This window comes from Ensifer adhaerens (assembly GCF_028993555.1).
Classification (GTDB): Bacteria; Pseudomonadota; Alphaproteobacteria; order Rhizobiales; family Rhizobiaceae; genus Ensifer; species Ensifer adhaerens_I.
This window is the reverse complement of record NZ_CP118611.1, coordinates 57,672-173,014: the sequence shown is the minus strand read 5'-3', so window position 1 is coordinate 173,014 and position 115,343 is coordinate 57,672. Positions and strand designations below refer to the sequence as shown.

At 61.8% G+C, this 115,343-nt stretch carries 85 protein-coding genes and 5 pseudogenes (2 of these 90 cut by a window edge); 21 read left to right on the top strand and 69 right to left on the bottom strand.

The features are described from left to right. The 12 genes from PWG15_RS21165 to PWG15_RS21110 form a co-directional block, all read right to left on the bottom strand. Positions 1 to 1,974, bottom strand: partial view of a hydantoinase/oxoprolinase family protein gene (locus tag PWG15_RS21165; protein ID WP_275025945.1) — the 5' portion only. It extends 39 nt beyond the left edge of the window; the window shows 1,974 of its 2,013 coding nt (coding positions 1-1,974); its start codon is at positions 1,972 to 1,974; its stop codon lies beyond the left edge, outside the window. 59 nt (positions 1,975 to 2,033) lie between these two features. Next, on the bottom strand, positions 2,034 to 2,372 hold the full coding sequence (locus PWG15_RS21160) for an antibiotic biosynthesis monooxygenase family protein (RefSeq protein WP_275025944.1): 339 nt from the start codon (positions 2,370 to 2,372) through the stop codon (positions 2,034 to 2,036). A 190-nt stretch (positions 2,373 to 2,562) separates the two neighbouring features. After that, the gene (locus PWG15_RS21155; protein ID WP_275027131.1) at positions 2,563 to 3,141 is read right to left on the bottom strand and encodes a helix-turn-helix domain-containing protein; all 579 of its coding nucleotides are present in this window, start codon (positions 3,139 to 3,141) and stop codon (positions 2,563 to 2,565) included. A 200-nt stretch (positions 3,142 to 3,341) separates the two neighbouring features. Beyond that, complete coding sequence (locus tag PWG15_RS21150) at positions 3,342 to 4,253, bottom strand: LysR substrate-binding domain-containing protein (RefSeq protein WP_275025943.1); 912 nt, start codon at positions 4,251 to 4,253, stop codon at positions 3,342 to 3,344. Positions 4,254 to 4,326: 73 nt separating this feature from the next. Next, positions 4,327 to 5,715, bottom strand: a complete 1,389-nt coding sequence (gene argH, locus PWG15_RS21145; protein ID WP_275025942.1) for an argininosuccinate lyase — start codon at positions 5,713 to 5,715, stop codon at positions 4,327 to 4,329. A gap of 55 nt (positions 5,716 to 5,770) precedes the next feature. Beyond that, positions 5,771 to 7,132, bottom strand: a complete 1,362-nt coding sequence (locus tag PWG15_RS21140; protein ID WP_275025941.1) for an MmgE/PrpD family protein — start codon at positions 7,130 to 7,132, stop codon at positions 5,771 to 5,773. Then, complete coding sequence (locus PWG15_RS21135) at positions 7,125 to 8,018, bottom strand: polysaccharide deacetylase family protein (protein WP_275025939.1); 894 nt, start codon at positions 8,016 to 8,018, stop codon at positions 7,125 to 7,127. Before PWG15_RS21135 ends, PWG15_RS21140 begins: the two co-directional genes overlap by 8 nt. Next, positions 8,015 to 8,908, bottom strand: a complete 894-nt coding sequence (locus tag PWG15_RS21130; RefSeq protein ID WP_275025938.1) for a polysaccharide deacetylase family protein — start codon at positions 8,906 to 8,908, stop codon at positions 8,015 to 8,017. The genes PWG15_RS21135 and PWG15_RS21130 overlap by 4 nt, the downstream gene beginning before the upstream one ends. A gap of 168 nt (positions 8,909 to 9,076) precedes the next feature. Beyond that, complete coding sequence (locus PWG15_RS21125) at positions 9,077 to 9,904, bottom strand: ABC transporter substrate-binding protein (RefSeq protein WP_275025937.1); 828 nt, start codon at positions 9,902 to 9,904, stop codon at positions 9,077 to 9,079. 32 nt (positions 9,905 to 9,936) lie between these two features. After that, positions 9,937 to 10,698 (bottom strand): amino acid ABC transporter ATP-binding protein, encoded by a 762-nt coding sequence (locus tag PWG15_RS21120; protein ID WP_275025936.1) that lies wholly within the window; start codon positions 10,696 to 10,698, stop codon positions 9,937 to 9,939. After that, positions 10,698 to 11,585: an amino acid ABC transporter permease gene (locus tag PWG15_RS21115; protein WP_275025935.1), complete on the bottom strand. Its 888-nt coding sequence runs from the start codon at positions 11,583 to 11,585 to the stop codon at positions 10,698 to 10,700. Before PWG15_RS21115 ends, PWG15_RS21120 begins: the two co-directional genes overlap by 1 nt. Positions 11,586 to 11,969: 384 nt before the next feature. Further along, a complete protein-coding gene (locus tag PWG15_RS21110) occupies positions 11,970 to 13,532 on the bottom strand; it encodes a tetratricopeptide repeat protein (RefSeq protein WP_275025934.1) in 1,563 nt (520 codons plus the stop codon). 482 nt (positions 13,533 to 14,014) lie between these two features. On the opposite strand from PWG15_RS21110, the gene PWG15_RS21105 reads away from it, so the two are divergent. Both PWG15_RS21105 and PWG15_RS21100 read left to right on the top strand, forming a co-directional pair. After that, a complete protein-coding gene (locus tag PWG15_RS21105; protein WP_275025933.1) occupies positions 14,015 to 23,314 on the top strand; it encodes an autotransporter-associated beta strand repeat-containing protein in 9,300 nt (3,099 codons plus the stop codon). Positions 23,315 to 23,324: 10 nt separating this feature from the next. Continuing rightward, a complete protein-coding gene (locus tag PWG15_RS21100; protein ID WP_275025931.1) occupies positions 23,325 to 23,978 on the top strand; it encodes an invasion associated locus B family protein in 654 nt (217 codons plus the stop codon). Between the two features lie 374 nt (positions 23,979 to 24,352). Here PWG15_RS21100 and PWG15_RS36465 read toward each other — a convergent pair. Together PWG15_RS36465 and PWG15_RS21090 are read right to left on the bottom strand one after the other, a co-directional pair. After that, a pseudogene (locus PWG15_RS36465) lies at positions 24,353 to 24,706 on the bottom strand (DUF1194 domain-containing protein); the annotation flags it as partial. Positions 24,707 to 24,840: 134 nt separating this feature from the next. After that, a pseudogene (locus PWG15_RS21090) lies at positions 24,841 to 26,727 on the bottom strand (arylsulfatase). A 430-nt stretch (positions 26,728 to 27,157) separates the two neighbouring features. Here PWG15_RS21090 and PWG15_RS21085 point away from each other — a divergent pair. The 4 genes from PWG15_RS21085 to PWG15_RS21070 all read left to right on the top strand — a co-directional run bounded on the left by PWG15_RS21085 (position 27,158) and on the right by PWG15_RS21070 (position 30,883). Continuing rightward, positions 27,158 to 29,041 (top strand): sensor histidine kinase, encoded by a 1,884-nt coding sequence (locus tag PWG15_RS21085; protein WP_275025928.1) that lies wholly within the window; start codon positions 27,158 to 27,160, stop codon positions 29,039 to 29,041. Beyond that, positions 29,038 to 29,709 carry a response regulator transcription factor gene (locus PWG15_RS21080; RefSeq protein WP_275025927.1) on the top strand — a complete coding sequence of 224 codons (672 nt, stop codon included), beginning with the start codon at positions 29,038 to 29,040 and terminating at the stop codon, positions 29,707 to 29,709. Before PWG15_RS21085 ends, PWG15_RS21080 begins: the two co-directional genes overlap by 4 nt. Positions 29,710 to 29,816: 107 nt before the next feature. After that, positions 29,817 to 30,179 (top strand): response regulator transcription factor, encoded by a 363-nt coding sequence (locus tag PWG15_RS21075; RefSeq protein ID WP_425536798.1) that lies wholly within the window; start codon positions 29,817 to 29,819, stop codon positions 30,177 to 30,179. A gap of 353 nt (positions 30,180 to 30,532) precedes the next feature. Next, positions 30,533 to 30,883 carry a hypothetical protein gene (locus tag PWG15_RS21070; RefSeq protein WP_275025925.1) on the top strand — a complete coding sequence of 117 codons (351 nt, stop codon included), beginning with the start codon at positions 30,533 to 30,535 and terminating at the stop codon, positions 30,881 to 30,883. A gap of 105 nt (positions 30,884 to 30,988) precedes the next feature. On the opposite strand, the pseudogene PWG15_RS21065 reads toward PWG15_RS21070, so the two are convergent. After that, a pseudogene (locus tag PWG15_RS21065) lies at positions 30,989 to 31,262 on the bottom strand (helix-turn-helix domain-containing protein); the annotation flags it as partial. A gap of 198 nt (positions 31,263 to 31,460) precedes the next feature. Here PWG15_RS21065 and PWG15_RS21060 point away from each other — a divergent pair. Continuing rightward, positions 31,461 to 32,027, top strand: a complete 567-nt coding sequence (locus tag PWG15_RS21060; protein WP_275025924.1) for a TetR/AcrR family transcriptional regulator — start codon at positions 31,461 to 31,463, stop codon at positions 32,025 to 32,027. A 53-nt stretch (positions 32,028 to 32,080) separates the two neighbouring features. Continuing rightward, the gene (locus tag PWG15_RS21055) at positions 32,081 to 33,049 is read left to right on the top strand and encodes a quinone oxidoreductase family protein (protein ID WP_275025923.1); all 969 of its coding nucleotides are present in this window, start codon (positions 32,081 to 32,083) and stop codon (positions 33,047 to 33,049) included. A gap of 144 nt (positions 33,050 to 33,193) precedes the next feature. Here the strand turns inward: PWG15_RS21055 and PWG15_RS21050 are convergent. Together PWG15_RS21050 and PWG15_RS36575 are read right to left on the bottom strand one after the other, a co-directional pair. Then, positions 33,194 to 33,292: pseudogene (locus PWG15_RS21050) on the bottom strand (transposase); the annotation flags it as partial. A 97-nt stretch (positions 33,293 to 33,389) separates the two neighbouring features. Beyond that, positions 33,390 to 33,530, bottom strand: coding sequence for a hypothetical protein (locus PWG15_RS36575; protein WP_425536797.1), 141 nt, complete (start codon positions 33,528 to 33,530; stop codon positions 33,390 to 33,392). 318 nt (positions 33,531 to 33,848) lie between these two features. On the opposite strand from PWG15_RS36575, the gene PWG15_RS21045 reads away from it, so the two are divergent. Further along, positions 33,849 to 34,469, top strand: a complete 621-nt coding sequence (locus PWG15_RS21045; RefSeq protein ID WP_275025922.1) for a hypothetical protein — start codon at positions 33,849 to 33,851, stop codon at positions 34,467 to 34,469. Positions 34,470 to 34,879: 410 nt separating this feature from the next. On the opposite strand, the pseudogene PWG15_RS21040 reads toward PWG15_RS21045, so the two are convergent. Beyond that, positions 34,880 to 35,026: pseudogene (locus PWG15_RS21040) on the bottom strand (LysR family transcriptional regulator); the annotation flags it as partial. 66 nt (positions 35,027 to 35,092) lie between these two features. Then, positions 35,093 to 40,585 carry a putative Ig domain-containing protein gene (locus PWG15_RS21035; RefSeq protein WP_275025921.1) on the bottom strand — a complete coding sequence of 1,831 codons (5,493 nt, stop codon included), beginning with the start codon at positions 40,583 to 40,585 and terminating at the stop codon, positions 35,093 to 35,095. A gap of 620 nt (positions 40,586 to 41,205) precedes the next feature. Between PWG15_RS21035 and PWG15_RS21030 the strand changes: the two genes are divergently transcribed. Further along, positions 41,206 to 42,165, top strand: a complete 960-nt coding sequence (locus PWG15_RS21030; RefSeq protein WP_275025920.1) for a hypothetical protein — start codon at positions 41,206 to 41,208, stop codon at positions 42,163 to 42,165. 165 nt (positions 42,166 to 42,330) lie between these two features. On the opposite strand, the gene PWG15_RS21025 is transcribed toward PWG15_RS21030, so the two are convergent. After that, the gene (locus PWG15_RS21025; protein WP_275025919.1) at positions 42,331 to 43,632 is read right to left on the bottom strand and encodes a four-carbon acid sugar kinase family protein; all 1,302 of its coding nucleotides are present in this window, start codon (positions 43,630 to 43,632) and stop codon (positions 42,331 to 42,333) included. A 1-nt stretch (position 43,633) separates the two neighbouring features. Continuing rightward, positions 43,634 to 44,890, bottom strand: coding sequence for a 3-oxo-isoapionate-4-phosphate decarboxylase OiaX (oiaX, locus tag PWG15_RS21020; protein ID WP_275025918.1), 1,257 nt, complete (start codon positions 44,888 to 44,890; stop codon positions 43,634 to 43,636). Positions 44,891 to 45,038: 148 nt separating this feature from the next. Between oiaX and PWG15_RS21015 the strand changes: the two genes are divergently transcribed. Continuing rightward, positions 45,039 to 45,755: a transcriptional regulator NanR gene (locus PWG15_RS21015; protein WP_275025917.1), complete on the top strand. Its 717-nt coding sequence runs from the start codon at positions 45,039 to 45,041 to the stop codon at positions 45,753 to 45,755. A 3-nt stretch (positions 45,756 to 45,758) separates the two neighbouring features. On the opposite strand, the gene apnL is transcribed toward PWG15_RS21015, so the two are convergent. The 28 genes from apnL to PWG15_RS20875 all read right to left on the bottom strand — a co-directional run bounded on the left by apnL (position 45,759) and on the right by PWG15_RS20875 (position 80,342). Next, positions 45,759 to 47,624 (bottom strand): D-apionate lactonase, encoded by a 1,866-nt coding sequence (apnL, locus tag PWG15_RS21010; RefSeq protein WP_275025916.1) that lies wholly within the window; start codon positions 47,622 to 47,624, stop codon positions 45,759 to 45,761. Continuing rightward, positions 47,621 to 48,655: a Gfo/Idh/MocA family protein gene (locus PWG15_RS21005; RefSeq protein ID WP_275025913.1), complete on the bottom strand. Its 1,035-nt coding sequence runs from the start codon at positions 48,653 to 48,655 to the stop codon at positions 47,621 to 47,623. The genes apnL and PWG15_RS21005 overlap by 4 nt, the downstream gene beginning before the upstream one ends. Before the next feature lie 2 nt (positions 48,656 to 48,657). Then, a complete protein-coding gene (locus tag PWG15_RS21000; protein ID WP_275025912.1) occupies positions 48,658 to 49,722 on the bottom strand; it encodes an ABC transporter permease in 1,065 nt (354 codons plus the stop codon). Next, complete coding sequence (locus tag PWG15_RS20995; RefSeq protein ID WP_275025911.1) at positions 49,722 to 51,266, bottom strand: sugar ABC transporter ATP-binding protein; 1,545 nt, start codon at positions 51,264 to 51,266, stop codon at positions 49,722 to 49,724. The genes PWG15_RS21000 and PWG15_RS20995 overlap by 1 nt, the downstream gene beginning before the upstream one ends. Position 51,267: 1 nt before the next feature. Continuing rightward, positions 51,268 to 51,906 carry a DUF2291 family protein gene (locus PWG15_RS20990; protein ID WP_275025910.1) on the bottom strand — a complete coding sequence of 213 codons (639 nt, stop codon included), beginning with the start codon at positions 51,904 to 51,906 and terminating at the stop codon, positions 51,268 to 51,270. A 67-nt stretch (positions 51,907 to 51,973) separates the two neighbouring features. Beyond that, positions 51,974 to 52,915 carry a D-ribose ABC transporter substrate-binding protein gene (locus tag PWG15_RS20985; protein WP_275025909.1) on the bottom strand — a complete coding sequence of 314 codons (942 nt, stop codon included), beginning with the start codon at positions 52,913 to 52,915 and terminating at the stop codon, positions 51,974 to 51,976. 120 nt (positions 52,916 to 53,035) lie between these two features. Continuing rightward, positions 53,036 to 53,863: a phosphogluconate dehydrogenase C-terminal domain-containing protein gene (locus PWG15_RS20980; protein WP_275025908.1), complete on the bottom strand. Its 828-nt coding sequence runs from the start codon at positions 53,861 to 53,863 to the stop codon at positions 53,036 to 53,038. A gap of 1,028 nt (positions 53,864 to 54,891) precedes the next feature. Next, a complete protein-coding gene (locus PWG15_RS20975; protein WP_275025907.1) occupies positions 54,892 to 55,803 on the bottom strand; it encodes an FAD:protein FMN transferase in 912 nt (303 codons plus the stop codon). A 4-nt stretch (positions 55,804 to 55,807) separates the two neighbouring features. Then, positions 55,808 to 56,389 (bottom strand): nitrous oxide reductase accessory protein NosL, encoded by a 582-nt coding sequence (locus PWG15_RS20970; RefSeq protein WP_275025906.1) that lies wholly within the window; start codon positions 56,387 to 56,389, stop codon positions 55,808 to 55,810. Continuing rightward, positions 56,386 to 57,207 (bottom strand): ABC transporter permease, encoded by an 822-nt coding sequence (locus PWG15_RS20965; protein ID WP_275025904.1) that lies wholly within the window; start codon positions 57,205 to 57,207, stop codon positions 56,386 to 56,388. Before PWG15_RS20965 ends, PWG15_RS20970 begins: the two co-directional genes overlap by 4 nt. Continuing rightward, the gene (locus PWG15_RS20960; protein ID WP_275025903.1) at positions 57,204 to 58,103 is read right to left on the bottom strand and encodes an ABC transporter ATP-binding protein; all 900 of its coding nucleotides are present in this window, start codon (positions 58,101 to 58,103) and stop codon (positions 57,204 to 57,206) included. Before PWG15_RS20960 ends, PWG15_RS20965 begins: the two co-directional genes overlap by 4 nt. Beyond that, entirely contained in the window at positions 58,069 to 59,397 is a 1,329-nt protein-coding gene (locus PWG15_RS20955) for a nitrous oxide reductase family maturation protein NosD (RefSeq protein WP_275025902.1), read from the bottom strand. Before PWG15_RS20955 ends, PWG15_RS20960 begins: the two co-directional genes overlap by 35 nt. Before the next feature lie 3 nt (positions 59,398 to 59,400). After that, positions 59,401 to 61,329 (bottom strand): TAT-dependent nitrous-oxide reductase, encoded by a 1,929-nt coding sequence (nosZ, locus tag PWG15_RS20950; protein WP_275025901.1) that lies wholly within the window; start codon positions 61,327 to 61,329, stop codon positions 59,401 to 59,403. 35 nt (positions 61,330 to 61,364) lie between these two features. Continuing rightward, positions 61,365 to 63,521 carry a NosR/NirI family protein gene (locus PWG15_RS20945; protein ID WP_275025900.1) on the bottom strand — a complete coding sequence of 719 codons (2,157 nt, stop codon included), beginning with the start codon at positions 63,519 to 63,521 and terminating at the stop codon, positions 61,365 to 61,367. Between the two features lie 459 nt (positions 63,522 to 63,980). Beyond that, positions 63,981 to 64,679, bottom strand: a complete 699-nt coding sequence (gene ric / locus PWG15_RS20940) for an iron-sulfur cluster repair di-iron protein (protein ID WP_275025899.1) — start codon at positions 64,677 to 64,679, stop codon at positions 63,981 to 63,983. A 162-nt stretch (positions 64,680 to 64,841) separates the two neighbouring features. Continuing rightward, positions 64,842 to 64,970: a hypothetical protein gene (locus tag PWG15_RS20935; RefSeq protein WP_275025898.1), complete on the bottom strand. Its 129-nt coding sequence runs from the start codon at positions 64,968 to 64,970 to the stop codon at positions 64,842 to 64,844. A gap of 86 nt (positions 64,971 to 65,056) precedes the next feature. Continuing rightward, complete coding sequence (locus PWG15_RS20930; RefSeq protein WP_275025897.1) at positions 65,057 to 66,238, bottom strand: porin; 1,182 nt, start codon at positions 66,236 to 66,238, stop codon at positions 65,057 to 65,059. A 134-nt stretch (positions 66,239 to 66,372) separates the two neighbouring features. Then, positions 66,373 to 68,064 (bottom strand): aspartate-alanine antiporter, encoded by a 1,692-nt coding sequence (aspT, locus tag PWG15_RS20925; protein ID WP_275025895.1) that lies wholly within the window; start codon positions 68,062 to 68,064, stop codon positions 66,373 to 66,375. 217 nt (positions 68,065 to 68,281) lie between these two features. Continuing rightward, entirely contained in the window at positions 68,282 to 71,008 is a 2,727-nt protein-coding gene (locus tag PWG15_RS20920) for an aminotransferase class I/II-fold pyridoxal phosphate-dependent enzyme (RefSeq protein WP_275025893.1), read from the bottom strand. A 242-nt stretch (positions 71,009 to 71,250) separates the two neighbouring features. Next, positions 71,251 to 72,942: an aspartate-alanine antiporter gene (gene aspT / locus PWG15_RS20915; protein ID WP_275025892.1), complete on the bottom strand. Its 1,692-nt coding sequence runs from the start codon at positions 72,940 to 72,942 to the stop codon at positions 71,251 to 71,253. A 1,027-nt stretch (positions 72,943 to 73,969) separates the two neighbouring features. Further along, the gene (locus tag PWG15_RS20910; RefSeq protein ID WP_275025890.1) at positions 73,970 to 74,314 is read right to left on the bottom strand and encodes a RidA family protein; all 345 of its coding nucleotides are present in this window, start codon (positions 74,312 to 74,314) and stop codon (positions 73,970 to 73,972) included. A gap of 23 nt (positions 74,315 to 74,337) precedes the next feature. Beyond that, complete coding sequence (locus PWG15_RS20905) at positions 74,338 to 75,816, bottom strand: FAD/NAD(P)-dependent oxidoreductase (protein ID WP_275025888.1); 1,479 nt, start codon at positions 75,814 to 75,816, stop codon at positions 74,338 to 74,340. A gap of 2 nt (positions 75,817 to 75,818) precedes the next feature. Continuing rightward, positions 75,819 to 76,118 carry a (2Fe-2S)-binding protein gene (locus PWG15_RS20900; RefSeq protein WP_275025887.1) on the bottom strand — a complete coding sequence of 100 codons (300 nt, stop codon included), beginning with the start codon at positions 76,116 to 76,118 and terminating at the stop codon, positions 75,819 to 75,821. Beyond that, positions 76,102 to 77,223: an NAD(P)/FAD-dependent oxidoreductase gene (locus PWG15_RS20895; RefSeq protein WP_275025886.1), complete on the bottom strand. Its 1,122-nt coding sequence runs from the start codon at positions 77,221 to 77,223 to the stop codon at positions 76,102 to 76,104. Before PWG15_RS20895 ends, PWG15_RS20900 begins: the two co-directional genes overlap by 17 nt. A 65-nt stretch (positions 77,224 to 77,288) precedes the next feature. Continuing rightward, positions 77,289 to 78,116, bottom strand: a complete 828-nt coding sequence (locus tag PWG15_RS20890) for a lysine/arginine/ornithine ABC transporter substrate-binding protein (protein WP_275025885.1) — start codon at positions 78,114 to 78,116, stop codon at positions 77,289 to 77,291. Positions 78,117 to 78,151: 35 nt separating this feature from the next. Continuing rightward, complete coding sequence (locus PWG15_RS20885; RefSeq protein ID WP_275025884.1) at positions 78,152 to 78,934, bottom strand: ABC transporter ATP-binding protein; 783 nt, start codon at positions 78,932 to 78,934, stop codon at positions 78,152 to 78,154. Beyond that, positions 78,931 to 79,650: an ABC transporter permease gene (locus PWG15_RS20880; protein WP_275025882.1), complete on the bottom strand. Its 720-nt coding sequence runs from the start codon at positions 79,648 to 79,650 to the stop codon at positions 78,931 to 78,933. Before PWG15_RS20880 ends, PWG15_RS20885 begins: the two co-directional genes overlap by 4 nt. Then, on the bottom strand, positions 79,647 to 80,342 hold the full coding sequence (locus tag PWG15_RS20875; RefSeq protein WP_275027129.1) for an ABC transporter permease: 696 nt from the start codon (positions 80,340 to 80,342) through the stop codon (positions 79,647 to 79,649). Before PWG15_RS20875 ends, PWG15_RS20880 begins: the two co-directional genes overlap by 4 nt. A gap of 162 nt (positions 80,343 to 80,504) precedes the next feature. Between PWG15_RS20875 and PWG15_RS20870 the strand changes: the two genes are divergently transcribed. Next, a complete protein-coding gene (locus PWG15_RS20870) occupies positions 80,505 to 81,413 on the top strand; it encodes a LysR substrate-binding domain-containing protein (RefSeq protein WP_342457061.1) in 909 nt (302 codons plus the stop codon). A 661-nt stretch (positions 81,414 to 82,074) separates the two neighbouring features. Next, a complete protein-coding gene (locus PWG15_RS20865) occupies positions 82,075 to 82,404 on the top strand; it encodes an ATPase inhibitor subunit zeta (RefSeq protein WP_275025878.1) in 330 nt (109 codons plus the stop codon). A 339-nt stretch (positions 82,405 to 82,743) separates the two neighbouring features. Here PWG15_RS20865 and repB read toward each other — a convergent pair whose 3' ends face one another. From repB to PWG15_RS20815, 10 genes are all read right to left on the bottom strand, one after another. Continuing rightward, positions 82,744 to 83,820: a plasmid partitioning protein RepB gene (repB, locus tag PWG15_RS20860; RefSeq protein WP_275025877.1), complete on the bottom strand. Its 1,077-nt coding sequence runs from the start codon at positions 83,818 to 83,820 to the stop codon at positions 82,744 to 82,746. A 5-nt stretch (positions 83,821 to 83,825) separates the two neighbouring features. Beyond that, entirely contained in the window at positions 83,826 to 85,079 is a 1,254-nt protein-coding gene (gene repA / locus PWG15_RS20855; protein ID WP_275027126.1) for a plasmid partitioning protein RepA, read from the bottom strand. Positions 85,080 to 85,336: 257 nt separating this feature from the next. Continuing rightward, entirely contained in the window at positions 85,337 to 86,776 is a 1,440-nt protein-coding gene (locus tag PWG15_RS20850) for a M20 family metallopeptidase (RefSeq protein WP_275025875.1), read from the bottom strand. Between the two features lie 107 nt (positions 86,777 to 86,883). Further along, entirely contained in the window at positions 86,884 to 88,428 is a 1,545-nt protein-coding gene (locus PWG15_RS20845; RefSeq protein WP_275025874.1) for an ABC transporter substrate-binding protein, read from the bottom strand. A 35-nt stretch (positions 88,429 to 88,463) separates the two neighbouring features. Beyond that, entirely contained in the window at positions 88,464 to 89,321 is an 858-nt protein-coding gene (locus PWG15_RS20840) for a serine hydrolase (protein WP_275025873.1), read from the bottom strand. A gap of 1 nt (position 89,322) precedes the next feature. Further along, the gene (locus PWG15_RS20835) at positions 89,323 to 90,951 is read right to left on the bottom strand and encodes an ABC transporter ATP-binding protein (RefSeq protein WP_275025871.1); all 1,629 of its coding nucleotides are present in this window, start codon (positions 90,949 to 90,951) and stop codon (positions 89,323 to 89,325) included. Continuing rightward, positions 90,948 to 91,766 (bottom strand): ABC transporter permease, encoded by an 819-nt coding sequence (locus PWG15_RS20830; RefSeq protein ID WP_275025870.1) that lies wholly within the window; start codon positions 91,764 to 91,766, stop codon positions 90,948 to 90,950. The genes PWG15_RS20835 and PWG15_RS20830 overlap by 4 nt, the downstream gene beginning before the upstream one ends. Further along, complete coding sequence (locus PWG15_RS20825; RefSeq protein ID WP_275025869.1) at positions 91,763 to 92,707, bottom strand: ABC transporter permease; 945 nt, start codon at positions 92,705 to 92,707, stop codon at positions 91,763 to 91,765. Before PWG15_RS20825 ends, PWG15_RS20830 begins: the two co-directional genes overlap by 4 nt. Before the next feature lie 233 nt (positions 92,708 to 92,940). Continuing rightward, entirely contained in the window at positions 92,941 to 93,843 is a 903-nt protein-coding gene (locus PWG15_RS20820) for a LysR family transcriptional regulator (protein ID WP_275027125.1), read from the bottom strand. A gap of 155 nt (positions 93,844 to 93,998) precedes the next feature. Then, the gene (locus PWG15_RS20815) at positions 93,999 to 94,385 is read right to left on the bottom strand and encodes a BRA0787 family protein (RefSeq protein ID WP_275025867.1); all 387 of its coding nucleotides are present in this window, start codon (positions 94,383 to 94,385) and stop codon (positions 93,999 to 94,001) included. A 395-nt stretch (positions 94,386 to 94,780) separates the two neighbouring features. Here PWG15_RS20815 and PWG15_RS20810 point away from each other — a divergent pair, with 395 nt between their 5' ends. Together PWG15_RS20810 and PWG15_RS20805 are read left to right on the top strand one after the other, a co-directional pair. Next, on the top strand, positions 94,781 to 95,998 hold the full coding sequence (locus tag PWG15_RS20810) for an SfnB family sulfur acquisition oxidoreductase (protein WP_275025866.1): 1,218 nt from the start codon (positions 94,781 to 94,783) through the stop codon (positions 95,996 to 95,998). A 79-nt stretch (positions 95,999 to 96,077) separates the two neighbouring features. Then, positions 96,078 to 97,475, top strand: coding sequence for an LLM class flavin-dependent oxidoreductase (locus PWG15_RS20805; RefSeq protein ID WP_275025864.1), 1,398 nt, complete (start codon positions 96,078 to 96,080; stop codon positions 97,473 to 97,475). Between the two features lie 88 nt (positions 97,476 to 97,563). Here PWG15_RS20805 and PWG15_RS20800 read toward each other — a convergent pair whose 3' ends face one another. Beyond that, positions 97,564 to 98,796: an acyl-CoA dehydrogenase family protein gene (locus tag PWG15_RS20800; protein ID WP_275025862.1), complete on the bottom strand. Its 1,233-nt coding sequence runs from the start codon at positions 98,794 to 98,796 to the stop codon at positions 97,564 to 97,566. Positions 98,797 to 99,149: 353 nt separating this feature from the next. Between PWG15_RS20800 and PWG15_RS20795 the strand changes: the two genes are divergently transcribed. Next, positions 99,150 to 99,392, top strand: coding sequence for an SDR family oxidoreductase (locus PWG15_RS20795; protein ID WP_275025861.1), 243 nt, complete (start codon positions 99,150 to 99,152; stop codon positions 99,390 to 99,392). 27 nt (positions 99,393 to 99,419) lie between these two features. Here the strand turns inward: PWG15_RS20795 and PWG15_RS20790 are convergent, their stop codons facing one another. The 6 genes from PWG15_RS20790 to urtA all read right to left on the bottom strand — a co-directional run bounded on the left by PWG15_RS20790 (position 99,420) and on the right by urtA (position 105,931). Beyond that, positions 99,420 to 99,878: an RrF2 family transcriptional regulator gene (locus PWG15_RS20790; RefSeq protein WP_029742909.1), complete on the bottom strand. Its 459-nt coding sequence runs from the start codon at positions 99,876 to 99,878 to the stop codon at positions 99,420 to 99,422. A 307-nt stretch (positions 99,879 to 100,185) separates the two neighbouring features. After that, positions 100,186 to 100,881 (bottom strand): urea ABC transporter ATP-binding subunit UrtE, encoded by a 696-nt coding sequence (gene urtE / locus PWG15_RS20785; protein WP_275025857.1) that lies wholly within the window; start codon positions 100,879 to 100,881, stop codon positions 100,186 to 100,188. Positions 100,882 to 100,916: 35 nt separating this feature from the next. After that, positions 100,917 to 101,681 (bottom strand): urea ABC transporter ATP-binding protein UrtD, encoded by a 765-nt coding sequence (urtD, locus tag PWG15_RS20780; protein ID WP_275025856.1) that lies wholly within the window; start codon positions 101,679 to 101,681, stop codon positions 100,917 to 100,919. A 5-nt stretch (positions 101,682 to 101,686) separates the two neighbouring features. Next, on the bottom strand, positions 101,687 to 102,847 hold the full coding sequence (urtC, locus tag PWG15_RS20775) for an urea ABC transporter permease subunit UrtC (RefSeq protein ID WP_275025855.1): 1,161 nt from the start codon (positions 102,845 to 102,847) through the stop codon (positions 101,687 to 101,689). Next, positions 102,844 to 104,460: an urea ABC transporter permease subunit UrtB gene (gene urtB / locus PWG15_RS20770; RefSeq protein ID WP_275025854.1), complete on the bottom strand. Its 1,617-nt coding sequence runs from the start codon at positions 104,458 to 104,460 to the stop codon at positions 102,844 to 102,846. Before urtB ends, urtC begins: the two co-directional genes overlap by 4 nt. Positions 104,461 to 104,638: 178 nt before the next feature. Further along, entirely contained in the window at positions 104,639 to 105,931 is a 1,293-nt protein-coding gene (urtA, locus tag PWG15_RS20765; RefSeq protein ID WP_275025853.1) for an urea ABC transporter substrate-binding protein, read from the bottom strand. Between the two features lie 346 nt (positions 105,932 to 106,277). Between urtA and PWG15_RS20760 the strand changes: the two genes are divergently transcribed. Further along, entirely contained in the window at positions 106,278 to 107,627 is a 1,350-nt protein-coding gene (locus PWG15_RS20760) for an adenylate/guanylate cyclase domain-containing protein (RefSeq protein WP_275025852.1), read from the top strand. Here PWG15_RS20760 and PWG15_RS20755 read toward each other — a convergent pair. The 3 genes from PWG15_RS20755 to PWG15_RS20745 all read right to left on the bottom strand — a co-directional run bounded on the left by PWG15_RS20755 (position 107,549) and on the right by PWG15_RS20745 (position 110,990). Next, positions 107,549 to 107,911: a hypothetical protein gene (locus tag PWG15_RS20755; RefSeq protein WP_275025851.1), complete on the bottom strand. Its 363-nt coding sequence runs from the start codon at positions 107,909 to 107,911 to the stop codon at positions 107,549 to 107,551. The two genes, PWG15_RS20760 and PWG15_RS20755, sit on opposite strands and share 79 nt — an antisense overlap. A 92-nt stretch (positions 107,912 to 108,003) precedes the next feature. Further along, positions 108,004 to 109,938 carry a DUF5054 domain-containing protein gene (locus tag PWG15_RS20750; protein ID WP_275025850.1) on the bottom strand — a complete coding sequence of 645 codons (1,935 nt, stop codon included), beginning with the start codon at positions 109,936 to 109,938 and terminating at the stop codon, positions 108,004 to 108,006. Positions 109,939 to 109,949: 11 nt separating this feature from the next. Then, positions 109,950 to 110,990, bottom strand: a complete 1,041-nt coding sequence (locus tag PWG15_RS20745; RefSeq protein ID WP_275025849.1) for a LacI family DNA-binding transcriptional regulator — start codon at positions 110,988 to 110,990, stop codon at positions 109,950 to 109,952. Positions 110,991 to 111,223: 233 nt separating this feature from the next. Here PWG15_RS20745 and PWG15_RS20740 point away from each other — a divergent pair, with 233 nt between their 5' ends. The 4 genes from PWG15_RS20740 to PWG15_RS20725 all read left to right on the top strand — a co-directional run. Further along, positions 111,224 to 112,585, top strand: a complete 1,362-nt coding sequence (locus PWG15_RS20740; RefSeq protein ID WP_275025848.1) for an extracellular solute-binding protein — start codon at positions 111,224 to 111,226, stop codon at positions 112,583 to 112,585. A 93-nt stretch (positions 112,586 to 112,678) separates the two neighbouring features. Beyond that, the gene (locus PWG15_RS20735; RefSeq protein ID WP_275025847.1) at positions 112,679 to 113,587 is read left to right on the top strand and encodes a carbohydrate ABC transporter permease; all 909 of its coding nucleotides are present in this window, start codon (positions 112,679 to 112,681) and stop codon (positions 113,585 to 113,587) included. Continuing rightward, a complete protein-coding gene (locus PWG15_RS20730) occupies positions 113,587 to 114,417 on the top strand; it encodes a carbohydrate ABC transporter permease (protein WP_275027124.1) in 831 nt (276 codons plus the stop codon). The genes PWG15_RS20735 and PWG15_RS20730 overlap by 1 nt, the downstream gene beginning before the upstream one ends. A gap of 13 nt (positions 114,418 to 114,430) precedes the next feature. Further along, positions 114,431 to 115,343, top strand: the 5' portion of a protein-coding gene (locus PWG15_RS20725) for an ABC transporter ATP-binding protein (RefSeq protein WP_275025846.1). Its footprint extends 191 nt past the window's final position; only the first 913 of its 1,104 coding nucleotides appear in the window; it begins with the start codon at positions 114,431 to 114,433; its stop codon lies beyond the right edge, outside the window.

Here is a 115,343-nt window from a genome sequence, read left to right as displayed (position 1 = left end):
CTGTTGGCTCGCGGCCCATCCGGGCGGCACCAGCGTGGTCGAACCGTCTTCCAGAATGATCGCGGGGCCAGTGATGACGTCCTGGCGGCCGAGGCCTTCGCGGTGAACGATGCGCGCCTCGTGACGCTTGCCGTCGATGGTCACGGTGCGCCTCGCTTCGCCTCGCACCTCGGCCTCTGTGTGCCGATCGACAAAATCGGCACCGATCCTTCCGGTGGCCGCAAGCCGCATCTGCACGAGTTCGACCGGCGCGCCCGGCATCGCGTGCCCAAAGCGTTGACGGTAGGTGTCGTGGAAAGCCTGCAGCAGGCTTTCCGGATCAACCATCTCGACCGAAACCGGATGCGCCTGGCCGGCGTAGCGCATTTCCACCGTGGTGACGTAGCTGGATGCCGCATCCTCCACGCCTTCCTCCTTCAGAAGCCGGGCGCCCTGTTCGCGGAGCAGGTCATGTGTCCGATGAAGGACTGACTTGGCATTCGGGTCGTGGGCGAGACCGCTCAGCGGCGCCGAGACATCGTGGCGAATGTCGGCATGCAGCATACCCCAGGCAGACAAGACGCCTGTGCCGAATGGCACAATGACTTCGGAGATGCCGAGTTCGTCGGCCAAAGCCGCCCCGTGCAGAGGACCTGCGCCACCAAAGGCGAGGAGCGTGAAGTCGCGGGGGTCGATACCGCGGCGCATGGTCAACGTACGGATGGCATTGGCCATCATCGCGTTCGCCACCGCAAGCACGCCCGCAGCAGCAGCATCCGCGTCGATGCTCAGTTCGCGGGCCAGCGAGCCCATGGCCTCTTTGGCGGCGAGAATATCGAGGGTCATCCGACCGCCGAGGAACCAGTCCGGGTCGATCCGCCCGAGGAGAAGCTGTGCGTCCGTAACGGTCGGCTGCTTCCCGCCGAGCCCGTAGCAGGCTGGACCAGGATTGGCGCCGGCGCTCAACGGCCCGACGCGCGATCCGCCGGCTTCCGCACGGGCGATCGATCCGCCGCCCGCACCGATCGTGTGCAATTCCACCACCGGCATCTTCATCACGTTGTCGGCAATGTCCCCTTCCGCGGACAGGGTCATTCGCCCGCCGATCACCAGGCTGACATCCGAGGAGGTGCCGCCCATATCGATCGCGATGATGTTCGGCCGGTTCAACGACTTCGAAATTGTTTCCGCAGCAACTACGCCCCCGGCCGGGCCTGACAGGATCGTCTGGATGGGTTGACGCGCCACCAGTTCGGCCGAACAAACCCCACCGCTCGAACGCATCACGTGCAAGGGTGCTGCGCATTCCCTCGCACCAAGTTCGCGCACGAGTGCCGCGAGATAGGTTTCGACCGTGCGTGCGACATAGCCCGTCGCGACTGTCGTCGACGTCCGCTCGAATTCTCCCTGCTCCGGCGCGATTTCGTGAGAGAGCACCACGGAGATCTGCGGCAGGCGTTTCTGCAGCAGGGCCTTGAACTCCAGCTCGTGCGCGGGGTTCTTGTGGGCGTGCAGGAAGCACACGGCAACGCTACGTACTCCTTCGGTGTTCAGCCAGTTGGCGAACGTGTCGACGTCGGCCACTTCAAGCTGCGTCTCCACGGAGCCATCATGCCGGATACGCTCGCGCACCGTATGAATGTCTTGGACGGCAACAAGCGGGTCCGGTTTTTTAGGCTTGAGGCTCCAGATATCCTTGTTGCCTGCTCGCCCGAGCGACAACACGTCGTGGAAACCTTCAGTGGTCACCAGCGCGATACGCTCGCCGGTACGGGACAGAATGGCGTTCAATCCCGCCGTCGTGCCATGGACGAGAAACCCGATATCCCTGGCAATGCCAAGCTCATCCAATCCCCTGAGCATTCCCTTTGCAGGCTCACGAGGCGTGCTCAGCACCTTGTATGTTCGAGTGCTGTTCGCGTGAGTATCCATGATGACGATATCGGTGAATGTTCCTCCGATATCGACCCCGACACGCAGATGGGGCGACGTCATTTCTTCCTCCAGTTCTATAAGGTATTCAATGCATTACGCTCGCAAGCGGCGACCGCCGGCTAATGAGGTACGGATGTGTTCTGGTGATTGGCGCAGCGTGCGACCTCGTACAGCCTCGCAGGTCCCAGCGCGTCACCGTCTTCGGCAAGCAAAGCCCGCATTTGCACGCCGTCCTCGTGGCGTCCGGCAGAGCCAAGCCATATCTGGTAGCTCTCGACCGACGCCCAGAGCGCCGTGACGAGCACTTCGTCGCCATCAGGCAAAAGGTTCTGAACCTCGACGCCGAGGCACCCCGGAGATGCCAAGGCCCGTTCCGGGATCTTTCGGGTCTCGAAGAACCGGACCAGGTTCTGGCTCTGCCCCGCCTTTGGCCTCAAACTCAGTACACTTCTGATCATGAGCGTCTCACCGTCAGTTTGGGTTGGCGCTGGCGCGAACCCGTTGAACCTGCTCTCGGATTGCTTTCTTGAGCCAACGAGGGGTCGTCTTCCGTCGGCGGACACCAGCGGAAAGTGCGACTGCGTTGGATCTGTGTTTGCCTAGGTGCGCGCGTTCTTACTCAGTGGGCGCGCAGGAGCTCGCCGGAGTTCAGGCGGTGGTGTCCGTCCCGTCGCCGAAATACTCCATCGTGCACGTGTGGAGCATCACCGCGATGCGGTCCGTATGGTTCCAGGTCGTGTGCGTTCGGGTCGATGCGAAGTGCAGGGAGTCGCCCTGCTCCAGCACATAGACTGTGCCCTCCACCTCGACGGTCAACGCCCCCTCGACCATGAAGATGAACTCCTCTCCCTCGTGGTGCATCGGCTCGGTGCGACGCCCCGGCGGTTCGGTAATGAGCGCGCTGCTCAAAACACTTCCGGGAAACTTGGTGGAGAGGCGCTCGTAGGTCGCGGAGTTCGGACCGATCGCATAGGGGACCCGCTTGTTGTGGCGGGTTTCGGCACTGTCTCCAGCCGGCTGGTCCAAAAACAGATTGATGGAACTGTCGAGCGCACGCGACAGCGCGACCAGTGACGTGAGCGACGGCATCGTCTGGCCGCGCTCGATCTGGGAAATGAAACTGAACGAAAGTCCCGACTTCTCGGCGACGTCCTTCAAGGTAAGCTTCAGTTCCTTGCGGCGACGACGCAACCGTTCAGTCAACGGCACGACGCCAGAACCAATCATCTGGTCCACAGTAAATCCCTCCCAGAATTGTGCTGTTACTACAATTTTGCGCAAACTGCAGCCGCCGTCAAGAGGAATTGTGATGGGAGTACAATTTTGATGTTATATGCGATCGGAAGCGCCGATGATTGAAAGAACTCGGGCTTGCCAAAATCATGAGACAGTCTGCGCGAAAGCTATCACAATCAGGACCTGCATCTCTAGGCGACGTTCTCATCCGGACACACTTCCGACAGCCACTCCACCAGGTCCGCTACTTTCCTGCGGGCCTCGGCTTTAGCTGGATAGAGGGCGTAGTAACCATAGCCGCTGTCGATGATGCGCGGGAACGGCCTCACCAGTTCCCCGTTCTGCAAATCGTGTTTTGCGAGATAAAGATCGCCCATCGTGACGCCGTAGCCGCTTGCGGCCGCGGTCATTGCAAAATCCTGCGTGTCGAAGATCTGGTTGCGCGCGGCGCGAAAATCATACGCTCCTTCCGCCTGCAGCCACAACGTCCAGTCGCTTTGACGCGGATTGGAATGTAGCAGCACGCAACTCGACAGGTTCTCGAGTGTCGCCGGGTCGCCGAGCGTCTCGGCCATGGTCGGCGCACACATGGGCGTCAGCTTCTCGGGAAGCAGCAGAAAAACGTCCATCCCGGGCCAATGTCCGTTGCCGTAGGTGATCAAGAGATCGATGTCGCCGACAGTGAAAGTCGGGCGGGCAAACCAGGCCGTATCAATTGTGATGTTCAGATCTTCATGCCGACTTTGCAGTTCCGGCAGCCGCGGCAGCAGCCACCGCCGGGCAAAGGTCGGGGGCATCCTGATGGTGAGTGACCGGCTCTTGGTTCGCGTTGCCTCGAACGAGTTTCGCAGCGAAACCAGTAGACCATTGACGATCGGCATGATCGCTGCGCCCTGCTCGGTAATGACAACCTTGCGCGTGTGGCGTTCAAAAAGGGTGCAGCCGAAATAATGCTCCAGTTGCTGGATCTGGCGGCTGATCGCACTCTGGCTGAGATTGAGCTCCGTCGCCGCAGCGGTGAAGCTGCCGGTTTCTGCAACGATCGAAAACGTCTGGAGCGTCTGCAGGGGCGGCAAGCGAGTCTGCTCGAAAACCGGCTTCAAAGGGCTCCTCCGCGATGGCGACCGTGACATTTAAACAGTCGCCATCATGGTGGTAAAGGCCAGATTGCCGTGATCAGGCAAGCAGGGAGCGGAGTTCCGCGATCGCGCGTCTGACCTGCTCGGGTGCTGTTCCGCCTGGATGATTGCGGCTGGCAACCGACCCTTCGACCGTCAGCACTTCGTAGACATCCGCGCCGATGATCGGGGCAAAGGCTTGCATTTCGGCAAGCGGCATCGCGGAGAGCGTCGCAAGATCCCGTTCGCGGGCGGCACCGACAATCGCAGCGACCGCATGATGAGCATCGCGGAACGGCAGGCCCGCCCGCACCAGATAGTCGGCGAGATCCGTTGCGGTGGAATAGCCCTGCTCGGCCGCCGCCAGCATTTTCCGGTCGCGCACCTTGATCGTCGGCAGCATCTGGGCGGTCACCGTGACCGCACCCCGCACATTCTCCAGCGTATCGGTGAGCGGCGGCTTGGATTCCTGCTGGTCCTTGTTGAAGGCGAGCGGTTGCGCCTTCATCAGCGCCGCCGAAGTCGTCAGATTGCCGATGACCCGCGCCGCCTTGCCACGCACCAGTTCGGCAAGATCAGGATTGCGTTTCTGCGGCATGATCGAAGATCCGGTGCAGAACTGATCGCCGACCTCGATGAAGTCGAACATCGGCGTGCACCAGAGGATGACTTCTTCGGAAAAGCGCGACAGATGGCCCATGATGATGGCGCCGGCCGCGCAGATATCGACGACATAGTCGCGATCGGACACCGCATCGAGCGAGTTGCGGAACGCGCGCGAAAAACCGAGTTCACTGGCACTGTAAGCCGGGTCGATCGGATAGCCGGTACCGGCGAGCGCCGCGGCACCGAGCGGCGAGACATTGAGGCGCTCGCGCGCCTGGCCCACTCGTTCGAGATCGCGCAGGAACATCTCGGCATAGGCCATCAGGTGGTGGCCGAAGGTAACGGGTTGGGCGACCTGGAGGTGGGTGAAACCGGGCATGATCGTGTCGGCATGCTCGTCTGCGAGATCGACGAAAGCAAGCACGAGCGCCTTCAATTCCGCAGCCAGCGCGTCCAGTTCGGCACGGGCGTAAAGGCGGATATCGGTTGCCACCTGGTCGTTGCGGGAACGCGCCGTGTGCAGCTTCTTGCCGGCGTCACCGACGAGCGCGGTCAGGCGGCTTTCGACGTTCATGTGAACGTCTTCGAGCTCCTTCTTCCAGGCGAAGGTGCCGGAGCGCATCTCCGCGGCGATCTGATCGAGCCCGCCCTGGATCTGGTCGTTTTCCTCTGCCGTCAGAATGTCGGCGCGCGCCAGCATGCTGGCATGAACCTTGGAGCCGGCGACGTCGTAGAGCGCGATGCGCTTGTCCTGATCGAGGCATTCGTGGAAATCGCGGAAGTCCGTGGACACGGCTTCCTTGAAAAGCGGCGACCACGTCGACTGTGTCTGTGCTGTCATCTGATCCTCGCAGCAATCTTGCGGTTGGGGTTTCGGCGCCTTGCCAGGTGCGGCTTCATCGCAACCATTCCAGGAGAGCGCGCGCATCTGCCGAGCGATCGAGCGCGAGAACGCCCTCGCGTAGACCCACGGCCTTTCTCGCTGGCAGGACGGTGGCTGCGAGTTCGTCATACTTGCCGATCAACCGATCGTCGCTCAGCGGGTTTGCGGGACTGCCGAGCGGAAATTCGACTGTGGTCTTCAGCTGCCGGCCACCGACCGTCGCAAGCGTGATCGCCGGTTCTGCCTCGTCGGACATGGCCGGGTCGATACGAACGTCGACGCGATCGAGCCATTGCCCGATATTCGCGTCGCGCCAGGCGCGCTCCTCGAGTTCAGCGAGCGACACCTTGCCGTATCGAAGCCGCGCAGCGACCGCATAGGGCAGGCTCATCTGCGCCTGCGCCCGCGAGGTCAGAGTCTTGCCTCCGCACATGCCGAACTGGAAACCGCTCATCTCGACGGTGACCGCCGCGACATCCTCGCGCTTCAACGCATGATCGCCGAGCAACTTGTCGATCGCGTCGATCGCCGAATGGGTGCCACGGCAGGTGGCATGCGGCTTGATCGAGCATCGGTCGATGCGCCAGCCTTCACCGAAGGCGCTGTCGAGTGCCGCAGGATCGCCCTCGCCCCGGCAAAATGCCTGGAAAAAGCTGCCCCATGCACTCCCGTCGAACACGTCGCCGGGACCGGCAAAGCCGCTGGCGGCGAGCCGTGCGGCCAGCAGCCCGCCCTCGGCGGCACGGCCGGCATGCAGCTTCTTTGCCGGGCTGCCGTCATGGATGAAGGCCCAGGTGCCGCCCGCAAAGGAACAGGCAAGGCCGAGAGCTGATGCAAGGCGCTCGGCATCAAAGCCCAGCAGCGTGCCTACGGCTGCCGCCGCACCGAAGACGCCGCAGGTTCCGGTGGAATGCCAGCCGAGGCCGTTATGCGTCTCATAGCCGCCGGCGGCCTCCAGCACGCGCCGTCCGACCTCGTAGCCGATCAGCACGCTTTTCAGAAATTCCCTTCCGCGGACAGGCCGTTTCATTTCTCCCAGGGCCGCGACGACCGCGGGCAGCACGACCGCACCGGAATGGTCGCAACCGCCGCTGTCATCGAGCTCGAGTGCATGGGCCGAAACACCGTTGACGAGCGCGGCCGTGCGGGCGTCGAGCGAAAGCGGCGTTCCCCAGATGATCGAAGCACCGGTTGATGCCTCCACTCCAAGGGCTGCCAATGTCATGCGCGTCTCGGCCGAAGCGGAGCCGGCGACGGCAACGCCGAAAGTATCGAGAATGTGCAGTTTGGCCTTCTTGACGGTCGCATCCGGAAAGTCGTCGAAGCGCGCGGTGGCGATCTTGTTTGCAAGCGAAAGGAGAACTGGATCAGCCATGCGATTGCTGCTCCCGCAGGTAGGCATCGTAGACGTTGAGGGGATGGGTCGGCGGCGGCAAACTGCCATTTGCCTGCTGCCAGTCGGCGATCATGGCGCCGGTGGCGATCCAGACGTCGTCGAAGCCGCGAATATGCGCCAACAGGTCCTCGACCAGCGAGATCCGTCCCGGCGTGCCGCTCCACTCAGGGCGGAGCTGCAGCACGTAACAGAGGCCGAAGCGACGATAGGCGTCGAACTCCGCGATCCAGTTGTGAAGAACACCTTCATAAGACGGGATGCGGCTCTGTCCCTTGGGAAAGGCCGGAGTGAAGTTGAACTGGAAATAGGGGCGGTCCTCCAGTTCGACGTGAACCGGTACCTCGACCAGGCGCGACGGATGCAGATAGGGCACGTCGTCGCCGTTGAGCGAAGCGGACCACCCGTATCCCGCGTCTGACAGCAGTCGGTCGAAACCTTGTGGCCAGTTTCCGGCAGGCAGACGGAAGCCGGTCGCAGCCCGGCCGGAAATACGCCCTAGAGCATCGCGCGACAGTTTCAAAAGCTCCAGCGATTGCGCCGACGGCAGGCAATCATGACGCTCGAAGGCCCAGCCATGGCTTTCAAGATCATGACCGGCCGCCGCAACATCCTTGAGGAGGGCGGCATGTTCTTCAGCCACCTGCCCCGGCACGAACCAACTCGCGGCGATGTCCGACGACGCGAAGGTTCTGCACAGGCGCTCGACGCCGCGTTGGGCGCCATATTTCCAGACCGAAAAGCTCTTGCTACGTTGGAGCAGATCGGGCGCTGCCGCCACCGCATCCATGCCGTCATCGAACAGCACCGAGACCAGCACCGCGCAGCGCTTGCCCTCGGGCCACTTTGTTGCCGCGACCACGCTCATGCCGGCCTCCCGTGACGGCAACCGGCCGAATGTTGCTCGATCCACCAGCGAGCGACGTCGCCGCAGCGCGCGGCCCAGACCGCGTCGCCATGGGCTGTAATTGCCTGGAACAGCCCTTCAAGGATCGAGAGGCGGCCAGGCTTGGCGCAGACCTTCGGATGCAGGATGGTAGTCCAGCACAGGCCCTCGCGGTGGTAGCCCTCAAACTCGGCGCGCCAGTTCTGCTCGACCGTGCGGTAATCGGAGATCCGGTCGAGACCAATCGGAAAGTCCGGTTCCTCCGTGTAGGCAAGCGCCGTATAGTCGTCGATATCCCAGCGACCGGGTATTTCGACGAGGCCGTGCTCGGATGTGGCGCTCGGGTGAAAATAGGGTCGATCGTCGCCGCGCATCGAGCTCGAATAGAGCACGCCGAAGGTGCGCAGAATCTCCGCAGTTTCCGCACTCCAGTCGCCCGAGGGTGTGCGGAAACCGATCGGAGTGACGCCGAGCCGCTCCTCAAAGATGGCGCGGGAGCGCTCCATGATATCGAACTGCTGCTCACGGTTCAGATCGATGAACACTTCGTGGCGGTGGCCGTGATAGGCGACCTCGTGCCCCTCGCCGACAATGCGCTCGCAGCGCTCGCCCCAGTGCAGCACGACCCAGGTGGGAATGAAGAAAGTGGCCTTGAGGCCGTAGGCTCCAAGCAGATCGAGCAGGCGCGGCAGCGCTCTGAAAGGTCCGTAGGCGCCTTGCGTGAAATAGCGCGGATTGGAAAGCAGCGAGCCGTCGAGCATCGCATCGCCGGTCGGCCCGTCGACATCGAAGGCGAGCGCGACGGCGGATTGTTTTCCAGCTGGCCAGAGCGAAGCCCGAGGATCAGCGGCAAGGGAAGGTTCGGTGAGCATGGCGTTTGTCCGGTTGGCGACCGCACCCGGCCGGAGCGCCGGGTGCGGTTTTTATTAAGACAAAGCTCTGCCGTTCCGGCCCGCGGCCAGTTGAAAAGCGGTAGAACTTTGGGGAGGTTGCCGCCCGACGATCCCTTGGAGACCGGATGCGCGGGCGGAAGAGGCTCTTTACTTGACGCCGTTGATCACGGCCTTCGGCACGGCATTGTGGACCAGGCCCCACTTCGTCAGCAGCTCGTTGTAGGTGCCATCCTTGATCAGCGCGTCGAGCGCACCGGCAACGGCGTCGCGCAGGCCCGAATTGTCCTTCTTGAAGCCCATGCCGAAGGTGTCGTTGCTGATCAGCGGGTCACCGACCAGGGTAAACGTGTCCGGCTCGACGCGCATCTGGTAGGCGATGGTTTCGATGCCCTGAACCACGGCGTCATAACGGCCCTGCTTCATACCGAGGCGAGCGGCGTTGGAATCGGCCGTGCCCTCGAACTTGATCGCCGCCTTGCCTTTGCCGACGCAATTGGCCTCGCTCCAGCCGGTGACGTTCTCACCGAAGCTGGTGCTGCGGCTGCCGGCAACCGTCTTGCCGCAGAGGTCTTCCGGCTGCTTGTACTGTTCAGCGCTGGCCTTGGTCGTGAACAGGATCGGGCCGCTCGTCAGGTAGTCGACGAAGTCCATGCTTTCCTGGCGTTTGACGTTGTCGCTCATGCCCGAGATGATGACGTCGCCGCGCCCTGTCTGGAGGCCGCTCTGCAATTCCTGGAAGGCGGAGGTGACGAACAGCGGGTTGAGCTTGAGCTTTGCGGCAATCGCCGTCGCCAGATCGACGTCGAACCCATCGAGCGTGCCTTTCTCCGGATTGACGAACTCCATCGGCGGATAGATCGGATTGGTGAGGATGCGAAGCTCGCCGTCGTTGACGAGGCTGAGCTTGGTTTCAGCCGAAGCGGCACCTGCAGAAAGAAGCGCGAGCGCTGAGACGGCTACCCTTAGAAATTTCATGTCATTCTCCTCTTGAGGCTGTTTCTTGGTTTTCAAAGCACCGCAGAGATGAAGCTCTTCACTCTGGGATTTGTGGGACGTTCCAGGATCTCGGCCGGCGTCCCGGTTTCGACGATCCGGCCCGCGTCCATGAACACGACCCGGTCGGCAACCTCGCGGCAGAAGCCGAGCTCGTGGGTGACGACGATCATCGTCGTGCCGGCGGCTGCCAGTTCCTTCATGACGCCAAGCACCTCGCCGACCAGTTCAGGATCGAGCGCCGACGTCGGCTCATCGAACAGCATCGCCTTCGGCTTCATCGCCAGCGCCCGGGCAATCGCGACGCGCTGCTGCTGGCCGCCTGAAAGCTCGCCGGGATAGGCATCCGCCTTGTGTGCAAGGCCGACACGTTTCAACAGGGCGCGCGCTTCCTCGGCGCATTGCTGCTTAGGCCGCTTCTGGACGCCAACCGGCCCCTCGATGATGTTTTCGAGCACCGTGCGGTGCGGGAAGAGATGGAAGCGCTGGAAGACCATGCCCACCGACTGGCGCTGCCTTGCAATCTCAACGTCGGAGAGTGGATAGAGGCGGTTTCCGTCGCGGCGGTAGCCGGCAATCTCGCCATCGACGGTCACGTAGCCGCCATCGATGCTTTCGAGCTGGTTGATGCAGCGCAGAAACGTGCTCTTTCCCGAGCCGGACGGGCCGATGATACAGACGACTTCACCTTTGCTGATGCTGAAATCGATATCCTGAAGCACGTGGAAGGTGCCGAAGTACTTCTGAAGGCCGTGGGCGACGATAAGCGGTTCCATCAGGCGGCCTCCTCGACTGTGGTCTGCGGTGCCGGTGCGGCTTCTGTTCGCCGGGTGGCGCCCCACCCCTTGGAGAAGTATCGCTCGATGTACATCTGCGCGATGCTGAGCACGGTGACGACGGCCATGTACCAGATGGCGGCGACAATCAGCAGTTCGATGACACGCGAATTGACATAGTAGATGTCCTCGACGCTGCGCAGCACCTCGGAATACTGGATGACACTGGCAAGCGAGGTCAGCTTGACCATGCCGATCGTCTCGTTTCCGATCGGCGGCACGATCACCCGCATCGCCTGCGGCAGGACGATCTTCAGGGTGGCGCGAAGCTTGGTCATGCCGATCGACAGGGCGGCTTCCGTCTGTCCGCGATCGATCGAGAGAAGGCCGGCGCGCACCACCTCCGCCGTGTAGGCGCCCTGCTGGATACCAAGGCCCAGAAAGGCGGCGACGAAAGGCGTCATCACATCGACGGTGCGCAGCGAAAACAGACCGGGAATGCCGATCGTCGGGAAGATCAAGGCGAGATTGAACCACAGCAGCAGTTGCAGCAGTGCCGGTGTGCCGCGAAACAGCCAGATATAGCCGACGGAAACGCTTCGAAGCACCGGGTTGTCGGACATGCGCATCACGGCGGCGAGGACCCCCAGCAGAATGCCGAGCGCCATGGCGCAGAAGGTCATGATAATGGTGTTGACGACGCCGGCCATCACCGCCTTCGAGAGCAGGTTTTCTCCGACATAGCTCCAGGCGATGTCGCCGAGCCAGAAGGCCCTGACAAGCAGGATCAGCATGGCGATGAAAACGAGGGCCAGTATCTTCGTGCCGATCTTGCGTCGCGGCACGACGACAAACTGGCCGGGATCGGCAAGTCTGGTATCGCTCATTGAGGTTCCCCGAAGCTTCGCGCTTCACTGTTGTTCTGGATTGGTGTCAGCCTATTCCAGACGGCGCGGCCGGCACAAACGAGATATCGACATACAATTCATGCGTTGAACGCATAAATCACAACGTCTGCTGTTTCGGCGTTCCGATTGGCCTGGCACCACCATGTTTGAACTCGAGGAATGCGGCGTGAATCCTGCAGAGCCGACTTTGTGAAGGTCAGCCGCGCGATCGGCTCCGATCCGTTTGAAATCACGCACGGCGAAATTTTCGCGAGCGCGAAGATTTTTCAACGAGCTATGCCGGGGAAGCATATTTAACGGCGAAGGTACGGCACAGAAACGTTGGTGCCTGCCATCGGCCCGTCTGCGCTGCTCGTACGCGGGTCAATCCTCGGGCAACCCGGCAGCGATCATCAGGTCCACGAGGCGTTCGGTCGCGCCGAGATAAACCGGACTGGTGTTCTCGGTGGGTGGTGGCAGATTGCGCGCTGTCGAACCCGGCCTCAGCTTCATGGCCTGCGCCAAGGCCGCTCTGGCTTCGTCGGTCCGGCCCAACTGCTGATAGGCTGCTGCCAGCAGGAAATGCGTACGACCGCTCGCCGGCGTGATCGCGATCGATCGCTTAAGCCAGGGCAGTGCTTCTTCGGCCCGGCCCATCAACATGTGGACCCAACCTGCTCCGATCGCCCACGTCCAGCGGGCGACCTGGGGCGTATCGAACCGGTCGGCTTGCTCGAAGGTTGCCAGGGCCTCGTCGAAACGCCCCAGGAAGACCTGGGAAAGCCCGGTGAGATAGAGCACGGTTCCATTCCATGGATCGAGCGTGAGTGCCTTGCCACAGGCCACCAGGCTTTCGACGAAGCGGTTGGTCGCCGACAGATACCGGCAGTGCATTTCGAGCACGGGGATGTAATTCGGTTGCGCGCGCAAGGCGCGCTCAAGAATCTCGCCGACGCGGTTCTCGACCGTTTCGCGCTCCGCAGCGGGAAACCAGGCCATCTGAATCCCGCGCAGCTGAAATGCCGCAAGCGCGACTTGCAGGTCGATATTTTCCGGGTCGTCGGCAAGCGCTTGTTCGAGCATCGCCTGTGCGGCGCGGAAGCGCTCTGGCGTCGTCTGGTTGATCGAAGCCGTTGCCTGTTCGATGGCTGCCTTGGTGCTGCCCGCCGGCAATCCGTCGGCCGAAAGTTGCCCAGCGTTCAGGAGCACGTTGATGCGTAGCGCCAGGGCATGGCCCAGGCCGGCTGTAAGGCGCGTTTGCTGGAGTTGCTCGTTGGCACCGGTCAGGCCGACCTGCACCGAGCTGGTCCACTTGACCGCGCCGGTCGCCGGCTCGGTCATGCGCGCGCGCAAATTCCACGCTGTTTCGGTTTTCTCCAGTTCGCTGCTTACGACGAAGTCGGCTGCCGCCACGGCGCCGCCGGGCGGTATGACCACCCGGATCGTCTCGATTTCCGCCAGTCCGTCGGTCAGGTCGCGGTTGACGCCTGCCGCCATCCGCAGAGCCAGCAGATCGTTGCTTGCAGCGGTCATGGGGATGACGGCGACCGTTGGAAGCGAGCCCGTGACCAACCGGGGAAGCCGCGTTGCAGCGACCGCCAGGGCCGACAGGCCGAACCCGGCCACAGCCACGAGTGCGGCGCGGCGGCGCATCTTGGCATCGAGCCAGCGCCCCGTCGATCCATTCTCCGCTTCAGGACCGACCTGCGGCTGAGGTTTTTCCGGCACGAGCGCGCCCGGCACTGTCGATACCTCGGCCTCAAACAGGTAGCCGCGGCCCGAGACCGCTCTGATCAATTGCCGACTGTCATCGCCGAGGGCTGCGCGAACTTCCCGAACGCACTGGAACAGGCTGTCTTCGCCGACATGGACGTTCGGCCAGACCGCCGCCATCAGCTCGTGCTTGCCGATGACCCTGCCCGGGTTGGATGCGAGCAGTTGCAGCAAATCGAAAGCCTTGGGCCTGAGCTTGATTGTTTCGCCGCCGGGCCCACGCAGTTCGGACCGCTGCGCATCGAGTTCATATCCAACAAATCTGAGCACCGGGCCTCCGCCTCCCGCGATGATATCCCCGGAACTCCGGCGTTCTGCCAAGAACAAGAAGATTGGTAATTAAGCCATTCGATTTCCTGCGGGAAAGGCGAAATTCAACAAAATTTCAGAATTTCCCCGACGCCCTTTCAGGACTTTTCCCGGCCCTCACTGACATACGGCGCAAGAACACAACCAGCACGATCGCGGGGAACACGATTCGCGGCAAGCGCGGGAAGGCAGAGGCCTCTATGCGCTGCGGAAATCGGCCCCTGATCCAGGCGGAGGGAACCTATGTCTTCACGCGAGCTCTTGGGGTCGGCGCAGGATGCGCTTTGGCTCGCCTCTCCGGGCAGCGGCGACTTCAACACCGACGCCAAAGCATGCGGAGCATTTCTGTGAGCACTACCAGGAATGATGAGGCGCGCGCCAACCGGTCCGCGCTGCGCGTCCCCGCACTGGGTCTCGTCGCCTCATTGGCTGCGACCCTTGCAAACTCCGTCGCACCACTGGCGCTGATCGTCGCCTCCGGGCCTGCACTCGCAGACAGTATCGGCCAAAACGGTGCTGCCGGCGGAAATGCGCCGAATTACTCGACTGCCGCCGGCGGTGGCGGGGCAGGCACTGCCGGCGATGGCTCGGCGACCGGCACCGGCGGAGGTGGAGGCGATACGGGCGGCTCAGGCAATCGCGGCGGCTCGGGGGGCGCTTCGGACAGTGGCGGCGGCGGCGGTGGCGGCTACGGGCTTGGCGCGGGCGGCGGCGGCGGCGGCGCGGGTGGTGCAGGCCTCACGCTATCCACCGACCAGGTCAACAATGCGACAATCAAGGGAGGCAATGGAGGCAATGGCGGCTTCGGGAACGCCAATTGGGCGCAATCCTGGAACTACGCCGGCGGCGGCGGCGGCGGTGGCGGCGGGTCAGGCATCATCGTCACGACGGGAACGAGCCTTACCAATTCTGGCCTGATATCGGGCGGCAATGGTGGTGGCGGCGCGGACGTTAGCGGGCCAGGAATCCCCAACTCATTCGCCAACCCCTCGGGCAACGGCGTGGGCGGCAATGGCGGCAACGGCATCACCGCCACCGCCTCCGGCGGACTGACAATCACCAATTCTGGTACGATCCAGGGCGGCGGCGGCGGAACGGACTACCACAACGTCCAGCCCTATCGCCCGCAGGCCGGCGGCTACGGCATCATCGGCCAAAACCTGAGCATCACGAACAGCGGAACGATTGCCGGTGGTGCGCGCGGCGGGGCAGGCGTCTCGCCCGGTAGTCTTTCATCCGCCATCGTTATTACCGGCGGTACCAACACCATCACGGCTCTTGCCGGCAGCATCGGTGCGATTGATCTCAATGCCGGCGCAACGACCCTTGCGGGCGTTTTCAACAACACAGTCCAGGTCAATGGCGGCGCCACCCTCGCCCTCGGCGCGTCCGGCGATGCGACCGGCTTCACGAGCCTCAGCAATGCCGGAGGCACGATCACGATCGGCGACGGCAACACCCTGTCGGCCGGGACAATCGCCAATTTCTCGGGAGGGAGGATCACCCTGGGCGTTGGTTCGGTCCTCTTTGGCACGGGCAACACGTTGAACAACGATGCCACCATCGATGTCGGCACCGACGGTGTCGTCATGGACAATGGCGATATCAACAACAACGCCGGCGGGATCATTAACTTCAATGGCCCGGGCGGTACGGCGCAGCTTTCCCCCGGCACCGGCAACGTCAACAACAGCGGCCGGATCAATGTTGTCGGCGGTGACGTCGATGTGCGGATGAGCAACATCAACAACCAAGGCAATGGCCTGGTGTCGCTCACCGGCGGCGACATGTTCGGCGTGTCTACACTCACAAACTCCGGCACGGCGACGCTGAACATTGCTGCGGGCCGCAAGCTCAGCCTGCAGACCCTGGCCTTCAATGGCGGTACCATCTCGGGCGCCGGCACGATCGAGGCTACGAATGCCTTCAACCTCTGGGGCAACGGCACTGTCGGTGCGACACTCGCAGGCGCGGCAAATCTGACGAGAGGCGGTCCCGGGACGACAATCCTCACGGGCAACCACACCTATACCGGCGGCACCACGGTTCATGCCGGCGAACTGCAACTCGGCACTGCCGGCACGGCGGGCTCGATCCGGGGCCAGGTCAATGTGAACGGCGCCGGTACATTCACGCTCACCAATGCCGACACCACGGGTGTTACCGGTATCACGAACGCCGGAAAAACATATTTTTACAACACCTCAAGCGCAGCCGGTGCCACGATCGCCAACACCGGCGAACTCTATTTCTACAACACCAGCAGTGCTGGCAGCGCTGTCGTGACCAACAGCAATTTCCTCGAATTCCACGACACGAGCACGGCTGGCAACAGCAATATCACCAACAACAGCGATCTTCTTTTCTACGACAACAGCCGCGCTGGAACTGCCACCATTGCCAACAACAGCGGCAGCTTTCTGAATTTCCACAACACCAGTACTGCAGACAACGCCGGCATCACCAACGACGCCTTGCTGTCCTTCTACGACAGCAGCACGGCCGGCAGCGCAGAGATAACCAACAACCGCGACCTTACCTTTTATGATGCAAGCGGGGCGGGCAGCGCCAGGATCACGAACAACGACACCCTGACCTTCCGCTCGACCACCACAGCTGGCAGCGCCAGGATCACCAACAACTCCAGCCTGGCATTCCTCCACAACAGCAATGCCGGCGATGCCGAGATCACCAATGGCGCGGCGGGTATTGTCGATTTCTCGGGATCGACGGGTTCCGCCGGCAATAAAAAACTGACCGCGGGCTCGATCGCCGGCGGCGGCTCCTATCTGCTTGGTGACAACGAGTTGACTGTCGGCTCGAACGGCCTGTCGACCGATGTGAGCGGGACGATCAGTGGCACCGGCGGCTCACTGGTCAAAGCTGGCGCCGGTACGCTGACCCTGACAGGAGAGAACACCTATAGTGGCGGAACGACGATTTCGGGCGGCGTGCTCCGGATCGGCAACGACGGTGTGGGCGGCTCGATCCTGGGCAATGTGGCCAACAACGGCGTGCTCGCCTTCAACCGCAGCGACGCCGCCACCTTCGCCGGCGCGATCTCGGGAAATGGCGCGGTGCGGCAGACCGGTTCCGGTACGACGGTCCTGACGGGCGCCAACGGCTACGCCGGTGGCACGACGATTTCAGGCGGCACCTTGCAGATCGGCAATGGCGGCGCGACCGGCTCGATCCTGGGCGATGTGGTCAACGACGGCATTTTGGCCTTCAACCGCAGTGACGCCGCCACCTTCGCCGGCGCGATCTCCGGCAGCGGTGCGGTACGGCAGATCGGCTCCGGCACCATGACCCTGACGGGCGCCAACACCTACACCGGCGGCACGACGGTCGCGGGCGGGACACTCCAGATCGGCAATGGCAGTGTGGCCGGCTCGATCCTGGGCGATGTGGTCAATGACGGCATTTTGTCCTTCAACCGCAGCAATGCCGTCACCTTCGCCGGCGCGATCTCCGGCAGCGGCGCGGTACGGCAGATCGGTTCCGGTACGACGGTACTGACCGGCAGCAGTACCCATACCGGTGGCACCACGATCGCGAGCGGCGTGCTCCAGATCGGCAATGGCGGTGTGTCCGGCTCGGTCGCCGGCGACGTCGTCAACGACGGCGTGCTAGCCTTCAACCGCAGCGATGCCGTCACCGTCGCCGGCGCCATCTCGGGCAGCGGCTCTACACGGCAGATCGGCACAGGCACCACCATCCTGACGGGCACCAGCACCTACACCGGCGGCACCACGATCACCGGCGGCACGTTGCAACTCGGTAATGGCGGCGCGACCGGCTCGATCCTGGGCGATGTCGTCAACTACGGCATTTGGGCCTTCAACCGTGGCGATGCGCTCACTTTCTCAGGCGCAATCTCGGGCAGCGGTTCTACACGGCAGATCGGTTCAGGCACCACCATCCTGACGGGCACCAACACCTACACCGGCGGCACCACGATCACCGGCGGCACGTTGCAACTCGGCAACGGCGGTACGATCGGTTCGATCCTGGGGGATGTGGTCAACGACGGCGTGTTGGCCTTCAACCGCGGCGATGCGATCACTTTCTCAGGCGCCATCTCGGGTAGCGGCGCCGTGCGGCAGATCGGTTCCGGTACAACGGTCCTGATCGGAGCCAACAGCTATACGGGGGGAACGACGGTCGCGGGCGGCACGCTCCAGATCGGCAATGGCGGTGTGGCCGGCTCGATCCTGGGCGATGTGGTCAATGACGGCGTACTCGCCATCAACCGCAGCGACGCGTTCACCTTTGCCGGTGCCGTCTCGGGCAACGGCGCGGTGCGGCAGATCGGTTCAGGCACCACGATCCTGACCGGCACCAGCAGCTACATCGGCGGCACGACGATTTCAGGCGGCACGGTGCAGCTCGGCAATGGCGGCGTGACCGGCTCGATCCTGGGTGATGTCGTCAACGACGGTGTGCTCGCCTTCAACCGCAGCGACGCGTTCACTTTCTCAGGCGCCATCTCGGGCAGCGGCGCCGTGCAGCAGATCGGTACGGGCACAACGGTCCTGACCGGCAACAATACCTATACCGGCGACACTACGGTCGCGGGCGGCCAGTTGCAGTTCGGCGGCGGCGGCGCGGGCGGCACCAACACGCTCGGCGGCAACCTGATCGTGACCGGCGGTACGCTGGCGATCCAGACGCCGGCAGCCGTAAACGTCGCCCAGGCCGTAACCTTTGCCGACAACACTGCGCTATCCATCGTCGCGGGTACGAACACCCCCGCGCTGTCGGCCGACAGCATCACGATCGGCAACGGCGTCGGCTTCAATATCGGGGGCATCAATGATGCGAGCCAGCTCGACAAGGTACTGATCGACACCCGCTCTGGGATAAGCGGCGACTTCGCCAGCGTCAGCGTCGGCGGCTTCAACGGCACGGTGGACTATCTGACCATGTTCGCCGGCAAATCGGCCGACAATCTGCAATATCTCGCCAGCTACGGCCTGAGCTGGACCGCCGGCAACAATCTCGCCCACGGCACCTTCACGCTGGCCAATGCCACCGACAGCTTCACGGTGGGCGCAGCACTTGTCGACCAGGTGGCAAGCCCCGCGACGGGATGGAGCGGCACGTCACTGACCAAGGCCGGCGCGGGCACGCTCATCCTGACCGGCAGCAACACCTATAGTGGCGGGACGACGATTTCGGGTGGCGTCTTGCAGCTCGGTAACGGCGGCGTGACCGGCTCGATCCTGGGCGATGTCGTCAACGACGGCGTGTTGGCCTTCAACCGCAGCGATGCGCACACCTTCGCCGGCGCCATCTCGGGCAACGGCGCGATGCGGCAGACCGGTTCAGGCACCACGATCCTGACGGGCAGCAACAGCTACACCGGCGGCACCACGGTCGCGGGCGGCACGCTCCAGATCGGCAATGGCGGTGTGGCCGGCTTGATCCTTGGCGATGTCGTCAACGACAGCGTGCTCGCCTTCAACCGCAGCGATGCGTTCACTTTCGCTGGCGCCGTCTCAGGCAACGGCGCGGTGCGGCAGATCGGTTCCGGTACGACGATCCTGACCGGCAGCAACAGCTATACCGACGGAACGACGGTCGCCGGCGGCATGCTCCAGATCGGCAACGGCGGTACGACCGGCTCGATCCTGGGCGATGTCGTCAACAACGGCATGCTCGCCTTCAACCGCAGCGACGCGGTCACCTTCGCCGGCGCCATCTCGGGCAACGGCGCGGTGTGGCAGACCGGTTCAGGCACCGCGATCCTGACGGGCAGCAACAGCTACACGGGAGGCACCACGATCTCGGGCGGCATGCTCCAGATCGGCAATGGCGGTACGACCGGCTCGATCCTGGGCGATGTCGTCAACAACGGCATGCTCGCCTTCAACCGCAGCGATGCGTTCACTTTCGCTGGCGCCGTCTCAGGCAACGGCGCGGTGCGGCAGATCGGTTCCGGTACGACGGTCCTGACTGGCAGCAACAGCTATACCGGCGGAACGACGGTCGCGGGCGGCACGCTCCAGATCGGCAATGGCGGTGTGGCCGGCTTGATCCTTGGCGATGTCGTCAACGACAGCGTGCTCGCCTTCAACCGCAGCGATGCGTTCACTTTCGCTGGCGCCGTCTCAGGCAACGGCGCGGTGCGGCAGATCGGTTCCGGTACGACGATCCTGACCGGCAGCAACAGCTATACCGACGGAACGACGGTCGCCGGCGGCACGCTCCAGATCGGCAATGGCGGCGCGACCGGCTCGATCCAGGGCGATGTCGTCAACGACAGCGTGCTCGCCTTCAACCGCAGCGATGCCGTCACCTTCGCCGGCGCCATCTCGGGCAGAGGAGCGGTGCGGCAGACTGGTACCGGCACCACGATCCTGACGGGCAGCAACAGCTATACCGGCGGAACGACGGTCGCGGGCGGCACGCTCCAGATCGGCAATGGCGGCGCGACTGGATCGATCACCGGCAATGTCGTCAACGACGGCGTGCTCGCCTTCAATCGCAGCGACGCGTTCAACTTTGCCGGTGCCGTCTCGGGCAACGGCGCAGTGCGACAGGTCGGTTCCGGCACCACAATCCTGACCGGCGACAACACCTATACCGGCGGCACCACAGTCACAGGCGGCACGCTCCAGATCGGCAATGGCGGTGCGAGCGGCGCGATTGCCGGCAACGTTCTTAACCACGGGGTGCTGGCCTTCAACCGCTCTGACACGCTCACCTTCTCCGGCTCGATCTCGGGCAGCGGCACTGTGCAGCAGATCGGTTCAGGCACAGCGGTCCTGACCGGCAGCAATGCCTATATGGGCGACACCATCGTCTCCGGTGGGCGCTTGCAGTTCGGCGACGGCAGCGCGGGCGGTAGCAACAGTCTGGGCGGAAACCTGACGGTGACCGGCGGCACGCTGGCGATCCTGACGCCAACGACCCTGACCGTCGAACGGGCAGTCACCCTCGACGACGACACCGCGCTGTCCGTCGTCGCCGGCACGAACAGCTCCACGCTGACCGCCAACCGCGTCACGATCGGCGATGGCGTCGCCTTCAGCATCGGCGGCATCAACGATGCGAGCCAACTCGACAAGGTGCTGATCGACACCCGCTCTGGTATAAGCGGCGACTTCGCCAGCGTCACCGTGGGCGGCTTCAACGGCACGGTCGACTATCTCACCGTGTCCGCCCGCAAATCCGCCGACAACCTGCAGTACCTCGCAAGTTATGGCCTGAGCTGGACCGCCGGCAACAATCTCGCTCATGGCACCTTCACGCTGACCGATGCCACCGACAGCTTCACGGTGGGCGCAGCACTTGCCGACCAGGTGGCGAATTCCACCACGGGCTGGAGCGGTAGTTCACTGACCAAGGCCGGCGCGGGCACCCTCATCCTGACCGGAAGCAACAGCTACACGGGCGGCACTACGATAGCAGGCGGCGTGCTGTCCATTTCGCGCGACGCCAATCTCGGCGCGACCACGGGCGGCTTGAGCTTCTCGGGTGGTACGCTCATGACCACGGCGAGCTTCGACACCGCGCGCGCCGTGTCGTTGAGGCAGGCCGGTCGCTTCGATGTTGCCGCGAATACTGAGTTTGGTGTGACCGGGATCGTCTCTGGCAGCGGCGACCTGATCAAGCAGGGCAATGGCACGCTGAGGCTCGACAACGGGGCAAACGCCTATGGCAACACCCTGGTTGCGGCCGGCACGCTGATCGGCAACGCAAGGTCGATCTCGGGCGACATTCGCAATGCCGGATCGGTCGCCTTCGACCAGGTCAGTGACGCGAGCTTTGCCGGCGATATCAGCGCGCTCAACGGCGCGCGCGGCACAATGACGAAGCGCGGCGCGGGCGCGCTCACCCTGACCGGCACGTCATCGCTCGACTGGACAGTGGAGGCCGGCGCGCTGGTCTCCTCAGCCGAACGCTTCACAGGCAATGCCGCCATCGCCTCGGGCGCATCCCTGGCGTTCGACCAGGCCGCCAACGCGGCCTATGCCGGCGTGCTTTCGGGCAATGGCGACTTTAACAAGACTGGCCTGGGCAAGCTTAACCTGACCGGCAATTCCTCCGCTTTCTCCGGGACAACCACGGTCGGGAACGGCACGCTCTCGGTCAACGGCGTACTCGGCGGCACCGTCGACGTGCTGGCTGGCGGTCGTCTGCAAGGTTCCGGTTCGGTGCGCAACGTGAAGGTCTCGGGCACGGTCGCCCCGGGCAACTCGATCGGCACGCTCAACGTCGCCGGAAACGTTACCCTTGCAGCAGGCTCGACCTACGAGGTCGAGGTGAACGCGGCCGGCCAGTCAGACAGGATCGTTGCCACCGGAACGGCGACCATCGGCGGAGGCTCGGTCAAGGTTCTGGCGGACACGGGTAGCTATGCGCCGGAGACAAAGTACACGATCCTGACCGCCAACGGCGGCCGGAGCGGCACTTTCGGCGGCGTGAGCTCGAACCTCGCTTTCCTCGATCCTTCACTCAGCTACGACGCCAGCAACGCTTATCTGAAGCTGACCCGCAACAATATCGACTTCTCCAGCGTCGGCGTGACACCGAACCAGATCGCCACCGGCGACGGCGTCGAAAGCCTCGGCCGAAGCAATACGGTCTACAACGCCATCACGAACCTGTCGGCACCGCAGGCGCGAAACGCCTTCGACCAGCTGTCGGGCGAGATCCATGCATCGCTGAAGTCGGCGCTCACCGAAGACAGCCGCTTCACCCGCAACGCCATCAACGAACGCCTTCGCGCGGCTTTTGACACGGTCGACACCGCGAACAGTACGGTTACGAGCTATGTCGACGGCAAGCCGGTCGCGGTCGACGCGACAACCGATCGCCTGGCGTTCTGGAGCCAGGGGTTCGGCTCCTGGGGGCACACCGATGGCGACGGCAACGCCGCGCGTCTCAACCGCTCGACGGGTGGATTCTTCGCTGGAGCGGACGCCCCGGCGTTCGACAACTGGCGCTTCGGCGCGATCGCGGGCTACAGCCACACCAGTTTTGACGTGAAGGACCGCTATTCGTCCGGTTCGAGCGATAACTACCACGTTGGCCTTTATGGCGGCGCGAACTGGGGTGATCTCGCCCTGCGGGCCGGTGCCGCCTACACCTGGCATGACGTCTCGACCTCACGGAACGTCAACATCCCCGGGTTCAACAACACCTTGAAGGGCGACTACGATGCAGGCACGGCGCAGGTCTTCGGCGAACTTGGCTACGGCTTCCCCATGGGCGCGGCCCGGTTCGAGCCCTTTGCCAATGTCGCTCTTGTCAGTGTTCATACGGATGGCTTCACCGAGAGCGGCGGCGCTGCCGCACTCGGCGGCCAGAGCGACACGACCGAATCGACGCTGACGACACTGGGTCTTCGCGCCTCGACCACCTTCGACCTCAACGGCGCGGCCCTGACGGTCAAAGGCATGGCAGGCTGGCGTCACGCCTTCGGTGATGTGCTGCCACTCTCGGCGATGCGCTTTGCCGGTGGCGGCGACACCTTTTCGATCGCAGGGGTTCCAATCGCGCGCAACGTGGCTGTGATTGAAGCCGGTCTCGACTACGCCCTTTCGCCAAGCGCAACGCTCGGCGTGACCTATGCGGGCCAGTTCGGCTCGGACGTCTCCGATCAGTCCGCTCGCGTCAATCTCAACATCAAGTTCTGAAAGCCCTTGCATGACAAGCAGCAATATCCGGTTCCTTGGACTCTCTTCCGCAGTGCTCGCGATTGCCGTGGGCGTGGCACTATACCTTGTCCCGGAATTCGCGTCTTCGAGCCCGACCCAGCCCACACCGGTCACCGACACCCACGACGATCCTGCGCCGCAGCGTTTCCAGGTGGCCCAGGCAAGTGGCCAAACTACCGTTGCTGCAACGGGATCGTCCTTGCCGGGCGGCGCATCGTCGCTGAACGAGACCTACAAGGACTGGCGCGTCGCCTGCGTGCAGGATGGCAACGCAAAGCGCTGTGCGCTGTCGCAGGTCCAGGTACAAGAGAACGGACAGCGCGTGCTAGCAATCGAGTTGAATGCACTGTCCGTAAATACTGTGTCGGGCACGCTGGTTCTGCCGTTCGGTCTGGCGCTCGAGCCCGGCGTCACCTTCCAGATCGACGACAAGCAGGCGATGCAGCCCGTGCACTTCCGCACTTGCGTCCCGGCCGGGTGCCTCGTTTCAGTGACCTTCGACACCCCAACGCTGGTCGCGCTGCGCGCCGGCGCGGCGCTCAAGGTCAAGGCAGTCGCTGATGGCGGGGCAGCGGCACCGTTCTCAATCTCCCTGCAAGGATTCGGCACTGCGCTTGACCGTGTGGAGACGCTGGCACGCTAGAATTGGCCAAACCTGCTACATGCGTGTGCCCGGTCATCTCCCGGAGATTTCATCGCCTGCAATCGGCGGTCTCGGGTGTAGCTTCGGAAGCGAGGAGGCAGGGTGTTCCCGCCCCTGACCAACGCCATAGCGAGGCCGTCTACACCTTTGGGAGAGGTGGTTATGGAAGCAGTTCGTGCGGAACGGCGGCTGGCTGCAATTCTTGCCGTTGACATTTTTCGTTGTTCCTCGTCGAAGTCGACAAGGCCCGAACCCTGGCAGCCGTAAAGGCGTGGCGGGGAGCGGAAAAAAGTGAGCGGGAAGGTTCTTTGGGTAGTCGAAGCCTTTTCAAAAAGAGGCATTCGCGCCGGGCCGACTATGACCGGGTTCTGCACGGTGGAATTGGAGGGCCTGATGAGTATCACCAATCCGTTGATGACGATCCCGCGCGCCAGGGCGTCGGCGCGGGCAAGAGCGATCGGCAGTCCCGTGTTGTTGTGTCCGCACCGTGAGAGGTCGAGAAGGCGGCGCGCGCCGATATGGCCCTTGAACTCGATCAGTTTCGTGCCAAGAGGATTGCGTCCGAGATCGAGGTGACGTGTCGCGTACCAATCGGGCGGGCTTCGAGCTTGCGGCGAAGGCTTCGGCATCCTTGGCATCGTCGATCACCTGCCAGGCGACGACCGATATTCATCCGCCCGCCCGGCCCATTAAAAATAGCCGATGGCGATGCGTCCCAGGTGACCGCGTGCCACAGACATAACGAGCCCTCCATGGGTTAGGTGTCCCGGTTCCCGGATCGTCCCTTGAGACGTGCGCGGAACTGTGCCTCGGAACCAGACGGGCGGCCCTGGAAAGCCGCCCGTCGTGTTGAGCCTGCCTTCTAGTTACCAGGCTTGTTCTTAATTGCGGCGTCGATCTGCCGCTTGACAGCATCAAGATTGAACGAAGCCGGGTCTTGCATCGGCGGATAGTCAATCGCCGTGAGCGCCAGTTTCGCGACCTCCTGCTGGACGCTGACGAACCGCCAGAACTCGCGAGCGAAGAAGTCATTCATATAGCCCCCGCCGAGGTCATTGAGGCTTTGCTGACCAATCGACGGTGTCCGCTCGAATGGGTCCTGGCGGATATTTACCATGGTGGGCATGTCGGTTGTTACCTTGCCACCGGGCCAGCCCTGCGGCTGTTGGAAGAACTGGAACTTGAAGTTGTCGATGCGAACCGCCCCCAGAGAAGGGCCGCCGAAGTAGAAGAATTCATGCCGTGCAGATGGGGTTTTTCCCTCCAGCAGGCCCACCTGATTGTAGCCATCAAGATGATTCTTGTAGGTCCTGTCGCCCAGCTTCACACCCTTGAGCAACTGCTCAGTGATCTCGGTGTTGCCGGCTGCCGCCGCCAATGTGGGGAACCAATCCAGGGCCGAAAATATGCCGTTCTCGACGCTACCCTGCTTGACCTTGCCGGGCCAGCGAATGATGGCCGGTGCGCGGAAGCCGCCTTCCATTACGGTACCCTTGGTGCCCTTGAACGGGGTCATGCCACCGTCGGGCCAGGTAAAAACCTCCGCCCCATTGTCGGTCGTGAAAACAACGATGGTGTTGTCGGTCTCACCCGCATCTTCCACGCATTTCATGAGAGCGCCCACGCTGTCATCAAGCTGTGCCACTCCAGCTTCTTCGAGGCCGTAGTTTGTGTCGCTGTTCATGAGGGCTTGGTATTTGGGCGACAGAAAAGTCCAGACGTGCATGCGCGTCGTGTTGTGCCAGACGAAAAACGGCTTGCCGTCGGTCTTGGCTTTGTCCATGAAATCGCACGAAGCCTTCACCAGCACTTCGTCGAACGTGCCCATGTCGTACTTGGCCTTGGGTATTATGTCGTGCATGTTCGGCACGTTGGCCATGTCGGGATACGGCGCCAGTGGGCCCTCGTCCACGATCCTCTGCTTGCCGATCTTGCCCCAACGCGGCTGTTCGGTTGTGTCGTCCGTGTCCGTTGCAAAGCTGTGGACCAAATTGCGTGGCCCCACCTTGTCCCGGTACGATTGGTCATTCGGGAACGAATACCAATAGGGGTCTGACATCGCATCAAGGTGATAGAGATAGCCGAAGAACTCATCGAAGCCATGCAGCGTCGGCAGGTACTTGTTCAAATCTCCAAGATGGTTCTTGCCGAACTGGCCGGTGGCGTATCCCTGGGCCTTGAGGACGGTGGCCAGGGTTGCCGCCTTGTCCGGCATGCCGACGTCTGCCCCCGCTTGACCGACGGTCGTCAAGCCGGTGCGCAACGGGATCTCACCTGTGATGAAGCTTGCTCGACCCGCGGTGCAGCTTGCTTCCGCGTAGTAGTCGGTGAATAGCATGCCCTCGGCGGCAAGCTTGTCGAGGTTTGGTGTCTTCCCGGACATGATACCCCGGTGATAGGCGCCAATGTTGAACCAACCAACATCATCGCCCATGATGACGACAATGTTGGGCTTTTGCTGATCTTGCGCGGCTGCCGGCATAGTTGTTGCTGACGCAACAAAAGTGGAAGCCAGCAGACCGAACCAGATGTTTTTCATCCTGCTCATGGTCTGGATTCCTCCCTGGCTGCCCGAAATGGGCCGGCAGCCTGCGCCCCTTTGGCCTTGGCCCTGGAAGGCAATTGTGGTCATGCCGTTGCGGTTCGGAATGCGCCCGGTCTGCATGGCGGCGCGGCCAGGCGGTCAACGCGGTTGGGCGTAGAAGCAAAAGAAGGGCACGCCTTCATCTACACCAAGACCATAACTAATGGTTGCAACAGTCGTTCATCCTCCGCCGAACGTGCAGCGACGCGTTTTCCGAACCGGAAGTTGGCTCACGGTGGCCTGACCACGTGCCTATCCTTGCACTGATAGGTGCGCCGAAGTCGCCGCGCGTCTGTTGTCGTCGAACCTGGAACTACGCCGAGTTCACGCAATTGCTACTTACGCGAAAGCCACTGATTGCATCCCAGCCTAGTCAGGAACGCGCCTCGGCGATATTGTCCTTTGGGGCAGCGCGTACGAATTGGCGCGGTCTGGATCGATCAGCAATCGCATGCGTGTAGAAACCGGACGCAGCACGGTTTTGGCGCGGGGGACGGGACTAGATTCTGAAATAGTTGAACGCCGACGAGCAACCGCCCCGGCCGCATCGCACATCCGAACGCATAGACGGACAATGGCGCAAAGGACGTTCAATATGGTTCGTGCATCAACGAAACCATGGAACCCGTTGACCTGGATCGCATCCGCATTTCTTTGCCTTCTGCTGTTCTTGACCCTTGTGACGGCCGGGCCCTTGTCGGCGGAGGTCGTGGACCAGGTGCCACGCATCCTCATCCTCTATCCCTATGACGAGAGGATTCCGGCAACAACTATTGCTGGCGAGACCCTGAGAAATCGACTGCAGCAGGCGACAGCGGGGAAGGTCGATCTGTTCTCGGAATTTCTCGACCTTTCCAGGTTCCCCGAGAAGGTTCACATCGACCGGATGGCGCGATATCTCAGTGAGAAATACGCCGACCGACATCCGCATGTAGTGATTGCGCTTGGTGAGGAGGCAACGGGCTTCATCGTCAGGTACCGGCATGCGATCGCCCCGGATGCGAAGATCGTGTTCTGCGGTTTCAGCGGCGCGGACGCCGCGAAGTTGAGCCTACCGAGCGACGTCGTCGGAGCCTTTAGCGAGTATGACATCGCAAAAACCCTTCTCATGGCGCGCGGTCTCCAGCCGGATGCCCGCGATCTGGTCATCATCGGTGGGTCCTCAGATTTCGACCGCTCCTGGCTTGCGACGGCGCGCAGGAGTCTCGCCGGCCCCGCAAGCGGTCTTAGAACGACCTACGTCGAGGATTTGACCATCGATGAATTCGCGGACCGCGCCTCGCATGTGCCGGAAGGGAGCATCATTCTTGTCCTGACCGTCTTTACCGATCGCAGCGGCCGCAACTTCATTCCTCGCAACGCTCTCGAACGGATTGCCGCCAAGGCGAGCGCTCCGGTCTACGGTCCGTATTCCACTTATATCGGCCACGGCGCCGTCGGTGGTAATACCGTCACCTTCGAGTCAGTCGGAAAGGCGGTCGCCGAACTCGCCATCGACGCGATCGCGGGAAAATCGATCGCCAACGTCAACGTGCCGAAAACCTTTGTCGCCGACGCGAGAGAGTTGACGCGCTGGGGTTTACCGGAGAGCGGGCTTCCTGCAGGGACCGTCGTGAGCTTCAAGGAGAAGAGCCTCTGGGAAACATACTGGGCAGCGATCATCAGCATCGTTGCGGCGCTTGCGCTTCAGGCGGCGATCATCACGGTGCTTCTGTTCGAGCAACATCGCCGGCGCGCCGCGGAGCAGGAATCCCGGCTTCGTCTGCTTGAGCTCGTTCATCTCAACCAGTCGGCGACGGCGGGAGCGCTCTCGGCATCGATCGCTCACGAACTGAACCAGCCGCTCGGGGCGATCCGCAGCAATGTCGATGCCATCGAAATCCTGCTTCGAAAAGAGCGGCCGGATCTCAACCTTATCCGGCAGATTCTCGTAGACATCGGCGAGGACGACCAGCGTGCCAGCGACATTATTGTTCGACTGAGGGGACTGCTGAAGAAGCGAAGCGAGATCGACTGGCAGGAATTCGACCTGAACGAGGTGGTCAACAGCGCGATCTGTATCCTTCGCGCCGAGGCGGGACAAAAAAGCATCGTCGTCAGCTCCAGCGACCCAACCCGGGCGCTGCCAGTGCGGGCCGACAAGGTACATCTCCAGCAGGTCATTCTCAACCTCGCCACCAATGCGATGGATGCCATGGTCGACGCCGCGGCGACTGAACGGAGGTTGGTCTTTCAGACCGCGCTGATCGAGAATTCCAAGGTTGAGCTATCGATCTCCGATACCGGCCGCGGCATCCCGAGCGACCAGCTCGACCATGTTTTCCATGCGTTCTACACGACCAAGCCCACAGGCACTGGGCTGGGTCTCTCGATCGCCCGCGCGATCATCGAAACCTATGGCGGCAAGATATGGGCGGACAATCGTGCCGAAGGCGGCGCCGTGTTTCGTTTTGTCCTGCCGCTTGCTCACCCCGGATGACCCAATTGGAACCCGTCATTCATATCGTCGACGACGACAAGTCCTATCGCACCGCGCTGGCACGGTTGATGGAGGCATCCGGCTTTGGTGTCGTCACCTATGGCTCGGGTGAAGAGCTTTTGGCCCATCTGCCGCGCTCTGCCCCCGGATGCATTCTCCTTGACCTGCAGATGCCGGGTCTGAGTGGGCTCGAGTTGCAGGACCGGCTCACCGAGAAAGCGCCGCTGCTGCCAATCGTGTTTCTGACGGGACGTGGCGACATCACGGCGAGCGTCCGGGCGATGAAGGCCGGCGCCGAAGACTTCCTGGAGAAGCCGGCCCCGAGGGAGGCGTTGCTGGAGGCCGTTGAGCGGGCGCTGCTTCGCTCAGAGATACGGCGCGCCGAACTCGATCGCGTCAATGCACTCCAAGCGCGTCTGGAGACCCTGACGCCACGCGAGTTCGAAGTTTTCGGCCTGATCGTCCGCGGCAAACTCAATAAGCAGATCGCTTACGATCTCGGTACCTCCGAGCGAACCGTCAAGGCGCACCGGCACAACGTCATGGAAAAGCTTGGCGTTCATTCGCTGGCCGAGGCCGTGTCGATCGCAGAGAGACTGAGACTTCTCGACCCGACAGCAAAACCGCCTGAAGATGTGCACGATGCCGTTCGCCGCACTTCCCCATAGGACAATATCCAGCCTTCGACGTTGGTCCTACGATCGTCATGATCGGGGCTGGACATGCCCTTCCGCATGGGCCTCAGAAAGGCATCCACTTGGAAAGCCAACGCAAAGTGGCCGTCGTGGAAGACGATCCGAGCATGCGCAAGAGCGTCGCACGGCTCTTGAACGCGCATGGTTTCGCGACGGAAGGATTTGTCTCGGCCGAGGCCTTTCTCAGCCGCGCCATATTGAGCGAGATCAGCTGCATCGTGCTTGATGTCCATCTCGGCGGCATATCCGGCATCGAACTCTGGCATCGGCTTAAGGACTCCGGCTCGAAGATCAAGGTCATCTTCATCACCGCCGTCGACGATCAGGCGCTCGAGTCGGCGGCGATCCAAGGGGGCTGCATCGCCTATCTGCATAAGCCATTCCCGGCCGACAAGTTGATCAGCGCGGTCAACAGGGCATTGACTGTTTCGCCAGACGATTGAAGGCGCTCGAGCCCGCCTCCCCAAAGGATAATAGGCAGCGATCCAATTTTTCGTTCACAAACTGATCAAGTCGTGGACGCTCCCTCGCCCCCTGGAACATCGCACGCCACGCTTCGAGTACCTTCAGCTTTGGTGTCCGTGATCCTGGGACGCACCTACCTTAGTCGGTCAGTGAAACTTGTAGAGCCTCGTGGCCGTCGATCTTACCAGCGGCCGGCAAGTCCGGACGACTTCCCCTAAGGACAATATCGCTCGGTGGAGTTTCGCGTAATCTCAGTTGCGACGAGTTGTTTGAGCAGCCGCGCTTGGTTGCCGCCCGGTCACAAGCGCAAAACCTAGGAAGGAGCATGACAATGAACCGCATTGCGACTTTTTCTATGATTGCCTGCCTCTCCGCCCTGAGCTTCGCTGGGATCGCGCACGGCCAAGGTGCCGCAATGGACTGGCCCAAAGAGATTGAGCAAACTGTGCGCAACTACAGCGGCGACAAGATCAATGTCGTCGACGTAAGCACACTTGCGGAGCAGAACCAAACGCGCATGTGGGTCGAGCATGCCTCGCCGGAACAACGCGCAGCGCTGCTCGACGCGGTCAAGGCGAACAAGTCCCTGGCTGAAAAGCTGAAGGCTCAGAACGTCGAGATGGATAACATTGGTGGCGCTGAACAGGCGACTGACGGCGGTCTGACGATCTACGTTCGCTAACCTTCTCGGGATCAGCAAAGCGGGGTGCGGGACATCGATGGTATTTGCGCCGCATCCCGCTCCATTCGCGAGCATACCGCGGCAGGATTTCGGTACTCGCCACCGTTACAGGACGCCCCGCGCGCGAAACCTCCCCCTCCCCGTCATTTCCCGCAAGCCAAGCTCGCCGACGATCCGGCGGGCTGCCTTCGATGTAACGTCGAACGCCTTGGTGAACCATACCGGTCGAGACCAACTCGATCCGTTCCGGCGGTTTCGACGAGATGCGTCGACCTGTCAGCCTCCGCTCCATCATTTTCCGCGCCAACACCAGCCGGTCATGCTCCTTAAGCCCGATCTCGTCGGCCGCGGTCGGCCCTTGGGCGATGGCGAGCAGCCGGGCACGACATCATCAAGGCGTCGATGGTTGTTGGTTGGAGAGCTGCAACTGTCACTGTCGGGAATGACGAAACCGGCGACAACTTTCTAAGGGTCGAATTCAGTGTCGATCCGGGCCTGAGCGGTGTGTCAGATTGCGCGGCAGAAGCGGCGAGCGTCTTTTCTTGACAGATCGTTCCAGAATAACTATCTCACGGTGATGGCACGCAGCAAGGAATTCGACAAAGACAAGGCAGTGGCTGCCGCAATCGACGTGTTTCGCGAACACGGGTTCGAGGGCACATCGACCGAGATGTTGGTGCGCGCCATGAAGATCGGACGGCAAAGCCTCTACGACACCTTCGGCGACAAATGGGCACTCTACCGATTGGCGGTGGAACGTTATGTGTTCGAAGAAACTGAAGCCCACGCGGCGATGTTGCGTAGCAAGCCGCGGGCCATCGACGGGATCGCGGCAATGATCGAGCAAGTGGTGGAGCGCGCCCACCTTGCCTGCCTCGGTGTGAACTCGATCTGTGAGTTCGGACAGAGCCGGCCCGAGCTCAACGCGCTTCATCGTGCTGCCGACAATCGCTTGAGGAAAGCGACAATGGAATGCATCAAGCAGGCTCAGGTCGAAAGCGAAGTTGAAAATTCGCTGCCGGCGGAGGCCGTCGCCGGTTTCCTCATTGCCAGCATCGCTGGCATCCGAATTGCTGCCCGTGGGGGTGCCGCTCGCCAGGAGTTGGAATCTCTTGGGCGACTGGCGCTCCGTGCGATCCGGTAGCATCCAAAAAATTTTGCATAATTCTGGAACGATTAGTCAAGAAAGGAACTAACATGAAAGCAGTGATCATGAACGGCATCGGCGGTTGCGACGTCATGGAATTCGTCGAGCGCCCGGAGCCGGTGGTAACGGCCGGACACGCTCTCGTCGAGGTTAGCCTGGCGGGCGTGAACTTCATGGATATCGGCGTTCGGCAGGGCATGGCCTGGACGGAAATCCCGAACCCGAAAGTGCTTGGCGTCGAGGGTGCCGGCCGTGTGCTCAGCGTTGGCGACGGCGTCACGGGTCTTGCGGTCGGCGATCGCGTCGCCTGGGTCTACTCCCCCGGAAGCTATGCCGAGCAGCTATCGATCCCGGCAACGTCCCTCGTCAAAATTCCCGACTTCATCGATGATCGAACGGCCGCGTCCGTCATGATGCAGGGCCTGACCGCCAGCCACTTTGCCACCGATTTCTATCCCATCCAACCTGGGGACATCGCGCTGGTTCACGCAGCAGCGGGCGGTGTCGGCCTGCTCCTCACCCAGATCATCAAGCTCAGGGGCGGCCGCGTCATCGGACGCGTGTCATCGAAAGACAAGGTCGCGATCGCGAAAGACGCCGGCGCCGAGCATGTGATCATCGATCGTGACGGAGACTTTGCCGACGAGGTGATCCGCTGGACGGGTGGTCGTGGCGTTGATGTGGTGTATGACGGTTCCGGCCCCAAGACTTTCAAAGCGTCGCTCGAAGTACTGCGGCGATCAGGAACCCTCTGCTGGTACGGCCCCGTGCTGGGTGGCCCAGGCCCGCTCGATATCATGGGCCTGCCGAAGAGCGTCAAGATCGGCTATGGCGTCTTCTTCGACCACATCCACTCGCCGGAACTGCTTCGCGAGCGTGCCGGTCGGCTCTTCGACTGGATCAAGGAGGGATCTCTGAAGGTCACGTCGGGAGGCAGCTATCCTCTCAACGATGCTGCCAGGGCGCACGAGGACATGGCCAGCCGAAAGACAATTGGCAAGCTGCTGCTAGTTCCCTGATGTGCGAATGCGATTTAGCGTCGTCCGGGTTGAACAATCGAGACAAGGGCGCAGACGGCGGTGTACCCGCCCTCTGCGGACCCAAGCCGGTGGTTCGATTCCAAGGCGGGTTCAGACACAGAACCCATGTCCTTTTGGACTGCGGCCGCAATGACTGGTCTCACCCGATTGATATTTCTTCGGCGTCAACCCGAAGTGCGGCCCCACCGCTCGTGATGATCGGAATCGCTTCGGCGCATCCACCTGTCGGGCTGAGTTCCCGCCCGTTGCACCATCTGGAAGCTCCAAACCCAATGAAGACATGAATTGGGCGGCAATAGCCCGCATACGCCAACTGTGGTCATTCGGAAGGCGCACTGCTCTGTCGCCACGCCGCATTCTGCAAAACTGTTCGGTAGCCGTCAGGGTCCTCAAAGGTTTTCCCGTTGCGATCCCCAAAGGGATTGAACGACGGGACAGGTAAGAACCCAGCATCCCGCATGCGCTGAACAGCAGCTGCCCATTCATCGGCATCAGGCCTATAAAGACCATCAAGTTGTCTTGACTTGAGGCAAGTCCGACCGGATGCCCGTCCTTCTTCGTAAACTCAAAATGATACGGGTGATGGCCTCAATCTATAAATCGCTGAATTAGCACAGCTATATACTTGACAGAAGAACTCACCATTTCATAGAACGACCGTGCTTCGAGACGCGGTCCCGATCGCAACTGGAGCAGAGAATCACGACAGTCCGCACACACGGACGTGCCCTGTTTCGGGGTGCGAAGGCACTCGCGCGTTTTCTTGGAGGAGTTGGGAATGGGTGTTCTGGATCTTTCTTTGTCGTCAGCACCGCAACTGGCCTCATACATCCGAACATCGTTACGGCTCATCCATTTCTCGGGCCTGGTTCTCGGGCTCGGCGGCGCGGTGTTTCTTGATCTGATGTTGTCGCGCTATCGTCGGATGGTCGTCACCGCGGAACTCGTCGGGCACGTCGAATGGATCAGCCGGTTTATCGCGGCCGGGCTACTGTTGCTCTGGGCCTCCGGGTTGGGATTTCTCCTGCTCTATCAAATGACCGAACCCGAGAAACTGTTGAATCCGAAGATTTGGGCGAAGGTGACGATCGTCAGCATTCTCACGGTCAACGGTCTCGCCGTCCATCGCTTTGTCATACCGTTCATTCGCCGCCAGATTGGCTCCGCGCTCCTCTCGGAGATCAAGCCCGTCACGAAGACCGCGCTGATCGGATGTGGGGTGATTTCGCTTGTCTCCTGGAGCGTGCCAGTCATTATCGGCGCTGCGCCGCAACTGAATTTCGTGGTGCCGTGCGGGATCATACTTGGGGGCTACGCGGTGTTGTTGGTTCAGGCCTTTTTCATCGCCACACTTGTCATGCGCGACAGGAGCAAGAGGTGTGCGGGCATCACGGCCTGACACCACCGCAGCGATCGACGACACAGAGCGCGAAACAAACCCGAAGCAGGATTTCGGCCAGCCTACCGAAACAGGCGCGACATGCTTCTGCTGGGGTTCAAGCAACCGAGTGGCATACTCTCGGGGCGTGGGCGCGTGCTTGCCTAACTCGAATTGATTAGTCAAATACCTTAAAAATTTATTGATTTCGATCATCGCGCTTGCGACAATATACCTGTAATTGCGCTACCACAAAGCACACGTTAGAGAAGAGATTCGTGCTGGTTTTATTGCCGCGCAGTTCCTCCATTTCAAATCTCTCCATTTCAAAAGACGTGCGTATCGCTTGAGCCTCCGCCCCTGCGGAGGCTCAAGCATTTGTGAAAGGCCAATCGCAGGTCATTCGAGGACGGCCGGCTTTGCCGGGCTTCTCATCTTCCCGGCCGCGCCAGCGACCGGGCAATGTCAACGATATCATCCCTCGATGCTGCCGAGTCCCCTGTATTCCGGGCAACGCCCAGCCCGATCTTGCGATCGATGTTGCGCACTGGCCGAAGTTCGAAGTTGCGGTTCGGCAGATCGCGGCAGCAGAGCCTACTGCACTGTGCCACAAGCGACGACGACCGAACGCCACCAAGCATCAATCAGAAACGCACATGGACGCCGGCCTTCGCTCCAACCGTCTGCTCGCCCTCGCTTTCGATCCCATAGAGCAGCGAGAAGTCGAAATCCCAGTTGAGGGCGTTGGAGAGGTTCAGCCCGGCGCTGACTGTTCCGAACGCACCGCTATTGTCCAACGCGGCAAATCCGGCCGTGCCGCCGAAGCGGGGCCTCAGCAGCAGACCGTTTTCGACCCGATAGGCCCGCTCCAGTTCCGCCCCGACGCTGAACCGCAGCTGATCTTGCGTGAACCCTTGCAGATCGATTCTGGTGCCGTCGTCGTTCGAGGCGCTGTAGTCGTCGACTTTCTCGTTGAGGAAGACGGCACGCAGCGCGGGAGTGAGGACGGTTGCGTCCCCGAGCTGCCACTGCCCCTGCAGCTTCGTGTCCCACATGACACGGCTCGTATCGAACGAGCCGTCGAAATATTCCGTGTCGACGTCGTTCCAGGAGCCGCCGTAAAGCAGGCTGGTGTCGAGGAATACACCGGAGCCAAGCTCGAACGAGGCATAGGGGCCGGCCAGCCAGCCGTTACCGGTCAGTTCCGCATCGGCGTCGGTCGGATCAGTCATGCGGTCGAAGTGGAATGACAGGCCGATCAGCGCCTTCTCCGACAGCAGATAGTCGGCGCCGGCAGAGATGAGACCGAAACTACCCCAGCGTCCGCCATTCTCGTCACGTTTGTGCACCGCTACAGTGCCGTCGATCCAGATATTGAACGGGGACATTGCCGCCATGTCCTCGCCCCCCTCATCGGCAGAACGAAGCTGAGCCAGGCTGGTCGAAAAGCCGAGGGTCATTCCGTCTTGCGAGGGCGACATTCTGGTCGAGATCGGGTCGCTGCCTGCGCGGCCCATCTTGCGGCGCTCGATCAGGCCCGGCACCTCAATCGCTGTCGACAGCAGATTCTGCCTTGTTCGCACGAAGTCTTTCACCAGCCCGTCGATCTCCGCTGCGACCTTCTCACCGTCGTGCACAATCGCATAGCTGATCGTGCCCGTATTGGATGCGCCGAGGGCACTTTCCAACCTGTAGCCGACGACCGCCGTCCCGAAGAAGCCGGGATTGGGCGTGAATTTCAGGTAGTAACCAACCGGTACGAAGGCCCCATTTGCCGCAAGTTCGCCTTCAATGATCTCGGCTTTTCCGGCATTGGAGGGCCTCACAAAGGCGATTCCGGCGCCGGTGAACGGTCCGCCTGTCGCACCAGCGTTCAGGTAGACGTTACGTGGCGCTTCACCTTCCTGGAGTGTGTAGGAGCGGTTTGTCACAGTGACCCCCCGCGCCTTGACCGTCAGCCGATAGCTCGCCTCACCGGTATTGCCAAGCACATCGCGAGCCGCGATCGCGAAGCTATAGGTTTTGACTTCGGCGTCAGCGGGCAGCGGGCCGGTGAGTTCGCCCGTGGACACGTTCAGTATCATGCCCTTCGGCAACTCGCCGCGCGAGTGGCTGTATAGAATGCCTCCCCGGCCACCCTTGGCGGTCACCATTGTCGAATAGGCTTCTCCCGCCATAGCATCAGGCAGATCGCCGCCCGCTGGCAAGAAAGTGAGCTTCGACGCCACGACGGCAATACTCACCGTCGCTGGTGCCGAAGTGCCGGACGTGTTGGTCGCCGTATACGTAAAGCTGTCTGCACCGGAGTAACCGGGATCCGGCGCATAGCTGATTGTCGTGCCGGAAGCAGTGGCCGTCCCATGCGACGGGGTGGAGGTGACCGCAACACTGTCGGCCGCGCCACCGGAGAGCGAAAGCGTGACCGAATTGGCTGTCGAGTCTGCCGCGACCGTTGCGGAGACGTTGCCGGCGACAGGAATCTGCCTGCCGATCGCAACCGTGTAGGTGGCCGAGCCGATGGCCCCGTTCGCATCGGTTGCCTCTATCGTGAAGCCATGGGCGCCTTCGGTCGTCGGCGTTCCCGTGATCGCGCCGGACGATGCGTCAAGACGCAAGCCCGCCGGCAGCCCGCCGGTTGAAACGGCGTAACGGTAGGGTGCCATGCCGTTCGCCACGCTGATCGACTGGCTGTAGGCCGTTCCGACTGTTCCCACAATCAACGCGCCGGCGGCGGGCGTGAAGGCGAAGGTCGGCGCGCTGACTGTGACGGCAACAGTCGCCGGCGCCGAGGTACCGGTCGCGTTCGTTGCCGTATAGGTGAAACTATCCGAGCCGGAATAGCCGGGATCCGGTGTATAGCTGATCGACGTGCCGGAAGCGGTCGCCGTTCCATGCGACGGGGCGGCGGTGACCGCAACACTGTCGGCCGCGCCACCGGAGAGCGAAAGCGTGACCGGATTGGCAGTCGAGTTTGCTGCGACCGTTGCCGAGGCGTTGCCGGCGGCAGGAATCTGTCGCCCAATCGCAAGCGTATAGGCGACCGAGCCGGTGGCCCCGTTCGCATCGGTTGCCTCGATGGTGAAGCCATGTGTGCCTTCGGTCGTCGGCGTTCCCGTGATCGCACCGGACGATGCGTCAAGACGCAAGCCCGCCGGCAGCGCCCCGGTCGAAAGGGCGTAACGGTAGGGTGCCATGCCGTTCGCCGCGCTGATCGACTGGCTGTAGGCCGTTCCGACTGTTCCCACAATCAACGCGCCGGCGGCGGGCGTGAATGCGAAGGTCGGCGCGCTGACTGTGACGGCAACAGTCGCCGGCGCCGAGGTACCGGTCGCGTTCGTCGCCGTATAGGTGAAACTATCCGAGCCGGAATAGCCGGGATCTGGCGCATAGCTGATCGACGTGCCGGAAGCGGTCGCCGTTCCATGCGACGGGGCAGCGGTGACCGCAACACTGTCGGCCGCGCCACCGGAGAGCGAAAGCGTGACCGGATTGGCAGTCGAGTTTGCCGCGACCGTTGCCGAGGCGTTGCCGACAGTTGGAAGCGGCGGGTTGACGGCAAAGGACCGGGTGACCGTCGGCGCCGCCAGATAGGCTGCATTGCCGGATTGGTCGACGCTGATCGCGCAGGTACCGACGGCAATCGGTGTCAGCGTCGCACTGCCGGTGATAGTGCAAACGCTCGGCGTGCTCGAGGAGAACGTAGGCGTCAGGCCGGAACTGACCGTCGCCGTCAATGTGGAGACAGTTCCCACGGTCTGCGAGCCTGGATTGGCGAAGGCGATGAACTGCGCCGCGACTGGCGTTACCGCGTTCGACGCCGCGGAAGACGCACCGGTTCCCGCCGCGTTTCTCGTGGCGACAGTGAAGGTGTAGGCCGTACCGTTGGTCAGTGCGGTGGCGATGATGGGGCTCGACGGAGCGGTGAAGGTTGCACCGCTCGGATTGGCCGTCACGATGTAGTCGATGACCGCTGACCCGCCATCCGATGCGGGTGGCGTGAATGTGATCGTGGCCTGCGTGTCACCAGCCGTCGCACTGCCAATGAGCGGAGCACCGGGCATCACCGGATGGACCGTGAAGGACTGGGTAACCTGGGCAGCCGGAAGATAGGCCGCGTTGCCCTGCTGGTTGGCATTGATCGTGCAGGTGCCAGCGGAAGCGAAGGTCAGTTCGCCGCTGCTCGTGATCGTGCAGACGTTCTCCGTGATAGACGTAAAGGTCGGGTCCAGCCCTGAATCCGAGTTCGCCGTCAGGATCGGCGTGGTGCCAAAGTTCTGTACGCCGGGATTGACGAAGGTAATGAACTGGGCCGCCGCCGGCGTGATCGAATTGGACGCGGCCGAGGCGTTGCCGGTTCCAGCAGCATTGGTCGCCGTCACGCTGAAGGTGTAGGCGACGCCATTTGTCAGTCCTGCGACAGTGACCGGACTTGATGCACCGGTGCCGGTCGCCCCGCCGGGGTTCGCCGTTGCCGTATAGGTTACCGGCACGCCACCGGATGAGGCCGGCGCTATGAAGCTGACGTCGGCCTTTGTGTCACCCGCCGTCGCGGTGCCGATCGTCGGCGCACTGGGCAGGGCCGGATTTACGGCGAACGATCGCGTGACCCGAGCTGGATGGTAGGCCTCATTGCCCTCTGCGTCTGCATTGATCGTGCAGGTTCCCGCGGAATGGAACGTCAACTCGCCATACCGCGTCACCGCGCATATGTCCGGTGCCGTCGAACTGAAGGTCACCGGTATTCCCGCATTGTTCATCGCCGACAGGAACGGCGTCGTCCCGAAAGTCTGGGGTCCCGGATTGAAGGTGATGAGCTGATAGTTTCTCGGAACAACCGCCTGAGACGCAGCTGACGCCGGACCGGCCCCCGCCGCGTTCTTCGCCGTCACCGTGAAGGTGTAGGAGATGCCGCTCCACAGGCCGTGGACCGCGATCGGGCTTTCGGTGCCGACACCCGTCTTGCCGTGCGGACTGGACGTGACGACGTATTCGGTGATCGTCCCGCCGCCAGTGTCGACCGGTGGCGTAAAATGGACCTCGGCCCCATCCGGATCGAGCGTCGTTACCGTGCTGATGGTTGGCGCACTGGGCAGGGCCGGATTGACGGCGAACGATCGCGTGACCCGAGCTGGATGGTAGGCCTCATTGCCCTCTGCGTCTGCATTGATCGTGCAGGTTCCCGCGGAATGGAACGTCAACTCGCCATACCGCGTCACCGCGCATATGTCCGGTGCCGTCGAACTGAAGGTCACCGGTATTCCCGCATTGTTCATCGCCGACAGGAACGGCGTCGTCCCGAAAGTCTGGGGTCCCGGATTGAAGGTGATGAGCTGATAGTTTCTCGGAACAACCGCCTGAGACGCGACTGACGCCGGACCGGCCCCCGCCGCGTTCTTCGCCGTCACCGTGAAGGTGTAGGAGATGCCGCTCCACAGGCCGTGGACCGCGATCGGGCTTTGGGTGCCGACACCCGTCTTGCCGTGCGGACTGGACGTGACGACGTATTCGGTGATCGTCCCGCCGCCAGTGTCGACCGGTGGCGTAAAATGGACCTCCGCCCCATCCGGATCGAGCGTCGTTACCGTGCCGATCGTCGGCGCGCCGGGAGGGACAACCAAATAGCTGAAGCCGCTCGCGAGAGTCGCCGTCCCGCTGCCCGTCGTAACCACAATATCCGCGGGACCAACCGCACCTGCCGACGCGACCGCCGTGATCTGGGTGGCGCTGTCGACGGTGAAGCTTGCCGCAGAGGCGCTGCCAAACTTGACGGATGTGGCGCCAGTAAATCCAGTCCCCGTGATGGTTACCGAGGTTCCGCCCGTTGACGAGCCGGTTGTGGGGCTGACGCTGCTGATAGTCGGGAAGGCGTTCGGCAGAGTGACTGAGATCATGTTGGCCTGAGTGGCTGTCGTGATGCCCCCGCTGTACATGGCCCCGCCGTTATCGGCACTGTAAAGTACGACCGTATCCGATGTTGCGACCGGGTTTCGGATGGAGAGCAGCCTGATCGTATAGGTGCCGGTGTGCGAGTTGAACGTGAATCCGTAGCGCGCATTTGCTGTTTCAACCGGGTCGTCGAATTTGGGGTTGGTAAAGCTACCGTCGTCCAAAATCCCGATCGGAGCCTGAGTGTCCAAAGAGCTGCCTTGTACCTTGTACAGCCCACCCCAGATCGGGGGAGTGGTGTCGAAAAAGACATCACAGGAGTTGAAGTTTTTTGCGACCGTCAAACCGACGCTCGAAAAGGAAATGCTCGGCGTGCACGGAGCAGCCATGGCCCCAGCCGCCGACCCTAAGATCACCGCGACACCCACGACAAACATTCGCAGCGGCCGTGGCGTGCGGAAACACAGTTGCAATAGCCTCAAAATCATCAGCATTGGCAGAGCGACAGAAGCAGGCGCGGTGGCAAGCGGCGGGCTGTTGGACATTCGATTTTGCCTAATGGGGCGTTGTTGCGGGGATCAAACGGCGGACGAGAGCAGCCCTCCCCATGACATCGTCATGAGACGCGCTTGAACTCTGGACGCGCAAGTTCGGTCAGCCGGCTGAAAGCCTCCTAAGACACAGCCAACAGCCGACCTCGGTAGGGCGATTGCTCAGCCTGTGTGCAGGCGACAGAGAATTGATTTCATGATGTTTCCCCCAAAAGCTGGTCACTGATAGCGACAGGGGAAGATCGTGATCAACAAAAGAAGCAGACTGTGGGTGGGTGCACCCAAAATTGAGTCACACAGGTGACGCGGCGACATTAGTGATGCAAAACTGGATGGGTAGTAATGCCGGAGATGCCATAACCTGTGGTGCGACAGACACAACCATGCCTTTAGGATCGCAAGACGATTTCAGTCCGATGACTTCGAGTGGCGGGGCCGCATTCTTTGCCGTCCTGCGGGATGCGGCCAAAGAGCTGCTCGCGATGCACGATGTCGCGCCAAGGGTGGTGCGCTATGTCGCCAGCATGCAGAAGTGGCTGATTACGCAAGCAATCGTTGCCCTTCATTTTGAGCGAAAGCACGATGAAATGCGTCCGCCTCTGACGGCCGGGGCGCTCATCGAATTCTTTGCGGCACAGCCGCCCTTCAGCAAGAACACGCTTACGGCCCATCTGGCAGAAATGGCCGCCTACGGTTTGCTTGTCCCGCAGGAAAGCAGAGACAGGCGCGTCAGGCCATTGCAGTTGAGTGCATACGGCGAACGCCTGATTGGACAATGGCTGGCAAGCCATCTTTCGGCTCTTGATCGGCTCGATGGAGGTGATCGCGCATCCAGGTTCGATAGCGACCAGCGCTTGCTTGCTCGCATCCACCCCCTGGTTGCTCGTTCCCTTGTTTTTGACCCGGGCTGGGCACAGCCGCCAGCGAGCGTGGATTTGTTCGTCCGCTCGGAGTCGGGAAGCAACATCCTGCACGAACTCATCTGCCGGGTGCCGGCCAGCCTCGAGGGATTTGATCGACTGACCTGCCTCGGACCGCTCCCTGCAAGTGACATCTCAACCCGACACACGCTGTCGCGGGGCCATGTGCAAAGGGTATTTGCCCGTGCAAAATCGGAAGGACTTCTCGTCTGGAGCCTTCCTGGCAATCGTGGCGACTTATTCGTCTCCCAAACCCTGCTCCGTGACTATATCCAGTGGCAGGCCATCAAATTCCGCGCCATTTCCGTGGTATGCGGAGAAGGGACGCGAGAGCAGAAAGCTGCGCAACTCAGCAGTTGAATGGGCAAGTCCCCTCGGCAAAGCCGGGGACTTTAGGGATGTGAGTGAGCCCCTCAGAGCGGGTGGATGGAACACCGATGCGGGCCCCAAGCCGAACCTCGCAGCGGCCTGCTCAGCCCGGAGAGCGATCACGGGCATCGCGGTCGGGCAGCGCCCGAAGATGATCTACAGGCTACCGGCACGGATCATGGAAAAATAGTCATCGCTGCCTACTTGGCCCCCCTTAAGCGCTATTTCCAGGCCGTCCGTGGGACCGCCATGAGCCATACAAAGTGGGGAGCCGGGCGTTTGCGGGAGAGGCATTTTCAAGGTAAGGGCTGATATACCCATCTCGCCAAGTGCGTGGCTGGAGGTGTCGCCGCCAGCAACCACCGCCCTTTTGAGCCCGGCACCCGAGACAAGAGCCGCCTGGATGCGGCCGAGGGCCCGACCGAGACGGTGGCGCGCACCGCTCGACAGATCGAGTTCGCCCCCCCTGTCCGCCGCCGGCCCGAGCGCGGTGTACAAGATGACGCTCCGCCCGTCCTTCAACACGCTCAGTGCAGTTTCCACGGCTACTGATATCCCTTGACCGTCAATTTCACCTGACAATGCCAGCGGATCGAGCGCGATGCCCTCGAAACCGTTCCCAAGGGCGTGTCGGATCTGCCGCTCGGTCGTGGGCGAAACGCTACCGGAAACGACCGCAATACGATCGACTGGGCCGGCCGCCGGATAGACCGACGCGGCACCAATGGTTCCTTCGCCTCGCCAAGTCGGGATTAGGGCGTATTCGACGCCTGAGGAACCGCAGACAAAACGGTTCTCCCGACGCAATTCGTTCCACAGGAGTGAACCGGCGGCGGCTTGAGTTGCCTGGTCGATCACATCGAGGAGCAGGATATCGGCCTTCCCCGGAACGGGCTGGGCAAGCAGCGAAACAACGTCGACGAGTGTCGTTGACAGCTTCGTCTGACGGGAAAGGTGCTGCAGCAGATCGGCCTCGTCCATCGGCGTGACCGGATGGCGTGACATCACAGGGTGGCGATCGATGCGATAGTTTACACCCTGGTACGCGGCAAAGAGCTCGCCGAACGCCGTGTAGCGACGGATCTGCGGAGCGCCGACAATGAGCGGCACGGTCCCTGCACCGAAGACGCTGCGACCAATCTCGATTGCACGGCCGATACTGCCAACATGCGGAGCGGAATCGAAGGTCGAGCAGACTTTGTAATGGCAAAGCTCGGCATCTAACGTCTTCAGCCACTCGAAGGCTTCACGCAGGTGCACGTTCATCCATTCCGGCGTTTCGCTTCGGCTCGTGCCGGCGAGCCCGAAAGCACCTGCTCCAGAGAAACGTGACCACAGCGCCTTGTCCGGAATCTTCAGAAACAACACGGTCTCGATGCCGTTGGAAGAAAGTGCCTCCATGACATCCGTCGAACCGGTAAAGTCGTCGCCATAGTAGCTGATCAACGGTCGCGTCATCTCAGGCTGCCCTGCCATCGGCAAATTTCTCGATTGATTGCGCAAGCTCCCGATGGTCCTTCGCATAGGTCTCAAGCGGAACACCGGCGACGGCCGCTTCCCAGGCCTGCTTGACCGCTTTCACACCGGCGCCCGGACCACCGGGATGACTGACGATACCGCCACCACAAAGATAGAGAAGATCGGTGGAGCCTTCTGTGGCCGCAAACGTCTCCGGCGCCTGTCCGCCCCACTGGCCCGAGCCGATAACCGGCAGCGCCACATCTTTATCGGAAAAGAGCGGCGCGCTGACGGCCTGATAGGAGCGTACGAAACTATCATCCGGCTCCCAATATTTCACGCGAATGCCATTGATCTGGAACTGGTCGACGCCGAGCAAACGCCAGAATTGCTGCCATACGGAAAACTCGAATCCAAGGCCTGCATGGCGCGTCAGGATATCCCAGCCATTGCGATGGGCATGGAGCACGAGACCCGAACGTTTACGCAGGAAGGCAAGCCCGCCGAAGCCGACAGAGTTGATATTGACCACGGCGCAATTGCCGCCGGCTTCCAGCACCATGTCATGATTGCGCATCATTTCGTCGGGATCGGCGTGGCTGATACCGAAGGCGTACATGACTTTCTTGCCGGTCCTCTGCTCGTGATCAAGAATGCGCGGCATGATCTCCGCCACGCGCTCCTTGAGAGAAGAATAGGCTGGGCTCATCAACTTTTCGTCGTCCTTGATGAAATCGACGCCCGCCTCGATCAACTCACCGACCATCGAGGCAGTCTCGTGCGGCCTGAGACCGAGCGCAGGCTTGACGATCGTTCCGATGATCGGACGATCCTTCACCCCTGTCAGCGCAAAGCTGCCGGGTACGCCGAACTGCGGGCCGGGATGTGCGGCGGCGAACTCTTCCGGCAACCTCATGTCGACGATCCGGATACCCGTCATGCCCTTGATCGAGAAGACGCCACCGATCGCGATGGTCATGAGCGCAGCCAGATCGGTGCCAACCGCAGCCATCGGGAAATCGATATCGACATCCGCGCGATTGAATAGCGCCGCCCCACCGGCTTCGTCGGGAAAGGAGGCGCGGTTCGATGACGGCAAGTGCCTGACTGCGACGACGCGCGCGGCCACGCGCGCCTTCAGTTCCTCCGTTTCTCCCGGCAGCGCAACGAAGGTGCCTGTCGACTGGTCGCTGGCAATCTTCGCCGCCATCGCTTCCACCGAACCGGCAGTCTCGATGCGATAGGTAATCCGGATCACGTTTGCTCCTCCCGTGTGAGGTATCCCGCTTGTGCACACTCAACAACTGGTATAATGAGTATTTATGTTATTGCAAGCCGATTACACTGAAGGCTGTTGCGACCAAGGCACTTGGTGCATATTCAAACCTGTTGAAATCAGGTGACTCATGAACGTTGTTTCCGAACCGATCGTCCGCAAGAAACTGTCCGATGAAGTCTTCGCGCGCCTGAAGCAGATGATCGAAACCGGCGAGCTCAAAGCCGGTGACGACATGCCCTCCGAGCGTGAACTGATGGAGCGTTACGGTGTCGGCCGCCCGGCCATCCGAGAAGCGATGCAAGCACTTGCCGGAAAAGGACTGGTCGAAATTTCTCAGGGCGAGCGCGCAAAGGTGCTGCGCATTACCGCCGAATCCATCATCAAACAGGTTGACCTGCCCGCAAAACTGATGCTGTCCGGCTCGTCGGACACGCTGGAGCATCTGAAGAACGCGCGCATTTTCTTCGAGCGCGGCGTGATCCGTGAGGCGGCGGCCAAAGCGACCCACACACACATCGCCGAGTTGCGTGCCCTCCTCGACAAGCAAAAGCAGAGCCTTGGCGACGCGGATGCTTTCATCGATGCGGACATGGAGTTCCATCAATGCATCGCCAGGATTTCTGGCAACCCGATCTTTGTGGCCGTCAGCGGCGCGATGCTGGGGTGGCTGAAGTCTTATCATACTGAAATGCTGATCTGGACCGGTCGCGAGAGCTTCACGCTTTCCGAACACGAGGAGATCATTCGCGCCATTGAAAGCCGCGATGCGGATCTCGCCGAGCAGGCGATGGTCAAGCACCTTGAACGTTCGCGCGCACTTTACGCTCTCAGGAGCCAGGGATAACGCTCAAAGAGCGATATCCACACAGGCGTAAGGCGCCAGTGTGACGTGCTGTTGCGCAGCAAGCTCGCCCCCATCCACGATCGCTGAAACCTTCCGCGGCTTTGCGGGCAACACGACTGTCTGCTCATCGCAGGTGATGTTCGCCAGCAGCAGCCGCCTCTGCGAGCCAAGTCCCAACACGGCATCGGGCCGGGACGTCTCAACGGCAGACAGAAGCTCGCGTGACAAGGCAGCAAGACGGGTTAGGACGTGTGCGAGCGGTCGCAACTCTCCGCTGACCGTGACCTCCCTCCCGCCGGCCAACAGGCCGAAAGGACCGACAAGAGTCGAAAGGGTGAGGACTTCCAGCGCCGCCGGGGCCACCGTTGCCGCATAGGCCAGCGTCCACGCCGCACCGAACTGGCCATTGTGCCGTGGGTCGACATTCGCCATGGGAATACGCGCCCCCGCCGGATTGTCCTTCGTGGTGCTGCCGTACGGATTTTGACGCATAGCGATTGTCGAAGGCCCAATGCGGTACGCCTTGTTGCCGTAGATAGCGCGCGTGGAATTGACGACATGACGCAGCGCCTCGAACGTCTGCATGACCGATAGATCATCCGCAGCATGCACGATCGGGTTCGTTGAATGGCTGATATAGTCGATCTGATCCGGGGGCACACGCTTGCGATTGAGCTCGGTGAAATAGCTCATCATTCCGCCGCCAAGCCGAAGGCCGGGAAAGGCAACGCGCGCAGCGGCGTAGATGTCACCAAGCGCCGGGCACTGCGGCCAATTGCTGCCCGGCGGTGTCGACTGGCGATCCACCGACGGGCAGACGAAGAGCGTATCGAGCTGAAGACCGGCCTCGTCGACCATCGCTGCGAACTGCGCCATCTCCTCTTCCAGAGGCCTCAGGCAAGGCACCGCAAGCTCCAGCGTCACCTTGAGCTCGGACTGGGCCGCTATCGCCGCATAGCCTTTCAATGCCTCGATGCCATGTCCCGCTGCGGGATCGAAATGGGCGATCAGATGTTCCGCGCCGATGGCCTTCAAGACATCAAGCGAAGCCAACTCTTCCTGAAGGCACTCGGGTCGCAGCCCCACGCCAATAGCCGGAAGTCTGACATTCGTTGGGATGAGCCTGACAGAGATCGCATCCGAGCGATCGGCTGCCCGAGCCGCATTGTTCTCGGCAAGAATCTCCACGGCGATTTGCTGACGGAAGCGTTCCCCCTGCGGTACGAGATAGGGCCAAGGCAGAGCCAGCGGCCGTACGTAGGTCTTGTAGGAGGCATCGGTCCAGTTGCGTTGATCCTCCATCTCGAAGACATCGCCAACGAACCTCGTTGTCGCCATGATACCGGGCGCCACGCGATGGGTGATCTGCGCGATGTTCTTGAAAGGTTGCCAGGGGGCGATCGTGTCAGGCCAGCGCGCCTCTTCCACCGAGCCATCGCCATGGGTGATTGCCACCGGTTCTCCCGCTACACCGATGACCGGGTGCAAGACCACGAAGCCGGCGCGGGCGGTTTCAAAATCCGCATCGCTCACATAGTCAGCAGAGAAGCTCACACTCGTGGCCGTGCCGGAGATTGCGATCTGGCAATCAAGATTGGCTCCGGTCGGGGCTGTAAAGTGCGCGGCATAGGCGAGTGAGAAACCCCGCTCGTTTTCCTCTATTCTCAGATCGCTCAACCGAGCGCGGCAGGTACCCCAATCCTTGTCGCGCACGAGGAAGGAAATCGCACGCAACACCTCGTGACCGCCGAACCGCAAACTGCGCAGGTTACCGTCCTGAAAGTCCATGCTCAGATTGCCGACGACCAGCGATCGGCTTTCCGGCTCGTGCTCCGCCGTGCCATAGAGCCGGAGACCGTCGTCCCTCATCGCAACAGGTCTCCAACGACAATCGTCTCTCCACGTTCGGCGCTGAGATAGGCGGCCTCGACCAAGGCAAAAGTCTGAAGGTTATCGCGCCCGGAAGTATCGGGCTCGCGGCCGGAGCCCAACCGTTCGATCCAGTGTCTCTGGATAAGAGCCACGCTTTCCTGAATGTTGTGCCAAGGCCGTGAGGCCCACGGCAGGAGGGTCGGCGAGACGTCGCGTTCGACCGTTCCGGCCGGCCCGTGAACGGCAAGCTTGTAGTCGAGGCCCAGGCGCAGGGTCCCTCTGGTTCCGTCGACCTCGATCAAGGTTTGCGGGAACGGCTCCTCTGAAAGTCTCGTCGCATAGCTCACGTCGACGATCGAGGTGATGCCGTTATTGTGGTCGAGCATCATGGTCGCGACATCTTCGCCGGCGATCTCGGGATTGATCCGGCGCGTGCGGGCAGTCATGCGGCCGGCATCGCCGAAGAGGAACCGTGCGATGTCGAGCGAATGGATGCCGAGATCCTCGATGATGAAGCGCTTGCCCTTGGCAAGATAGGGTTGGCCGGAAAACACGTCGAAGCCGGAGCGGAACGACACGCGCCCCCAGAAAGGGGTACCGATTTCACTTCTGTCGATGACCGCCTTGACCGCAAGAATGGGCGTTTGCCAGCGGAAGTTTTCGTGGATCATCAGCGCGATCCCCGCCCTATCGGCTGCAGCCACCATTGCTTTGGCATCTTCCAGCGTCAGCGCAAATGGCTTCTGGCAAATCGCCGGCACTTTGTGGAGTGCGGCGAGTTCGACGAGGGGCCGATGACTGCCCACAGTGGTGGCAATGTCGACGAAATCGAATCCGCCATCGGCGAACATCGCTTCCGACGACGCGTATCGCCTCGCCACCGCGAATTGATCGCCGACTACTCTTAACCGCTCGGGGTCGCGATCGCAGATCGCCACGATCTCGACATCGGGCAAATCGCGCCAGCCATGCATCTGGTTGATGGCGAAGAAGCCGCAACCGATCAACGCGCCTTTGATGGTCGCCACGATCAGCCTGCCTTCGCCATTTGCATGAGGGTCACGCGCTGCTGCAGGCGGCGTTGCGCCTGGTCCACCACGACGGCCACGATGATTACGAGCCCCTTGATCACCATCTGCCAGAATGAACTCACACCCATCATCACCAACCCGTCCGAGAGAATGCCGATCACGAAAGCACCGATGATCGTGCCCCCGATCGTGCCACGCCCGCCAGACATCGATGTACCACCAAGGACGGCCGCCGCAATGGCATTGAGTTCGAGATTGGTGCCAGTCGCGGGATGTGAAGCCATGAGTTCCGAGGAGATGACAAGACCTACGATCGCGGCACAGAAACCGGAGAACATGTAGACGAACATCTTTACCCGGTTGACCCGGATGCCCGACATGCGCGCGGCGCGCTCGTTTCCGCCGACGGCGAAGATATGCCGGCCGAGCGGTACGAAGCGGGCGAAATATGTGGCACCAGCAGCCACTGCGATCAGGATCCACACGGACACGGGTAGCCCGAGGATCGTGCCGGAACCAAGATAGCTGAAACCTTGATTGCCGAGGTCTTCGCGTCCGGTGAGATTGGGCAAGGTCTGTCCGTCGGAGTAGAGCAGCGCCATGCCACGCGCGACATACAAGGTGCCAAGTGTCGCGATGAAGGGGGCTACGTTCAATCGGGTGATCAAGAGGCCGTTAATCGCGCCGATCAGAATACCAACGACAGCCACGATGAACGCCACCTCGACCACATTGAAATACATGGTGTAGCCGAGCGGTAGGGCTACACCATACATGATCAGCCCGCCGGCGATCATGCCGCACAGGCCGACGATTGAGCCAACCGACAGGTCGATGCCGCCGGTGATGATGACGAAGGTCATACCGATCGCCAGGAACGCGTTTTGCGTCGCGTGCTTCGTCATCAGGATCATGTTGGCGGTTGAAAGAAAGTTCGGCGCGGCTATCGAGAAGAAGATGATCACCGCGAAGAGCGCGATAAATGTCCTCAGCTTCATGAGGGTGAGGAGAGCCGATCCGCTGGAGAAGCTGTCGGCGGCGGCAGTTTGCGTTGCTGTCGTCATCACGCATGCATCCTTTTGGTTTTATGTCCCTCTGCCGAGGCCGAAACGATCAATTCTTCGGTCGCGTCCTTACGGTCGACAACCGTCACCAGCCGGCCGTTGCTCATCACGGCGATACGATCGGAAAGCGCCATGACTTCTTCGAGATCGGACGTGGAAAAGAGGATCGCCAGTCCCTCGCCCGCCAGCCGGCGCATGGTGAGGAAGACATCGGCCTTGGCGCCGACATCGATGCCCCGGCTCGGCTCGTCCATGAGAAGTACTTTCGGCCCGGTCATGAGTGCCTTGCCGATCACGACCTTCTGCTGATTTCCACCCGACATCGACGTCACCTCGAAATCCGGGTTCTTCGCCTTGATCGAGAGATTGCGGATAGCCTCGGCGATCGCCTTTGCTTCGCGCGTGAGATCGATGTGAAAACCTGCCTTCAGGAACTGGCTCAGGCTAGCCATCGTCAGGTTGTCGGCAATCGACAAGGACTGCACAAGTCCCTCACGCTGCCGATCCTCGGGGATAAGGGCCAATCCTTCACGAATGCGTCGTGTGGTATCGCCGCCCTTGAGCTCCCTGCCTTCAATACAGATCTTGCCGGTGGAGTGCTCGTGGCGCGCCATGATGCATTCGAAGAGTTCCGAGCGACCGGCGCCCATCAGCCCGTAAATGCCGAGGATCTCGCCTTTGCGCACACCGATCGAGACGTGGTCGACGGCAAAGCCGCCCTGTGCTCTCGGCAGGCAGATGTTTTCGGTGCGGAAGATCTCCTCGCCTGGATTGTGATCGACCTTCTTTGCAAAATCCTTGGCGTCCGAACCGATCATCGAGCGGACGATCCAGCGCGTGTCGATATCCTTGACCATGGCGTGACCGGTGATCTGGCCGTCCTTCAATACGGTGATGTAGTCGCCAATTCGCATGAGTTCTTCCAGCCGATGCGAAATGTAGACGATGGCGACGCCACGTGCCTTGAGATCGGCGATGACACGGAAGAGCACATCGACTTCAGCGGCGCTGAGTGCCGATGTCGGCTCATCCATGATGAGGATACGTGTGTCGAGCGAGACAGCCCGGGCGATTTCGACGAGCTGTTGCTGGCCAATCGGCAAATCTTCGGCAAGCGTCTCGGCGGAGATTCCCGCCTCCAGGCGGTTCAGGAACGCGTTGGCCTTCTCGACCTGCGCCTTGTGATCGATGCCACGAAGGCCGCGGGTGATCTCACGGGTGGCAAAGATGTTTTCGGCGACGGAAAGATTGCCGAAAAGGTTCAGTTCCTGGAACACGATGCCTATACCATGACGCACTGCGTCGGCTGGGCTGTCGAGGTGTATGCGCTGACCGTCCAACCAGATTTCGCCGAGCGTCGGCCGCTCGACACCGGCGATGATGCGCATCATCGTCGACTTGCCAGCACCGTTTTCACCGACGAGCACGTTCACGGCTCCGCGCCGGAGTTTCAGGTCCGCCTTCTTCAGCGCCACGATTCCGGAATAGGCCTTGGTGATGTCCTTCAGTTCAAGGATGACGTCTCCGTCCTCGATGCTGCTCATGTCAGCCTCCGATGGTTATGGTGGCAGGCACGAACTGTGGCAGCTGACCCTTGGTCGGCAGGGGATAGGCCCCGGTTGCCTTGATCGTCTTACCCGTCAGGCCGTCGCGCGGGAGCTTTTCGAGCAGCGTGCCGTTCACATGGGTGTTGAACGATTTGCCATATTGCGCCCACTCGATCTGGTTCTTGAACTCGTTGAAGTTCACGAACTCGAGGCTGTCGCGCAGCGCCGTGCCGCGAATGGCCGGACCTATCGAAACACGAACATCCGCCTTGCCGTCACCGTCGACATCCACGTCGACGTAGGCCGCCCGCGATTTCGTTTCCTGGGCGACGATCACACCGTCGATCTTGGCGGCAAAGGTCCAAGGCGCATTGCCCTGTTTTTCCTTGTTTCCATATTTCTGCGCTGCGGCGTCGAGGTCGCGGACGGCAAGCGTCGAGACCACCTGGAAGACACCGGCCCGCTGCTCGAGATAGGGCACGATCTTCGAATCCCAGGTATCGGCAACCAGCTTGTCGGGATTGAACGCACCTGCCGCTGCCTGCCTTTGTTCGTCTTCCGTTTTGACGAGCTTGCAGCCGCCAAGCGCGAGAGCGCCGGCAAGCATGAGTGCGCATGCAGCCTGAAACCTCAGCATTCCCATTCTCCGTCATGAACAGTGGACGCAAGGCGGGATCGGTCCGCCTTGCGCAGTCTCGGGAAGATTACTGGGAGAGCGCGAATGTCTCGAGCTTGTCGGCGTTTTCAGCAGTGATCAGCACGCAATCCATGAGCTGCTTCTCTTCGGCAGGAGCCTTGCCGGTGGTGATGTAATCGTGCGCCTGTTGAACCGCGAGCTGGGCCTGCGCGTAAGCGGGCTGCATGACGGTCGCCTTGATGCCGCCGGCATTGATCGAATCGCGCACGTCGTTCGAGCCGTCGAAGCCGACGACGATGACATCCTTGCGACCTGCCGCCTGGAGCGCTGCAATCGCCCCCATGGCCATCGTATCATTGCCGGCGATCACGCCCTGGATGTCGGGATTGGCCTGAAGGATCGTCTCCATCTTGGAGTAGCCTTCGGTCTGGCTCCAATTGGCCGACTGTTGAGCGACCATCTTCATCTCCGGAAACTCGTCGATGACATCGTGGTAGCCCTTGGAGCGGATGCCCGCGTTGAGATCGGCTTCACGGCCGAGCAACTCGACGTAGTTCCCCTTCTCACCCATCAGCCGGACGAATTCTTCCGCACCGAGCTGAGCGCCCTGGTAGTTGTTCGAGACGATCTGCGAGACGGCAATGCCGGTCGCATTGATCTCGCGGTCGATCAGGAAGGAGGGAACGCCGGCATCCTTCGCCTTCTTCACGGCAGCGATTGACGCCTCGGAGCCGGCGTTGTCGAGAATGATCGCTTTTGCGCCGCGGCCGATGGCGGTGTCGATGAGCTGCGACTGCTTGTTGGCGTCGTCGTCGTGAACCAGCACCAACGTTTCGTAGCCAAGTTCTTTTGCCTTGGCCTCCGCCCCGACCGCTTCAGCCTTGAAGAACGGGTTGTCATGGCTCGGCGTGATGATGGCGATAAGATCGGCCGCGAAGGCCGGCATCGCCGAGCTTGCGGCCATGACGGCGACGAAGCCGACGGTGATCAATCTACGGGTAACGTTCATATTCTCCTCCCAGTTAGGCACAGGACTTCCTCGACCACCCCTCCATTGAAAGTGGCCTCCAGTGCGATCGCTTGTTTCGGGCAGCCAAGCGCGGCTACACGGTGGGCTGCCCGTCAGTTGTCATGTGATGCGATGGATGCTGGCCGCGATTTCCGCAGGCTCGAACACTCGCCGCCAGTCGTCCCTCATGAGTACGGGTTTGCCAAACTCGATTGCCTTGTTGCAGGCGTCAGAGAAGACACCCGGCGTCTCCTCGAAAATGACAGCGCCAAGCACGTTCATGTGGCCAAGCAGAAAGTCGCGGGCTGCGTCCTTCGGAACCCCGCGGCGGACGCATTCGTCCATGGCTTCACGCATGACGACGAGCAGCGAAGCACAGACCGTCTCGGAGAGGCCAGGCTCCAGGAGCGCCATCTGTTCGACCGTCACGCGGTGCGAGCGCATTACCGGCGCCCAGATGACCTTGGCGATCTCTTCCCCGAGAGCATAGGCGGCTTCCGGCCCCTGCATTAGCGCCGACACGATATGCTGCTTTGCGGCGATGCCTCCAAAGAAGTCGCGCTTCGCATCCGGGTCTGTTTCGTCGTTGAAGATGGGCGGATGGCAGGGATGGGTAACGAAATAGGTCAGATCGGCGCGCGCTGGCAGATGACCGGCAAAGGGCGCTGCCGCGTCTAGCGCTACGACCATCGTTCCGGGAGCCAGCTTGCCAACGATACCAGTCGCAACCTTGCCTATCGCGGTGTCAGGCACCGCAAGGATGACGACATCGGCGCCGTCGAGACCCTCTTCGACCGATACGCACACAATACCGAGCTCGTTCGCAAGCCGCTCTTTTCCTGCCTCACTGACTTCAACATGCCGGACATCAAAGCGCGAATCTTTAAGGTTCTTGGCGAGCCGATAGCCCATTTTACCACCGGCACCGAACAGCGCGATCGATGTCATCGAGACCTCCTCAATTTCCTCAGGCCCGACCGCATGGGACGGGTGCATTTTGCCCACGCCGTTCACCAGGCGTCAGAGATGTATTCATCAACTGGTATAACATGTCAATAACTATCCTTGATGATATGTAATACCCACATCGCCGACTCCGCGGCGGGCGCAATCACGATCCCCCAATACAGCGCCGACGGACAGGAGCCGAAAGTGACCACGACGCATTGATCGGGTCACTGGTCTCTGCCCAAAGTGCAGGCAGATCACCGCCGCGACACACGTTTCACGCAAGCGCGAGCGCCTATGATTGGAGATGCGCAGACCGAGGCGAATTATGATTCCAGACGAAATTGCAGGAACAGCCTGGCGTGTTGCGGCCCGCCACTTGGCTCGCGGACAGCGTGACCCAGTAAAGATGGTTGCAGAGGCAATTGCGACCGAAAGACAGCGCTGCCTTGACATCGCCATGGAACGCTGCGGAGAGAAAAGCAAAGTTGCCCAAGCGATACGAGCCGGCGAGAAGTAGCTGCTTTTTTCAGTCCAGAGTTCATCCCGTCGAGCTCGCGCCACCAGCGCAAAAAGCGGCTTCAGTTGCCATCACCTACGATTTTTTGAAGAAGTGCTCGATCTGAATAAGAAGCGCTCCGAGATGGAAACTCTGGCACGCCAACTTTACAGGGATCACAAGAAGACACTTGACCTCATCAAGGAGCACGGTACCCGCTCGGGGTTTGAACCTGCAGCTCACGGTCTTCTTGGAGGCAACATCCAAGCAGGGAATGCCGTGAGGTTCGGCAATCATGAGTTCATCTATTCGGAACTTACGAACAGCCACATCAGCGTTCTGCCCATGCAATGGCAGCAGGCCTTGGGCTCAAAGCCATGCGCGCAACGCACGTTCTCCCCCTGCTGCCACTAACTTGAGATGCCGGACGGGGAACACCGCGCCAATCGGGCCAGGCGTCGACCGGGCGGATGAAGCCGAGATTGATCTGGCGTTCTCAAGCCGCGGATGATGTCGTTAGCCAACCCACTTACAGTGACGCCGCTTCCAGGTGAGCGCCCTCAAAACGCTCGTTCATCGCAAGGATCGATCCTAGATCCGGCATCAGGCATGCGGCTGTCGCCAGTGCGTCGGCTATGGCGGCGGATGGCGCCGAGACCGACACAGAGCGCCAGTTTGCCGGCGCGGGCATTCCGGTCACGGGGTCGAGAATATGTCCGTCTCTGGCTGCCTGATCGAAGGTTGTGCCCAGAGGGGCGGAGGTAGCCAGCGCGCGCTGGCGCAGCGGCAGGCGCTCGCCCGATTCCAATCGGACCGGCCATCCTCCACCGCCCGGCTGTCCACCGAGCGCGCGGAACTCGCCGGTGTCGATCAGAATGTCCGTCAGGCCCTCAGCATCGAGCAATACCGCTACCCTGTCGGCAACATATCCTTGGCCGATGCCGTTCAACGTCAGCGCCATGCCCGGATGCAGTGTGATCGCTGCTGCTTCAAGCCTTACCTTGCCCCAGCCGACGTTGGTAAGCACTCGATCAACTTCTGCCGAGCCGGGTCGCGTGCCGTTTGCGGCCGATTCTGCCCAGAGCGTCCAGAGCGGCTGCACCGTCGGATCGAAGCGCCCGCCGCTCGCTCGTTGGACTGCGTCGGCCAGTGACAAACATTCCAAAAGCTCGAACGGCGGGTCTTGAAGATGACCATCGCGGTTCAACCGCGAAAGTGCGCTGTGCGGACGGTAAAGGCTGAGGATGTCTTCCAGGCGGTTGATCTCCGCCATGACCCGGGCGACGATGGTGTCGGCCTCAGGATGTTCAATCCGGATCGAGGCGCGCGCGCCAAGAGCCTGACCTGTCCAGAAGCGGGTTGCCGCGTTGGCGTGGGCGATCGCGGGCGCTGTTGCCAGAACTGCAGAAATTGCGATCAGGCGGCGTCGGGTCAGCATCATGGGATCAACCTCCGGCTGGATGGGGCAGCGTGCGCAGACGGCCGAGATAATCGTCGTCGTCCGCTCCCTGTTCCGAGCCGGTCTCCACCGGGGTCAGAACCATGGCATCGGTAACATCAGCGAGTGCGAGCACCTGGCCGCCCTCGGCAAGGACGAAGGCCGCAGCCCCTTCGCGGCTTGAAAAGGGAACGGCTTCCGGCGCACCCATGCCACCCCGCCGGGTGGATCCAACGACGTAGAACGCCTTGTCTGCGGCAATCCAGTTGCCGTCACCGGGCTGGTCCCAGGTTGCCCCTGCGGCACCCATGTCATTGACATAGATGACGAGGATCGGCGCAATCTGCTCCGGCCCGCGGGCATAGGCGATGGCATCGCGCACCTGACTGAAGAAGAGCGGCGCCGGGCTTCCTTCAAGAAAGATCTGGGCCTTCGGGCCGGGGTGCTCCAGAAGGTTCATCTGACAATAGTGACCGAGGGTCTCGGGCGTCATGTCCTGCGGCACTATGCTTTGGGCTACGTCCTCCTTGCAGGAGGAAAGTAGCGCCAAGGCGGCAGCGAGCAGCACGAAGCGAAGTCGGTTCCTCACGGGGTCACCTTTCGGAAAGCAGCAACAGCAAGTGCGATGGCAACGGGTGGCCAGAGGAAAAGGGAGGCCGCTGACTGCCAGAGCGGGATCGTGCCCGCGGCACCACCCAGTCCGCCGGCGGCGGAAACAGCTTGTGCGGCCGAGAGATTGAAAACGCGAAAGGCATCGGCCGGGTTGGCGAGCAGCGCAACGGGCAATGCCTGTGTGGTGAAAGCACCGCCTCCATCCGTCACGATAAGCGCCAACAAAGCGAGGTCGTAGAGCACCACCGCCACCAGCCAGAGGGCGATGGCCAACCCCGCCGCCCCCGACGGCCGTCGCGCCAAGGCCGAGAGTGCGTAGCCTGTGCCAAGAAATGTCGCGCCCAGCAGCACCGAGGACCAGATCAGCCGCCACAACGCGCCGAGCCCCTTGGTCGCACCAGGATCGAACCAGACGGCTGCGAGCGCAGCCACGCCATAGCCGAGTGTCACTGCAAGACCGAGGATTGCGAGATGCGCCAGAAGTTTGCCAAGCAGGATCTGCAGGCGCGAGACGGGATAGGTGAGAAGCAGTGGCAGCGTGCCGCGCTCCACCTCGCCCGCCACCGCGTCAAAACTCATCAGCAATGCCAGCAACGGAACCAGATACACCGCAAGCGACGTAAGCGAGGCGACCGTCACGGAGAGCCGGTCGATGCCGACATCGCCCGTCGGGGCAGAGCCGGCTGCGGCCAGCACCAGAGCGAACAGCACCATCATGCCCGTGGCGATAGAGACCCACCGATTGCGGAAAGCGATGCGGAATTCGCTGACGGCGGTGGCGAGGATGCGGTTCATTGCCCGTCCCTCCGGCTGAAATGACTGTAGATATCCTCGAGGCTGGGTGGAATGACATCGAGATCGGCAACGGTGCTCCCGAGTGCCGCGATCCGGGCAAGGAGCGGCAGTTTTTCCGACTGCGAGCCGCTAAGGCGCAAGAGACCATCCGCCCCCTGCACGCCCTCGGGGAAGGTTGCTGCCAGCGCCGGCGCATGGCCCTGCGCAGGGCGGACGGAAAAGGCGACCGGAAGTGCCGCACGGGTGCGAAGCTCGGCAAGCGTGCCCTCGGCCACCAGTTCCCCACCGGAAAGGATGAGGATGCGGTCCGTGCGGGCCTCCACCTCGGTCAAAACGTGGGAGGAGAGCAGGATGGCGGTTCCCTCGGCGGCCAACCCGTCGAGCAGGTCATAGAAGTCCCGTCGCGACACAGGGTCGAGGCCCGAGGTTGGTTCATCCAGCACCAGGAGACGAGGGCGACCGATCAGGGTCTGGGCCAGGCCCACGCGCTGGCGCATGCCCTTGGAATAGGTGCCGATCCGCCGCCGCGCCGCGTGACCAAGCCCGACCCGGGCAAGAAGCTCTGTGGCCAGCCTCGGGCTTTCGCCACGCAATGCAAGATATTGGCGAAGCTGCTCCTCTCCCGTCAGAGCCGGGTGAAAGGCGACATTTTCCGGCAGATACGCCACCTGCGTCCGCGCGGCGGGCGAACCGGGGGCCGTGCCGCAGACCGAGACCTCGCCGCTGTCGAAGGGGATGAGACCAAGCACAATCTTCATCATCGTCGATTTGCCGGCGCCGTTATGGCCGAGCAGTGCCGCGCGCCGTCCCGGCTCCAGCGCCAGGGAAACGGACTTCAGCGCTTCCACGGATTGGAAGCGCTTAGTGAGCCTGGAGATTGTCAGCGTCGGTGTCATCGTAATTTCCTTCAGTCCAGCGCCCTTCGGCCTCCGCTTCGTAGGCAAGAATGTCGAGGGGGACAGGGATGGTCAGGGGGCGCATCAGCGGCGCGCTATCGCGCACGCCTCCGGGAAGCGTGGCGGGAAAATCCCGCTGGCTCCAGCGAACGAGCTGAACGGCGGGCGAGCCGGTGAGCAGGCTTGCCGCCGGCTGCGACCAGAGGATCTGGTCCATCAGATCGTTGGGGCGATAGAAACTGTCGGCAATGCCGTCGCCGTTGAGGTCGAAGGCCGGATGATCGGACCAGAAATTCCCCCGGCCTTCATGGCTCCATTCCATATTGCGGGTGCCGACATATTTTACCTGCTCGCGGTTGGCGACGAAGGCGTTGCCTGTCAGCACATTCTTCTCCGAACCGGCGGTGAAATGAATGCCGATGCCGCAGCTCTCGAAGCGGTTTCCCCAGATCAGGTTCTTGTGGGCATTGTAGATGAAGAGGCATTTCTTCGTGCCTCCGCGCACCAGATTGCCTGACACGTCGGCATTGTTGGCATAGTTCAGCATCAGCCCGTGCTCACGGTCGCCGAGGCTGAGATTATTCAGGATCTTCGCGCGATTGGAGAACATGATCGCGAAGCCGAGATGGTTCCCGATCGAGATGTTGTCGGAAACCTCGGTGTTGCGGGTGTACATGAAGTGCACGGCAAAGCGCAGGTCGCGCATGATGTTGCGGCGATAGATGCTATCTGCGCTGGCGTTGGAAAAGATGCCGTCGCGACCGTAGCGGATGACGTTGTCTTCGAGCAGCGCACCGGGGCTGTTCCAGACATAGATGCCGTTGCCACGCTCGTTCATGCGGGGGCTGCGCGTACCGACGATCTCGTTCGCCGCGACAACAGCGCCGCGGCCGCCATGGACGTCAATTCCGTGCATATTGTCGGTGACAAGCAGTTTTTCGACGCGGGCGCGATCGGCGCCTTGAACGATTTTGACCCCGGCGTCGAGATCCTGGTTGATGCGGCCCGAACCGGTAACGGTGAAACCGGTCAAGGTTACATCCGGCGCGGTAATCGTCACCACGCTGCCCTGTCCGCGCCCATTCACCACCGCTCCGCGCGGACCGGTCACCGTCAGTGGCCGGTCGATGGTGACGGGGCCGGCGTAGACCCCGTCGGTCAGTATCAGCACATCGCCGGGTTGAGCCCCGGCGATGGCTTCGGCAAGACTGCCCGCACCCGGCACGACTGCGCGCTCCGCCGCGCAGAGCGGAGAGGCAAGAAGAAAGCCGACCAGGAGAACGGACAGCCGCATCGATCAGGCGCCCTTCGGTTCCACGAACATGCGGCCGCGCATTTCCATATGCAGGGCATGGCAGAACCATTGGCAATAGTACCAGTAGACGCCAGGGTTGGCCGCGACGAAGGTGACGGAACTCGTCTGCTGCGGCCCGATCTCCATCGCCACACCGTGATTGCCCATGGTGAAGCCATGGGTAAGGTCATCGATCTCATCGAGATTGGTGACGATAACCGTGACCTCGTCGCCCTCCTTCACCGTGAAGCTCGGCTGGCTGAAGCTGGGCGCGACCGAGGTCATGTAGACGCGAACCTTGTTGCCGTCACGGATCACGGCCTCGGTCCATTCGTCGATGTTGACCTCATCGGCCTCGGCCTGCTTGCGCGTTTCGGCCCACAGCGGATCCTTGCGATCCCAGACCGAGCGGATGTTCGGCAGGATCGAGGGGGCGACGGCGATTGCGTCATGCGGCTCGGCGAAGGTCGGGCCGTCATGCACCAGCACCATCTTGTCACCGGAAATGTCGATCAACTGATCGTTTTCCGGCTTTAGCGGGCCGACATTCAGGAACCGGTCCTTCGAGAATTTGCACAGGCAAACGAGCCAGTCGCTAGCAGCATCCAACGTCTCGCCCATCACCGTCTTCAAATGGCCGGGCTGATACTGAACGTCGAGCTTGTCCTTGATCGGATTGATCTTCTCACCGGCGTAGGCGCGGATGGCCTCATCGATGTTCCACTTCACCACCTGGCTGTCGAGGAAGAGCGAGGTATAGGCGTTGCCGCGTCCGTCGAAAGCCGTGTGCAACGGGCCGAGGCCCAGTTCAGGTTCCGCCACCACGGCGCTGCGCGGCTCGGCATTGTCGTAGAACAGGGCATCGAACTTCGTCACGTCCAGCACGGTGACGGTGGGCGAGAGTTTGCCGGCGACGCACAGATGCTTCCTGTCCGGCGCCATGTTGCAGCCGTGCGGATTGTTGGCGATCGGGATGTAGCGCGTGAAAAGCGACTTGGCCTCCTTGCGCCCGTCCACCACCTTGACGCCGTTGATTTCCTCATATTGCCCGGCCGCAATCGCCTTCTCGATTTCGGCGAGATTGAAGACGACGACATGGTCCATCTCGGACTTGGTCATCTCTTCCAGCGACATGCCCATTTCGGAATTGTAGCTGGTGGAGAACGCCCACTTGCCCTCGTAGTCGGCATCGCAATTGTCGAGGTTGCCCGATACCTTCACCTGCCAGGCGACCTCCCACTTGTCGGCATCGACAGCGGTGAAGATGTTCACGTAGGTCGCCACGTCCGTCATCGTCGAGCCGTCATTGACGAGCGGCGCCTCGTCCTCACCGTTGCAGAACACATAGTTCGAACGCGGCCATTTCTGCGGACGCATGCCGTGGATACCCTTGGCGTTGGGAATCTCCAGGATGGCATCGGTTTTCATCACGTCGCAGCGCACGCGCGCAACGCGCGTATTGGCCTTGTCGTTCATGAACAGGTAACGGCCGTCATATTTGCCGTCGGTGAAGGACATGTGGACGTGGTGCAGGTCGCCGTTGTCGTGAATTTTCTTGCCGTTCGCGGCAAGCTGCTTCTTCGTCTTCTCCGTCATCGTGCGCTGATGGATCCGGATCGATTCATTGGTCTGCCCCCAACCGGTGGCCGAGCAACGGTTGAACACCGGTACGCGCATCAGTTCGCGCATCGAGGGAATGCCGAGTATGCGCATCTCACCGCTCTGACCGGAGGACCAGAAGCCGTAATAGTCGTCCAGCTTGCCCGGTGCGACCGCGCCGTCGGCACCTGTCGCCGCACGGGCCGGTGTCGCCAACCCTGCAGCACCGAGGCTGAGTGCAGCCGGCCCTACAGTGCCCGCCAGGATGGCGCTGCCTGCAGTCGCGCTAAAAAGCGCTCGGCGGCTTAGTCCCTTGTGTTCCTTTGATTCCATGATCTGGTTCCTTTTTGCTTGAACCTTGGCTTCGGTTAAACTTTGGCTGCGGGTTGATGGGTCGGCACGCCGCCCGGGCTTGCCGCAAGCTTCGCCCGCGACTTCATCTTCTTGATCACGACGGGGCAGACGGTTTCGGACTGATAGAGCACCTGGCAGTGCAGACAGTTGATGCACTCGTTCGGATTGATCTCGCCGGTCCGGTGGATCGCCTGCACCGGGCACTGGTGGGCGCAGGTCTGGCAGGGGTTCCCGCATTCATGGTAGCGCTTCAGCCAGTCGAACATGCGCATCCGCGCCGGAATCGCCAGCGCTGCGCCCAGCGGGCAGAGGTAGCGGCAATAGAACCGCTCGACGAAGAGCCCGGCGACGAGAAGTGCGACGGCATAGGCCACGAACGGCCAGGCGCGGATGAACTTCAGGATGATCGCTGTCTTGAATGGCTCGATCTCGGCCAGGTGTTCTGCCTGCTCGACACTGATCAGCGAGATCCCGAAAAGACCGAGGAAGATCATGTATTTGATCGGCCAGAGCCGCTCGTGCAGACCCCAGGGCAATGTCCATTGCGGGATACGAAGCTTGCGCGCGATCTGGTTGGTCAATTCCTGCAGCGCGCCGAACGGGCAGAGCCAGCCGCAATAGGCGCCGCGTCCCCAGAACAGGAGGGCCGCGGCAACGGCAAACCACAGGATGAAGGTAAGCGGATCGAGCAGGAAAGCCTGCCAGCTGAAGCCGTTGACGAGACTCCCGAAGAGCGCCATCAGATTGACGACCGAAAGCTGCGCGTTGGCATACCAGCCAAGGAAGACCAGCGTCACCGTCAGGAAGATTATGCGGAAAATGTAGAACGCCCTCGCGTTCCTCACCGCAAAGGTCTGGAAGAAGAATACCCCCGTCAGCACGACCAGCATGGCGCCCAGAACGACAATCTTCAGCTTCGAGTCGTCCCAGATGCGTTTCCACAGGTCGGCCTGTGCAGTCCCCTCGTCACGATCGGTAGCAGCGGCAACGTCCTTCACCGGTGGCGCGACAGCACGCAGATACTGCTGCGGAAGCTGGTAACCCAGATCGAAGGTATGAAAGACCTTTTCGACCGGTCCAACCTCGCGCTGCGCCAGGAGTTGTATGCGGAAAGGTTTTGTCGGGTCGAAGCCGAGGCCTGCTGGAATGCGGAACAGGTCCATCTCGTTGAATTCCGGCGCGCCGGCAAGCGCGATTGCCCCCAGGCGACGATGGTCGCGATCACGGAAACGAACGGAAACATCGTCCTGGATCAGCACGATGCGATCAAAGATGCCGCCGCGCACATAGCCTGAGCCCTTGAAGGAATAGAGCCCCCGCGCCACCACGGCGATGGCGTGTTCGCCTTCGCCGAGCCAGGCCTCAAGGTTTTTCTCCTCCGCTGACCCGAGAAGGGCCTTGCCGATTGCGGGAACCGAAACCAGTGCCGCCTGCATCTCGATGAACGTGGTTTCCGGCGCTTGTCCAATCGCGCGCTCGCGGGCGCGCTCATCGGGATGGCCGGCGAAAGCAGCATTGACCTGCGCAACGTCGAGCGACAGGCGGCGCAACGTGCCGTCACCCTCTGCCGCGGTCCAGTCGGCAGGCGCGGCAGCCGCGGGATCGATCTCAAAGCGCGGGCCGGCATTGTCCGCTTCCGGCTTCAATCCACCGAGGCCGAGCGCACGCGCGACCTTAAGCCCGGATCGGACGATCGAGTCGTCGATGACCATTACGGTCACCGTCGCGCCGGAGATGATATCCACGTCATGGGTCGTGCCGCCGGATTTCGCCTCGGCGACGAGATCGAGGCCGGCGTAACCGGCTACAAGCGCCTTTACCTTGGCATCCGGAATGCCGATGAGGACGATGGGCTCCGAATGTTTCACCAGCCGGACGCCGACGATCTTCGCATCCTTGTCCACCGCCACGAGGGTATGGATGGGCTTGCCGGAATAACCGGTCGTTCCGACGAAATCCGAGGTGACAAAGACCCACGCCACGGTCTGGCCGCCCTTAAGCACTGGGGCCACCGCCACATCATCACGTACAGCGCCGAAACCGTCCGCACCCGGCACAAGATCCGAGGCTGTCGCGGCAGGCAGATACTTCTGTAACACCGACGCCGCGCTGGCCGGGGCCGCAAGGTACAGGCTGACACAGAGCAGAAGGACAAGACGGAAGAGTTTCATTCCAAGGCGTTTTCCCGCAAATCGTTGCCGGAGGATTGGAACGTTGGCGCGGGACATTCGTTGATCTAGCTCAAACAAACACAACAACTCATGCACGCAGTGATTTTCGGGTGGACCTGGGGAGGGTTGGCGTCATCCCGTCAACCGGCTGGCGCGAGAACAAAACCTTCAAAGTCGGATGGGTCGGCTATGGCCTGCCCTCTCCGCGATATCTGCCAGAGGATAGCTGGGGCCCGTCGACCACAACATTTGCGCGAGTGTGATAAAGTTCTGCCATCGGCTCGGCTCGTGGCGGGCAGATTGATCGCCGCCACGCCTCGTGAGGACACGGCGGCGCCACCTTCGAACCGTGAACGAGTGTCCAGCACCGAGCGACGGGTCGGATTGCGTGCGCAAATCTATCTGAAACTCCGCTTCCTCCCGTAGGGCAAAGCGATGCCGGACAGATCTGTCGGGGCCTCACCCCACCGAACGCGCAACAGCGGCGCCATCGGATGCATCAATGCCGGAGAAACGCGGGAACAGAACGCTGTTTTCCAGATGCATATGCGTGACGAGATCATCGCAGAATTTTTGGACACCGACATAGAGCGCCGTCCAGGACCTGCACGCACCGTCCGGAAGCGCAAATCCATGCGTCAAATGCTCTATCACGGCGAGGCTCCGGCTTTCGCATGCATGATCGTCCCGCATGCCGGCAATCAAATGTTCGATATCCGGATCGGGCTCATGGCGCATCATCGGAAAGAGAGCGAGCTCTTCTCGTGCCATGTGGGGAAGAAGGTGATCCTTGAGGTCGACCAGCGCGTCTGCAAGACCCAGTGGCGCGGAGTGATGCGCACCGTGGACGTGCTCCACCTTTTGCGCAAGCGGGATCAACCATTCCAGATCGGTACGGTGCGTCTGGTGATAACGTTCCAGAATGTGAGCGATGAGTTCGCCCGTACCATCCGGGGCGTCGCGCCTTGCGGCAAGCTCCAGCGCCTGAAGCCGTGCAAGCAGATCAGCGGCCTCTATGCCGGCATCCGCAGCCGCTTCTGCAAGCGGTACGTCGCCGCCACAGCAAAATCCGATACCGTGCTGCCTGAACAGTTCGGCAGCACCGGGAAGCTCGCACGCAATCACTCCGACGGTGGTGTCCAATTCGTACTCGGCCAATGTGCTCTCCTTGACGCCTATAATCGATGTTGAAGCGGGACCGTTTCTGGCCCGTTGATCAAGGGAGAAGCTGGGGCAGTTTTTCCAATCGTTCTTTGTCGAAACGCAACTTCAATCTGGCGAGATCGCAACCGTTGACGATCTGAACGGCACCCAAGGGCCCTAGCCGGTATTGCGGTGACGACGGCGCCAGTTCGCCAGGCGCTCGCGATCGAACGAAAAAACTTCGTCGATCAGCCAGCCAAGCCGTGCGAGCCTGAGCGACGACAGCACCGGGCTCAGGGTTCCCAACGATACTTTATGCGATCCTGACTGCACGACGCGCCCGCACACGACGATCGCATGGCGGGGGCGCCGGCAAGCACCAGCCAGTTACTTCAGAACTTTATTCTGGCGCCGCCAAGAACAGCAAAGCTGTCCTGGAGATCGGCGGTTTCCTGATCTAAGGAGTAGGTCCGGGCCCCAAGGTAGAGTTCCGTCTGCAGATAGTCGAGGTTCTGGACAACCTGCGCCCCAAAGGAATCGCTTTTGCTGCCCCTTCCCGCAATGTCCTTGCCGAAATAGGCATCAACGGAAAATGCTGTCTTGCCGACGTCGAAAATATCGGCCTGATAGCCGACCTTCACGTAGCCATAGTGCCCATCGACCGTCTCCTTGTCGGAATAGGCCGCTGCGAGGGTGAGGCTGAGACCGGTATCGAGATGCAGAACGGAAACGGACGCGTCGTAAATCGAGTTGCCGTCACCTGGCCTCGAAAAGGCAATTGCGGCACCGACCTTGAAGGCATCGTAGGTCTCGTCATAACGAACCGCCATGTCCCAAACGGTGACGTCGGTTTCTTCCGGGACGACCTGCGTGCCGACCGACGTCGCAAAACTGAACCCGCCGAATGAAGGGGTGTCGTAGCGGACGCGGAGCTTTCGGCTGAGGCCGTCATAGTTGGTGAACGCGTCCTTGACTTTGACCGTTGACAATGTCCCGTCATCGTTGCGGAAAAACGGTCCACCGGCCATATCGGAAACAAGCGAATAGCCGACCACGCTTGTTCCAGACAGGTCGACCTCGGCCGTCGTATCCGAGGCCATGCTGCCCTGGCCGAACCAGAATTTGCCATAGTCCTTCGATTCGAGATAGATTTCCGCCTTGCGCAGCAGGTCGGTTCCCCAATCGAAGTGATCCTCGTTCAACTGGTTCACGTTGGTTGTCGAGTAGGGGTTCCATTCCCATTCGAGATTGGCGCCGGACGACCAGCCTTTTTCCATGAGCGTGTAGATGCGAAAGCCCGCACGCGAGGACGAGTTACCGTTGTCGACCGGAAAGTAATTCTCCGTTGTCCCGCCATCATCGTAGACCAGCAGGCCCTTGTTGATCTGACCGTAGAATTCGAAATAGGCATTGTCGTCGCCGACCCGCAGCTTGGGGATCCAATGCTCTTGCGCCTTGCTCGTCTCAGTATTCTGCGTCGCAGGTTTTGACGGTTCCTGCGCCGCCACTGACCCGGCGGCGGCCAGTGCGGCGATGAAGAGCACGGGCGGAGCGATGTATGGTGTCTGTCGCATCTAAAGCACCTTTCAGGTCACTGTCGGCTGGCATCGTCGAATCGCAGTCAGTATTTTCCTTTTTACTGTATAAGTCTGTTGCTAAATCTAACCGCGCAGAACTTTTGCCGCCGCTTGATGGGACCTGCACCTTTTCATCCTGCGATTATACCGACGATCACAGTTCCCCAGGTCGTCAGCAGGATGTGGCCGATGGGGACCGCGGGCGTGTAGCCGAGGACCGCAACGGTGCTCCCGGACCTGTCCTGAACGGCTGCCATGCCGGCTGTCATCGTCTGCGCCCCGGCGAGCCCGCCCAGTAGCAAGATGGGGTTCATTCCAAGCACGTAGCGCCCGAAGTACAGGCCAACAATCATGGGAACCGTGGTGACGATCATGCCGCCGAAGAGCAGCCCGATCCCTGCCTCGGCGATTGCCGAGGCAAACACCGGTCCGGCATGAAGACCGGTCATCGCGACAAAGGCGGCAAGACCAAGCGACGTCATGAGTGATACCGCGGCATCCGGTATTCGGCCGAAGAGTGGGAAGCGCGTACGCAGATGCCCAACGACCAACCCGGCGAGCAGCGTGCCCACGCTGGTGCTGAGGGAAATCCGCATGTCGCCGATGGGAAACGTGACGAGAACACCGACAAGCCCGCCAAGGAAAATTGCAAGGCCGAGCACCAAGAAGTCGGTCGCCGCCGGCGGCGCGACCACGACGCCAATGCGCTTGGCGGCGCTCGAAACAACGGCCTCCGGCCCCACGAGGCGCAGGATATCGCCGCGTTCGACCGTGATCCCTGGCGCTATCGGAATATCCTGGCTCCCACGCGTAATGGCGCGCAGATAAAGGCTACGGGTCCAGCTTTCCTTGGCGACATCGGCGATGCTTCGACCCTTGAGATCAGGGCTCGTCAGCAGCACATCGCAGATCGATACCGGGACATCGAGCAGTTCGCGGTCCTCGATCTCTTCGGCGCGCGGCCCAAGGACACTTACCAACGCTTCCCTCGTCCCGGAGACAGCCACTATATCACCGGGCTCGATCACGATATCCGGAGCCGCCTCGATGATCGTGCCGCCGCGGCGCAGACGCTGAATGAAGAGTCGGTGTTCCGGAAACGTCGCCTCGGCATTGGCTATCGACAGGCCGGCGACTGGTGCGCCATCGGCGATCTGGTAGGCGCGAATCTCGAACCTGTGCCATGCGGAGGAGACACCAGCCGCCTTGCGGGTAATGCCATACTCCTTCTCCAGCTTCAGCGCTTCGGCAACAAGATCGATGCCAAGCAGCCGGGGCCCGACGACGCTACAGAAGAGAATGACGCCAACCGCGCCGAAGACGTAGCAGACAGCGTCAGCCACAGCGATGTGCGCTACGAACCGTGCGCGATCTGCCTCGGGGAGCGGTAGCGCATTGATCGCTTCCGTTGCCGTGCCCATCGCTGGGCTTTCGGTGAGAGAGCCGGAAAGAAGCCCGGCCGCAAAACCGGGATCCAGTCCGAGGAGTTTGGCAACGACGACGGACATGAGCAGCCCGGTGACACAGACGACGACCGCGAGCAGTACGGGTTTCATTCCGTCCCGCTTCAATGCCTGCAAGAATTGTGGCCCGACCGAGTAGCCGATACCGAAGAGGAACAACAGGAACAGGAACGATTTTGCCATGCCGGCAATCGGGACATCGGCGAACTGGCCGATCAAGATGCCAGCAAATAGCGAGCCGGTGACCGGCCCGAGGCTGAAGCCACCGAATTTGAGGCCGCCGATCAGATATCCGATGCTGATAGCCAGGAATACGGCAAGCTCGGGATACCTGTTCAGGAATTGCTCGACCCAAATCATGTCCAGACTAGCCCCCTCGCCCCCGATCCGAAGCCATCACTCGTTCGCTGCCATCCCCAAACCGTCATGCAAAATCGGTACGTCGTCGCGAACCGCGGCGACCAACGGGGTGTCAGTCACCACGCCAATTCGCTCCGGCAGCACCACTCCCCAGAAAGCGCCAGATCGCCATGCGGATAGCCACGCAAAAACAATCGAGCGTCGCCGCATTCCGACGCTACCGTGCTTTTGACTGACGCTTCGCCTTGGCCGCAACTGCATCGGGCTTGACCAGCTTCAGTCCGCGCGCCTTCTCGTAGCCATGGATCTCTTTCACATCCAGTTTGCGCATGAAGTCGATCGTCTCCTGCGTCAGCACCTGACCCGGCACCATGATCGGGAACCCGGGAGGATAGGGAATGACGAAGTTGGCCGAGACCATTTCCGGACCTTCCTTCAGCCTCTTGTCGCACTCGGCTCCGATCAGCGGCACGTATTCGCAAACAGACGCGTCATAGGCGTGGAAGAAGGCGGCACGCATATCGCCCTCCGGCGTCGTCCGGCCCGCATCGCCGCGGTACACCTCATGGAAGTGACTGAAGTTGGGAAGGTCGGGCACATCCGTCATCAGCGACTTCACGCGCGCGGCAAAAGCAGCACGCTCGCCCTCTCCGCCGTCGGCGAGCCGCTCTTCGATACCATTGCAGATCTCCACCAGCACGCGAACGAGGTGTGCAATATCGCTGCGGGTATTGTTGATGTTGGATTGCAGCAACACACTGTTGCGCGACGTCTTGTTCAGCTGGATATCATACTCGTTCGCCAGCAGCCCCTTGAACTGCGTCCCGTCGAAACCAGCCGTTCCGCACACCAGGGTCATGCGCGTAGGATCAAGATAGAACTCATCCTCCTTCATCGCCTTGACCGCCGTGGCCCAAGTAGAGCCGGGCGCCAGGTAGTCCTTAAACCCTGACTGGCGATACTGCGCCGGGATCATCTGATCGGCGCCAAGGACGCGGAAGTATTTCGAGATCAGCGGGTGCTCGTTGACCGCCCGGCGGATCTTCAGCGCGATCTCGATCGCGTTCATCACCAGCCCATAGCCGTCGAGTTCCATCTGCCTGCGTGCAACATCGAGACTGGCGATCAGCTGCTGGTTCGGGCTGGTCGAGGCATGGGTGAAAACCGCCTCGTGGAACTGAGCCTCGACATTGTGAAAATCCACATCCTTGACCAGCAGCATGGATCCCTGACGGATTGCTGACATGGATTTATGCGTGGAGTTGGTCTGGTAGACCCGAAGGCGGACAAGACGCGGATCTGGGATCAGGCGAGCGGCAAGCAGCGCTTCGTCGGAGGGGTTCTTGCCAAGGTCGGCGCGCTGCTTTTCATAGGCGTCGATCGAGGCCGGATCGTGCAGCCAGTCTTCGATATCGGCCGCCGCCCCCATGGCCGTGCGCGGACGCAGGAAGGGCGAAAACCGGGCAAATCCCGACCACGCTTCGTCCCAGAGAAAGATGAGGTCGGGTTTGATGGCGAGGCATTCCTCCATCACCCGCCTGACATTGTACATATGGCCGTCGAAAGTGCAGTTGGTAAGGTCAAGCAGCTTCAAACGTTCGAGGCGACCTTCAGCCTTCAGCGCCAGCAGCGCGCGCTTGATCGTTGCAAGCGGCACGGCGCCATACATCGAATATTCCGTCATCGGGAACGCTTCGACGTAGTAGGGTTGAGCACCCGTCAACACCATGCCGTAGTGGTGGGACTTATGGCAGTTGCGGTCGACCACCGCGATGTCGCCTGGCGCCAGAAGCGCTTGCACGGCCATCTTGTTGGAGGTGGACGTACCGTTGGTCACGAAGAAGACGTGGTCTGCGCCAAAGGCACGGGCGGCCAATTCCTGGGACCGCTTGATGGTTCCGGTTGGCTCCAACAGGCTATCGAGGCCACCGGTCGTCGCGCTGCTTTCCGCGAGGAACAGGTTGAGCCCGTAGAATTCCCCCATGTCGCGGATCCAGTCCGACTTGAAGACGGATTTGCCGCGGGCGATGGGCAAGGCATGAAATGTACCGATCGGCCTGCGCGCATATTTCTTCAGGTTGTCGAAGAAGGGGGTTTCGTAGCGTTCCTGCACTCCCTCAAGGATGGCGAGATGCAGTTCCAGTGGTTCCTCAACCGCGTAGAACACGCGCCTGATGGCATCGGCTGTCGGATCGCCGGCAATCTTCTCGACCTGACGGTCGGAGAGCAAATAGACGTCGAGCTCCGGCCGGATACGCTTCAATCCGCGCGCCAGGCGAAGCGCCGACATGTCCGGCCCCTCGGTTTCTCCGAGCGGATCAAGCACCGAGCGAAGCACCGGCGCGTCGTGGCGCGAGCGGTACGGGAATCCTTCCGCGAGGACGACGGCTATGATGTCGGGGTTCATTGCAGCTGCGCAGAAGGCATCCTCGAACGAACCGACCAAAACGGGCTCGTAGATGAACCCATCCTCCGGCCGGCGCAACCTGCGGATCTCGGTTGCGAAGGCGTCCCATCGGGCGGCCGGCTGGCTGTTGACGAACAGAACTTCGAAATAGGGCCGGCGCCCGCCCGCCTCACCGGTTCCGGGCGGCATGATGTCGGTCACCTCGGTCGCCGACATCTCGTCGTGGACGTCCCACTCGCCCGGGCGGCCTCGATAGGAATGGGTGAGCAACCCGTTGGAGATTCGTCGCGCAAGCTTTGCTGCTCCAACGGCATCATCGGTGGCGATCCGCTCTGCCAGTGCCGAAAGCAATCGCCCCCCCGGATAGGCGTGGTACTCCTCGGCCGCCCTTGCCGCGGCGATGGCCGCCTCCAGCGCTGCCCGCTCGCCACGCTTGGCGGCCCAGGCATCCGCGAGTGTCGTGATCTCGCGCCAATTGTCTGCACGGCCCGAATGGATAAGCAGAAACTGATCAACATGTGCGGTCTTGTTCGGCATAACACGCTCCCAATGCTGTTCCGAAAGGCCTGTCCGCTGCCACCAGTCCGCGGTTCCGGCTCTGAGGCAGCGACAATTCAAATTGCGAAAACCGCGCTCGGCATTGCATCCGTGGAAAGATCCGCAACGCCGCGAAACCGGCCGCCGCGGCGTTTCCGATTGAAATGGTGCCGTAGAGACTAACTATCTGTTTTTACATGCATTATTTAGGAAGGACGCCAAGCGTTCTTCCTGGAGATGCTCTAGGTCATCATCATCACAAGCACCATGCCCCAGATCGTCAGCAGGGTATTGCCGACGGCATAAGTCACGGTGTAGCCGAGCCCAGGGATCTGGCTCTTGGCCCGATCGTTGATCATGCCCAACGAGGCAGTCGTCGTACGTGCGCCGGAGCAGCATCCCAGGAGAATGGCGGGATGAAACCGGAACACGTATTTCCCGACATACATTGCCAGCACCAATGGCACCGTCGTTGCGAAAATCCCCCAAAGGAACAGGCTGAAACCAAGCTGCTGCAGGCCGGCAACAAAACCCGGGCCCGATGATATGCCAACCACGGCAATGAACACGTTGAGGCCGACCGAATTCATGAACCAGACCGTCGAGGTCGGTATGCGCCCGAATTTCGGCCGCACGGAGCGCAGCCAGCCGAAGAAGAGCCCGGAGATCAACGCTCCCCCTGAGGTGGACAACGTAAACGGCACATCGCCGACCTTGTAGACGAGCGCACCGATCAAGCCGCCGATGGCAATTGCAGCACCGATGAAGGCAACGTCGGCAACGTCGCTCGGGCGGTCGGCCACACCCAGTGCTTTGGCGGCAGCCGCCGTGTCCTGCGTTCGCCCGACGATTGTCAGGATATCGCCGCGATGGATCTGCGTGTTCGGAAGGATCGGAATTTCCGTCGCCGTGGCGCCACGGGCGATCCGGCGCAGGAATACACCACGGGACGTCGGCCATTGTGCCAGCTCCGCCAGCGTCTTGCCGTTCGCCTCCTTGGTCGTGACAAGCACATCGACGCCTTCGACCGGCACGGCCAGCAACTCGCGGTCGTCGACTTCCTCTGCCGCTTGACCGATCACGCTTACCAGCACTTCGCGCCGACCGGCCACAGCAACGACGTCGCCTGCCTGGATCACCGTGTCTGCCGTGGCATCCTCGATCTTTCCCCCGCGACGAATACGCTCGATGAAAATCCGCTGCTCAGGGATCATCGATTCGGCTTCGCGTGCGGTCTTGCCGACGACTGGCCCGCCCTCGCGGACGCGATAGGCGCGCAGCTCGTAGTGGTGCCAGGCGGTTCCAGCGCCCCCCGCTTCCTTCTTGCCACCTTGCTCCGCCTCGTAGCGTTTGCATTCCGCCTCCAGGTCGATACGCATGAGCGCAGGACCGATCAACGCCAGCACAATCGCCGATCCGATCGTGCCGAAAATATAGGTGACGGCATAGGCGACGGGCATGGCGTCCAGAAGACGTTTGGTTTCTTCCGGCGCCAGTCCAAGTCGATTGATGGCATCCGTTCCCAGGCCCATTGACGCTGAGATGGTCTGCGAACCTGCATAAAGCCCCAGTGCGGATCCCACGTCGTAACCGGCTATCTTGGCAGCGATGTAGGGCGCTCCGAGGCAAAAGACGCACACAACCGCAGCGAACAACGCCTGCGGAAGGCCATCCTTCGCGATGCCCCGAACGAACTGCGGCCCGACGCCGTAGCCGATCGCAAACAGGAACATCAGAAAGAACGTGGCCTTGAGCGGTGGTGAAATGGTGATCCCGAGCTGGCCGATGATGACGGCAGCAATCAGCGTCGCTGTCACCGCACCGAGGCCGAGGCCTTTGTAGGTGAACGATCCGAAGTAATATCCAAGCGCCAATGAGAGAAATATTGCAATTTCAGGATAAGTGCGAAGCGTGTTTACGAACCAGTCAACCATAGTGCTTCCCCCATTACTCGGAAATCGGGAACCAGATCTGACTAAATGCTGATCGCTATTTTAACGAGAATACACCCTTATCCACTCGTTTCAAGGCGTCATTAGAATAAAATAATATTATATCCGGGACTTTAACGGACGACGGCAGACCAAGGAAAACATAATGCTTTTGCTTTACAAGATTTTGAACGAGATCTCTGCGGCGTTTACCTTCCTGCATGCGGTCGAGGACTGACTACACTCGCTGAAGTCCTACACCGGCTGGAATGCTCCGCTATGGCGACACTCGATAAATTCTCGCCCAAGCTGCGAAAGATGATGGGGCCTGCGTCGTGATCGAAGAGCGGGTTGCGGCTCGCTATCGATCATGCGGGTGTCGTTTGTCGGGGTTGCGCGAAAGCGACAAAAAGCGCGCGCAGAGTTGTAGCCTTATATTCAGCGTTGGGAATATACTGATCACCCAAGTCCGGTGGAAAAAAGGACGAGCACGTGCACGAATATAGCGTCGAAGATACCCCCGGGGGCACGAACTCCCCGGCCGAACTCCAACACCTTGCGCAAAAGCTTGCGGCTCTGGCCCAACAGATCAAGACTATCGCTGCGACCCCGATCGGCGAGCCTGTCTATCTCAACGGAAACAGCGAAGGGTCTCGGCAGGCGTCGCTCGAATAGCCTGGAAGCGCCTGCGGCCCGCACAGGTAAATGCACTACACGCCGGGGTTCCGGTTCTAACGGGACGGTGAAGCGCCATCACCACGGACGGACACACTGACGCGTGACCGCTCTGAGAGTGCGAGAACAGCCACGCAATCGGGAACCAAGGAGTTCTCTAAAAAACCAAGCGTGTGCCAACGGTTCCGCTGTGGGACGTCAGTTCCATATGCCGCGCGCAAAGGTCTTAATTTCGTGGCCGCCGCGCCTCCTTGCGCTATCTCGTCCTTAATGGGTTGCGCTTCGAAGTAAAAGCCGAAGTCGACTGCCTCTGAAGGGGTTTCGCATGGCGTACGTGATGCCATGCGCGTGTATTCTACTTGAACGCTGAAACGACCACTTCGATCAGCGTATCTCCACCGAGATCGGCAACGCCCACGGTTGCGCGGGTCGGCAGATCTTCCGGGCCAGCCCAAGCCTTCCACACTGCATCCATGTCCGGCTTCTTGCCGAGGTCGGTAACAAAGATCGTGGCCGTCAGGAGCTTCGTCTTGTCGGTCCCAGCTTCCGCGAGATAGCGATCGATCCTGGCCAAAATCTCGCGCGTTTGACCGGCCATGTCGAGGCTTTCGTCGTCGCAGGTCGTGCCGCCGACATAGACGACGCCGTTGTGTTCGACGACGCGATGCATGATGGGCGTGCGGAGATGACGTTCTGCCATTTTATTTCCTTCCTGTTGAGGGGTCAGCTTCTGTCGGAGTGGTCGCCGGTAACGGCCCGGACGGCATCCAGCGTGAGGGGGAGCGAGGCGAACTCGCGCAAGGGAACAGGCTTTATCGGTGTGCGAAGCCTGTAGGTGCCGACATCGGCGGGGGACCGCTGTTGCACGTCAGCCAGGATGTCGGTGATGGTTGCCGTGCACATGCGCCCCTGGCACGGCCCCATGCCACAGCGCAGCATCGTCTTGAGCTGGTTGGGGCCGACGACGTTGCGTGCGGCGGCGTCGCGGATGGCACCTACCGTCACCTCTTCACAGCGGCATACGATCGTCTCCCGATCGGTCGGCGCGCGAAACGACGGGGCAGGCTGATAGAGCATGTCGATGAAGGCGCGCCCGCGGGTCAACGTCCCGCGCTGCCTTTCGTGTTTCTTCAGAAGCGGTTCGATTTGCCGCGCCTTCTCGGGAAAGAGATCGAGACAAGCGGCCAGCGCCGCTATCCGGCCGCCGGCCTCCGCGACGAGCGCGCCGCCAATGCCGCCGCCGTCACCGGCGATGAAGATCGCCGGCAGCGACGATCTCCCGCGTGCGTCCAGTTGCGGCTGAAAACACTTCTGCCGGTCGTTCCATTCGAGGAGGCATCCCGTCGCGTTTGCCAGACTGTTACTCGGGACCACGCCCTGATGCAGGAAGATACCCTCGACGCCGAGCTCTTCGATCCGGCCCCTGGTCTTGAAGCGGATGGCCCTGGCACGGTCATCGCCGATGATTTCGATCGCGGCGACGGCGGTGAAAACCGGGACCGACCGACGAACCTTGGTCAGCAGAGACAGGCCTTTCAACAGATAGGGAGAAGCCAGAAACGACGGCAGGCAAGGGAGGGCCTTCGTCCAGTTTGAGTGCGGCGTGGTATCGAGCACCGCAACGAGCTTTCCACCTGCCTGCCGCAATTGGTCCGCGAAAAGATAGAGCAGCGGGCCACTGCCTGCCAGGACAATGCGGCCATCGGGCACCAGTCCGGAGGATTTGAGCGCAATCTGGGCCGCGCCGATGGTCATTACGCCGGGAAGCGTCCAACCCCGAACAGGCATCGGGCGTTCCATCGCGCCGGTCGCGAACACAACCCGTTGCGCATGAACGACGCCGCTCTTGCCGCCGGCAGAAATGCGAAGTTCGACCGATGTCTTCGCATCGGTTTCCTTTTGCTCGACGTTCCACGCAAGCGCCTGGGGTACATAGGTGGCTTCCGATCGCAGGAACGCCTGCAGGACTTCCTTTCCCTTCCAGTAGTCCTTGCCGAGGAAGCCACGCCTTGCCGGCGCGTTCTGTTCAATCGCCCGGTAGATCTGGCCACCGGGGGCGGGGTTTTCATCGAAAAGGATCGTTCGCGCGCCGGTCGCCGCAGCTTTCACTGCGGCCGCCATTCCTGCCGGTCCCGCGCCGATGATCGCGAGATCGTATTCGTGGTCGAGATGATGAAGATTGCTGATTTTGCGAAGCGCCATCGTCAGCACCCTTCGTCCAGAGCGCGCGCGCCGCTCTGCGATGAGATGGCCATGCCGTCACGCAGAACCGTCATGCAGGCCTGCCGGTTTTGAATGCCGTCTATGGTTACCAAGCATTCGAAGCAGACGCCCATCAAGCAATAGGGCGCGCGTGGGCGGTTGCCGACGACGCTGCTGCGCAGCGTCGCGATGCCCTGCCCAAGGAGCGCCGCGGCCACCGTCTGCTCGGCGGCGACGCACATGGGGATACCGTCGAACGTGATGGTGACGGTCTCCCCAGCTCTATCAATTCTGCGAAACATGAAACCTCCGGCCGGGGAATGTGTTGCCGGCAAGTGCAGACTGTTGGATGGCGATCTCGCCAGCAACGACGAGCGCGTGGACGGCGGCAAGCGTCACCCCGGAATGGCACATCGCCACGTAGGCGCCGGGATGGGCGGCCGAGTGTTCGTAAATGGGCAGTCCGTCCGGCGTCTTGACGCGAAAGCCCGCCCAGGAGCGCAGAACATTGACACCACCGAGACACGGAAACGTCCGGATGGCCCGATCCGCCAGAACCGCACTGATATCCTGGTTGGTGGCGATCGAGTCCGTGCCGGTTTCCTGGCTATCTCCGATCATCACACCGCCCTCGTCGGCTTGTCTGAGCGTGGCCGAGGTATACGGGAAAAACGGCCGGCACTTTTCGGTGACGAGGATCTGCCCCTTGCTGCGCACCGAGGGAGCGTGAATGCCGACCATGGCCGCGAGCCGGCTGTTGCCGACACCGGCTGCCAGAACGACGCGTTTGGCGAAAACCTCGCCCCAGGCACCTTTCATGAGGAAACCGCCAGGGCGGGGATCGATCTCATCGATCTCGCAATGCGGTTCGTATCGCGCGCCGAGATTTGTCATGCCGGTGTGGAGCGCGCGCAGGAGCCGCAACGAATTCACGTCACCATCCATCGGGGAATAGATCGAGCCGACGACGTCCCGGCCGATCGCCGGCACCATCTTGGCGGTCTGCGCATGATCGAGAAGCGTATGTTCCGGGGCGTCATCGCCGAGTTCGCGCGCGACTGTCAGGACTTCTTCATGGATCCGCTCCAGCTCCGTTTCGCTGAGCGCGAAGGTGAAGCCACCTCTCTGCCTCAGGGCGACGTCCACACCGGAAGTTTCATGCAAGGCGGATGCGAATTCCGGCCAGAGACGGGCCGAACGCATCGACCAGCGCGCATAATGAGGCGCACCGAGACCCTTGCCCTGAATCCAGATCAGCGCAAAATTGGCGCGTGAAGCCCGCAGCGACAGATCCTCCCCGTCGAGCAGCAGTGGGCGCTCACCCGCCCGCGCCAGGCCCCAGGCAAGGGCGGCGCCGACGAGGCCGGCTCCGATAATGACGATGTCCTGATCTGGCAGTCTGCGCATTCTGTTTGGTCCGTATGTCGGTGGCGTAGGCCCGTCCGAAGCTCGGGCGGGCCTGTTGTCGAGGCTTACTCTTGGGGGCTCACGTCCACCTTGAACCACTTTTCCGAGAGCGCCTTCACCGTGCCATCGGCAACCGCAGCCTTGATGACCTCGTCGAAACGGGCCTTCAACGCGGTGTCTTCCTTGCGCAGGCCAACGCCGATCAAGCCGAACACCTTGCCCGAGAAGAGCGGGCCGGTCAGCTTGGCCCCCTTCATGTCGTCCTTCTCGAGTGCCGCGGCGAGAACGGTCGCATTGGCAACGACAGCGTCAAGGCGTGCACTGGCGAGATCGAAGTTGTGTTCTTCGGTGGTCTTGTACTCACGAACGTCGGCGCCATCGCGGAAGTATTGCTCCATGAATGCAGATGCCGTGGTCGAACCCTGCACGCCGACGGCCTTGCCCTGGATCTTCCTGGCGATTTCCGCCAGCACGGGCTTGGCGGCTTCGGAATCGACCGAGAGCGGCTTGCCCGTATCCGGCAGGTCGGCAAGGTCGCTGCCTTCCATCGCGGCAAAGGAGTTGATTGCCGCAGCGTAAGGTGCTGAGAACGCCATTACCTCTTCGCGCTTGGGCGTGATGCTCATGGCGGCCATGATCGCGTCATACTTGCCGGCGGTGAGCGAAGGGATGATACCGTCCCAGTTCTGTGCGATGATTTCGCACTTGGCTTTCATCCGCCCGCACAGTTCGTTCGCCAGGTCGATTTCGAAGCCTTCGAGCACGTTGTTGGGGCCGGAAAAATTCCAGGGAGCATAGGCACCTTCCGTGGCGATGCGGATGACATCCTGCGCTTGCGCGACATGGGCCGTTGCCAGCAAGCTGACGGCGGACAATACGATCTTCAGTTTCATGCGTTCTCCTCTCTTCGTTTTTTTGGAAGTTGGTTTCAGGCGTTCTGCTTGGAAATGAACTGGCGGAACCGATCGCTTTTCGGGTTCGAGAAAACCTCCTCGGGGCGACCGTCCTCTTCGATCAGCCCCTTGTGCAGGAACAGAACCCGGCTCGAGACGTCGCGGGCAAAGCCCATCTCATGGGTGACGACGAGCATGGTGCGGCCCTCGGCTGCGAGATCGCGCATAACCTTCAGCACTTCAGCAACCAGTTCCGGATCGATCGCCGAAGTCGGTTCATCGAACAGCATGATCTTGGGCCGCATGGCGAGCGCCCGCGCGATGGCCGCGCGTTGCTGCTGCCCCCCGGAGAGATGGGCCGGATAGAAGTTGCGCTTGTCGGCGATGCCAACGCGCTCGAGCAGGGCTTCGGCCTCGGCGACACATTCGGCCCGGTTACGCCTTTGCACATGGACCGGCGCCTCGATGAGATTTTCCAGGATCGTCAGGTGAGACCAGAGATTGAAGGACTGGAACACCATCGTCGCTTGCGATCGGAGCCGCAGCAGTTGCTTCTGATCGGCGACACGTGGGCCAAAGTCAGGGCGCTGCGTAAGTCTGTAACTCTCACCGTGGATCGAGATTTCGCCCGCATCCGGCACTTCCAGCATGTTGATGCAGCGAAGCAGCGTGGACTTGCCGGATCCCGAGGACCCGAGGATCGAGACGACTTCGCCCTGGTTGGCACTGAGCGAGATGGAATGCAGCACCTTGTAGGCACCGTAGCTTTTCTCGAGCCCGGCGATTTTCACGGCCGGAACGACGGGCGCGTTCATCATGCATGTTCTCCTGCGACACGTCGGTAAAGGGGTTGGCGCTGCGCGGCCGAGAGCCGGTATTCGATCAGCTTGAACATCCGGCTGACGATGAAGTTGAGCAGCAGATAGATCGCTCCGGCGGCGATGAAGATCTCCACGGGCCGGTAGGTCGCCGAGATGAGTTTCGCCGCAAGCCCCGTGACTTCCATCATGGTGATGGTCGAGGCCAGCGCGGTCGACTTCACCATCAGGATCACTTCGTTGGAGTAGGCAGGCAGCATTTGCCTGAGCGCCTGTGGGGCAATGATGCGGCGCATGAGGGTGAAACCGCTCATCCCATAGGCGCGCGCCGCTTCGATCTGCCCCGCCGGAACGGAAAGTACGCCGCCGCGGATGATTTCAGCGCTGTAAGCGGCTGTGTTGAGCGCGAGCGCCAGCGCCGCACACCAATACGCTTCCCGCAGGAAGGGCCACAAAAAGGTTTGGCGCATGTCAGGAAACTGGCTGAGGCCGTAGTAGATCAGATAGAGTTGCACGAGCAGCGGCGTGCCGCGAAAGATGAAGATGTAGAAACGCGCCAAGAGATCGAGCGGCGGCCAGTTCGATAGTCTCATCGCCGCAAGACCGGTCGCAAGGACCGCCCCGGCAATCACCGGCAACGCCATCAGCTGCAGCGTCAATGGAATGCCGCCGCAAAGCCTCACGAAGGCGTCATACATGAAGGGAAGTTCGATCATATTGCCCGCCTGATTCCGCGCATGGCGCGCTTCTCTGCGATGCGAAACAGGTAGCTCGAGACGAAACTGATCAGCAGGTAAAGGACCGCAGCCGTCAGGAAGAAGGTGAACGGTTTGCGGGTCGAGCCTGCGCCGATCTGGGCCTGCCGCATCAACTCGATCAGCCCCACCACCGAGATGAGTGCGGATTCCTTCAGCACCAGTTGCCAGACGTTGCCGACGCCCGGGATTGCAAACCGTGTCGCCTGGGGCAGGATTATCCGTCGAAACAGAAGGCCGCTCGGCATGCCGTAAGCCTTTGCCGCTTCGATCTCGCCCTTGGACAGAGCAAGCACCGCGCCGCGATAGACCTCGGCCTGATAGGCACCTGACACAACCCCGATCGCCAAGGCTCCGGTCAGGAAGACCGGTGCGCTGATGAAGCCTTCGGAGCCGAATAGAGCGCCGAGCTGGCTCAAAACCGCGCTGCTGCCGAAATAGAAAAGATAGATCACGAGCAGGTCGGGAAGGCCGCGCAGGATCGTGGTGTAACAGTCGACCAAGATCCTCACAGCGCGCAGCGAAGAGAAGGAAGCCGCCGCGGCAAGGCTGCCGAAGACTGCCCCGGCGGCAAAGCCGCTGACTGCAACGCAAAGCGTAACGCCCGTCGCCCTGAGCATGTCGATGCCCCAGGCTCCTTCGGCGAACCCCATCAGATCGAGATACGCGTTCAAAGCACCCACCAGTTTGTTCCCTTGGTGCAGCGCCGGTTCGAGCCAGACGCCACCGTTTGTTGTCAGTGGGTTTGACAGCTTGCTTCAATACCGTCAAATTCGTAATCAGGCCACGAGCATAACCAAATATTATGGTGACCCATGAACTTGCGTCAGGTGGAGGCGTTCCGAACCGTCATGTTGACCGGAAAAATGACGGCGGCTGCGGAGTTGATGTCGATCACCCAGCCGGCGGTGAGCCGGCTGATCCGCGACTTCGAAATCGACACGAAACTGAAGCTGTTCGATCGGCGCGGAAACCAACTGACGCCCACCCGGGAAGCATTGACGTTGCTGCAGGAGGTGGAGCGCGCCTATGTCGGCTTGTCGCGCATCAAGGCGTTTGCGGAGGAGATCAGTCGGCAGAACGCCGGCATGCTCCGCATTGCCGCCATGCCTGCCCTGGCCAACGGGATCATGCCACGGTTTCTCGCGCGGTTCCTGCGCAACCGCCCGAACGTTCATGCGTCGTTGAACGGCATTCCGTCGTCTCTGGTGATCGAAGCTGTAGCATCGGGGCAGGTCGACCTTGGTTTTGCCGACGGTCCACTCGACCGTCCCGGGTTCCTGATCGAGACCCGCCCGATACCTGCGGTCGTTGCAGTTCCGACTGGCCACAGGCTTGCCGACTGCGAAACCATCATGCCCGCCGATCTCGCCAACGAGCGCATGATCACTCTGGAACCGGGCACATTGTTTGCCATGCGGGTAGAGGTAGCCTTGGCGGGGGTTCCGCGGTCATCGACATTGGAAACGCGCCTTTCCCACACCGCTCTGACGCTGGTTTCCGAGGGAGCGGGCATAGCGATCATCGATCCTTCGTCCGCCACCGAATTCCGGGGACGCGGCGTTGTCGTCAAGCCATTCGGCATTTTCGTCGACGCTGGATTCCTTGCGATCCGACGGAACCAGGGTTCAGACAGCGTGCTCGCCGAACGGTTCGTGAGCGAGTTCTGGAAATATCACGAGGCTCTGCTGAACGGAGCGGAAGCCGACACCGCACCGAGATGACGCTACGCAAGGCGAGTTGTCAGCTACCGCCATTTCGGGGGGCCTGAACGTTATGGTTTTCCCCGACGCATTGACAGTCCTCCAGGCGCGCTACTCGAGCACATTCATTCTCGGCGTGGGAACAAATGAGGCAAACGCAATCCGTCGCTTTTTGGAAGCTCAGTTTCGCCGTCCTCACATCATACGAGCGGTTGGAAAACTACGTTAGAGTCAATCTGACAATTTCAGTTGATCTGCGACTTCAGAAGCAAAAAACTAGAACATTCAGCGACGCTACCTAACTATTTTTCGCCTGTCCCCGCCTTCCTGATTGAAGTTCGAATATTCAATCCAAGAGGCTCGCCACAGTATTGCTGCGTTGATCCGAAGTCGCACTGGGGCCTCACGAAGCCGCTGGCGAAATCGTCGAAGCCTTGGCCGTGGTCATGGCTTGGCGCCAGGCGCTTGCACCTTGCTCCTGTCTGTCGGACTGAAGCCCAGTTTCGAGAGCACCGTTTTCGAGATGCCGCCGCCAGCGAGCCCGTACCATGCACGCCAGGGGACAACGGACCGGACGCGGCATCGCACTAACAAAACTCGACACCTAATCGGGCGACGACACCGGTTGGCGTCCCCGCCGCGTTTGGGGTAAAGTTCCTGATCTCCACGGAGGGTGAATTCCATGAGCCATCGCGGTGAAGACGTGTTGAGAATGGCGCGCCGCAATATGCTTCTCGGCATGTGGGCCGCGAAAAAACTGAACCTCGACGGGGAACGTGCGAAAGCATACTCAGACGATCTGGCGATGGGCACGCTCGATTTTGAACGGAGCGATGTGCTGCGCAAAATCCGCGACGACTTCAAGGCTGCGGGCGTCGTCCAGTCCGACGAGGATATCCTGCGCGTCATGACCGAGTCATGGCTTCAAGCCTCAAGCCCAAAGACGGCAACACGAGGAGACGCAACAGACGCCGCAGTTGTACAGATTGCGCGCAATTTCATATCGAAGTGATACCACGCCTCGCCTGGCTGCAAGCCCCCAAGAACGTAGCGGGCCTTGGGGGCACTTGGCTGGAGGGCAATCAGTGGCTGAGGGATCAAAGTTGCCGTCCGACCCGCCTTAGTTACGAACGGTTCAGACGATTTACCTTCAAGGAGCGCACCCTTTTCGGCCGCCGAGCCTTTCAATGTCGCGGGGTCTATTCCATTCGATACGAAAAGAACGCTCTATTTTCAAAAAGAACTGCCCCCTTTAAACGCCAACATCCCCGGTGATCAGACGGGGATGGCGATGGATTTAAGCTGAAATTGAGTGCGGGGCACGACGGCGACCCTCAGCGGGGCTCTGCCGTCAGCCTTCGCGGCCCGCTGCAAATGCCGCGTGATGCCTGGCGAGCAACTCGGCGACCTCGTCGATGAAGGCGGGATCGACGTCGACAGCAAACTCGATGCGGGCGTTCTTGCCGTCGCGCTTGAGCTTGGCGAAGGCCCGTCCGCCGGCGTCGACCAGCGTCTCCGGCTTCACCGTTTCCGGCTTCGGCTTGCGCGACAGCCGGCTGAAGAGGATCTGGAAGCGGTGATCGCTTTCGGCTTCGAGGAAGCGGCGGGAGCGGCATTCCTCCAGGGCCACCTGGACCGCGGCCTCGTCTTCAAGCAGCGCGCCAAATGCCATCCAGCGCTCGCGGCCAACCTTGGGCGCCGGGCCGATGGCGCGGGCGATGACCGGCGGCACGCCTTCGGCTACCTGTAGCAGACGCGACAGCTCGCTTTTCTGCACGGCAAGCGCCTCGCCGATCACCTTGCGGTCGAAGCCACGGTCGGCAAGTGCTGAGGCGAACATCGCGCGCTCGATAAAGGAGAGATTGCGCCGTTCGGCATTTTCCTTGCCCTGGGCCAACACCAGTTCGTCGTCGGTCAGTGGCCGGACGATCGCCTTGACCTTGATCCCGAGGCTGCGGACGGCGTTGAGACGACGATGGCCGTAGGCCGTCTGGTAGCGGCCCTGCTTCTCCGGATGCGGGCGCACCAGGATCGGCGACTGCTGGCCGCTGTCGCGAATGCTGTCGGCAAGGGCCAGGAAATCCGGGTCGTCGGTTTCACCGTCGGTCAGGCGGTCCTCGACGAAGGATGCATCGATCAGATCCGGATCGAGTTCGACAACACGCTCGCCCTGCATCAGGGCTTCGCGCAGCGCGCGCGCCTCTTCCGCCTCACGGGTGATGCTGCCGAGCGAAAGGCCCATGGCCTTGATCGCGCCGGAGGCGGCGCGCGGCACTTCAGCGAGCGGCGCCTTGGTCGCCGCCAGCGCGGCGGGTTGGGCACTCGTTACTGTGGCGGGCTGCTTTTCGTCAGCCGGCGTGGCCGACCCCGACGCCGGGACGTTGCCGGAGAAAAGGGCGCGCAGTTCGTTCTTGCGGTTACCAGCCATGTCGATCAGCGCCCCCATGCCGCATGAATGAGTGCCTCGATCTCGCCGTTGACGGCGTTCAGCGACTCGACCGCGCGGTCGTAGGTGGCGCGCGTGAAGTTTTCGCGCCCGACCTCGTAGAGTGTCTGTTTCGTTAGGCCGGCGTCCGAGACCGCAGTCGATTTCACCATGGCCGAGGTCAGAACCCGCTCGCCGAAGAGCGAACGCATGAAGCCGACGATCTGCGCCTGCGGTCCGTCGTTCGGCTCGAAACGAGTGACGAGGTAGCGCAGGAAGTCGAAGTTCAGTTCACCGCCCGCCTCGCGCACGACGCTCAGGAGGTCTGACGTCATGTAGAGGAACTGGTTCATCGAGGCGACGTCGAGCATCTGCGGATGCACGGTGACGATGACGGAGGTCGACGCGCAAAGGGCCGAGAGCGTCAGGTAGCCGAGCTGCGGCGGGCAATCGATGATGACGACATCGTAGTCGTCGGCGACACTGGCGAGCGCTGTCTGCACGCGGGCGAAGAACAACGGGCCGGCATCGCTGCCGTTGTGGCGCGCGCTCAGCGCCTGCGGCGTCGTGTGCTCGAACTCCTGAAGCTCGAGATTGCCGGGCACGAGATCGAGACCGTCGAAATAGGTCTTGCGGATGATGTCGCGCAGCGGCCGCGCTTCGGCGTCGTAGCGGATCGCACCATAGAGCGTGTCGTTGCCGGTGAGATCGAGCTCGGGCTGGTAACCGAAGAGGGCGGAAAGCGATGCCTGCGGATCGAGATCAACGGCCAGCACGCGGTGGCCGGTCATGGCAAGATATTGCGCGATATGCACCGACGAGGTGGTCTTGCCGGAGCCGCCCTTGAAGTTGGTGACCGAGATCACCTGCAGATGCTCACCCGCCTCGGCATCGCGCCATTTGAGGTAGCTGCGGGCCTTGGCCGCGTTGCCCTTGGCGAGCGCCTGTTCGGCCAGATGCCGGCGAAGCGCATTGATGTCGGAGAGCGAATAGGACCGGCGCCCGCCAAGCCCCGTGTCGGGCTGCGGACCTTCGCCGGCAAGCGAGAGCTGGCGCAGATAGCCATCGGATACGCCGATCAGCTTGGCCGCCTCGCCGGAGGTGAAGCTTCGCAGCGTCTTCATCGCCGTCGGCGGGAAGAGCCGCTCGCGCATCGCCTTCAGCTGTTCGGAAAGAGCGCGCGCATCCGCGGCGATCGCCTCATCGGCCGGACGGCGAGCCTGGGAGTGGTCCGCGTCCTGCCTTGCCTGGGTTGCCGTCATATTCATTCCGCCATACTCCTTGCATGCACCTGACAGCCCGACGCGGCCGGAGGGCATTAACAGAGATTCAATTCAAATACGGCCAATCGGCACTTATTCGGAAAAATCCGTAACAGAGATGCCCGAGCTTATGATTCGCGTCAAGACGCTGACCACGACCCAATACAAAGGCCAGCGGCCTGCTGATGGGGCAATCCGGCAAAGGAAAACGCCCGCGGCAGCGGCGCGGGCGTTCGATAAAGCCATCTGATCGGCAATCAGAGCTTGGGGCCGATATGATCCGGGATCGGGCACTGGTAGGGTTTATCCTCGGTTTTTTCACGCCACTCCGCCTTTGCGCGCTCCAGCAGATCGGCATCGAGGATCAGATCGAGACCCGTTGCGGCCAGTGATTTCGCCGCGTGGGCGAAAGCCTTGTGGGCGGCCGGGCTCTTGCCCTGCGCGACGACCTGCCAGGTGTGCGGCGCGGTGCCGATCGCCCAGGCAGGCGCCCAGCATTGCGCGGTCGGCGTGATCCAGCTGACATCGCCGACATCGGTCGAGCCGGCACGGAAATGCGATTGCCCCTCGAAATCGCGAAGGCCGCGATGCAGGCCGGTCGAACCGTCCATACGGCCGTTGGCGAAGACGTCGCCCTTGATCTGGTAGAGGCGGATGCTGCTGGAAATCGCCTCCGGCGTCAGCGTTTTCTGGATTTCCCTGGCGAAGGCGATGTCCGCCTCGTCGAAAGGCACCGGGCCAAGCGCCACCATGTTCTGATGGATCGCCGTTTCCAGGGCGATATTCGGCAGAAGATTGGTCGCGGCGCGATCAAAGACGATCTCGACCTCGGTCTCCGTCATCATGGCAGCACCCTTGGCGATCTTGTCGATGCGGGCGGCAAGCGCCAGCGCTTCGGGCATCTGCGGCGCGCGCACGAGATAGAGCGCCTCCGCGCGGGCCTGGACGACGTTTGCCGCCTTGCCGCCGGCATCGGTGATCGCGTAGTGCACGCGGCAATCCTGCGGCATGTGCTCACGCAGGAAATTGACGCCGACATTCATCAGCTCCAGTGCGTCGAGCGCGCTGCGGCCGAGATGGGCGCCGTTCGACGCATGCGCCGCGACACCCTTGAAACGATAATAAATCTCCAGAACAGCGAGATTGTTGGTCGAGCGGACGCCGTTGAATGGTGCGGGGTGCCAGGTCAGCGCAGTATCGACGTCGGCGAAGATGCCGGCGCGCGCCATAAAGGTCTTGCCGGAACCGCCCTCCTCGCCGGGGCAGCCGTAGTAGCGCACGGTTCCCGGCAGCTTTTGCTCCCTGAGGTAGCCGGCGAGCGCGACGGCGGCCAGCAACGAACCTGTTCCAAGCAGATTGTGGCCGCAGCCGTGGCCGGTAGCACCCTCGACCTCTGCCTGCGCCTCGGCGACGCCTGCGACCTGGCTCAAACCCGCCAGCGCATCGAACTCGCCAAGGAAGGCGATGACCGGGCCGCCCTCACCCGCCTCGCCGACAAAGGCGGTGTCGATCTCGGCGAGCCCGCGAGTCACCTGGAACCCGTGCTTCTCCAGCATGGAAATCTGGGCGGCCGCCGATTTCTCCTCGTGAAAGCTCAATTCCGCGTGCCCCCAGATCGCATCGCTCATCGCGGCAAACTCGGGCTTCAGCGCCTCGATGGTTTCGACAAGGGCGGACAGTGCGGGTGGCTTGGGCATGAATCTTCCTTTTGCGACGCGCGGGCGCGATCGCATCGGCATTTCTGTCATTGGGATGGAGATGGCGGCGGTTCCGCCGCCATCGATTTCGAGCGGCTACGGCCGCATCAGTCGTCGAGCGTCACTTCCCAGAGGCGGGTGTTGGACTGCCACACCGGCTCGCCATGCAGCTTCTTGGTGGCGCCCCAGATGTCGACCATGTCGTACATGAAGATGCCGGGGACCTCGTCGAGCATCAGCTGGTGGAACTCGTCGAAAATCGCCTGGCGCTTGGCCTGGTCGGCCTCGACATAGGCCGCCTTCATCAGCTCGATTGCCTTCGGATTATCCCACATCAGGGAGGCGTTCTTGTCCTTGTTGCCGACATAGAAGCTGTACATCAGCGCCGGGTCGAGGCGCGGCGAGACCGACTGCGAGATCACCTGGTAGTTTCCGGAGCGGCGGCGATCGACCTGGGTGGCATAGTCGAGCACCTCGATCTGCACGTTGAGACCGACCTGCTGCATCATCGCCTGGGCGACGACGGCGGCCGGGAAGCTCGGTACGTTGCCGCGCTTGTTGGCAATGATGGTGATCGGCTCGCCGTTGTAGCCGGCTTCCGCGAGGTCCTTCTTCGCCTTTTCGAGATCCATCGGGATCTTCTTCTTCTGGACATCCGAGTAGAAGATCGAGTCGGCCGAAACCATCGACGCGTTGGCTTCGCCCGTGCCGTTGGAGACCGCGGCGACCAGCTGATCGAGGTCGAGCGCCTCGGCCATGGCACGGCGGACCGCGACGTTGCTTAAGGTCTTGTCGCGGGTCTGGAAGTAGAGCAGGTTCTTGCCGTTGTTACGCTTGACGATGAGTTGCATCGTGTCGCTGTCCTTGAACTCGGCAATGAGATCGGCGGAGACTTCAGCGGTATCAAGCGCGCCTGAAAGCAGGCCCGTCTTCACCGTCGAGGCGTCCGGGATCACCATGAACTTGATGCCGTCGACCAGCGGCCGCTTCGAGCCGACCATGCCATCCGGCTTGCCGTCATTGGCGGGCGAAACGTAGTCGGCGTTCTTTTCCAGCCGCACATATTCGCCCTTCTTCCACTCCGCCCACTTGAACGGACCCGTGCCGATCGGGGCGACGAAGGCGCCGTCAGCGCCGAGGGAGTCCTGCGAGACGATACCGGTGTAACCGCATTCCGGACGCGCCATCAGGCCGAGGAAGACGGCCGACGGCTTTTCGATGCTCATGGTGACAGTGGAGGCATCGGTTGCGGCAACATTCGTCACCTTGATCGACTTGCTGCCGTCGAAGTCGCCGGCGCAGGTCCACTTCGTCTCCGGCTTGATGTAGCGGTTCCAGTTCCAGACCACGTCCTCGGCAGTCAGCGCCTTGCCGTTGTGGAACTTCACGTCGTCGCGCAGCTTGAAGGTATAGGTCAGGCCATCAGGCGAAACCTCGAAGCTCTTTGCGAGCAGCGGCTTCACTTCGCCGTTTTCGGCGTAGCCGACGAGGCCTTCGACGATATGAAAGATCACCGAGTCGGTGTTGCCGTCGCGGTTGACGCCGGGCTCATTGCTGCGGATGTCCGAGCTTTGCGCCACCGTGAGATCGCGTGCGTGGCCGAGCGCGATCGCGCTCATCAGCATGGTTCCGGCGAGCAGTATGGTTTTCATGGTTCCTCTCTCTTTTCTCATTGTTGGGTGTCGGTTCAAAAGGCGCGCCAGCAGGCCTGTGACAGCTTGCCGATGGTTTCGAGCGCAATCGTGTAGCCGGGCGTGCCGTCGGACATCAGCGCCGGCACGCCATCGGTAAAGGCGGCAATCGCGTAGAGCGGTTTGCCGTCACGATAGACGACGCCGGCATCCATGCGGCCGCGTTTTCCGCGGCCGCCCTTGCAGGCCGCCACCGTATCGAAGGGCAGCCGCGAGCGCAGGCCGTAGCGCAGCACCTGGCTCTTCAGCGTCTTCAGGGCGAAGTCGGCGAGCTCCAAGGAGATGCCGAGCTTGGCAGCTGCCGCTGTGTCGTCCTGAGCGGCAAGGATCAGTTCCAGCAGCATCACCTGGTCGGCAGCCGTCGTCGTGGTCACGTCAGCGAGCGAATGATCGGGCTTCAGCGCCAGCGGCGGAATGAGGAAGCGGTGGTGCGTTCCCGCCATGCCGAGCGCCTTGCAGTACTGATCAACCTCTTCGAGCGTCAGCCGTTCGAACACCATCTTGGTGCAGACATTGTCGCTCAACACCATCATGCCGACGATCGCGTCGCGCAGCGAAATGACGATGCCCGGCGTCAGGTAGCGGAACATGCCGCTCGCCACTTCCTCCGCGAAACGCGCCTCATAGGTGATGCGCTCATCGAGATCGAGGCGTCCCTCGGCCACCGCCTTCAGTGCCGCCATCATGATCGAGGTCTTGCGGGTGCTGGCGGACGGGGTTTCTTCGCGCTCGCCGCGGCCGATCGTTTCGCCGGTCGCAAGGTTGCGCACGAGGAAGCGCGTGATGAAAGGCTGGCTGTCCGCAATCGCGTTGAGTTCTGCCGCGACCACTCCGGGCTTGAGTTCGTTCATCATCTCAGGCCTCCAGCCGCCATTTGAGGGTCACGCCGCCGGTCTGGTTGAGGTCGAGCGCCGGGATCGCCGACAGAAGCTTGCGGGTATAGGCTTCCTTCGGCGCGTCGAAGATGCGGTCGCGGTCGCCCTGCTCGACGATGCGGCCGTCCTGCATGACGATCACGCGATCGGCGACCTGCTCGACAACCCCGAGGTCGTGGCTGATGAACAGGCAGGAGAAGCCATAGCGCTTCTGCAGGCTGGAGAAGAGCTCCAGAACCTGCGCGCGAACCGTGACGTCGAGGGCCGAGACCGGCTCGTCGGCGATCAGGAACTTCGGACGGCGCGCGATGGCACGCGCAATCGCCACGCGCTGGCGCTGGCCGCCGGACAGTTCGTGTGGGTAGCGATTGGCGAAATCGGCACTGAGCCCGACCTCCTCCAGGGTCTCGATCGCACGGAGGCGCTTGGCCGGCGTATCGAGATCCGGAACCAGCCGCAGGGCTTCCTCGACCAGCGCCTGGATGGTCATGCGCGGATCGAGCGACGAATAGGGATCCTGAAACACCATCTGGCAGTTCAGCCGATAGTCGCGCCAGTCGGCGCTGCGCTCGCGGCCCTGGAACAGGATCTCGCCCTGGGTCTGCTCGACGAGGCCGGCAATCGTGCGGCCAAGCGTCGTCTTGCCGGAGCCGGAGCCGCCGACCAGCGCCACCACCTCGCCGACGTGAATGTCAACGCTGACGCCGTGCAGCGCCCGCTTTGGCTCGTGCTTGCGAAACAGCCCCTTGCGACCGGGATAATCGACGACGATGTTGCGGGCCGAAACCATCGGCGTGCGCGTCATGTCGAGTTCGCGGGCCGCGCCACGATAAGGCAGCGACGACAGCAACTTTCGGGTATAGGCATGCTGCGGGGCCTGCAGGATCTCTTCGGTCAACCCCTGCTCGACGACCACGCCCTTTTCCATCACGACGAAACGGTTGGTGTAGCGGGCGACCATCGGCAGGTCGTGGCTGATCAGGAGCACCGCTGTGCCTTCGGCCTTTGTCAGCTCGACCATCAGCTCCATGACGTCGCGTTGGACGACGGCATCGAGTGCCGTCGTCGGCTCGTCGGCGATCAGCAAGGCGGGTTTAAGCAGCATGACCGAGGCGAGCATGATGCGCTGGCGCATGCCGCCCGAGAACTCGTGCGGATAGGCCGTCAGCGCCCGCTCGGGCTCGCGGATACCGACACGCTTCAGCATCGACAGGATTGCCGTGCGACGCTCCTCCACCGTCATCTTGGTGTGAAGGACCAGACCTTCCTCGAGCTGACGGCCGATCGTCATCGACGGGTTGAGCGAGGTCATCGGCTCCTGGAAGACGACGCCGATCTCACCGCCACGTAGCTGCCGCAGATCGCGATCCTTCATGGCGAGCACGTCTCGGCCCCGGTAGAGGATCGTGCCGCCGGCATGACGGACGGCCGGCGGGATGAGGCCGATGATTGCCCGTGTCGCGAGCGTCTTGCCGGAGCCGCTCTCGCCGACGATGCCGACGATCTCGCCGGGTGCGACGTCGAAGCTGACGTTCCTGACCACCTGGTTGCCGGAATGGGTCACGGCAAGCGAAAGGCCCTGAACGCTGAGAAGAGTGTTGCCGGTCATTTCAGGCCTCGCATGCGGGGGTCGAGCCGGTCGCGCAGCGCATCGCCAAGCAGATTGATGCCGAGCAAAGTGAGCGCGATGCAAAGACCGGGGAAGAAACCGAGCCAGACGGCCTGTTCGATGAAGGGGCGGCCGGCGGCGAGCATATTGCCCCAGGTGGGTGCCGGTGGCGGCACGCCGAGGCCGAGGAAGGAAAGCGCGCTTTCCGACAGGATCGCCCAGCCGAACATCGAGGTCGCAAGCACGGTGATCGGCGCCACGCAGTTCGGCAGGATATGGCGCAGCATCGTATAGATCTCGCCATTGCCCATGACCCGCGAGGCTTCGATGAACTCGCGTTCGCGCAGCGACAGCACGGCGCCGCGCACCACGCGAGCCATCGACGGCGTATAGGCGATGCCGAGCGCGAAGATGATACCGTACTGGTTGGCGCCGAAGACGGCGAGAAGGCCAAGCGCGAGCAGGATGCCGGGGAAGGCAAGCAGCGCGTTGTTGACCGCCATGATCACGCCATCGACCCAGCCGCGGGCATAGCCACTGATGATGCCTATGAAGGTGCCGCAAACGACGGCAAAGGTGACGGTCAGGAAGCCGATCCAGACGCTGGCGCGGGCGCCGACCATCAACCGGCTTGCAACGTCACGACCGAACTCGTCGGTGCCGAGCCAGTGCGCGGCACCGGGAGCAGCGAGGCGCGCTGTGAAGCCGAGCGCCATCGGATCATAGGGCGTCCAGATGAGGCCGATGAGGGCGATGAGAACAAGCAACCCGATCAGGCTGCCGCCGATGACACCGTTGAAAGTGAACTTTCTCATTCTGCCACCACCCGCGGATCGAAGAGAGGATAGAGAAGGTCGACCACGAGGTTGACGACGACATAGGAGAAGGCGACGAGCAGCAGGCAGCCCTGGATGACCGGATAGTCGCGCTGGAAGATCGCATCGACCATCAGGCGACCGAGACCGGGGATGGTGAAGACCGTCTCGATGACGGCGATGCCGCCAAGCAGGTTGCCGAGGATCAGGCCGATCATCGTCCAGGTCGGGCCAAAGGCGTTCTTGAAGGCATGGCGCCAGAGGACCGCGCTTTCGGAGAGGCCTTTGGCGCGGGCATGGGTGATGTAGTCGAGCCTCAGCACTTCGAGCGTCGAGGCGCGCGCCATGCGGATGATCACGCCCATCTCGTGGATGACGAGGGTCATGACCGGCAGCACAAGATAGAGAAGCCCAGCTTTCCAGTTCTCGGTGATCGGCACATAGCCGAGCACCGGCAGCCAGCCGAGCTTGAGGCCGAAGGCGAGCAGCAAGAGCAGACCGAGCCAGAAGGTCGGGATCGACAGGAGCACGGTCGCCGTGCCGACAAGCGCAAGATCAGTCAGGCTGTTCTGCCGCCAAGCGGCGACGACGCCGGCCGGCACCGCAATCAGGCTTGCGAGGAACACGGCGATGACGACGATTTCGGCGCTGACCATGAAGCGGCTGAGAACCAAGTGCAGCACCGGCTCGCCGGTGACGATCGACGTACCGAAATCGCCGGAAAGGATGTTGCCGGCCCATACGACGAACTGCTCCGGGATGCTGCGGTCGAGACCGAGCGTGGTGCGCATCTCGGCGATCTGATGCGGCTCGGCCATATCGCCGAGCATCAGCGCTGCCGGATCGCCGGGTATGAGGCGGATAAGCGTGAAGACGGCCACCGAGACGATAAAGATCGTCGGTATCGCCATCACGAGGCGATTGAGAATGAACTTGATCATGGGTTCCCCGTACTGAGGCTGGCCGCACGCGTTACCGCGATTCTCCTGCCTGTCGGCTCTTGTTGGGGGAACTATGATCGAATGAAAAAAATCGCGCAATATTATGAGTAAACGTCATACGTCTATGACAATGGGATGACACGCCAGACGGGCATCGCTCGATCGCTCCCAGAGAATAATACGAATATAAAACAAGGCATTAGCACTTGCCGCAAGCCGAGATGACCGAATTTCTAGAGGTCATGGACGGCGGCGACCTGACGCTTCAGGCAATCGATCATCGCCTGGGCCGCAAGCGACAAGGGAACACCGGACGCAGTTGCAACGCCGAAATCCTGGGTCAGGTGCGGAGAAAATGGCCGGATCTCGATCGGCAGATGGCGATGCAGGTTGGCGAAGAAACTGCTGATGACGGCAACGCCGAGGCCATAGGCCGCATAGGCACAGGCCGAACTGTTGCTGTGGGTCTCGATCTTGACCTTTTGCGGCACGCCGGCCTTGCGGAAGATCTCGTCGAGCATGACCCGCGTCGGCCGGCGGCGGCCGATCAGGATCAGCGGGACGCCGCGCAATTCCTTGGGCGTGACAGTTTCGAGGCTTGAGAGGGCATGTCCCTTTTCCATCACACAGACGCTGACGCCAGTCGCGACCGGCTGCATTTCGATGCTGGCGCTGAGCTGCCCCTCGTACCGCAAGAAGCCGAAGTCGATGATGCGCTGTTCGACCAGGCGGGCGATCGCCACGGTCGTATCGAAGAAGGTCTCGATCCGCACACCCGGAAAATCCTTGGCATAGTCGGCAAGCATCGCCGGCGCGAAGGTTTCGGACATGCTGTTCGGTAGACCGATGCGCACGACCTCAGGGCCGACGGCGCCGCTGCGCAGGTCCTGCGCCAGATTGGTGAAACGGTCGATGCCAAGCAAGATATGCTCCGCATCCTCGGCAAGCTTCATCGCCTCAGGCGTCGGTATCAACCGGCCCTTGTCGCGCGCAAAGAGCGTCAGCGACAGGTCTTCCTCGAGCTGCTGCAACAACCGGCTGACGCCGGACTGGCTGAGGCCCATGGTCTTGGCGGCAGCGATTGTCGATCCGGTCGCAAGAAGCGTGCGCAGCACTTCCAATTGTCGAAAATTCACGCTGCCCCCGGTCCGTTCGAACATCCGCTAGCTCCCGTGTTTACGGGAAGGCGATGCGGCAAGAAAGGGGTGCGACACGGCGCGTGGCAAAATCGATCGCCGAGCGAGTCTTCATTGTCGAGGAGCGCGCGAACGCGCCCCTCAGGGATCACCGATCAGGCGTTGGCGCGTACCGGATGGTTGAAGCGCTCGGCAAAGACCTCGATCGAGCCACGACCGAAGCTGCGCAGCTGTCGCCGCGTCAGAACGGCCATCACGCGTGCCGCGGTGGAGACGGTCATCGCATCGAGTGGACCTTCACCCTTCCAAGGCTTGTTCAGCCGGTCCGTGACGATGCCGATAAGGTTCGTCGGCATGATGTCGGTACAAGGTTTCATCCATTCGAAAACATCGCTGATTGCAATCAGCTTGCCTTCGAACGCAACGAGCGGCTCGGGCAAATTTGCGCCCCAGTCGTCATAGGCTTCCAGAGCATCGCGAAACAGGTTCTGCAGCGTGATGGAGGCGTGCCCTTCATGTAGAGCAGGCAGGAAATTCGTCATTTGTGTCTCCTTCAGTGTTCAAGGCCGGGAAACGCGAATGGCCAATTCTGTCAGCATGTATTTGTGTTCGTGCCGGGTGGCCGATACTCTGTGGCCACGCGACTGGTTAAACTGCAGGCGATGACGCAATGCGCAAATCGGGTGATAGTTCCCTGAGCCGCAGTCAATTTTGGCGGGAAATCGGCACGCATACGCGTCGCGTGCCTCGACCAAGGTGTTGTTCCACGGTCTCCCCCCGACTCGATATTAACGATCCAGCCCCGAAGGTAAACACCGGGCCGCCATCGCGGTAGAAACGAAAATCTCAAATCGATAATTTCTATAGAATATACTATCTTACCCGGCTCTGCCAGATAATTCACTGATATGCACCTCAATCGACAGGGAGCAGTCACATGGGAACGATCTCGCGGCTTTCCGAGAAAACACGAGCCCCGGCGCACCGGATCGAGAGCGAGGAGGAAGCGCTGTCGATCGCCCGCGAACTGGCCGCGGAATTCGCGAGGAGTGCCAATGAGCGGGATACGGATCGCATCCTGCCCTTCGACGAACTCGATGCGCTGGCTCAGTCCGGCCTGCTCGCGATCACCGTGCCGCCGGAATATGACGGCATCGACGTCTCCAATGCGGTCCTCGCCGAGATCACAGCCATCCTCTCGGAAGCGGACTCCTCGATCGGCCAGATCCCGCAAAACCACTTCTACATTCTGGAAGCGCTGCGCACCGACGGCACCGAAGAGCAGAAGGCCTTCTTCTTCGGCCGTGCGCTTGCCGGCGACCGTTTCGGCAACGCGCTTTCCGAACGCGGCACGAAGACCGTCGGCGATTATGCGACGCGGTTGACGCCCGATGGACCCGGTTTCCGGCTGAACGGGCGCAAGTATTATTCGACCGGCGTGCTGTTTGCAGAATGGATCGTAGTCTTCGCGCTTGATCCGAACGACAAGCTGACCATGTCGTTCTTGCCGCGTGGCGCCGAAGGCTTGCAGATCATCGACGACTGGGACGGCTTCGGCCAGCGCACGACCGGCAGCGGTACGACCGTGCTGCAGAATGTCTATGTCACGGCCGATGCGGTGGTACGCCATCATCGCGGCTTCGAGCGCCCGACGACGATCGGCTCCGTCGGCCAGATCATCCATGCCGGCATCGATCTCGGCATTGCCCGCGCTGCCTTTGCCGAAACCCTCAATTTCGTACGCGATCATGCGCGGCCGTGGATGGACAGCGGCGTCGAGCGCGCTGCCGATGATCCGCTGACCATCGCCCGCATCGGTCAACTCGCCATCCGCCTGGAGGCGGCGACCGCAACCGTCGAACGGGCGGGCAAGAAGGTCGATGTCGCCCAGATCAACGGCACCGAGGAAAGCGTCGTCGAGGCAACGCTTGCCGTTGCCGCAGCGAAGGCTCTGACAACCGAGATCGCCTTGGAAGCCAGCAACACGCTCTTCGAGCTCGCCGGAACCGCTTCGACGAAGATTGGACTCAACCTCGACCGGCACTGGCGCAACGCCCGCACTCACACCCTGCACGACCCGGTGCGATGGAAGCATCACGTCGTCGGCAACTATCACCTGAACGGCGTCAAGCCGCCGAAGAACGGCGCGCTTTGATCCCACCGACCGCGCACGAACGCCCCGGAGCGTAACCGCAGCTTCGGGCATTCCCCAACCTTGCCCGAAGGAGAAGCCCATGAGCCGCGAAATCCGGCTGAATGCCTTTGACATGAACTGCGTCGGCCATCAGTCGCCGGGCCTCTGGACCCATCCGCGAGACCAGTCCTGGCGCTACAAGGAGCTCGACTACTGGGTACATCTGGCAAAAACGCTCGAGCGCGGCAAGTTCGACGGCCTGTTCATCGCCGATGTGCTCGGCGTCTACGACGTGCTGAACGGCAACGCAGACGCGGCCCTTCGCCATTCGGCCCAGGTTCCGGTCAACGACCCCCTACAACTGGTGCCGACGATGGCCTACGAAACCGAGCACCTGGGTTTCGGCCTGACCGCCTCGCTTTCCTTCGAGCATCCCTATACCTTCGCGCGACGCATCTCGACACTCGATCATCTGACCAAGGGGCGCATCGGCTGGAACATCGTCACCTCCTACCTCAACAGCGGCGCGCTTAATGTTGGCCAGGCGCAGCAGGCGCGTCACGACGACCGGTATGATCTCGCAGAGGAGTATCTCGAGGTCTGCTACAAGCTGTGGGAAGGCAGCTGGGAAGACGGCGCGGTCGTCCGTGACCGGGCAACCGGCATCTTCACCCATCCCGACAAGGTGCACCCGATCAACCATCGCGGCCATCATTTCACGGTCCCGGGCATCCATCTGAGCGAGCCTTCGGCGCAGCGCACGCCTGTGCTCTACCAGGCGGGCTCTTCGAGCAGAGGCAAGGACTTTGCCGGCCAGCACGCCGAATGCATCTTCGTCGCCGCGCCGTCCAAGACCGTATTGAAACGCTATGTCGCCAACGTCCGGGAGGCGGCAGAGCGCGCCGGCCGCAACCCGCGCGAAATCCTCGCCTTCAATCTGCAGACGGTGATCCTCGGCGAAACCGATGCCGAGGCGAAAAGGAAGTTCGACGAGTACCGCAAGCACGTCTCCTACGAAGGCGCTCTGGCGCTGATCTCCGGCTGGACTGGCATCGACTTTGGCCAGTTCGCACCGGACGAACCGCTGCGCCACCGCCACACCAATGCGGTACAATCCGCCGTCGAAACCTTCACGACAATCGATCAGGATCGTGTGTGGACTGTACGCGAGATGGCCGACTGGGTGGGCATCGGGGGTTTCGGGCCGGTCTTCGTCGGCTCGCCATCGACGGTTGCCGACCTGATGCAGGAGTGGGTCGAGGATACGGATGTCGACGGCTTCAACCTCGCCTATGCGGTGACGCCCGAGACCTTCGAGGATGCCGTCGACCTGCTGATACCGGAACTGCAGAAGCGCGGCGTCTACAAGACCGATTATCGCCAGGGCACGCTTAGGGAAAAGCTGTTTGCCGCCGGGCCGAGGCTTGCGGCGCCGCATCCGGGGGCTGGCTATCGCGACCTCTTGGGACAACGGCAAGCGATCGCAGCTTCCGCCTAAGGCTTAAGCATCCAAGAAATGCCGCCGGGACCTGGTCCAGGCGGCATTTATCTTTCAGGCAAAGGCGATCGCGGCTCCGGGATTGGGTTCAGCTATAAAGGCTTACTGGCGGTATCCGCCCGTTCAGCACGAAGTCGCCGACCTCGCGCGCCTTGTAAGCGACGGGATCGTGCAGCGTGTGGGTACGGACATTGCGCCAGTAGCGGTCGAAGCGATAGTGCCCCGCCGTGGCGCGTGCGCCCATCAGTTCGAAGACCTTCGCCGTCACGTCTAGCGAGACATGGGTCGAATGAACCTTGGCGGCATAGGCCTCGATCGCGGCTGCGCCACGCGCCTCCGGCGTCACTGATCGGCCCCGCGTCAAAGCTGCTTCCACGGATGCCGCCGCCACATCGGCGAGTGCCACCGACGCCTTCAACGCAGCCTGAAGGTCTCCGATGCGTTCGAGAATGTGGGGGTCCTCATTGGCGCTCGCGACGCCTGAAGTGACCCAGGGACGTGTCGTCGTGCGCACGTAGTCGAGAGCCGATGCAAGTGCACCTTCGGCCGTGCCGAGGTAGAAGTTGACGAAGACGAGCTGGATCAGTGGCGTGTTGAACGTCGCCTGCACCGAAGGCGGATCGGCGGGGTCGGCAAGTGGCAGAATGAAATCACGCTCGTAGACCGGGAAATCGCGGAATTCGACGCTGCCGCTGTCGGACAGGCGCTGGCCGATATTGTCCCAGTCGTCGTTGGTGATGTAACCCGGCCGATCGGTGGGCACGACGAAGTTGGCGATCTTGCCCTCGAGCGCAGCGTTGACGTTGATGCGGTCAGAGACATGGGCGCCGGTCGAAAACGTCTTGCGGCCGTTCAGCACATAGTGACCGCCACGCCGCTCCAATGTGAGGCCGGGATCGCGCGGGTTGACCGCAGCACCCCAATAAAGCTGACGCTCGACGGTCTCCGCCCCGAGCACCCAGGCCTGTTTGGGATCGGCAGCGGCCCAGTAAACATACTGGCTGTTGACGTAGTGGTAGCCAAGCAATTGGCCAATCGAGCTCTCGCCGCGCGCAATGATACGCACCAGCCGCAGCCCGTCGACCCAGCTCAGGCCCGCACCGCCAACCTCGGGTGAATGCAGCGCCGTCAGCAGGCCGGCCTGGCGGAGAGCCTCGATCTCTTCCCGCGGCGGCGCGCCGGCACGGTCGAGCTCGGCGCCGCGGCGGGCGAGGTCCTGGGACAGCGCCTCCGCGCGGGCAAACAGCTCCCGCCGCTTTTCATCCTGTTCGGCGCTGGTGCCGGCCGGTGTCTGTTCCCTGAGGAAATGTACGTTGCTCATCCGCCTCTCTCCATTGGTGGAGGCGAAATAGTGCATTTATTCTATCGATAATAACAGCAAATGATTTTCGACTCGGTTCGGCTGCAGGGAAAGTCCTACTACCGCGCCCTCGCCCATGCTGTTCGCACGTCGTTCCCGGCGCAGTCGGCGTCATACCTGCCTCCGCCCGATGCGATAGACGCTGGCAGGTGGCAGGTTGAACGGAACCCAGCGCCGAAAGGACGCCTTGAGGCCAAGGTCAGCAAGCACCTGGGGCGAAATCGGGCACCGCGGTCCGTAGGTAAACTGGAACAGGCTCGCATCCTCTTCGAGGTGATGAAAGACAGCCGAAAAGATGGCTCGAACGGATTGCGTTGGCATCGGTGCTTTCGAACAGCAAAAATCGCCGCGCCTTGTCCGCCGTGCTGCCGGTTGTCGACACCTCGATGACGGCTGGACGGGGACGCGGCAAGATCAGCGCCACCGATGCGGTAAAGGCAATCCTTGACGCGCTCGAACAGGGTCCAAGCCGCATACATGTCGGCAAGGCGCGATTGCTGCGCCTGCTCGAGATCGTAGCACCACCCGTCGCCGCCGCGATCGTCAGGAGGCTGTGAAGGCCATTGCCTCCGACGGCCAATCGGTCAACCGGCCTCGGCGTCCCTCAAAGCGACGATCTCGGATGCATTGTCGTTGGCTGCAAACTGCTCCAGCGTCATGTTGTCGAGGATGGAGGCGATCGCGTCGCGGACATTGCTCATCGACTTGCGCACATGACAGTTGACCGGGTCGGCGCAATCATCGCAGGCCTCAAACGCGGTGCGGCTGGCGCAGCGGATCGGCGCCAGCGGCCCATCCAACGTGCGGATGACCTGGCCGATGCGGATGTCGGAGGCGGGACGAGACAGAGAATAGCCGCCGCCCGGGCCCTTCTTCGAGCGAAGGATGCCGGCATTGCGCAATTCGAGAAGGATCGCGTCCAGGAACTTCTTCGGAATATTGTTTCGCGTGGCGATCTCGGTGATGAAGGCGGTCTCTCCGGGCTCAAGTTGAGCCAGGTCGACAAGGGCCTTGAGCCCGTATTTTCCTTTTTTGGTCAACATGTCACTTCGCTTTCGTGAACAAGAAAGCCGCCACAAGGCCGCTCCTCAGGCATTTGCCGGAGGCAACGGGTTGTGACGGCCGCACTCTTTCGCTTAGGATGTCCTACACCCAAACCGCACCATTCTCAAGAAATTACGCAAGTTACTGCATAGATTTAGTGCGTTTTCTTGGCGCTTTCATGGCAGAGACGATGATTTCTCAGAAATAGGCGGTCGGCGGATGAGGCTCAGTGCGCGGTGCCAGCACCTGCGCACGCGGACGGCGCCCCCGCAGAGCACCTGACAGCGGATATGCGCTAGCGGGCGATCAAACCGTGAGATGCCGCCGAGCCTCGGCCGTATCCAACGTCTCCGGCGGCCCCTCGTGCACCACGGCACCGCGGTCCAGGATGTAGACGTGATCGGCGAGTTCCCGGCAGAAATCCAGATATTGCTCGACGAGCAGGATCGCCATGCCCGTCGAGTCCCTGAGATAGCGGATCGCCCGTCCGATATCCTTGATGATCGAAGGCTGGATGCCTTCGGTCGGCTCGTCGAGCACCAGGATTTTGGGCCGTGTCACCAGCGCCCGGCCGATCGCCAGTTGCTGCTGCTGGCCGCCGGAGAGGTCGCCCCCACGGCGCCCGAGCATCGAGCGAAGAACGGGAAAGAGATTGAAGACATCCTCCGGTATGGAGCGATCGCCCCGCTTCAACGGCGCATAGCCTGTCTCAAGGTTTTCCCTCACCGTCAGCAACGGAAAGATTTCACGGCCCTGCGGCACGTAGCCGATGCCTTCCTTGGCACGGCGGTAGGGCGCCATGCCCGCGAGCGCTACGCCGTTGAAGCCGATCGCGCCGGCGCTGACCGGATGCTGGCCGGTAACGGCGCGAAGCAGGCTCGACTTGCCGACACCGTTGCGCCCAAGCACGCATGTGATCCTGCCCATCTCGGCGGTGATCGACACGTTTCGCAGCGCCTGCGCGGCACCGTAGTGAAGATTGACGTTTTCGACGCTCAGCATGGCGCGCCCTCCTGTGACGGTTGCTGGATGGGGCATTACCGGCCGAGATAGTTCTCGATGACCTTCGGGTCGCTGCTGACGAAGTCGATCGAGCCTTCTGCCAGCACAGCACCTTCGGCAAGGCAGGTGACCTTGACCCCCAATTCGCGGATGAAGCCCATGTCGTGCTCGACGACAACGACCGAACGGGTCTTTGCGATCTCCTTGAGCAGGATGGCGGTCTCGGCCGTCTCCGCATCCGTCATGCCGGCGACCGGCTCGTCGACGAGCAGCAATTCCGGCTCCTGGGCCAGGAGCATGCCGATCTCCAGCCATTGCTTCTGGCCGTGCGAGAGGCTGGCAGCGAGATCGTCGCGACGCGCCGAAAGCCGGACGGTCGAAAGGATCTCCTCGATCCGAGCCTTGTCCTCGGCCGCCAGCCGATAGAACAGTGTCGGGAACACGCCGCGCTTGCGGTTCAAGGCGAGCTCGAGATTGTCCCACACCGTGTGGCTTTCGAAGACCGTCGGCTTCTGGAACTTGCGGCCGATGCCGAGCGAGGCGATCTCGGCCTCGTCCTTCTTGGTCAGATCGATCTCGCCCTTGAGGAACACCTGCCCTTCGTCGGGCCGGGTCTTGCCGGTAATGATGTCCATCATCGTCGTCTTGCCGGCGCCGTTCGGGCCGATGATTGCTCTGAGTTCCCCGGGTTCGATGACGAAGGAGAGCGCGTTCAGCGCCTTGAAACCGTCGAAGGAGACGGAGACGCCATCAAGGTAAAGAAGGCTGGTCGGTTTGGTTTGACCGATCGTCTGGTTCATGTCGCCTACTCCGCCGCCATGGGTTCAACAGCCAGATTGTCCGCCGCTTCGTCCGCCCGCACCCTACGCTCGGCCCGCCGGCGGGCAAAATAAGCGCCGACCGTTCCGACGACGCCCTTCGGCAGGAACAGGGTGACGAGCACGAACAGACCGCCAAGCGCGAACAGCCAGAATTCCGGGAAGGCTGCCGTGAAAATGCTCTTTCCCCCATTGACGAGGATGGCGCCGACGATCGGGCCGATCAGCGTGCCGCGCCCGCCAACCGCCGTCCAGATCACCACTTCGATCGAATTGCCGGGTTCGAATTCGCCGGGATTGATGATGCCGACTTGCGGCACATAGAGCGCGCCAGCGATGCCCGCCATCATCGCCGAGACGGTGAAGGCGAAGAGCTTGATGTGTTCCACCCGATAGCCGAGGAAGCGGGTCCTGCTTTCGGCGTCGCGCACCGCCACAAGCACCTTGCCGTACTTGGAACGCACGATTGCTGAAGTGAGGATCAGGCAAAGCGCCAGCACGAGTGCAGATGTGGCAAAGAGTGCCGCGCGCGTGCCATCCGCCTGGATGTTGAAGCCGAGGATGTCCTTGAAATCAGTCAGCCCGTTGTTGCCGCCAAAACCCATGTCGTTGCGGAAGAAGGCAAGCAGCAGCGCATATGTCATCGCCTGGGTGATGATCGAGAGATAGACGCCGTTGACGCGCGAGCGGAAGGCGAACCAGCCGAAGACGAAGGCAAGCAAGCCCGGAACCAGCACCACCATGAGTGCCGCAAACCAGAACATGTCGAAGCCGTGCCAGAACCAAGGCAGTTCCTTCCAGTTTAGGAACACCATGAAATCCGGCAGCAGCGGATTGCCGTAGGAACCGCGCGCGCCGATCTGGCGCATGAGATACATGCCCATGGCATAACCGCCGAGTGCGAAGAAGGCGGCATGCCCAAGCGAAAGGATGCCGCAGAAGCCCCAGACGAGATCGAGCGCCAGCGCCAGCAGCGCATAGGTGAGATACTTGCCGAACAGCGAGACCAGGTAGGTCGGCACATGCAGCGGGTGATCGGGCGCAGTCAAAAGGTTGAGCGCCGGGACGAAGATGGCGAGGCCGAAGAGGATCGCCACGACGGCGATGATGCTGCGATCCAGCGATTTCATCAGAAACGAGGTGATCATGCTTCGACTGCCCTTCCCTTGAGCGCGAAGAGCCCACGCGGTTTCTTCTGGATAAAGAGGATGATCAGCACCAGCACGAGGATCTTGCCGAGCACGGCGCCGGCATAGGGCTCGAGAAACTTGTTCAGGATGCCGAGCGAGAAGGCGCCGACGAGCGTGCCCCAGAGATTGCCGACCCCACCGAAGACGACGACCATGAAGCTGTCGATGATGTAGCCCTGACCGAGGTTCGGCGAGACGTTGTCGATCTGCGAGAGCGCGACGCCGGCCATGCCGGCGATGCCGGACCCGAGCGCGAAGGTGAGCGCATCGACCCAGGGCGTGCGGATGCCCATGGAGGAGGCCATGCGCCGATTCTGCGTGACGGCCCGCATACGAAGCCCCATCGGCGTTTTCTTGAGCAGAAACAGGAGCCCCGCAAACACTGTCAGCGCGAAGACGATGATCCAAAGGCGGTTCCAGGTGATCGTCAGCCCGCCGAGATCGAAGGCACCGGCCATCCAGGACGGGTTGCCGACCTCGCGGTTGGTCGGCCCGAAGATCGAGCGCACCGCCTGTTGCAGGATCAGCGAAATGCCCCAGGTGGCAAGCAAGGTTTCCAGCGGGCGGCCATAGAGAAAGCGAATGACGCCGCGTTCGATTGCAAGCCCGACGGCCCCGGTGACGAGAAAGGCAAGCGGCAAGGCGATCGCCAGCGACCAGTCGAAAAGCTCAGGGTAGGAATTGCGCACGACCTCCTGCACCATGAAGGTCGTATAGGCGCCGAGCATGACCATCTCGCCATGGGCCATGTTGATGATGCCCATGACGCCGAAGGTGATGGCAAGCCCAATCGCCGCCAGCAGCAGGACGGAGCCGAGCGAAAGACCGTACCAGACGTTCTGGCCGGCGTTCCAGAACGCCTGGGTCTGTTCGATACGGGCGATCGCCGCTTCGATGTCGGGTTTGAGGGAAGCATCGGCGGTGGCCAATGCGGAGGTCAGCACCGCAAGGCCAGTGCGTCCATTGCCTGCGGCAAGCAGCGCGATCGCCTGGCGCTTCTGATCATCGGCGCGATCCGAGACGAGTAGCGTCACCGCCCGCGCTTCGTCGAGAACCATACGCACGGCCCCGTCCTTCTCGGCAGCGATCGCCGTTTCGATGGCCCCCAGGGCATCCGCGTTCGGCGTCTGCAACATGGATTGCGCTGCCTTCATCCGCGCGGCTGCGTCATCGCTGAACAGCGTCAACCCGCCAAGCGCACTGCGTACCGCGCGGCGAACCGCATTGTTGACCTTGACCTTCTGCATCTCCGCCTTCGATGCCTGCCCGGCATCGGCCCCGGTTACCGGGTCTACGAGCAGAAGGTTTGCGCCCTGTGTCTTGACCAGGAAGACCTTGCTGTCGGACTTGCGCTGGTAGAGCTCGCCCTCACTGAGGGCCTCCAGCACGGGAATTATCTTGGCGTCGCCGGTCTTGGCGAGCACCGAGATCTGCTCGTCCATATCGGAAAGTTTCGCGGTGCCGAGCTGGTCGACCAGCGCACCAAGATCATCCGCCGCACGAAGGCCAACCACATGGGTCGAAATCAGCAGGCAGAGCGCCACAAACAGGATCTGCAGAATTCGGAACATTACCCTCTCGCTCGGGTCTTGCGATGCCGCGTGTGCGACGGGCGCTTCGGTCGAGGTTTCACGTTGAGATCCCTCCGCCCGGCCGCATCTTCGGACGGAGGGATGCTCGCCCCCGGATTTCGTCATGCAAGGATTGGCCGGGCGGACGCCCCGCCCGGTCTATGACTAGGTGATGAAATCAGGAGCCTTTGCCGCCGCATTTGCCGGTGGCGACGTTGAAATTGCCGCAGGACATCGGCGCGCGCCAATCGGAAATCAGGTCCTTGGAGTCGGGCAGATAATCGGACCATTCGTCGCCGACGACGAGGCCGGGCGTTTCCCAGACAGTCTCGAACTGGCCATCGCCCTGGATCTCACCGATCAGTACGGGCTTGGTGATGTGATGGTTCGGCATCATCGTCGAGTAGCCGCCCGAAAGGTTCGGCACGGAAACGCCGATCATCGCGTCGAGAACCGCATCCGTATCGGTCGTGCCCGCCTTTTCAACCGCCTTCAGCCACATGTTGAAGCCGATGTAGTGCGCCTCCATCGGGTCGTTGGTCACGCGCTTGTCGTTCTTGGTATAGGCCTTCCAGGTCTTGATGAACTCGGCATTGGCCGGCGTGTCGACAGACTGGAAATAGTTCCAGGCGGCGAGATGGCCGACGAGCGGCGTGGTATCGAGGCCAGCGAGTTCCTCTTCGCCAACCGAGAAGGCGACGACCGGAATGTCCTCGGCCTTGACGCCCTGGTTCGCCAACTCCTTGTAGAAGGGAACGTTGGCGTCGCCGTTGATGGTCGACACGACGGCGGTCTTCTTGCCGGCCGAGCCGAACTTCTTGATGTCGGAGACGATCGTCTGCCAGTCGGAGTGACCGAATGGCGTGTAGTTGATCATGATGTCCTCGGGCTTCACGCCCTTGGAAATCAGATAGGCCTCGAGGATCTTGTTGGTCGTGCGCGGATAGACATAGTCGGTGCCGGCAAGCACCCAGCGCTCGACGCTTTCGTTTTCCATCAGGTAGTCGACGGCGGGAATTGCCTGCTGGTTCGGTGCGGCACCGGTGTAAAAGACGTTGCGCTGGCTCTCTTCGCCTTCGTACTGGACGGGATAGAAGAGGATCGAATTCAGCTCTTCGAAGACCGGCAGCACCGACTTGCGCGAAACCGAGGTCCAGCAGCCGAAGACGGCCGAAACCTTGTCGACCGAGATCAGCTCGCGTGCCTTCTCGGCAAAGAGCGGCCAGTCGGACGCCGGGTCGACGACGACGGCTTCGAGCTTCTTGCCGAGCAGGCCGCCTTTCTTGTTCTGCTCGTCGATCAGCATCAGCATGGCGTCCTTGAGCGTCGTCTCGGAGATCGCCATGGTGCCGGAGAGCGAATGCAGGATGCCGACCTTGATCGTGTCATCGGCAGCAAAAGCGCCGTTGAATGCCGTCGTCGACAGGACGGCTGCGAGGAATGCGCCGGTGACGCTTGCCCTGATAGTCATCTGATTGAACCCCTCTCGTTCTGGAGCAGCGCGGCTTTCGTGCTTTTTAGCCGTTGCTTGAGGGATCATCGGGCAGTCTCGCTGCACTGCACATACGTCATTCTACGTAGATGCCGGGGGCAAAGAGGAAGCGCTGGGGTCCCGGATACCGCACGCACAATCTCCTCTTCCCATCCCACGCTTGACCTTGCCATCGTTGGAAGCCCTAGAAGCGATACAACCCAAAGGCACCGGACCAAACGATCGCGCCACAGATTCGACGCGAATCGGCCGTCAGCAAAGCCGAAGAACGACGGTTATGGTTCGCGCGCAGGGCAGGATGTTTCAAATCTCGGGGCCGACAGGCATGACGTCTTCATTGCATCCCCATTGGGACTTCGCCCGCGAAATGCGGTCGATCCTGCTTCGTTTCGTCGCCTTCGCAATCCTGCTCGCCAACCTGCTGCTCGGCGCCAACGAGGGCGCCGAGCATATGCACTGGATCGTTGTCGTCAGCTATCTCGCGATCAGCATCGCCTCCGTAGCGATGGCCCGCTATCTGCCCGGCCGCTCGTGGCTGAAGACATTTTTCGTCGTTCTCGACGCGCTGCTGGTCGCACTGCTGCTCTCGGCGCACATCCTCGCCGGGCCGGTGACGGAAAACCACAACCTGACGACCACAAGCCTCGTCGTCGCCTTCATCCTGCTTGTCCATGTCGGTTTGAAGCTTGAACGGCGGCTCGTTCTCATCTTTTCAAGCATCGTGCTCGTTGCCTGGGTGGCGATGCTCGCGACGACCGCGGCCCGGCATCAGGCAGCCGGCACGCTGTCCCTGCTCGGATCGTTCTTCAACCAGGATCTCGGCCTGACCGTCAGCTTCGGCTTCACCGCCTTTGCCATCTACCTGCTCGCGCGCGACCATGACCGCACCCGCAAGGAGGCGCTGAAAGCAGACCAGCGACGCCAGAACCTCTCGCGGTTCTTCTCGCCGCTGGTGGTCTCGGCGCTGCAGGAAAAGGGCGATGCCCTTGGCCTGGAGCGCCGAGACGCGGCCATCATGTTTGTCGACCTGCGCGATTTCACCCTGTTTTCCGAGACAGCTCCGGCTCCGGAACTCGCCTTCGTTCTGGCCGAGTATCGCCAACTCGTTTCGCAGACGATCTTCGAGCACGGCGGCACGGTCGACAAGTTCATCGGCGACGGCGTGATGGCCGTCTTCGGCCAACCGAGGCCCATGGACGACGACGCAGACCGAGCGATGGCCTGCGCGCTTGATCTCGTCGACGCGCTCAACGACTGGAAGAACCACAATGCGCTAAACGGGCATCCTGCCCTCGATGCCGGCATCGGCCTGCATTACGGCAAGGTGGTCGGCGGCGTGCTGGACAGCGGTTGCCACAGCGAATTCACCGTCATCGGCGACGCGGTCAATGTCGCCCAGCGCCTGGAAAGCCTGTCCAAAGCTCTTGGTGCACCGCTGGTGGTATCGGCCGCACTAATGGGGTGCCTCAGGACTCCGGTTCCGCCCGCCAATTGGATGGCGCAGAATGACGTGGCCCTTCCCGGACGCAGGCTGCCTGTCGATGTCTGGTATCTGCCCCGCCACGCTGGCGACATATCCGGCGCCGTGACGTCGACTTACGAGACCGGCATCAAACAAACCGCCCTCCAGAGATCGGCCCTCCAGTCAACGGACGCGGACGCTCCCACCGGATAATCGACGCCTCGGACGGAGACTTTCGCAGGATCGCTACACTTCACCAGCGCACGGTGCTTTCCGGGGTCATTGTACACGCCCCCGTCGGCATCCCGTCGGGACGAGATCGAGATCAGTACGTCGTAGTCGTAACCGGGCAGCAGCGCCGCTCGGGTACCGGCGAGCGCCAGGCTGACGACGGTGTCGTCACTGAAATGTTCCGCATGGAAGACCGCCGGCTCTCCCGCGACGGCGCTTGTGACGCAGAGCCCGCCGACAACGATGGCGATGACAGGGCGACGCATTCCCACCTCCCATGGCTCGGCCGCCGGGCCATCCTATCATCGATGGCATGGCTCCGCACTCGGAATGCGCGCAATCGCCGCCCCAGCGTGCGTTACCTGTCGGTGAAACTGAGCTTGAAGCGCGTGGTGAAATCGCCGCCCCACCACATGGGGAAGTTGGTGCCCCATTTGTTGTTGTGGATGTTGAAACGAACCCCGGCGGAGTAATCGGGCAGAGCCTTGCAGAAGGCCATGAACGGCCATGCCTGGGGCGCCACCAGCGGCGTGTCGAGGTTCTCGACCATCAGCTCTGCTCCGGCTTCGGTTCGCCCGCGCACGCCCGTGACCGCCTGCAATTGGGCCCCTCCGCCCAGAGCGAAGTTATCGGTCCGGTGCCACAAAGCCATCTTGCGGACGCTCCACGCGGAGTGCCCCTCCGGCGTGAACGACAGGAAACTCGCCTCCGGCATGCGGTTGGCATTCTTGCCATAGAGCGTCAGCCGGATATCCAGTCCGTTCGCTCCCGCGGAGAATTCAAGTGCGATCTCGGCCGGTGCACCAAGCTGCTCGACTGCCTCGCCGGGCAGGGCAGAGATGATCGACGTGGCCGTCGTCCCCAGAAGCCGAGGACGATAGGATTGCGAGCGCGCCTCCGTCACCAGGGCCAGCCCCGGCTTGTCGTGGTCGAGCACGGCCCAGTCCATCCAATGAGTAAGGTAGGTATCCATGTGGCGGCGCACGTCGCCGGCGTCGTAGCTTTCGTAGCGATACGCGATCAATGAGCCGTTGGCGCCACGGATCGTCCGGCCATCGGGCGCGGTCAATGCAGCCACGTCGCCGCTGGCCGGATCGAGATCGATGACCCAGCCACCAACGTCGAGCCTCGTTGCAGCTTCGGCCGATTCAGGTCGCGGCGGAACGGTCAGTTCGGCGAGCGCCGCTTGGGCGCGGACGGCGTCGTCCGCATCCAGTTCGGCAACCGCCTGATCCAAATAAGCGCGCTGTTCGGCCCACGAGGCCTCGGTGTACTGGAAGCGCGGATCGGTCTTTCGCGCCGTCTCAAAGGACGGCCGCGCCCAGGCTCTTTCGTCCCGCAGGAAGGATTTGATGTCGACGCCGCAGGTATGCTCGGCAACCAGCGCCAGCTTGCGCCCGAAGGCTTGGCGGCTCGCGGTCATCCGCCCTTCGGCAAAGCTGCCGTAAAGCCGCTGGAGCGCGAGGTAACGGGCGATCTTCTCCGGATCGGTGCCGCTGCCATGGATCCAGCTGTCGCCGAGTTCCTTTTCCACGACCGGGAAGCGCTCGCGCGCCTCCCACATCAGCGCGCCGTAATCCTCGAGCGTCGCGGCGCGGACGCTTGCGCCCGGCTCGTGCTTCAGGATTTCGCGGTACGCCTCGGCGGTCTGGGAGACGCTCTGCGGGCCGATGTTGTCGCTCGTATGAGCGAAGCTCAGGCCATCGGAAAGACCTTCCGGAAAGTAAGTTTCGCCATAGGAACGCTGGTACATGACGACGATTTCCTCGCCGCCAGGTGCCCGCCAACGGAAAACGTCTGGGATTTCCGGCGGCGGCGAGGCCGAGTTGACGCCGATGTGCAGGAATCGAATGCCGGCTTCGGCAAGCAACGGCACCATGCCGAGCGTGTGACCGGGCACGTCGGTCATCTTGGCGGCAATCGTCTTCAGGCCAAAACGGCGATCGAGTTCCTGCGCATAGGACAGCCCCGCCTTGAAGAGGTCGGGCGACATCAGTTCCGTATGCGTCGTGAACGGCAGCGCATGCCAGCGGATCAGGCCCCGCTCGATCGCCTGCTCCAGCCGCGCGACCTCATCCTTCGAGCGTGAATTCAGGTGGTCCCAGATCAGCCAGGCGCCAGTCGTCCAGACGAACAGCGGTTCGTTCGGGTTCTCGGTGTAGAAGTGTGCGCCGGTGTCGATCGCCTGCGGAATAAAACGCTCGTGATACTGCTGCCGGATCTTCTCGGCGTGATCGGTGAAGCCGATATCGAGGTGCGTCTTGAAGACAACGTGAATGCGCTTTTCGGTCATGTTCGCTACCTTCAGCCAACGGTGCCCCGCACGATCAGGCGGGTATTGAGTGTCTCGGTGAGCGGCTCGGCATCAGGTGCACGAAGCCGCATAAGGATCAGGCGGACGAGCGCGCGCACGCGCTCCTCGAGGTCGATGCGCACGGTGGTGAGGTTGTAGCTTTTCCAGTGCGCCTGCGGGATGTCGTCGAAGCCGACGACCTTGACGTCTTCGGGCACCGACAGGCCAAGCTCGTGGCGTAGCGCATCGATCGCTCCGAAGGCGCCGACGTCATTGGCGGCGAAGATCGCGTCGGCTCCATCGCCGATCCGGAACAGGTCGAGCGTCGCCTGATAGGCGGTGTCATAGGTGTAGTCGCCCGTAAGCGCGATCGGCGCATCCATGCCGCGTTCGGCAAGCGTCTCCTTGAGAGTGCGCTCGCGCTCGGCGTTGGCAAGTGATTGCGCCTTGCCGCCGAGATAAGCGATGCGGCGGGCGCCATACCCCTGAAGCAGCGCCACCGCCTGCTCGATACCGTTTTTCTGTCGGACGAGCAGCCGGTCATAGAGCGTACCGGAAGCCGCTCCTGCAAACTGCTCGACGGCGTCATAAATGACGTAGATCGGCACCGCGCGATCCAGGAACCCGCAGAGCACATCCGGCAGGATGTTCTCGGTAAAAGCGATCACCGAATCCGGATTGAAGCCGCGCATATAGGTGAGCAGGCGCGGATCCATGCTGAAATCGGCCTTCGCCTTGAACAGCAAAGTCGCAAAACCCTCAGCCTGGAGTGCTGTGGTCAGTGCGTCGATTTCCTGGCTCTCCCAGGGGCTGCAGACGTCGGGCACGATCATGCCGACGAGATGCGAGCGACCGGTGACGAGCGAGCGGGCCGCCATGTCGGGCGTGTAGTTCAGCTCCCGCGCCACCTGCAGAATGCGGTCGCGCTTCTCCGGCTTCAGCGAGGCGTTCGGGTTGAAGGCCCGCGACACCGCCACGCGGGAAACATTGGCCTCGCGCGCCACCTGGTCTGCGGTGGCTCGGGCAGTCTTCTTGTCGGCGCGATCGTTCATTTATCCGTCACAAAATGAAAACGTGTTCACTAACAAAAGAAATCAACTCATCGATTTCGTCAAGCGGAATAAGAATTCCAGCGATTATTGTAGAAAGAACACCTGATCCATGTTGACAAAAATGAAAGCGTGTTCATTCTTGATCATCGTCGGGACACCGGACCCTGGAGGAGGGCCGGACTGTCGCAGCCAGACACATAGGTCTTTGAGAAGACCGCCCGGGAGGAGAAAACATGCGTACCAGGTTTCATTCCCTATTGCTCAGCGCAGCCGCGGCCGTTGCCTTTGCCGCGCCGGTGAGCGCCACCGAACTCAACATCACCTGCCGCTGCGTCGTCGGCGGCGTCAACAGCGGCATGGCCGAATGGATCGAGCAGAAGGTCATCCCGGCGTTTACCGAGAAGATGAAGGCCGAAGGCAAGGACGTGACCGTCAAACTCACCCAGTTCGGCGGTGAAGACGAGCAGTTGACGCAGCAGCTCGCCCTTGATTTCTCGACCGGCGCCGGCCCTGACGTCTCCGGCTTCGACGGCTTCCTGATCCCGAGTTTCGTCCAGGGCAATCTCTTGAAATCGCTCGAAGAAGTCGCCGGCGCAGACGTGCCGAAATGGGAAGGCTGGCAGCACATCTCGGACGGTACGAAGGCGCTGATGAGCTACCAGGGCAAGCCCTACGGCATCGCGCTCGGCACCGACGCCCGCATGATCTTCGTGCGTAAGGATCTGTTCAAATCGGCCGGGCTCGATGCCGACAACTGGCAGCCGAAATCCTGGGAGGAACTGCTGGAAGCTGCCCGCAAGATCAAGTCCGCAGCCCCCGAAAGCTTCCCGCTGCAGCTGAACGCCGGCGTCTCCATGGGCGAGGCGACGACGATGCAGGGCTACTGGATGGCGCTGCTTGGCACCGGCGAGCAGGTCACCGACGACAGCGGCAAATATATCGTCTCAAGCCAGGGCATCCTCGACACCCTGAAGCTCTACAAGACCATCTATGTCGACGAAAAGCTCGGTGACCAGCGCGCGCAACTGCTGGCAGACGGTCGCAACCGCACCTTCGCCAACTTCCGTGACGGCAAGACGGCAATGCTCGTCGAAGGCGATTGGTTCTATCGCTCGGTGACCAAGCCCGGCGCGGAATTTGCGGTGGCCGATCGCGACAACACGATGACCTGGAAGAAGATGCCGGCCTCCGCCCCGGGCAAGGGCCTGCGCGGGCAGGATTTCGTCACGGTTTCCGGCGGCACCGGTTTCGTCATCAATCCGCACACCGACGCTCCCGCCGAATCCTGGGCGCTGCTCTCCTTCATGAACAGCAAGGAACAGTTGACCGCCTTCCAGGACATTCAGCCTTCGATCCGCATCCGCAACGACGTGGCGATCCCCAATTCGCCGTTCCTGACAGAGACTGCGGCGGCCCTGCTGCCGATCACCACAGCGCGCCCGAACGACGCGAACTACAACAAGGTCTCGAGCGAGATCCAGCGCATGACCGAAAGTGTCGTCTCCGGCGAACTCTCACCTGAGGATGCGATGGCCCAATACAAGGCGGCCGTCATTGCCATCGTCGGCGAAGAAAACACCGTCAGCACGCTCTAAGAAGCGCGCGGGATAACGGCATCCCGCTCTGATCCACTGAACAGAACACCCGGCCGCCCGCACGCGGCCGGGTGACCGATCCGGGAAAAGGGCATGAAGAAATTCTCACTGCTTTCGACGCGCGCCGGCGCACTCTTTCTTGCGCCCGCGACGGCTCTCGTCGGGGTCTTCGTCATCATCCCCTTCTTCTGGGTGATCTTTGTTTCCTTCACCAACCGCACCCTGCTCGGGCGCACAGCGGTCGACCCCGACTTTGTCGGCCTGCAGAACTATTTCGCACTCTTCAATCCCACGACCTTCTTCACCCGCGGCCAGTTCGGCTTCTCGCTGATCCTGACGATCCAGTTCGTGCTGCTTTCGGCGCTCATCGGCCAGGCGCTTCTGGGCCTGCTGCTCGCCTGGCTCAGCCAGTCCGTGACGCCGACGCTCAAATCCTTCCTCCAAACCGCTGTTATCGCCGCCTGGATCCTGCCGGAAGTGGTGATCGGCTTCGCCTGGTTCGCCTTTCTCGACTATGACAACGGCACGCTCAACATGATCATGCGCGGCCTCGGCCTGCCGCCTGGCGACTGGTTGCTGCAACAGCCCTTCTGGGTGATCGTGTTCTTCAACACCTGGCGGGGTGCCGCCTTCTCGATGATGTTGTTCAACTCGGCCTTCCAGTCGATCCCGCCGAGCTACTTTCAAGCCGCCGACGTCGCCGGCGCCACCTCCTGGCAGAAGCTGCGCGACATTGCCCTCCCGCTGATCCGCGGCCATGTCGTAACGGATCTCATCCTCATCACCATGTGGACCTTCAACGTCTTCACGCCGTTCCTGCTGACCCATGGCGGGCCGTCCTACCGCACCGAGATTCTCTCGATCTACACCTACCGGATCGCTTTCAAGGATTTCGAGTTCGGCAAGGGTGCTGCCGTCGGCGTCGTCATCATGCTGATCAACCTGGCATTCGCGCTCGTCTATCTCCGCCTTGCCCACAAGAAGCCGATGGAGGCGGAATGATGCGCAAAGCTCCCAATATTTTCCTGCGGCGCACGATCTTTTCCGCTGCCGCCACCTTCCTCGGCACGGTCTTCGCGCTGCCGCTCGTCTGGTTTGTCTTCGCGCCCTTCAACGCGCGCGCCGAACTCGGGCTTGCTATCCCCTCGCCCTTCACGCTCTCGAATTTTGCGACCGTCTTCCAGAACACCTTCGCGATGCAGGCACTGTTGAACAGCCTCATCCAGGCAGCGGGTGGTGTGGTGCTGGTTGGCGCAGCAGCCACGCTTGCCGCCTACGCACTGTCGCGCTCGCCGATCCCCGGCAAGGGCGCCGTCACCTATATCCTGCTGCTCTTCTCCTCGGTGGTCTCAGGCTCGGCGGCGATGGTGCCGATCTTCCTGATCATCTCGGCCGCGGGCCTGATCGACACCCATCTCGCCGTCATTCTCGTCTTTGCCGGCGGGCTGCTGCCGACGGCAATGTTCATCCTCAGGGACTTCATCGACGCCATTCCGCGTTCCTACGAGGAAAGCGCCATGGTCGCCGGCGCCTCGCCGCTCCAGGCCTTCTTCGATGTCGCGCTGCCGGTCATCCGGCCGGGCATCGTCGTTGTCGTCGTCTGGGCCTTCGTCAATATCTGGGGCAGCTTCCTCATCCCCTTCATTCTCCTGCGCAGCGACAAGCTGATGCCCGCCTCCGTCGCCATCTACTCCTTCTATTCGGAAGCCGGCACGCCGATCGTCACGCTGCTTGCCGCCTATTCGCTGATCTACTCCCTGCCCGTCATCGCCCTTTATCTCTTCGTGAATTGGAAATTCGGTTTCCGGTTCTTCGGTGGCATCAAGTCGTAATCGGAAACCCGCCATGGCCTCTGTCGAATTCCAGAACATCTCCAAGACTTTCGGCGCCTTCGTCGCCGTGCCCGACATCAGCTTTTCGATCGCCGATGGCGAGTTCATCTGCCTGCTCGGCCCTTCCGGCTGCGGCAAGACGACGAGTCTCCGCATGATCGCCGGCCTCGAAACCCCGACGTCCGGCCGGGTAATGATCGGCGGCCGCGACGTCACTTATCTGCACCCGAAGGATCGCGGCATATCCATGGTCTTCCAGGACTATGCGCTCTACCCGCACATGAACATCGCCGACAACATCGCCTATCCGCTAAAGGTTCGCGGTGAGCAGGAGACCAAGCGCCACGCCCGCGCCAAGGAAGTCGCCGATGTCCTGAAGATCGGCGACCTCCTGAAGCGGTTGCCGAGCCAGATTTCCGGCGGCCAGCAGCAACGCACGTCGCTCGCGCGCGCACTGGTCTACCCAAGCGAGGTCTATCTTTTCGACGAGCCGCTCTCCAACCTCGATGCCAAGCTGCGCCTCGAAGCGCGCGGCTTCCTCAACCACCTGCAGCGCGACATGGGCATGACAGCCGTCTACGTCACCCACGACCAGGCGGAGGCCATGGCGCTCGCCACCCGCATCGCTGTCATGGACAAGGGCCGGATCGTGCAGTTCGCGCCGCCGATCGAGATCTACCGCCGGCCGGCAACCACCTTCGTCGCCAACTTCGTCGGCAACCCGCCGATGAACCTCGTCCCCGTAGAAGCCTCCATGGGAGAAGGAGCCCTGCACCTTCGCGCCGAAGGCCTGCAACTGGCACCCATCGCACCCACCGACGTCATCGCCAGGGCGGCGAAAGCAGGCAAAATGACGCTTGGCGTGCGCCCGGAGCACCTGCGCATAGCGGATGCAGGCGACCGGAACGTCGTTTCCGGCGAACTTT

Coding starts and splice junctions, on each gene's coding strand:
- PWG15_RS20955 (WP_275025902.1), bottom strand. CDS start 59,397: ATGCGGCTGTCCGTTCTCCTGGTCGGCTTTCTTCTTGCCTCTCCGCTC.
- PWG15_RS21080 (WP_275025927.1), top strand. CDS start 29,038: ATGACCCAATTGGAACCCGTCATTCATATCGTCGACGACGACAAGTCC.
- PWG15_RS20815 (WP_275025867.1), bottom strand. CDS start 94,385: ATGACGAATTTCCTGCCTGCTCTACATGAAGGGCACGCCTCCATCACG.
- PWG15_RS21015 (WP_275025917.1), top strand. CDS start 45,039: ATGAACGTTGTTTCCGAACCGATCGTCCGCAAGAAACTGTCCGATGAA.
- PWG15_RS20965 (WP_275025904.1), bottom strand. CDS start 57,207: ATGAACCGCATCCTCGCCACCGCCGTCAGCGAATTCCGCATCGCTTTC.
- PWG15_RS20745 (WP_275025849.1), bottom strand. CDS start 110,990: ATGAACGATCGCGCCGACAAGAAGACTGCCCGAGCCACCGCAGACCAG.
- PWG15_RS21055 (WP_275025923.1), top strand. CDS start 32,081: ATGAAAGCAGTGATCATGAACGGCATCGGCGGTTGCGACGTCATGGAA.
- urtC (WP_275025855.1), bottom strand. CDS start 102,847: ATGATCACCTCGTTTCTGATGAAATCGCTGGATCGCAGCATCATCGCC.
- PWG15_RS20750 (WP_275025850.1), bottom strand. CDS start 109,938: ATGACCGAAAAGCGCATTCACGTTGTCTTCAAGACGCACCTCGATATC.
- PWG15_RS20845 (WP_275025874.1), bottom strand. CDS start 88,428: ATGAAAACCATACTGCTCGCCGGAACCATGCTGATGAGCGCGATCGCG.
- urtB (WP_275025854.1), bottom strand. CDS start 104,460: ATGTTCCGAATTCTGCAGATCCTGTTTGTGGCGCTCTGCCTGCTGATT.
- PWG15_RS20850 (WP_275025875.1), bottom strand. CDS start 86,776: ATGCCCAAGCCACCCGCACTGTCCGCCCTTGTCGAAACCATCGAGGCG.
- PWG15_RS20960 (WP_275025903.1), bottom strand. CDS start 58,103: ATGACACCGACGCTGACAATCTCCAGGCTCACTAAGCGCTTCCAATCC.
- PWG15_RS20830 (WP_275025870.1), bottom strand. CDS start 91,766: ATGAGAAAGTTCACTTTCAACGGTGTCATCGGCGGCAGCCTGATCGGG.
- PWG15_RS20895 (WP_275025886.1), bottom strand. CDS start 77,223: ATGCGCAGACTGCCAGATCAGGACATCGTCATTATCGGAGCCGGCCTC.
- PWG15_RS21100 (WP_275025931.1), top strand. CDS start 23,325: ATGACAAGCAGCAATATCCGGTTCCTTGGACTCTCTTCCGCAGTGCTC.
- apnL (WP_275025916.1), bottom strand. CDS start 47,624: ATGAGGGACGACGGTCTCCGGCTCTATGGCACGGCGGAGCACGAGCCG.
- PWG15_RS20740 (WP_275025848.1), top strand. CDS start 111,224: ATGCGTACCAGGTTTCATTCCCTATTGCTCAGCGCAGCCGCGGCCGTT.
- PWG15_RS21125 (WP_275025937.1), bottom strand. CDS start 9,904: ATGAAATTTCTAAGGGTAGCCGTCTCAGCGCTCGCGCTTCTTTCTGCA.
- PWG15_RS20875 (WP_275027129.1), bottom strand. CDS start 80,342: ATGGGGTTCGCCGAAGGAGCCTGGGGCATCGACATGCTCAGGGCGACG.
- PWG15_RS20865 (WP_275025878.1), top strand. CDS start 82,075: ATGAGCCATCGCGGTGAAGACGTGTTGAGAATGGCGCGCCGCAATATG.
- PWG15_RS20930 (WP_275025897.1), bottom strand. CDS start 66,238: ATGCGACAGACACCATACATCGCTCCGCCCGTGCTCTTCATCGCCGCA.
- PWG15_RS20880 (WP_275025882.1), bottom strand. CDS start 79,650: ATGATCGAACTTCCCTTCATGTATGACGCCTTCGTGAGGCTTTGCGGC.
- PWG15_RS20825 (WP_275025869.1), bottom strand. CDS start 92,707: ATGATCAAGTTCATTCTCAATCGCCTCGTGATGGCGATACCGACGATC.
- PWG15_RS20840 (WP_275025873.1), bottom strand. CDS start 89,321: ATGATGAACGAACTCAAGCCCGGAGTGGTCGCGGCAGAACTCAACGCG.
- PWG15_RS20835 (WP_275025871.1), bottom strand. CDS start 90,951: ATGACCGGCAACACTCTTCTCAGCGTTCAGGGCCTTTCGCTTGCCGTG.
- PWG15_RS21085 (WP_275025928.1), top strand. CDS start 27,158: ATGGTTCGTGCATCAACGAAACCATGGAACCCGTTGACCTGGATCGCA.
- PWG15_RS21155 (WP_275027131.1), bottom strand. CDS start 3,141: ATGATTGGTTCTGGCGTCGTGCCGTTGACTGAACGGTTGCGTCGTCGC.
- PWG15_RS20985 (WP_275025909.1), bottom strand. CDS start 52,915: ATGAACGTTACCCGTAGATTGATCACCGTCGGCTTCGTCGCCGTCATG.
- PWG15_RS20900 (WP_275025887.1), bottom strand. CDS start 76,118: ATGTTTCGCAGAATTGATAGAGCTGGGGAGACCGTCACCATCACGTTC.
- PWG15_RS20870 (WP_342457061.1), top strand. CDS start 80,505: ATGAACTTGCGTCAGGTGGAGGCGTTCCGAACCGTCATGTTGACCGGA.
- PWG15_RS36575 (WP_425536797.1), bottom strand. CDS start 33,530: ATGCGGGATGCTGGGTTCTTACCTGTCCCGTCGTTCAATCCCTTTGGG.
- PWG15_RS21060 (WP_275025924.1), top strand. CDS start 31,461: ATGGCACGCAGCAAGGAATTCGACAAAGACAAGGCAGTGGCTGCCGCA.
- PWG15_RS21130 (WP_275025938.1), bottom strand. CDS start 8,908: ATGCTCACCGAACCTTCCCTTGCCGCTGATCCTCGGGCTTCGCTCTGG.
- PWG15_RS21070 (WP_275025925.1), top strand. CDS start 30,533: ATGAACCGCATTGCGACTTTTTCTATGATTGCCTGCCTCTCCGCCCTG.
- PWG15_RS20890 (WP_275025885.1), bottom strand. CDS start 78,116: ATGAAACTGAAGATCGTATTGTCCGCCGTCAGCTTGCTGGCAACGGCC.
- PWG15_RS20735 (WP_275025847.1), top strand. CDS start 112,679: ATGAAGAAATTCTCACTGCTTTCGACGCGCGCCGGCGCACTCTTTCTT.
- repB (WP_275025877.1), bottom strand. CDS start 83,820: ATGGCTGGTAACCGCAAGAACGAACTGCGCGCCCTTTTCTCCGGCAAC.
- argH (WP_275025942.1), bottom strand. CDS start 5,715: ATGACAGCACAGACACAGTCGACGTGGTCGCCGCTTTTCAAGGAAGCC.
- aspT (WP_275025892.1), bottom strand. CDS start 72,942: ATGGTTGACTGGTTCGTAAACACGCTTCGCACTTATCCTGAAATTGCA.
- PWG15_RS21000 (WP_275025912.1), bottom strand. CDS start 49,722: ATGACGACAGCAACGCAAACTGCCGCCGCCGACAGCTTCTCCAGCGGA.
- nosZ (WP_275025901.1), bottom strand. CDS start 61,329: ATGGAATCAAAGGAACACAAGGGACTAAGCCGCCGAGCGCTTTTTAGC.
- PWG15_RS20905 (WP_275025888.1), bottom strand. CDS start 75,816: ATGGCGCTTCGCAAAATCAGCAATCTTCATCATCTCGACCACGAATAC.
- PWG15_RS21045 (WP_275025922.1), top strand. CDS start 33,849: ATGGGTGTTCTGGATCTTTCTTTGTCGTCAGCACCGCAACTGGCCTCA.
- PWG15_RS21030 (WP_275025920.1), top strand. CDS start 41,206: ATGCAAAACTGGATGGGTAGTAATGCCGGAGATGCCATAACCTGTGGT.
- PWG15_RS20730 (WP_275027124.1), top strand. CDS start 113,587: ATGCGCAAAGCTCCCAATATTTTCCTGCGGCGCACGATCTTTTCCGCT.
- PWG15_RS20760 (WP_275025852.1), top strand. CDS start 106,278: ATGACGTCTTCATTGCATCCCCATTGGGACTTCGCCCGCGAAATGCGG.
- PWG15_RS20995 (WP_275025911.1), bottom strand. CDS start 51,266: ATGAGCAGCATCGAGGACGGAGACGTCATCCTTGAACTGAAGGACATC.
- PWG15_RS20800 (WP_275025862.1), bottom strand. CDS start 98,796: ATGAGCAACGTACATTTCCTCAGGGAACAGACACCGGCCGGCACCAGC.
- PWG15_RS20980 (WP_275025908.1), bottom strand. CDS start 53,863: ATGACATCGATCGCGCTGTTCGGTGCCGGTGGTAAAATGGGCTATCGG.
- aspT (WP_275025895.1), bottom strand. CDS start 68,064: ATGATTTGGGTCGAGCAATTCCTGAACAGGTATCCCGAGCTTGCCGTA.
- PWG15_RS20990 (WP_275025910.1), bottom strand. CDS start 51,906: ATGCTGAGGTTTCAGGCTGCATGCGCACTCATGCTTGCCGGCGCTCTC.
- PWG15_RS20975 (WP_275025907.1), bottom strand. CDS start 55,803: ATGATGCTGACCCGACGCCGCCTGATCGCAATTTCTGCAGTTCTGGCA.
- urtA (WP_275025853.1), bottom strand. CDS start 105,931: ATGACTATCAGGGCAAGCGTCACCGGCGCATTCCTCGCAGCCGTCCTG.
- PWG15_RS21160 (WP_275025944.1), bottom strand. CDS start 2,372: ATGATCAGAAGTGTACTGAGTTTGAGGCCAAAGGCGGGGCAGAGCCAG.
- PWG15_RS20945 (WP_275025900.1), bottom strand. CDS start 63,521: ATGAAACTCTTCCGTCTTGTCCTTCTGCTCTGTGTCAGCCTGTACCTT.
- PWG15_RS20885 (WP_275025884.1), bottom strand. CDS start 78,934: ATGATGAACGCGCCCGTCGTTCCGGCCGTGAAAATCGCCGGGCTCGAG.
- PWG15_RS20790 (WP_029742909.1), bottom strand. CDS start 99,878: ATGTTGACCAAAAAAGGAAAATACGGGCTCAAGGCCCTTGTCGACCTG.
- PWG15_RS21140 (WP_275025941.1), bottom strand. CDS start 7,132: ATGGCTGATCCAGTTCTCCTTTCGCTTGCAAACAAGATCGCCACCGCG.
- PWG15_RS21025 (WP_275025919.1), bottom strand. CDS start 43,632: ATGACGCGACCGTTGATCAGCTACTATGGCGACGACTTTACCGGTTCG.
- PWG15_RS20810 (WP_275025866.1), top strand. CDS start 94,781: ATGGGAACGATCTCGCGGCTTTCCGAGAAAACACGAGCCCCGGCGCAC.
- urtD (WP_275025856.1), bottom strand. CDS start 101,681: ATGAACCAGACGATCGGTCAAACCAAACCGACCAGCCTTCTTTACCTT.
- PWG15_RS21115 (WP_275025935.1), bottom strand. CDS start 11,585: ATGAGCGATACCAGACTTGCCGATCCCGGCCAGTTTGTCGTCGTGCCG.
- PWG15_RS20910 (WP_275025890.1), bottom strand. CDS start 74,314: ATGGCAGAACGTCATCTCCGCACGCCCATCATGCATCGCGTCGTCGAA.
- PWG15_RS21120 (WP_275025936.1), bottom strand. CDS start 10,698: ATGGAACCGCTTATCGTCGCCCACGGCCTTCAGAAGTACTTCGGCACC.
- PWG15_RS20755 (WP_275025851.1), bottom strand. CDS start 107,911: ATGCGTCGCCCTGTCATCGCCATCGTTGTCGGCGGGCTCTGCGTCACA.
- PWG15_RS21135 (WP_275025939.1), bottom strand. CDS start 8,018: ATGAGCGTGGTCGCGGCAACAAAGTGGCCCGAGGGCAAGCGCTGCGCG.
- PWG15_RS20920 (WP_275025893.1), bottom strand. CDS start 71,008: ATGCCGAACAAGACCGCACATGTTGATCAGTTTCTGCTTATCCATTCG.
- PWG15_RS20805 (WP_275025864.1), top strand. CDS start 96,078: ATGAGCCGCGAAATCCGGCTGAATGCCTTTGACATGAACTGCGTCGGC.
- repA (WP_275027126.1), bottom strand. CDS start 85,079: ATGACGGCAACCCAGGCAAGGCAGGACGCGGACCACTCCCAGGCTCGC.
- urtE (WP_275025857.1), bottom strand. CDS start 100,881: ATGCTGAGCGTCGAAAACGTCAATCTTCACTACGGTGCCGCGCAGGCG.